The organism is Methanobrevibacter gottschalkii DSM 11977, from assembly GCF_003814835.1.
In the GTDB taxonomy this organism is placed as follows: domain Archaea; phylum Methanobacteriota; class Methanobacteria; order Methanobacteriales; family Methanobacteriaceae; genus Methanocatella; species Methanocatella gottschalkii.
The window spans coordinates 1-115,343 of record NZ_RKRG01000001.1 but is presented as its reverse complement, the minus strand read 5'-3'; the positions used below and the strand labels follow the sequence as shown (position 1 = coordinate 115,343).

Here is a 115,343-nt window from a genome sequence, read left to right as displayed (position 1 = left end):
ATGACATAATTCATGTATCATTACATATTCTAGGCATTTTGGGTCTTTTTTTGCTAAATTTAAATTTAAGGTTATTCTTCTATCTTGTCTACAATTTCCCCAATTTTTCATTTTCCTAACTTTAACTTCGGATGGTTTTTGTCCAACAATGAGACTACATTTTTCTAACACTTGAGGTATTGCATTCTGAAGTTCTTTTCTATAAAAATCAATTAATATTTCCTCTCTTGCCTTTATTGTACTTTTTTTAGGTAGTGGCAAGTACATAATACTGGTGTCTTCATCAATTAGAACATGTTCTATGTTGTCATTTTTAATTAATTGTAGTGTGTATTCTCTGCCCCATAATTGATGTTTTTCACCACTAATAAATTTTAAAGGAGGTTGAATATTATTATTTAAAATAAATTCTTGTTTTTTTAAAATCCAATTTTTTCGAGATTTGATAAACATAATTACTTCATTATTTGGTAAAAATAATGGGACAGATAGTTTTACATCACCTTTTGGAGGTAGGACTCGAAGATACATATTTTTAATATTTTTTCTCTCTAATGTGATGGTTATGTCTTCGACTATTAATTTTTCTTTCATAAAAATCTATATTTAAATTTGTAATGGGAATATTAAAATTTAATCATTGTTAAAAATATATTTCTTTTATAAAAAAGATTATATATTCTTAGTTAAAATAAATTATATTATTATTTTATAATTATTTTTAATGATTATTTACAATGATGAATGATTTTTTGGAGGTTTATTATGACTTGGGAAGATGCACCATCTCATATTTGTAGGGGAGGAGACATTAGGGGGCTTGCTTTTTGTTGTCCTCCAGTTAAACCATGCCCAATTTTAAATGCATTGCAGGAAGTTAATTTAACTCCTAAGGAATATATTGAAATTAAAACTCAATTTGCTAAAGAAACCAGGTTAGGTGAGGGAGCAGGAACTTGTTTCGGATCACTTGTATGGTGTTGCAAACCATCCAAACCCTGCCCATTAAGAGACATGACTTTAAAAAATATGGGAATGAGTCATGATGAATATTTGGACTTAAAAAAAGAATTATCTGAACGGTTGGTAGGTGTTAAAAAACCAGATCCTGATGAAAAAGCCGAAGCATTGGCTGAAACATTTAATGTTACAAAACTTGAAGCTATGAATATTTTAAATGAATGTAATGATGATTTAAGGGCGGCTGTAAAAGTTTTACATGCAAGATCTCTTGAGAATTCTGATTAAAATGGACTGGACATCTCTTTACTTAAAAACATTTGATTTTAATGTTTTTATTTTAGGTACTGGCGAAGTTGCAACTAGGCGAGCAAATAAATTTTTAGATCATGGGGCTAATGTTAAATTAGTTGGAGATAGTTTACCTAAGGAATTGAAATATAAAGGAGCTAGTTTATGCTCTGTTAGTGATGTTGATGATTTAATTGATTGGTCTGATTTGGTTGTTATAGCTAGTGGTGATAGGGAGTTATCTGATTATGTTAGTGGAATTGCTAAAAATAAACTTATTAATCGTGCAGATTTTCCACAAGAAGGGAATGTAATTGTTCCAACAAGTTTTAATATTGGTGAAATTGAGATTTCTATTTTTACAGGAGGTAAAAGTCCATTAATGGCTCGCCAACTTAGAAAGAAGATACAATCAATAATCACTGAAGAAGATATTTTGGAAATCGAACTTCAGGATTATGCTCGCAAAAACTTAAAGAAACTTGTTGAAAATCAAAAAGATAGAAAAAAGTATCTTTATGAAATTTTTGAAGATGAAAAAGTTAATGTTTTGATTAAAAATAGAAAGATTGATGAAGCTAAATTGTATATTGATAATTTAATAAGGGGATTAATTTGATACTAAATTTAAGAGTTGATCATAAGATTGCGGATATTCAGTCAATGGAGGTTATTGCAAAAGACATTGATGATTTATTTGCAGAGTTACAAGAAAAATATTCTATTGGGGAATATATAGAAATCAGTACATGTAATAGGAAAGAATATTATATTCATAATAACAATATTCCTGAAGATGATGAGTTATTGTCACATGAAAATGTGAGTATTGTAATTGATTATGGTCAATCAGCTGTTATGCATTTATTACGTTTGACTTCTGGTCTGGAATCTATGATTATTGGTGAGGATCAGATTTTAGGTCAGGTGAAGGATGCAAAAAACAATGCTATTAAAAATCACCACTGCGGTAAAGTTTTAGACACAATATTTACAAAAGCTATTCATGTTGGTCAAGTTGTTAGAAATAAAACTAGAATTAATAAAGGTTCTGTTTCTATTGGATCAGCAGCAATTGATTTGGCTGAAAAACATATAGGTTCTTTAGTGGACAAATCAGTTTTGGTAATTGGGGCAGGAAAAATGGGTAAACTGGTTGCTAAAGCTCTTGCTGAAAAAGATTTAAAAGCTATTTTTGTTGCAAATAGGACTTATTATGTTGCGGTTAATCTTGCTGAAGATTTGGGTGGGGAAGCTATTTTATTCAATGATTTGGAAAAATATTTAACTACTGCTGATTTGGTTATTAGTGCAACAAGTGCTCCACATCCAGTAATTACTAAAGATCGTCTTTTAAAATGCGGTAGGAATTATGAAACATTAATGATGGTTGATATCGCTAATCCTCGCGATATATCTGAAGATGTTTGTGAATTAGGTGTCAAATCATTTAACATTGATGATTTAAGAGAAATTGCTGAAATCAATACTAATCTTAGAAGGAAGGAATTTGTTGAAGCGGAATCTATCATCAATGAAGAATTCATTTTACTTAAAGAATCCTTTAAGATAATGGAATTTGATAAATTACTTGGTAATTTAAGGGCATCTATGGAGGATATAAGACAACGTGAAACTCAAAAAGCTAATGTTAAGTTAGCTGTAGATGGTAGTGTAAAAATATTGGATAATTTAACAAATTCTATTGTTAATAAAATATTTTATGATATTTCCAAAAAAGTTAAAAAAGCTGCTAAAGATGAAAATGAGGATATACTTGCAGCTTGTGAATATATTTTTAATTAAATTGGGATGTGTATATTACTCAAACATTCCTTTAATATCTTTATTTTTAATTTTACTAGATTCAATTGAGTAATCAATATTTTTCATTGTGATTGAGTCGGAATCATTAGCGATTGCATTATGAAGAGCTGTTTTTAATATTTTTTCTTTTATGTCTCTTCCAGATAATCCTTTAGTAAGTTTAACAATTTTTTCCAAATCAAGTTCATAATCTAATGGCATGCTTTTTAAGTTATTTTTCAGAATTGTTAATCTTTCTTCATCGTCAGGTAATTTAAATTCAATTTCTTCTTCAAATCTACTTCTAATAGCATAATCTAAACTATTAGGGCTATTAGTGGCACCAATGGTTATTACATGTTCGTTTTCACTTATTCCATCCATTTCAGTTAAAAAAGAGTTTACAATTTCTGAAACATCTCCTCTTAAGGATTGAAATGATCTATGAAGAGCAACTGCATCCATTTCATCTATAAAAATTATGGATGGTGAATTTTCACTAGCTTTTTTGAATAAATCATGGATTTTAGATGCACCATCACCAACATGATCTCCAATTAATGATGTTGCTTTAATTAAATACAAAGGAACTTCAAGTTCGTTAGCAAGAGCTTTAACGAGCATGGTTTTACCGGTACCTGGAAGTCCGTAAAACAGTATGTTTTTAGGTGCCCAGGGTCCAAATTTTCCAGGATGTTCTAAATATTTCATTATAACTTTAACTTTATTTTTAGCATTTGTTTGTCCAACAATATCCGAAATAGATATGTTTGATTTAAATGTAAGTTTGTCATTTTTATTTTCTAAATCGCTGGTAATTAGTTGGATTCTAGTTGTTTCAGAGATTATTGAGTTATTAGGCTTTGCTTTTATGACTTCAAAACCATAATCAGGAATTATCTTTTGATCAAATAAATGTGAGTTTTCTTTTACAACTAATCCTAACCATTGTTCACGAGCATATTCTTCAAATAGCTTTTTGTTGGTAATTTCAATATGTTCATCCATTAAATTAAATTCAAATGGATATCCAACAGGTTTTAAAATGACACATTCAGCACATTCTTTACTTTCAGCTTTTTTCAATTTTTGTTTTTGATTAGTTGTCTTAATTTCTGCTTTTTTGTTATCATTTTTCAAATCACCCACCTCCTGTATTTTTTATATGTCTAACATTTGTTTTAATTATTTAAATATTTGATGGGATATAATACATTTAGGTGTTTAAATTATGAGTTTTAGAACTAGAAGAATATTAATCATGACTCCTTTTTATATGATATTTCAGTTCTTTTTACTAAAATATTTATTATTGCTGTTTGGTGGGCTTGATGATGGCTATCTAATTATTATTGCAATAATCGTTGGGTTATTGCATTGTATGCCAATGTTTTTTGAATCTAAAAAATCAACTGTTGCAGGGCGATTTCTGACAACAATTGGAGGTGTATGGATGTGGATGTCGCTAATGTTTTTATTTGATCTCATGTTTATTTATTTAATTAAGATGTTTGTAATATTGCCTTTTGAGATAATAGTTGATTTGGTTTTGATTGTGCCGTTTTTAGGTATTTATAATTTTTATAAATCTCATAAATTAGTTATTAATGAGAAAATATTGGAATTAAATAATTTATCAAGAGATATTAATATTGTTCATTTATCTGATGTTCATTTTGGATCTGTACGTCATAAAAAAATTATCAATTTATTGGTCAATAAGTTAAAAGAACTTGAAGATACATGTGAGTTAGCTATTATTTCTGGTGATTTAGCAGATGGTTCTTCTGCTGTTGGAACTGATGATTTCTTGGCATTTAAAGATGTTGATATGCCAATAATTTTCACTCCTGGAAATCATGATTTCTATCCAGGTATTGATAATGTTATAAATGCTTGTAAAAACGCTGGAATTATTGTTTTAGATAATGAAAAAAAGGAATTTGGTGATTTAAGTATTTTTGGTTTAACATTTAGTTTTGAAGATAGGTGTGTTCCAAAAATTGATGAAAGTTGGATAAATCCGAATTTAATCAATATTATAAATTATCATGTTCCTTATTATTGGGATGAATTTTCTAAGTTAGGATTTGATATTCAACTTTCAGGCCATACACATGGCGGACAATTTTATCCAGCTATTTGGTTTGCAAATATATTATTCAAATATAATAAGGGATTATTTAAAAATAATTTAGGAAAATATTTGCATGTTACAACTGGTGTAGGTTCAATGGATACTCCAATGAGATGGGGAACTGATTCAGAAATTGTTATTTTAAAATTGAAAAAAGCATAGTATTTATTAAAAGGTAATGTTAAAATAATAAGTGTATGACTATTAACGATAATCATAATCATTTTTGTATTTATTGTGGGGCTAAACTAGATTTCGGTCAACACTTTTGCACTAAATGTGGAAAAGAAGTTGTTCATGCTGAACCAACTTATGAGATTGTTTCCAGATATTATGACTTATTATATGATATTGAGCAGGAATATGATGCTAAACAAGAAAGGGCAAAGGAATTAGTCAATAAACTCTTCGATCCTGCCCACATGTCTTATAATAAATTTTTATCTTCCATCAATAAATCTAATGGGTTATTTAATAATCAATTGGATGTTGCAAAAAGGATGATTGAAGTATATGATGGAACTAAAGATTTTATTGAGCATGAAATTGACAATAAAATCAGAACATTACAAACATTTGTTGATAAGATGAATGATTTAATTGATGAAATGGTTATTCATTTAAGTTCTAATAAGCAAGATACAGGGGATATAAATAATCTTTTTGAGGATATGGATGATTTAATAGATTCTGTAAAAGATTATTAAATCATTTCTTCATATTTTTTTTTCATTTTAAGTGAATCAATATCTCTAAGTGGAGTTTCACATATGATATTTGCATTCCAGCCATTATCAATTAAATTGGAGAGTAAATCGTCTATGTTTGGCCCGTAATCATTTTCATCTAATGTATGATGTTTTATCTCCCCACCTTTGCCGTATTCAATGGTTGTAAAATGACAATGTAGGATATCAATATTTAATTGGTTTTCAATTGTTGAAAAAATACAATTATAATCTTCTTTTTTGTTCAAAAAACCTCTGCCTCTTGCATGAATATGTGCAAAATCGATTGTTGGTTCAAAATGGTCAAAGCTAGCACATAATTCAACAACTTCCCTTATATTTCCAAGTTGTGTTCTTTTACCTGTTGTTTCTGGTGCAAATGTAAACTCTTCAATTCCTTCAGATTCAAGTTCTTCAAATAATCTATTGATGGTATTTCGTGATATTTCCATTGCTTTTTCAGGTTTTCTATTTAAATAAGCGCCAGGGTGGAATACTAATCTATAGGCGCCCATCCATTCACCTGCACGTGCGGCAGCTATTAAATGGTCAATGCTTTTATCAAGTTTTGATTCTTCTTTTGCACATAGATTAATATAATATGGGGCATGCATTGAAATTAAAACATCATGTTTTTCAGATTCTTCTTTTAATGTACTTGCAGATGATTCTCCAATTCTTACTCCATAAGGTGATTGGTATTCATAAGAGTCAAGACCTTCTTCTGAAATATATTTTGGAGCTTTATATGCTGCACCTTTATAATCAACGGGGCTTCCTGCAGGTCCAAAAATCACTTTTTGTTTCATTTGAATCGTTAAAAATAGTAAAAGAGGGAATTTATAATATTCCCATAGCTTTGTTAGTTTTTGCAATGGATTTTTCGTTGTCACTTTCCATTTCTAAAAGTGCACGAATAGCATCAATATTTTCTGGAACAACATCAGATTCTTGATGAACTGCTTGCATATAGAATAATTCATTTCCTACAACATTTATTGATTCTCTCCAAACTGGGATTTCATATAAATCATTTCTGTTTCTTCCAAGTTCTTTAGCGTATTCCATTAGTTCTGCAGTAGATCCTAAACCATCTTCTGCAGAAACAACCATTACTCTAGAACGTTTTTCTAATGATTCAACAATGTCTTCAGTTTCCACTTCGTTATTAATTTCCACCATGATGTTGTGCTGGTGCATTAATGTGGTAGGCACGAGTAATGCCATTGTTGTCACATCAATATCTTTCATAACAGTTTTTACATCGGGGCCGTGGTGAGAAGGTACTTTTGGAGGATTTGGTACAATTGCATTGATCGGGCCTTTTTTAATCTCAGATGGGTCAGATCCTCTTCTTACCATTACTGCTCTAACTTTTTTAATATTTGCAATTGGATCAATTGTAGATAATGTACGGGTTAATCCAGTAGTGTTACAGGATACGACTCTTGTGTAATCTGCACCATATGATTCATCATAATTAGACATGGCATTAAATGAAAGACCAGTTAAATCATGGTCTTCTCCTCCTTGATAAATCGCTTTAACTCCTGCCTTTTTATACATTTCAAGATTCTGTGGTCCGATAGTTCCGGGAGTACAGTCAACGACTATATCTGCTTCCTGAATCATATCTTCAACAGTACCGGATATTTCAATTTCAGCATCTTTAAACATTTGTTCTCTTTCTGGAATTCCAATGTATAAAGGATAGCCTTTTTCTTCAACTGCAGTTCTTGCTTCATAGTTTGGTCTAGTTTTACTTACACCAATAACTTTCATGTCATCTTGAGCAGCTACCGCATCAGCCACTCTTTTACCGATGGTTCCATAACCATTAATTGCAACAGTTTTCATTTTAATCCCTTTTTTATTAATATAATAATTTATTATATGGTTTTAATTTTATTTTTTAAATTATTTATAATTTGATAATTTTATTCAATAATAATGATATGATATTAAAGTTATCTTAAGTGATTGTTGAGAGTAATGTTGGGCATATTAAGTAAATTTGATGAATGCCACTGAAGAGCAGATGATTTTAAATAATAAAATAAGTGCTTTGATTAGTTATTTAGCTATTTAAAGTAGATATTTAAGAATTGATTTATAAAATAAGTTTAAGTTTTATTGTTATTTTAAAAAATAAGTTGAAGAGGATTTATTCAACTTCAAATCCTGCTTCTTTTACAGCTTCATTAATGTCTTCATCACTTACATTGCCAGATAATGTTAAGGTTGTAATTCCAGAATCAAGGTCTGCTTTAGCATCATCAATTCCATCAACATCTTTTAAACATAATTCAACAGCATTTACACAGGAAGAACAGTGCATACCCACTACTTTAATTTCTTTTTCAGCCATAATATATCACCTTATGTTTTATAAAGTTAGTTAGAACATTGTTATATTTAAAGCTTTGTTTACATCGAACTGTTGGGTTCTATAATCTATTTTTGAACTTTTGTAGTTAACCAATATTGAAGAGTAAATAATTACAATCACTGATCCGATGTTGTGTATTAATGCTCCTTCAATTGGATTCAATATTCCTAAAATAGCTAGTGCCATTGCAATTATATTCAGTGTTAATGCAAATCCGATGCTTATGTTGATCGTTTTTATTGTTTTTTTCGATACCTCAATTAAATGAGGAATATTTTCTATGTTGTCTTTGATTAAAGTGATATTTGATGATTCAATCGAAAGATCGCTTCCAATATTTCCCATTGATATTCCAACATTGGATTTTCTTAGTGATGGAGCATCATTTATCCCATCTCCAATCATTGCAACTCTATGGTTTCTTATTTGCTCGTCTTTAATGTATTGGATTTTATCTTCAGGTAAGCAATTAAATTTAATATTATGTATTCTAACTTGATTTGCAATTGATTTTGCAGTATTTTCATTATCTCCTGTAAGCAATGTTGTTTTAATTCTTAATTTTTTTAGATTTTTAATTGTTGCTTTAGCATTACTGCGTATGGTATCTGCAAGGAATATTTTTCCTATTATTTTATTTCCTTTTGCAACAAAAATTTCTATTTCTCCATTACTGCTATTTTCATTGGAACCTAGAGGTATATTTTTAGATTCTAAGAATTTTTTATTTCCAGCTATTATTTGCACTCCATTTATATATCCAGTAATTCCTTTACCTATATGTATTTTGAATTCATTAACAGCTGCTAAATCGTTGTTATTATAATATTTAACAATAGCTTTTGCTAGAGGATGTTCAGATTTAGATTCAAGTGATGCTGCAAGATACATCATTTCTTGTGGATTTTCGGAGATAACTCTTATTACAGTTGGATTGCCGTAAGTTAATGTTCCGGTTTTATCAAAAATTACTTCATCAATATGGGCTAATTCTTCTAAAGATTCTCCATTTTTTACTAGGATTCCATATTTAGTTAAATTACTTACTGCTGCCATTAGTGCTGTTGGAGTTGCAAGAACTAATGCACAAGGACAGAATACTACGAGTATTGTAACTGATCTTGTTATTTCAAATGTAAATAAATATGTTAATATTGCGGCTGTAAATGCTATTACAACAATCATTGTTGCCCATTTATCAGCTGCTCTAACAATATTGGCATTTTCTGGTTTTGATGATTCAACAAGTTTAATTAATTTTTGAAGGGAACTATCTTCACTTATTTTTGTTGTTTTCATTGTAAATGATCCGTAAAGGTTAATAGTTCCACTATATACTTCGTCATTTCTTGTTTTATCTACCGGTATTGATTCTCCTGTAAGAGTAGCTTGATTAATTGATGTTTCTCCATTGATTATAATTCCATCATTTGGTATGCTTTCACCGGGAAGTATTTTTAAAATATCTCCAATTTTAACTTCTTCAATAGGTACCTTTTCTTCTGTTCCATTTTTTATTCTTGTTGCTGTTTTGGGAGTCATTTTAGCGAGTTCTTTGATTTGATTTTGTGCTTTTGCTACGGTATATTCTTCTAAAAATCCTCCAATTGCCATTATTGTTGCAATTTCCCCTGCAGCAAATATTTCACCGATAATAATGGATGCAATGATTGCTATTGACACGAGTAAATCCGCTTTAATATCAAATTCTGTGATTAATCCTTCAATACATTCCTTGAATATTGGAATCCCACATATTATTATTGAAATCCAAGAAAGATAGTCAATAGATAATAAAAATCCTAAAACTAAACTGATTGATGATACTATTATAAATATGATTTCAAGTTTTTCTTCATTTTTAAATTTTAGATTCATATTTTATAACCTCCCAATACATAGATATACCCCTTAGGGTATAAAATTATTTTAAAAAAAATTAAAGTCTAGAGTAATATTCTAAAATTGATGAAATGTCCACTAAAGCTTCATCTACATCATCTTCTTCCATAGCTTGTTTAACACAATGTTCTAAATGTCCTTCAACGATAATGTGTCCAACTTTATGTAGTGCTGATTTTGATGCATTCACCTGCATTAATATTTGTTCACAGGGAATATCTTCTTCAATCATACGATCAATTGCATTTAACTGCCCTATGATTTTTTTAAGTCTTCTGTGTAAATTTTCTGTATCCATGCATTGTTTCATAATAACACTACCTATACCTATTAGGGTATATGGATCTTTTGATATATAAACATTTTCTTAAGAAATATCTGGAAAAAATAAAAAAAGTAGAGGAAAATTTGTTTATTTAATTTTCCAATTCTTCAAGTTTTTGCGGGAAGTATGTATCCACTACATACTCAAGACCATATTTGGAGAAGGATTGCTGTTCTGCTTTTTTACCAATTTTAAGCATTTTTTTGATTTCAGTTTGCCAGAAATCGCTTTTATATCTAGGGTCTTTAGAAAGCTCTTTGAGTCTCATTACATCAACATCTTTGAGTTTATCAGTAGGTAAATCATAATTGATGATGTCGGATGCGGTTACTCCCATAAATTTAGCGTCAGGAGTTGCTAAGTCATGGTTAACATGAGCTAATTTTGCACTTCCGGAAATAATTACTTGTGCAATGTGGAATCCCCAAGGGTCTCCGTCGTTACAGATGTAAACAGGCAATCCAATTTCTTCATTAACTCTTTTAATGAATCTTCTTGTAGCACGTGCAGCTTGTCCTTTAAGTCCAACAATTAAAGTGTTGAATCTTTTGTTAGCATTTTCCTGAACCATCCTGTGGAACATTCCCATGGTTTCTACTGCAATAACTCTTTCAACACCACAGTCTAAGAATTCTACTTGGTCAATAGTTGGTGAAATTGTATAACCGGATTTTCCAGCTTTTGCAGCATTAATTTCAACGCCATCATCTAATAGTGTAATGTCTCCATATACTGATGCACCATCTTCTTCGGGCATTAAACCTAAATCTTCACGTGTGGTTCCAAGTGTTACTTCCAAATCCTCTCCAACAATGTTGGATTCTTGCTGTGTTTTAAAACTTATTCCCCAACCTTCTGAAACATAATACATTTCCCTGATTGTAGCTGTTTTTTCACGAGCAACTAAATCTTTACAGAAATTAGCAACATAAACCATCTGACCTAGTTTTCTAATCTGCTTTACATTACCTAATGATCTTCTTCCGTATCTGTCCCCTAACACATAGTATCTTTTAGCATTATCATAAACAATGTTTCCAGTACCTCTAGAAGGAACTTTAACTGAAGGAACTTTTTGTTTTTCAATATCTTCAATGATTTCTTGACCTAATCCTTTTAATTTATTGTAGGTGTATTCTTTCCTTTTCTCTCTATGGGCTTTTTGATTTTCTTTTATTTCAGTCATCTAAATCACTCAATCTTCAAATTCGTCATCAACATCATCTTCTTCGAAGCTATCTAGTGTACTGTTTCCATCAACAGCATATCCTCTTTCATCAACTTCTTCCATGATGATTGCGTCAAGTTCTTCTTCTTCCTCTTCTTCTTCAACTTTTTCACCAAGTAATTCGGCAAGAGCCCTTTTAGTAACTTTTGCTAAAACTTCCTGATATTCTGGAACTCCGGTTTCTCCAAGTTTTGCAGCTTCTTCAATAATCACAGGCATATAATCCTCGAATACTTTTGAACGTTTCTCTTTTTCTTTAGCTGCTTTTTTAGCTCTAAGGTGTTTTTGAAGTTTACGGGCTAGTTTCATAGTGGATTGTCTGATTTCGTGAACGATTTCAGGTTCTGGAGATACACTTTGTTTACCAGTTGAAAGATACGGTACTTGTGTTGAAATGATATTTACAAACAAGGTCAATGGAGTATTATCTAAGTCTTTAAGGCCGTAACGTTTCCAATCAATACTTTTAAGAGCTTCAGTAATAGCACAGCTTCCTGCATCAAAAGTCAATGGAACTCTGTTTGCAAATCTCATAATTTCAGATTTTCTTTGTTCTTTTACGACTCTTCCAGAGTCTCCGCCATATGCAAGTCCTGCTTCAATAATGAATGAAACACCGCCTTGATATGTTACAGGTTTTCTGGTAATTGTTGTTACAAATTCAGGTTTAAGAATTTGTTTCATACCTTTTTCGATTTGTTCAGATCCAATAGGTATAAGTCCATCTGTTGGAGGTGCCATGAATTTCATTTTCTTAAAGCAATGTACAATAGTTTCTGCTTCAGGGAATGTAAGGTCTTTTGGACGTTTGTTCATGTCGATTCCAGTAAGTTCAGAAATTTCATCCACTCTTTTATTGGACATTCTTGATAATGATGATGTTAACATGCTTTTATATCTTCTACTGTCTGTATTTTGTGCCATTGTCATTAAGTCGTCAGCGCTTACACCCTTTGGATGAGGTAATACTTCTTTTGGAAGGATTGGAACAATGTCTGCCGCTCTTTTGAATATGTATTTGTGTCCAGATGGATCTCTGAATGTAATTTTAGCATGTGGGTTTCCAATCATGGTTCTTCTGATGTATTCAAATGCACCTTGTTCTGCAAGAGAATATGAAACTTCTTTAAATTGTAATTCGATACATACTCCTGTGCTTTCTGCAGGATAATCTTCTCTTTCCATTAAAATTCCACGGTTGTTTTTTACATCCATTTGGAATTTCATTTTCACTCCTTTGATGTCTCCATTTTCTTTATAACATGAAATTACACGAGCAGGCTTACCTGTGGTCATTTGTGAAAGTAACACACAACCACTACAACCTAATCCTTGCTGCCCTCTAGATTGTATGTTTCTGAATTTAGATCCTGCAAACATACTACAATACACTCTCATTACATAATCTTCAGGAATGCCCGGACCATTATCTTTGAGTTTGAGTATATAATGTTCTTTTTCAACTCTTTTTAATTCAATATCGATTTCCGGTAAAATTCCTGCTTCTTCAGCTGCATCGAAACTGTTTGTAATCAATTCGTGGAATACAATGGTTAATGAACGAATCTTACCAGTAAATCCTAACATTTGCTTGTTTTTCCTAAAGAACTCAGATGGAGTCAAGTTTTTAAAATCATTTCTCCAATCGGTTCCAACATCTTGCTCTTGCAAAAAATTTTCCTCCTAAAATTACATATGTTTTATTTTATTATGTGAGGTTTTATATTTAAATGAAGTTAGAGAGCATTTGAAAAGTAATATTTTACATTACCCTATCTAACTTGCTAAATATGTAATAAAATAATAAGTTAAAAACATGTAGAAAATATAGTATTTACACTACACTATCTATATATGTTTATTAAAGTATATAATATTTTTCTATTGTTACTCTAATTATTATATTGAAATTTCATTAAAGTAATACTTTAATTTAAAAAAAGAAATGGCAGTAACCGTTAATGTTACTGCAATGTTTTTTCATCAAATTCGATTCCATCCTTGAATTCTATTTTATCATCTTCAATTCCGACAAGATCTTTGAATTCTTTCATTTTTAAATCTTCTTTTTTGTGTTCTAAGAATCCATAAACTGATTTGTGTCTAGAACCTTTTAAAATCATTTCAATAGCTTCTTTAGCAACCATTATATTGTCCATTTCCCCAATTAATGAAACAGTTTTACCATAGATTGCCATATTCACTTCAGCCATTTCCATGATTATTTCACGTGTTTTCCCGTCTTTTCCGATGATTCTACCTTTATGTCTTGCAAGGGCTTTTTTGGATTTTCCGATGTATAATGGCAAGCTAATTACTTCTAAATAATAATCGTCACTTACTAATTTTAATGCAACTTCGGGATTAAATCCACGAGCTACTGCTTTTACAATATGATTCGCATTCCATACTCCTAATGGATCCTCCATATTTTCACCAGGGGTGATGTAAACAGTGCCCTCATCACTATCTATGTCTAAAATAGTTCCAGTCGCTTTTTCGATGGATTTTTTAACTCCTCCATTGCTTCCAATTAATGCCCCTATTCTATTTTGTGGTATTTTTAAATAATCTGTTTCCGGCATAATTTCACCTTTTTTCTTAAATTAAAATTATTAATAGTTATTTAATTGAAGTTATTTAAAATTTGGGTTAAAATTGGTGTTGTTCTGTAAAATATAATTTCATAAAAATAGATTTTTTTTAATAGCACTGGATGTGTTTAATTGTCCAGTGCTAATTCGGTATTTTGGATTAATGTTTAGATTTGTTAAATACCATCATTAGGGTTAATGATATTTGAACAAATTGATGTTGAGGTTTTGAAAATGTAAACTTTTGATAAGTTTATAACAAATTGTTTATAATAATTTGTTCATTGGATGGTAATCTACAGGTTCAGTTCCTAAAGGCTTTGCAGCTTCGGAAATGAACATATCAGTTTGTGCTACTGCAGGGAATGCAATTTTTGCGTTTTCAATAGGTCCAAAGAGAACGAAGTCTCCTCCACACATTACTTGCACAATGTTTGCACCAATATCACAAACTGTGAATGCAGTTTTATTACCTTCTTTTTTGTAGTCTCTTAACCAGTCCCATGCAGAAGGAACGTTGTGAATACCAGATCCAACCGGATATCCCCATTTAGCTTTTTCTGCAAAGGAAGTTCTAGCAGCAATACCTGCACCTTGTCCTAAAGGAGTTACAGCAGTATCCATCATAAATTTGTCAATACCACAATCTGCTGCTACTTCAAGCAAACCTTTTTCGTAAGCACCATCGTCTCCATTTTCCCACATGTTCATTTTACCTTCAACGGTAGCATTCATTGGGTTGAATCCTAAGATAATGGATGCAGAAATGTCAGTTGAAGCGAGAGCATCTAATTCAGATTTGTCTGCTGCCATGTTAATTGAGTTATAAATTGCCCTTTCGGTTAATCCAACTTCGTCAGCGTACTGTGCACCAGCAACTCTTGCATCTCCGGAAGTGGAATCTATAAGGAAAGGAGCATCACAAATTTCACCAATGTATTCGATGTATTTTGGAAGTGCTTCAACAGTTTGTCCGAAAACTTGTACGATGTATGGGTTTCCAGTTACATCAGAAATGGATGCCATATCGTTAACTAATGTTTCAGCTTTATCTTTGTCGAAGTCACCGGTTAATTCATCATTAAGAATGTTGTGTCCACCGTAGAAAATAGTTCCTGCTAATACAGTAGGGTATTCTCCAGGTTGTCCACCCATTTTGACTCCAGCGAAGTCAAAAACTTCTTGTTCTTTATCAAATTTAAACATTTAATATAACCTCTATATTTTTCGACTTAACCTGTTAATAATTTTAATATCAACAAAGTTAAGTCTATTAAATAATATGGTATAATATTATTTATATTTATTGTACAGTTTAATATATTATTTGTATTTTTTTTAATTATTGTTTAATTTATTAAAAAGAAATATATACAGTTTTATACAAAAAAACATGTATTAAAATTCAATTATACTTTAAAATAGGAAATTATTCTTATTTTTTAGTTAATTGGATGATAAAAACTTAAAATAATTAATTAATCATAATTAATCATTATTATAATATTTAATTCTAATTTTACTTCTTAATTATTAAATTATAGATTTTAAATTAGTTTTAATCTCTGTAATTGAAAATAAGTTGTAAAAATTTTATTTAACATAATGAAAATAAGCAATTGGAAGAAATAGGTTACATTATGTAATTAAAATATTAATACTAAGGTTTCTTTTAAGTAATAATTTAATTAAAATTTAGGGTTAACATATTCCCGTAGGAAAGATGTTTTACTTACAGCTATTCTGGCAACATTTTTGTAGTTAAATTTGAATTTTAATGTTTATTAATTTTGTGCAATAAATTTTTATCGATGATTAAATGGATGAAAAGTATAAAATAAATTATATGAAAAACATAAAATTTATATGATGAAAAGTATAAAATAAATTTAGTGAAAAGTATAAAATAAAATGGGTGAAAAATATAAAAAAGTGATTAATATGAAAAAATATTTACCAAGATATACTGACCAGGAACTGAAAGAATCTCTAGAATACATGGGTGCTGTTCTAATAACTGGTCCGAAGTGGTGTGGTAAGACTACAACAGCAAAACAGCAATGCAAAAGCCTAAAAGAACTACAACATCCCGTTCATGGAAAATCTTACTTAAAACTTGCAGATACCAATCCCATAGAACTTCTGAAAGGTGAAAAGCCAATGCTGATTGACGAATGGCAGATGGCACCAGAACTGTGGGGTACTGTTAGATATTTGGTAGATGAATCAGATGAAGACGGACTGTATATTTTAACAGGATCGACAATAGTTGATGAAAGTAAAATTGTGCACTCGGGAGCAGGCAGAATAAAAAGGATAGTGATGCGCCCAATGAGTCTGTATGAAAGTGGTGAATCCACAGGTGAAATCTCATTAATCGATTTGTTTGATAATGATGATTTAAACATTGATGGTGTAACTTCAAACTTAACAATACCTGATTTGATATTTGCCGCATGCAGAGGGGGATGGCCAGAATCACTAAACAAAAAAACCAAAAAACAGCAATTGGCAATTGTATCAAATTATATCGATATAATATGCAATAGTGATGTTTCAGAAGTGGATGGGGTTAAACGCAGTCCTCAAAGAGTAAAAACTATTCTAAAATCCTACGCTAGAAACATATCTACACTTGCAACTAAAAAAACATTAATGAAAGATATAAAAACAGAATATGCTGATATTTCATTGCCTACATTCAATTCCTATATTGATGCTCTTGAAAGGTTATATGTAATCCAAAACATTCCTGCATGGTCACCAAACATCAGATCCGCAAACACCATCAGAAAATCCTACAAAAAAGAATTCATTGACCCATCAATAGCAGTGGCAAGTCTTAACCTAACACCTGAAAAATTATTGAAAGATTTCGAAACATTCGGATTCATATTTGAAAATCTATGCATACGTGACCTGCTTGTTTACTCAAGTTCAGTCAATGGTAAAGTATTATATTACAATGACGACAGCGGGCTTGAAGCGGATTGTGTCATATATCTAAATGATGGCAGATATGCATTGATAGAATTTAAATTGGGCAACCGAGAAATCGATAATGGAGCAGGAAATTTACTTAAACTAAAAGATTTGATTAAAAAAAGTGTTGAAAACAAAAAGATTGATTTAGAAGAGCCAAGTTTTCTAGCGGTGATTACTGGTGGTGAACTGGCTTATACAAGAGCTGATGGAGTGAAAGTTATTCCAATAGGATGTTTGCGATAAATGTCTTGTTGGATTAGAATGTATCCCACTCAATTATCTAGTGTCATAATTGTTATGAGAACAATAAAAAAGATAAGTAAATGCAACAGTCAGATTCAGAGTTAGCTATAGTTAGATATAATGAAATACAGTTTATTTTTCCTGAAAAATTAAAAAAATAAAATTACATCCTCTTTTATAATTTCCTTGTCCGGCAAGTCCTTAAAATAAATCTGCTGTGGTTTTTGCATTGTATTTTCATTTATCATAGGCAATTTCTGTATTTCAAAGTCATAGGATCTGTAAAATTTAGTCATGCCAGTCATGTGTTTTTTTTTTTGACTGTGTTTAACGCATATTTTTGCAGAAGGTGGTTTCGGTATTCTGTTAATTTTGCTTTTACACGGTGGTGTTTCCATTTAATGTTGTTGTTTTCATCTTATTCTGCTTCAGCTAATAGTTCATGCAGATTCTGATTAAAATAGGAAGCATATTGGGTCAATTCTAATCTATATATTCTTTGTGTTTTTTCTGAATGGTTACAGCTTATAGCAACGGTTTTCAACAGTTCGTTATTACTCATAGTTAACACCTTTATAGTTTTTCTATAAAAAATGTTAACAGAGATCATTTGAAAAGTATTTTTCATCTAAGTAAAACATCTTTTACCGGGGATTCACATATTCCCAAATTTCTTCAAAACTAGTTTTAACACCAAGTTTAGTATATTCACGAACAAGTGTGTTAATGTCTCTTTCAAGAAGTTCTCTTGAAATCGGATTATCTAAAACAACAGATTGTGAAACATCAATAATTACAGGCTCTTCATCTTTATTTAATATATTATAATTTGACAAATCGCCATGCACTAATTTTGCTTCATTTACAAATAATTTTAGATTTATAAGTAACTTCTTGAAAAATTCTTCAGAATTTTTAGGTGGTTGATTCTTAACAGGTTGTGCAGGATTTCCATTTTCATCTCCAATAAATTCAATTAATAATACATTATTTGCACTTGTAATTGGGTGAGGTACTTTAACTCCTGCAGATTCAAGGCGGGTTAAATTTTTAAATTCTTTTGTAACCCATGAATAAATAATTTTTCTCTTATTTTTGGTTTTAAGATTAAATCTAGGATCTCCTTTAAGGTAATAATCCATTTTTTTAAAATCAGATGTAGCAATTCTATAAACTTTGACTGCTATAAATTTTCCATCATCAGTAATGCCTGTAAGTACATTGGCTTCTTTACCGGTGCTAATAGCACCATTTAAAATATCGATATGTCCTTGGTTAGCTAATTTATATAGTGTTTCTAATGTTATTTTATCGAAAATTTCATTCCCCACTTTCCTATCAGAACTATCTTTCTTTCTTTTCTGGGAATGTAATTTTTCATGTTTTGCATCTGCTTTAGCTATTTTCGAATCCATTAAAATCAAAAAAATAAGTAATAGACTACATTTTTAAGTAGCCTTTTCTTTCAAGCCAATTTGATTCGGTTTTGGTGTATCTCCAAATTACATCAGCTTTTTCATCAGATTGGAAATCCCATGGCTTTACAAGGATCACGTCTCCTTCACGAATCCAAATACGTTTTTTCATTTTTCCAGGGATTCTAGTCATTCTCATATTTCCATCAGCACAACGAACTTTTAATTTTCCGTGTCCCATAATTTGTTCAACTACTCCAGGAATTTCACCTTTTTTAGGAGTTCTCACTCTTCTATATTCTTGTTGTTGATTTTGATTAGGTTTAGACAAATACTCTCCTCCAAATTATAATAAAATTATATCTTTAAATAAAATTAAATTATTTATATATTTATCAATATATTATATATTAATTTATTGTATGTTATATAAGTGGTGATTATGGGTACCGAATTTTTAAAAATTAAAGAATGTGATGAAGCTACTGAAATTATTCAAAAATTATTTGATGAAAAATTAAATCAACAAAGTGAAGAAATTCTTGTTACAGAATCATACGGAAGAATTTTATTTGAGGATGTTTATTCAAAAATGGATTTTCCACCCTTTGATAAAGCTTTAAAAGATGGATTTGCAATACTTGCTGAAGATAGTTTTGGAGCATCTGAAGAATCTCCTAAAACATTGGATGTAATTGATTTTTTAGAGGCAGGTGCAACTACTGATAAAAAGGTTGAAAAAGGAAAATGTATTGAGATTAGTACTGGTGCAGCAATGCCGGAAGGTGCAGAGTCTGTTGTAATGGTGGAGTATGCTGAAAAATCAGATGGTAAAGTTAATTTATTAACTACTGCTACTCCTACACAGGATGTTGCTCGTAAAGGATCTGATATTGAGGAAGGTAAATTAATTCTTAAAAAAGGAGATTTCTTAAATCCCGGTAAAATTGGAGTATTGCTTTCACAAGGTTTTGAAACTATTGAGGTGTATAAAAAACCTATTTTGGGAGTGATATCTTCTGGAAATGAAATTTCTCTTCAAGGAGAAGGATTAACCTACGGTAAAATATATGATGTTAACGGAGGCATGATTAAAAACGCCGCTATTTCTTGTGGTGCAGACGCTCATTTTTTAGGCATTATGAGGGATAATTATGATGAAGTTAAACATAAAATAACTGATGCTTTAAAAGAAGCGGACATTATAATTTGTTCTGGTGGAACTTCTGCAGGTCTTGGAGATGTTTTAAACAGCGTTTTAGAAGAATTGGGTGAAGTTTATATTCATGGTATTTCAGTTCAACCAGGTAAACCAACTATCATTGGAGTAATTGAAGATAAATTGGTCATTGGTCTTCCGGGAAATCCTGTTTCTGCTTTAATGATATTTAATGCATTTATTGCAGAACCGTTAACTAAATTGGCTGGTATTGATAAGGATTTTGAACTTGACACTGTTAAAGGCAAAATGACTAGAAGAATTCATTCTCCTGTTGGAAGAATGCAATATCAACTTGTTAAAGTAGATGGAAAGGATATCCATCCAATATTTAAAGATTCAGGTGCAATATTTTCACTTTCAACTGCTGATGGTTATGTAAAAGTTCCAAAATCTGTTGAACTTTTAGATGAAGGTGAAGAAGTAGAAGTTTATTTATTTAATTAATATTATAAAATACTGTAAAGGTGTAAAAATGGAAAGTGAAGTTAAAGTAATTCCAGAACAAAAATTAGCTGTTATTAATTGTAAAACTCCAATTACTGATTTAGAAATTTTCCTTTCAATGTTAATGGGTTGGGTTGATGCTGAAGAGATCGAAACTGCTGGTGAACCATTCATTGTTTATTTCTCACCAAGACATCAAGTCAATAAGGGGGATGCAGTATTTGATGTAAGCATTCCAATTAAAGAAGATGCTAATGAAACAGATAGAATTCGTGTTGTTGACATGATTTCAAACAAAGTTTTATCCGGTATTCATTATGGCTCTGCAGATAGTATAATGGAAACTTATGAAAAATTAGTTGATATTGCTCAGGAAAATCACTATGATATTATCGGATCACCTAAAGAAGTTTTAATAAAAAATGTTCATAATTGTGATGATGAAAAAGAATACATAACTGAGATTCAATTGCCTATTATTGAAATGTAGGTGTTTAAATGCCTAAAAATGAAGAGTTTGATCTGGATAAAGAAATTGAAAGAATTTCTCGCAAAACTAATATTAATATGAGAAATTCAGAATTTTCTTTTGAAAATCAAATAAGAAAATTAGATAAAGAAATTGATAAGATTATGGAAGATAAATTAAAAGAATTTGATGATAACAAAAAGTTAACTTCAGATTATTTTTCTATTGATTATAATGAATCTACAATAAGCAGATATAGGGAAAAATTAAAAAAGATTTAATTTTTCTACAACTTTTTTTTATTGATTTTGTCCAACAACTCTTAAATCGTGAACTAATAATTTAGGAATAATAAATGGGCCATATTGTTTTATTTCGGATTGCAATCCTTCTACTTTTTCCATAATTTCAAATATATTTCCTGAAATCATTGCTTTATTAATAGGCTCGCTTAATTCACCATTTTCTATTTTAAATGCATTACTTGCTTCAACTGAAAAATCTCCTGAAATTGGATTTGCAGTATGGGCTCCTAAAACACTAGTTGTTAAAACACCATTTTTAATTTCTGATAAATCTTTCATATCACTAAATTTAAACTCAAGGTTTGTGGGGGAAATCATAGGTGTTGTTAAATAAGACCCTCTAAGACCATTAGATGTTGTTTTAACGCCTGATTTGTTTGCAGTATAAATATCATAAATAAATGAATTTAGAATTCCATCTTTTATCAAATCAGTTTTTTGACTTACAATGCCTTCCCCATCACATTTTGAAGTATACATTCCTTTTTCTAAAAGAGGATTGTCAATTATGCTTAAATTAGGATTAGCTATTTGGAAATTTATTTTATCTTTTAAGATAGATCTTCCTCTCATAACATTTTCACCATTGAATGCATTCATAAATGTTTGCAGAAGACCGGTTGCAGCATAATAATCAAGAACAACATCATAATTATTTGTTTCAATTGGTTTTGTATCAAGAGAACTTTTAGCAAGATTGCACACTTCGATAGCTAATTTTTCACCATCCAAATCAAAGAATCTTGAAGATTGTGAGTTATACGCTGTTGCAATTTTTCCATCTTTTTGTATATTTACAGATAATCCAATACTAAATCCGGTACCTTCATCTTCAATGGAAACCCCATTCGAGTTTAAAATAAGGGATTTTCCTTCACTTGCTGAAAATCCAGAACCAGTTATGTCACATCCTTGGTCAATTGTTGTATCTATTGTGTTTTTTAAAAATTCAATGGATTCATCAAGATCTAATTCATTAAATTTTTTATCATATACTTTTTTAACACTTGGGATTTCTTCGACTTCAGCAAATGCATAATTTTCATCAGTTTTATTTAATTTAGTGTTTTCAATTGAATGTTTTGCTGTTTCAGCAATTTTATCCATGTTTGAAGTGAATGCAAAACCTATTTTATTGTCTTTAATTACTCTAATGCCTACTCCACGGTCAATTTCTTCTTTTGCAAAATTTAATTCCTCTTTTCGGGAGTCAAGTTGGATGGATTTTGATTCATCAATGTATATTTCATAGGCATCACAATTATTTTCTATTGCTTTTTTTGCTTCTTGTGCTATTTCGTATATCATTTTATCACTATAATACAAATTTTTCAATAGCTTCTGCTACACCATCGCCGAACATATTCTCACAAGTGTATGTACTAATATCTTTTAATTTGTCTTCAGCATTTGCCACAGCTATTTTGTATCCTGCTTGTTTTAAGAAATCTTCATCATTTTGACTATCTCCAATAGCCATAACATTTTCCATATTTATTCCATTTCTTTCACATAAATATTTTAGTGAAGTTCCTTTATTCACACGTTTGTCGGTAATGTGTAGTGCAAAACCACTATCATAAATTTCAAGTTCGTCTAAGTATTTAAAATCTTTTAATGCATCTTCTAATTCTTTTATATCTAATGTTTTATAGAATACAGTTTCGGTTAATCTGTACATATTGTCGTGGGATGCATGTTTATCAAATTTGTCGCCTAATTTATCTTTTAAGTGCTCTTCAGCAGATGTCACGAAAGCTCTTTCAACTAATGTTTCAACAGCATTATTGTTTTCACCTTCTTTAAAGACAACACCACCATTTTCTGCTACAAGTCCGCCGCTACACCCAATAAGGACTTCTGTAGCATAAGCATAGTTAACAACATTGCCTGTTACAATAATGGTTGGTATTCCTTTTGATTCTGCTTTTCTTAATGCTTCAATAGCAGAAATACAGATTTGTCTTTTTTCATCAGTTATAGTTCCATCAATATCAACTGCAATTGCTTCAATTGTCATATTATCATCTTGAGTATCTGTGGGCGATGTTGCATGTTCCTTCTTTACTTACCATACAAGCTCCGATTGGATGTAATGGATTGCATGTTTTTCTAAATAGCTTACAGTCTTCTGGTCTTGCAAGTCCTCTTAAAATAGGTCCGCAAATACATCCTTTAGGTGCTTCATTAACATCTTTAACTTCAATATCGTATTTTTCACGAGCATTATATTCACTGAATTCATCTTTAATTTCTAAGATGGAATTTGGTATTTTTGGAAATCCTCTCCATTCCCTGGAGGTCACTTCAAATACCTGATTCATTTTTTCTTGCGCAATCGTATTTCCTTCTTCTCTAACTGCTCTTGTGTATTCATTTTCTATTTTTGGTGTTTCATTATGAATTTGTCTTAAAATCATATATACAGACATTAATATGTCTAATGGATTAAAACCCGCTACAGCTTGAGGAATTCCAAACTCTTTTGAGAAATATTCAAACGGTCTAGTTCCAATAATTGTACAAACATGCCCAGGTTCAATTAATGCATTTAGACTTGTCTCTCCAGAATTAATTAAAAAATCAATAGCTGGTGGTATTAATCTGTGACATGATAGTACTGAGAAATTTTCAGGAGGTGTTGCTAATAGTTCGGCAGCAGTGGTTGGTGCAGTTGTTTCAAAACCTGCAGATATGAATGCAACATCATTATCTTCTTTTTCAGATATTTCAATAGCTCTATTTATTCCATAAACTACTCTAACATCTCCTCCTTCAGCTTTCGCATCTGCAAGTGATCTTTCAGAACCCGGAACTCTTAACATATCTCCGAAGGTTGTAATTGTAACTCCTCTATCAATTAATTCTAAAGCTTCATCAATTTCACGAGAGGGAACTACACAAACAGGACATCCGGGTCCTGCAATGATTTCTATTTCATCTGGAAGTAAACTTCTAATTCCATTCTCCATTATTGTATGTTCATGGGAACCACAAACGTGCATTATTTTAACAGGTGTGGATAATTCATTTATTTTTTTTAATAATTTATCTGACATACTTTTCATATTCATATTAACACCAAAGATTTAATAATATATTATTAGTATATTTATTATTGTATTAATTAAATTTATGGATATAAGGATGAACATGTTCAATAATAATAAAATTTTAGTAGTTATTCCAGCTAAAGGGGTTTCAAAAGGGATTCCTCGCAAATATGTTCGTTTATTGAATAATAAACCGTTGATTTATTATGCAATAAACATTGCTAAATCATCTCAATATGTTGATGATGTTGTTGTAACTACTGATGATTCTGAAATTGCATCAATTTCTGAAAAATTTGGTGTAAGTGTTATTAGACGTTCAAAAGAATTATCCGGAGAGGATATTCCTTTGGATGCTGTTGTGTTTAATGCTATGGTTCAAAAAGAAAAATCTGCATTTGATGAATATGATATTGTAATTACAATGTTGCCTACATCCCCTTTACTTAAAACACAGACTTTAGATAATGCTATTGAAAATTTTGATGATTTTTCTCTTGAAAGTGTAATTTCTGTTGTAGAAGATAAACAGTTGTTTTGGGGTTATGATGATGATAATAAAATATATTTTCCCAAGTATATTGAAAGATGTAATAGAAAAGATTTACCCAGTTCTTTTAGAGAAACTGGTGCAATCATAGCTACTCGTAGAGGTTTTATCAACGAAATTTCTTGTATTGGGGAAAATATTGATGTTATTGAATTATCTGATGAGGAAGCCATTACAGTTGATGATTTTAAAGACTGGTGGATTGTTGAAACAATTCTTCAGAGGAAAAGAATAGGAATTGTTGTAAACGCCAATAATGAAATAGGAACTAGAAGAATTGACAATTGTTTAGCATTTGCATCAAAACTTGTTTCTCATGAATTTCTATTTATTTTAGATGAAAAACATAAATTAGGACAAAATTTAGTTGAAAAATTTGGCTTTAATTTTAAAATTTATAATGGTCATGATGCAATTTATAATATATTGGAGGAATTTGCCCCTCAGATCATAATTAATGATGTATCAGACACTACGGAGGAGTATATGTCTGATTTAAAAGAAAGAGGGTATTTTGTTGCTAATTTTGATGATTTAGGTGTTGGGTCAAATTTGGCTGATGTTGTATTTGATTCATTATATGAGCATGATTTGAGTGATACAAATGTTTATACTGGTCAAAAATTCCATATTCTTAAAGATGAATTTTATTTCCAGCCTCATAAAGTAATTACTCAGGATGTAGATAATATTTTGATTATGGTTGATGGCAATGATCCTAAACATTTGTCTGAAAAGTTTTTAGAAGCAATTTTATCCACTACATATGAAATGAAAATAAATATTATAGTAGGTAGGGGATATGAGAATATTGAACAGTTTATATCTAACTATGAATCCAATCCTTTAGTTCAAATTTATCAAAATGTTCCAAATGTCAGCGATTTTATGTTTAAAGCAGATATATTAGTTACTTCTGCAAGTAAAATCATGTATGATGCTTGCGCATTAGGTGTTCCTACAATTTGTGTTTATCAAAATGATTTAGAAACTTCTCATGTTTTTGCAAATAGTGCTAATGGAATTTTAAATCTTGGTGATGTTGAATCATTAACAAAACAGGAATTTGTTAATCAATTCTTGGAATTAGTTAATAATCATGATCTTAGGTTGAACATGCATAATAAAATGAAATCTATTGATTTGCAACATGGTTATGAAAATATTTGTGCTGTTGTAACAGAAGAGTATAGGAAGTTTGCAATGAATAAATGAGGTATGTTATGAAACTATTTAATAAATATCCTTTTTTAATTGGTGAAATTAGTTTTAATTACTATGATCTGGCTAAAAAAGAGGAGTTATCTTATTTTCGAGTTGCAAAACTTTTAATTGAAAAATGTAGTGAATGTGGAATTAATGGAGTTAATTTCCATGTTGGAGATTCTGAATATTTGCATTGTAAATATGAAGAAGATTCAAATCAAACTGATCAATTAAGTTTTGATGAGTATAAAGAGCTGGCGGAGTATTGTAAGAAATTAGGTTTGGTTTTTATTATAACTCCTGCAAATATTGAAATTGTGGATAAGTTAAATGATGTAGTTGATGTTTATAAAATCTCTTCTTCTGATTTAACTAATCTTCCACTTATTGATTATATTTCAAATAAACACAAACCTATATTATTGTCAACTGCAGCTTCTAATTTAAGGGAGATTAAATCTGCTGTTAAATGTATAGAAGATAATTCTAATTTTAAAATTATTATAATGCATTCTGTTTTATCATATCCTACAAAACTAGAAGATGCTAATCTTTTAATGATAAAAGATCTTTCAGAACAATTCAAGGATTATGATGTTGGTTACTCGGATTATACAGTTTCTGATAATTTTATGTTTATCTTAACAACTGCATACCAGTATGGTGCTGTTGTGCTGGAAAAATATTTCACATTGGATAAGTCATTTGAAGGACACGAATTCGCTATGGATGAAGAAGATGCACGTATTGTTAGATTAAGTGCTAATGTATTGTCTAAGATTAATGGTTATAAAAATAAACAACCTTTAATTTGTGAGTCTTTTTCAAAAAGGAATGTTAGAAAATCTATTGTTGCAAAAAGGGATATTAAATCTGGTGAAATAATTGATAATTCAAATATTGATTTTAAAAGGCCGGGAGTGGGTATTTCTCCATCAAAAGTAGATGATATTATTGGTAAAAATGCTAATAGGGATATTTCTAAAGGTTCTTTAATAGAATATGATATGTTATCATAAATAAAAAAAGAAATTAAAATTCTGAGGAACAGTCTGCAGAATATTTGTTAATTAAAACAGCACATTTGTCGATTGTTTCAGAATCTAATTTAATGGTAGTATTTTGGATTTTATTTAATAATTCTTCAATAAATAAATCTTCATCAGTTAAAGGCATATTTATAACAACGACCTCATTGTTTATGAATCCAACTAATGGTTCAACAAAGCAATTTTTAATGTTATTTTCATTGAGGAAGTTTATTAAATCTTCACCTAAACTCAATGCTTTCTGTTTAACTTTGTTATCTTGTGAAAATTTTGCTTGTTTTGTAGTGTATCTAAATTTTCTCATATTCCCATAACTTGAAAATTCTTCAAGTTTATTTTCTTCAGATTCACTGCTTCCAATTAAATTTAGATTTTCGTTTTCTGATTCCAATCTAAGTTTTGGATTATATTTTTGTGAAAGTAATGCATAAATTCCAGTTGGACCTACAACAACATGATTAATGCCTGAAGTGGAAGTTGGGATTTTAACATTGTAGAATACATAAAACTCTTCTGGAAGACTTAACAAGTGTTCTCTGATTATTCTTGTTCTTTCTTCATCTTGTTTTACATCTCTAGTTTTATAAATTCCATAACATAAAATAATTACTCCAATAAATAACGCAATAATTCCTATACCACTATTTATAGTTAAAACTTCAATTATGCTTAAAATAAAAATAACTACACCTATTATTATGATTGTATTGTTACTTTCTATGTTTTCAACATTAAAATTTTCAAGGTTAAATTTTGAGTTATTATTTATAATTGAACTTTTGACAGGTTTTGATTCACCGTTATCAGGTTCTTTTAAGCTAATTTTATCAAGAAAACTTTTGTTTGATTTTAGTTTATTATCTTTTGGATAGTATTCATCCATTCCTTTGAAAAATTCTGTTTTAAGGAAATTTTTTAGGATGTCATAATCTTCAGTTTTGGGAGTTGCAAACTCTTTTCCAAATCTTGATAAAACGGATTGTGGTATGGTAGTTCTTGCTGTTTTTGAGATTACCTGTTCTTGTATTTCTTCCTCTTCTTTTTTCTCAATATCTGCTATTTGCAACATATGCTCTTCTGAAAAGAAATTTTCAAGTTTATCAGTAATCGATTTTATTGAGGGAGTGTTATCTTCTGTGTTTATTTCTTCAGATGTTGGTTCTTTAGGTTTTGATTCTTTTCTAATGTTTTGAAGCTCTGCATGTCTCTCTTCAAGGTATGAATCTAATTCTTTATTCATCTCATCATCTAAATATCTTAAAGATCCACCACAACTGTCGCATTCATAATCAAGTATGCTGTCACTACTTTTAATTTTGTATTTCAGTCCACATTCTTGACATTGTACAATGTATGAATCATTATATTTTGTTGAACTAACGAATGATTGATTAGATTCTTTTCCATTAGAATAGTTTTCTAAGTATTCTAAGTCACCTGCACATGAAGAACACTCGAATGTTGATATGTCATCATCATCATCGAGTTGGTATTTTGCACCACAGTTCTTACAGCATACAACTTTCATATTATCCTCTTAAATTACTTTTTATGATATTATTTTTTTATTTTTTTTATTATATATGTTTCTAAAAATAGTTAAAAAGATAATTTTTTTGTAGTGATTTTATTGACTTAAAAATTATTGTTTTCATATAAATGTAAACCACCACTATTTTTTACTTCAGTAAAATTTTTTAGGTTATCTATTCTGCTTTGTGAGATGTAGTAGCTAACATTACTTTGGTCTATTTCTCCAGGGGCATCTGCATGAAGAATTATCGTATTTGGACCAATCCACCAGCTGTATGGTCTTATGTTGTAAACTCCAATGGTCATATTTTCATAGTCCGGATTACTGTCAATTATATAATTTGATATCTCTTCTGTTGCAAGATATTTGTTTGTTGGTTCAACTGTTGCTGTGAATGCAAAAGCTTGAATTGCGAATAATGCGATTAGGACAATCGGAATTACATTTTTATTAATGTTGATATGTTCAGGAATGGTGTTTATTGCGAGCAATATGAAAAATATGAATGGTGGAACTATTGGAAGAATGTATCGGTTAACTTTAATAATGTGATAGCTAAAAAATATTGCATTTGCCAGTATCCATATTAACATAAATAATTCATTTTTATGTTCACTATTTTTACCAATTAAATAAAAAGCAATTAGAATTAATAAGGTTGTAGCTACGGAGGTAACTCTTGTAAAACTTATAATGCCAATTAAAATTAGTATAACAGGAATCACATCTCTTTTTTCAGCTTTTAATTTATTGTCATATAACCAAAATCCGATTCCTATAAATAATAATGCGAATACTGCAAATGATAATGGGGTAGGGTATTCTAAGACAGGATTTGATTCAAATATTGTATGTGAGTTTGATATAAAGTTGGGGAAGTTTGTCAAATAATAACTTATATCTGGATTGTATGCGGGATCTGTGAGTTCTCCATTTGTTCCTTTCACACCATTTGCGATTTGACTGCCTGCTTCGAATTGCCCGTTACCCATCCCATATACTCTTAGGAATACTGTTATTGCTATGATTGTTGCGATGATGATTCCTCTTTTTATGTATTTCCAGTCTTCTGGTTTTATTTTGAATCCGTTTTCGAGAACATAGAATAAGAAAAATGCTGGAAGGGTTAATATTACTGTGTATCTTGTATAAAGTCCGATTACCATTAATGGGATTAGGTATTGGTAGTATTTTGGGTTTTCTCGAACTGCAATCATTGTAAATAATGCTATCCAGATTATCACTCCTGTTGCAGGAATGTCTAATGTTCCGTTTGCAAGCCAAATTAAATAAAGTGAAAATGAGGAGTACAGTATTGTACCGGTCAAGCTCAATTCTTCGTTAAAAAATTTTTTTAACAGTAAGTAAAAACCAATATTGCCGATAATCGCAAAAAAACCAGTAACAACATAAATAGCCAATTTATCAACAAAACCCGCTCTAAAAAAAAGAGAAGTCAAAAAACAGACAACCGGAGACAAGAAAATGTTGTCAATTGAGTGTACATTTGTTCCGGTATAATAAAGTGCATTTAAGAGATATACATAAACATCTGAACATGAAATACCTATTGCATTATTAAAATTAATATAATATCCGACTAGAATTGCACTGAATATTAAAATAGCTATTAAGTAAATTTTATCTTTTTTATTTATGTTGAATTCGTTGAACATGGCTATTCTCTCAATTCATATAATGAGTATTGATTTATTAAAAATTATTATTTTTATATAAATATAATTCATTAATATTTTTTATTTCAGTAAAATTTGTTAAATTGTCCATAGGCTTATTCACGATGTAATAACTTATATTGCTTTGCTCTATTTCACTTTGATGGCTTGAAGGGATTCCTATGGTATTTGATCCAACCCACCAGCTGTATGGTCTTATGTTGTAAACTCCAATGGTCATATTTTCATAGTCCGGATTGCTGTCGATTATGTAATTTGAAATTTCTTCGGGACTCATGTATTTGTCTGTTGGTTCAACTGTTGCTGTGAATGCAAAAGCCTGAATAACAAATAATACTATTAATGCTAGGGGTATCATGTTTTTATTAATTTTGACATGCGCATGAATAGTTTCTATTGCCGTTAATACAAAGAATATAAATGGTGGAAATGTGGGAATTATGTATCTGTTAACTTTAACTATGTTGAAACTAAGGAAAATTGCATTTGCTAAAATCCAGCCTAACATGAATACTCCATCATTATATTCTCTATCTCTGGCAAGTAAATAAATTCCAATATAAATTAATATGGATGTAATCACTGAGGTAACTCTTGTAAAACTTATAATTCCCATTAGGATTATTATAATTGAAATTGCATCTGTTTTTCTAAAATTTACTTTTTTATGGTCATATAACCAGAACCCTGCCCCAATAAACAGCAATGCATATATTGCATATGCTAAAATTGTAGGGGAGTATAATGTAGGGTTTATTTCAAATACAGTATGTGAATTTGATATGTAATTTATATAATTCATAAAATAATAACTTGAATCTGGATTGTATGCAGGATCTGTGAGTTCTCCATTTGTTCCTTTTACACCATTCGCCATTTGACTAGCTGCATCAAATCTGCCATTTCCCATAGTAAAAACTATTAGGAATACTGTTATTGCTATGATTGTTGCGATGATGATTCCTCTTTTTATGTATTTCCAGTCTTCTGGTTTTATTTTGAATCCGTTTTCGAGAACATAGAATAAGAAAAATGCTGGAAGGGTTAATATTACTGTGTATCTTGTATAAAGTCCGATTACCATTAATGGGATTAGGTATTGGTAGTATTTTGGGTTTTCTCGAACTGCAATCATTGTAAATAATGCTATCCAGATTATCACTCCTGTTGCAGGAATGTCTAATGTTCCGTTTGCAAGCCAAATTAAATAAAGTGAAAATGAGGAGTACAGTATTGTACCGGTCAAGCTCAATTCTTCGTTAAAAAATTTTTTTAACAGTAAGTAAAAACCAATATTGCCGATAATCGCAAAAAAACCAGTAACAACATAAATAGCCAATTTATCAACAAAACCCACTCTAAAAAAAAGAGAAGTCAAAAAACAGACAACCGGAGATATATGGATAAAATTTGTTATATTTACTTTTTCTCCAGTATAATAAAGAGAATTTATAAGATAAATATAAACATCTGAACATGAAATGCCTATTGCATTATTAAAATTAATATAATATCCGACTAGAATTGCACTGAATATTAAAATAGCTATTAAATAATATTTGTCCTTTCTGTTTATGTTAAACTCTTTAAACATTACTAGTAATTTTTATATTGTCTCTATATAAATTAATGGGTAATATTATATTAAAGATCCGAATATAAATGCTACGAAAGCTATTAGCATTCCAATTTTTAAATTTTTAGAAACTTTTGCTGCAATCTCTCTTTTTTGTGATTTTAATATTAATATTGCGGAGTAAATGAACAGCATGACTGCAAATGCTATCACTACTAGATATAATATTCCAAAAATATGGTAATAATACAATAAAGGACACAATGCACTGTCAATTATTATTAAAATAGCTGCAAGTATTGCTGGTTTTTTCTCACCAATCAGAATAGGTAAAGTTTTTGCACCATCTGTTTTATCTCCTTCAATATCTTCAATGTCTTTTACAATTTCCCGTGCTGTTGTCATTACAAATGCAAAAAATCCTAAAAATAACGAAGTTATTATAATATTTGGATTATTGATGGAAAATCCTCCAAATACAAATCCGAAACCAGTCATGAAACCAACAGTTAAATTACCAATTAAAGGTGTTGTTTTTAATGTATATGCATATAAATAAAGGATGATGTCTGCAAATAATACAATTCCAAATGGTATCCAATTATTTGTAATATAGCTAATTAAAAAACCACATACGGTTCCAGCTGCAAATAATGAATAACCGTAGTTTCTCCCATTCTTTAGTGAAATTCTTCCAGAAGGTATTGGTCGTTCAGGTTTATTGATTAAATCAATTTTATAATCAAAATAATCATTAATCACATTTCCTGCTGATGTTTCAAAAAATACAGCAATCATTGCAAGAATTACTGGAATTGAAATTGTTTTATCAATAAGTGCAACCAAAATTATGGATATTGCACCCATTAATGCATTTCCGGGTCTCAAAATTTCTATATATGGATTCATGTTTTTATTTCCTATATTCTAGTTAATTTATAATTTAAGCATAATTATATAAAGTATATTAATTAACATAATATTAGTATTTTATTTATTAAAGTATTAATTTATAATTATTAAAAGCTGGTGTTATATTGAATAAAATTAAAATAGCAATTGTTGGAATAGGAAACTGTGCTAGTTCTCTTATTCAAGGAATACATTATTATGATGGTAAGAACCCTGAAGATGCAATAGGGCTTATGCATTGGGATATTGGAGGATATGAACCTAGTGATATTGAAGTTGTTGCAGCTTTTGATGTGGATGCAAGAAAAGTTGGAAAAACTATTGATGAAGCTATTTTCGCAAAACCAAACTGCACAACTGTTTTTCAAGAAGATATTCCTAAATATGATGCTAAAGTAAGTATGGGTCATGTTTTAGATGGTGTTGCAGAACACATGTCTAACTATGATGATGAATACACATTTGTTGTAAGTGATGAAGATCCTGTTGATGTTGTTGAAGTTTTAAAAGAAAGTGGAGCAGAAATTTTAGTTAATTACTTGCCTGTGGGTTCAGAAAAAGCAGCAAGATATTATGCTCAATGTGCTCTTGATGCAGGTGTTGCATATGTAAATTGTATGCCGGTATTTATTGTAAGTGATGATGAATGGGATGTTAAATTTAAAGCAAAAGGAATTCCTATTGTAGGTGATGATATTAAAGCTCAAATCGGTGCCACTATCACTCATAGAACACTAGCTAGTTTATTTATGGATAGGGGTGTAAAATTAGATAAAACCTATCAAATCAACACTGGTGGTAACACTGACTTTTTAAACATGCTTAATCGTGAAAGATTGGACTCTAAAAAAGAATCTAAAACTGAAGCAGTTCAATCAGTTTTAAAAGAAAGAATGGATGATAGGGATATTCATATTGGTCCTAGTGATTATGTTCCATGGCAAAATGATAATAAATTATGTTTCCTTAGAATGGAAGGTCGTACATTTGGGGATGTTCCAATGAACATTGAACTTAGATTAAGTGTAGAGGATTCTCCAAACTCTGCAGGATGTGTAATTGATGCTGTTAGATGTTGTAAAATTGGTTTAGAAAGGGGTATTGGTGGACAATTAACTTCTATTTCTTCTTACACTATGAAACATCCTCCAATTCAATACACTGATGATGAAGCATTTGAAAATGTTGAAAAATTCATTTCTGGTGATTTGGAAAGATAATTTTTCAATTTTTTATTTTTTTATTTTTTGAAACTTTTTTTCTAAAATCTCTTTGAATTGCTGGTTTATAGGGAGATTTTGCATATTTTTATATAATACAAAAAATATATATGATAGTTGGATATTTTATGATTATTTATAAATAATAATATTAAAGAGGTGTAAATGATGGCAAAAGTAAGATTTACAGAAACAGCACTTCGTGATGCTCACCAATCTCTGCTTGCAACTAGAATGAGAACCAGAGACATGATTCCTGTTGCTAAAGAAATGGATAAAGTAGGTTATTTTTCAGTAGAAGCTTGGGGTGGGGCTACTTTTGATACTTGTATTAGATATTTAAATGAAGATCCATGGGAAAGATTGAGACAACTAAAATCTGAATTTAAGAAAACTCCTATTCAAATGCTGTTAAGAGGGCAAAATTTAGTGGGTTATAAGCATTATCCTGATGATATTGTAACAAAATTTGTAGAAAAATCCTACGAAAATGGTGTAGATATTTTTAGAGTATTTGATGCTTTAAACGATGTTAGAAACATGGAAAAAGCGATAACTGTTGCTAAAGATCAAGGTGCGCATGTACAGGGTACAATTAGTTATACTATAAGTCCAGTTCACACTATAGATGGTTTTGTAGATTTGGCTAAACATCTTGAAGCTCTTGATTGTGATTCTGTTGCAGTTAAAGATATGGCTGGTTTGATAACTCCTGCAGCTGCTTATGAATTGGTATCAAAGTTAAAAGAAGAAACTGATTTGCTTGTTGATTTGCATTGTCATTGTACTAGTGGTATGACTCCAATTAGTTATTATGCAGCATGCCAAGCGGGTGTTGATATTTTAGACACTGCCATTTCACCTCTCGCATGGGGAACAAGTCAACCACCAACAGAAAGTATGGTTGCAGCTTTACAAGGAACCGAATTTGATACTGGGCTTGATTTAAAATTATTGGCTTCTATTAAAGAATACTTTGAAGACATTAAAGAAAAATATTTAGGAATTTTAGATCCTATCTCTACAAGTATTGATGCTGATGTATTATTATATCAAATTCCGGGAGGAATGCTTTCAAATCTTATTTCCCAACTTAAAGAACAAAATGCACTTGACAGGTATAATGATGTATTGGATGAAATGCCTCGTGTTAGAAAAGATATGGGATATCCTCCTCTTGTAACTCCAACAAGTCAAATTGTTGGTATTCAATCTGTAATGAATGTTTTAGGTGGGGAAAGATACAAAACAGTATCTAATGAAGTTAAAGATTACATGAAAGGAATGTACGGTAAACCACCAGCACCTGTTGATGAAAAATTATCTAAAAAGATTTTAGGGGATGAAGAGATTATTTCATGCAGACCTGCTGATTTACTTGAGCCGGAATTTGATAAAATCAAAGCAGACGGTAAAGAAAAAGGATTTGTTAAATCCGATGAAGATGCATTAACTTATGCATTATATCCACCAATAGCTCCGAAATTCCTTAAAGGAGAGACTGTAGAAGAAGAACTTAAAGCACCTCATGCATTCAGTGAAGATGAGGCTATTGGAATTCCAACCCAATATAATGTTGAAGTTGATGGAGATATGTATGAAGTCAAAATCATGCCTACAGGATTTATGGAAATTGAAGAGGCAGATAATGGTAATTTCCATCCGGTTGAAGGAGGAGTTACTTCATCAATGAATGGTATGGTAATTAAACTTAAAGTTAATGTTGGGGATAAGGTAACAAAAGGATCCACCATATGTGTTATTGAAGCTATGAAGATGGAGAACGACATTCAATCTGAAGTTGATGGTGTTGTGGAAGAAATCTTTGTAGAACCTGGTGATGCAGTTAATGCCGGTGACACTTTAATGGTAATCAAATAGATTGCCTATTTTCTATTTTTTTAGATTCAACTTTTGCTTGAAAATTAAAATTTAAAAAAATAATAGGTTTAAATAATATATTTAAACCATTTTTATATTAAATAAAATAATATTATGCTTCTATTTTATATGCATCGTATGCTGCATAAAGTGCATAAATACAATATATAATGTTTCCTAAACTACCAAGGAAGTTTACTAATAACCAACCTAAAATGATAGCAATAACAAACATTATTATTCCTTTTTTAACATCTGCACCTTGTATTATCTGACCAATACCTGGTAAGAAAAAGGAGATAATTGCTGCAATAATTGGATTCACCATATTTTTCCCTCCATTAATTTAATTGTATATATTTTAATCTTTCATATTAATATAACTTTGTACAATTATAGTCATTATTTTGTTTGTTTTCTTAAAGTATATTAATGAGTATTTTAAATAATATAATGATATTTTATTAAGTCGTGATAATATGAAAGATATTTTCGATAATGTTCAATTTGGAGATTTAAAACTTAACAGTCGTATAGTTAGAACAGGTACTTGGGAAACTGAAACTTCCGAAGGAGGATTTTTAACACCTGATATTTATGATAGATATGAAAAGATTGCAAGTAGTGGTACAGGGTTAATTGTCTCTGAAATGTTCGCACTTGACCATAAAGATAGATTTTACCCTTATTCAACCAATATGAACTACAGGGGGTTCATTAAGGATTATCAAATGGTCACTGATATTGCTCATAAATATGATGTTCCAATTTTTGGTCAACTTGCATTCTTTTATTATGATGACGGTGAAAATCAAAAGGTAGAAGCTAATGATATTGCTCAAGAGGGCATTAGGAAATTGCAGGCTGAAGTAATTATGGCAGCTAAAAAATTCTCATTTGCAGGATTTGATGGAATCCAAATTAACATGGGGAATAATTTTTATCTTTCAAGATTTATGAACCCTTATTTCAATCAAAGAGATGATAAATATGGTGGGAATACTGAAAATCGTGTCAGAATTTCTGCTGAAATAATTAAAGTTATTAAAAAGACCATGGATATCCATGTTAGTTGTAGGATTAATCCGTGGGATGCAAGAAAAGATGGAATGACTGCCGATGAAAGTATTGCAATTGCAAAAGAACTTGAAAAAGCAGGTGCTGATAGTATTCAACTTACTGCACGTACAATTTCACAAATTTATGATAAAGGTGAAAAACATCCTTTTTTAGTTTATGTTGAAAAATTAATTGATGCAGTTGATATTCCTGTTGTTTTAGGGGGATCTCTTAGAGATATGAAAACAATAAATGATGTTTTAAATAGTTCGACTGTTGAGTATATTTCAATGTCCAAACCCTTTGTTGCTCAAGCAGACTTTTTAGCAGACTGGAAAGCTAATGGTGAGGGAGTATCAGTTTGTCAAAGTTGTAACAATTGCTATTCTAAAAAAACTAGTACTTGTTTTAAATTTTAATCAGCATAGACTATTTTAAAACTATTCTTTCTTTTTTGAAAATAGTTTCAACAACTATTCTATCTTTATATTTCATATAAAAACCTTTTTTCCTTTTATTTCAATTTTAATGTTTTTTACTGAGACAATAATAAATAGCAGCTAGCTGTAATTTTTTTGAAAAAACACATAATGGATGATTATGAACATCTTTCAATGGATTTGCATATTCCGTATATTATGTGATTAAAATTTTAATTTAAATCTTCCAGTCACTTTTTTATTTTTTTATTAATTTTTAAACACAATTTAAATATAATGTTTCTATAATACTAATTATGGCAAAAGAGGATAGAAGTGAAATAAATCCATTCACTGGTAGAAAACATTATGATAAAATTAATGATGATAAATTCCTCAAGGAATCATACAAGGAATATTATTCAATGATTGATCAAGTACAACTCTTGGATAATACTCAAAATGGTCAAATTGTCATTAATGTTGCTTTAAATTTAATCAATGCAGTCAACAGTTATTTGTCTGAAATTGGTAGGCTTGATTATGTTGAAGATTACTATGATTGGGATGTTCATTTGGTTGGAGATAATGCTGTAAATGCTTTTTGCATGCCTGGGGGTAAAATTGTAATGTTTTCAGGTATTCTTTCAGTTGCAAATACTGAAGAAAAAATTGCTTTTATTCTGGGTCATGAAATGGCTCATGCACTTCTTGATCATGCTAGAACCAGAATCAGTGCTCAAAATACTCAAAATGCAATAACTTCTGCAGCATGGATTGGTAGTATTGCAATGGATTTTTTTGGTTTAGGTGAACTTGGCAGTCTAACAAGAGCAGCCACTAATGTTGCAAGCATTGGGTCTCAGTTTCTCTTAATGAATTCTTGGGGAAGGGACCAGGAACTTGAAGCTGACAGATTGGGCATGATGATTATTCATTGGGCAGGTTATGATGTCTCTCGCATTCCTGCATTTTGGAGGGATATGTCAATGCAAAATTCTAATGAACATGATTTCTTTTCAACACATCCTGCAGATTCAAAAAGAATAGCTACTATGCAGCAATTGATTGTAGAAATAGCAAACGATAATGATTTTTATTCAAAACCAGTAATTGGTGATGTTAATCAAACTAATGTTAAATCTGTTTCTTCTGAGGGGGGTTTTTGTTCAAATTGCGGAAATCCTGTTGATATTGATGCTAAATTTTGCACATCTTCTGGAACCAAGCTTGATGTTGGATTAAGATGTCCAAATTGCGGATCAGCAGTTGGAAATAATGATGTATTTTGTATTAATTGCGGATTTAAACTTTGATTTTATTTTCCAGTTTGTTATATTGTGTATATAATCTGATCAAAATATCTATTCCTTATACTGATATCGTGTGTAAGTTAATAATAAATTATAATTAGTGCAGAATTTGATTATTTCTTCAATTCTATGTAAAGAGCTGTTGAATTTTCAAGAGGTGGTATTATTTGGATAATGAGGTTTGAAAAAAGGATTTAAGAAAACATGATTAATTTTCATATTCACTTTTATCTTTTATACCTAAATTTTTGAATGCTCGTTTCCGTCTCATGCAACTTTCGCAAATACCGCATTGCTTTTTCTTGCCTTTGTAGCAAGAATAACTTAATTCCATTGGAGCATCATATTCAACTCCTAATTTAACAATTTCTTCTTTATCTAAATCAATTAATGGTGCTTCAATTCTAATATTTTCAGGTGAACCTTCTTTGATCAGTTCATTAAATTTTTTCATATATCCTTTTGAGTTATCTGGAAATGTTGCTCCCTCTTCACCATTCCAACCAACAATTATTGAACTTGCACCAATACTTTCAGCATAAGACAATGCAATTGATGTAAAAACAGTGTTTCTTGCTGGAACCCAAACACTACTGGCACTTTCTTGACTTATTTTTAAGTTATCTAAATCTTCAGCAGAAAGTTCTGGGATTTTTTCATTGGTATTCAGGCTAGAATTACTGATATTTGCTAGCCATGGGAGGTCAATTACTTCATGAGTCCAATCCATCTTCTTGCAAATTTCTTTTGATGCTTTTAATTCTCTTTTGAATGCTTTTTGACCATAATTAAAAGTTATTGCATGAATTTTATGGCTTTTACTAAAAACGCTTGTTGCAACAGTACAGTCAAGGCCCCCGGAAAAAATTGAAATAGCCTTTTTCATCTAATCATCTCACTTATTTTTTTAAGCGGTAATCCGCTATCCTGAGCTATCTTTTTCAGGTCTTCATATTCTGGCCGTTTAGAGATTATTTCACCGTTTAAATAACCTATTTTAAATGTCACTTCATAATCTTTATCATTTATGTTGAATATTTGTTTGCTAAATTCTCTTTTTGAAATTCCTCTGTGCATATTTGGAGCTATTCGGATACCTAAACTTCCAGTTTCTTTAAATATTGCTTCAATAACTTTTTCCCTATTTTCTTTTCTAGAAATCACTTTAAGTAAATTGCCGGGTCTGTTCTTTTTCATTATTATTGGAGTAACTGAAACATCTCTTGCACCAATGTCTAGGAGTTTATCAAATAAGTATCCAATTTCTTCACCGGTCAAATGATCCATATTTGTTTCAATAACATCAATTTTATCACTTTCAGCAATATCTGAACTTTCAATGATTCTTAAAACATTAGGGTGGTCAAAATCTTTCTTTCCAGCTCCATAACCTGTTTTTTTAGCTTTAATTAATGGTATGAATTCTTTTATTTCATCACAAATCTCCATATAAACTGCAGCTCCTGTTGGTGTTGCAAGTTCACTGTCAACTGGTCCACCAATCATTTTTGCATTTTTTAAGACCTCCACTACTGCAGGTGCTGGAACTGGTATAATTCCATGTGCAGTTTCAACTCTTCCCCCTCCAACAGCTATTGGGAGGCCGATTATTTTTTGATTATCTAAATTTAAACTATAATATGCATAAATGGATCCTATAACATCGGCTACTGCATCACTTGCACCTACTTCATGAAAATGGACACTATCTAAAGTTTTTCCATGAATTTTACTTTCTGCAATAGCTATTCTTTCAAATACTTTGATTGAGGTTTCTTTAACTTTTTTATCTAAGTCTAATTTTTTAATTTTTTCAATAAACTTCGGATAACAAATGGAATGTTTATGTTCAAGCATTTCAACATGACAATATGTAGATGAAATTCCTTTTTTATTTATTTTTTTAAATGTAACTTCAACTTTTCCAAAACATTCTGCGGATTTTTCCATAACTTCTTTTAGTTTGTTTGCATCTGCACCTAAATCCACAAACGCTCCTATTAACATGTTTCCTGCAATTCCGCTTACTTGAGGATCAATAATAATTGCCATAATAAAAAGTCCTTTTAATGTTATTAATATAAATTTAAATTAAATAATTAATATATATTATCTACATGGAGTTAAATATCACTAAAAAGGATTATGGAATTTGTATAAATAATCCGAATCATTTCTTAGCATTAAGTGATTTTACAGTAAGTGATGGGATTGATATTGTAGAAAATGTCAATGTTGTAAAAGCAAAAGATGAGTTTAAAGCCACTGCAAAAAAAGCTGAGGCATTTAATCAATCCAAAGGTTCTTATATTGCTCAGGCTTCAGATTCTATTGATTATTTTCAAAATAATTATGATGATTTAACTATTTTTACATTCATGGCAAATGATGTTGTTATTGAAGATTTCACTGAATATTTAAAAGTAGCAAATTCTCCAAAAGGTTTTTTTGATGCAAGAATTAATTTAAGTCATATAATTTACATTGATAGTGTAGTTTCTCCAAAAGATTTGCTTAAAATATTTAAAATAGTGACTAATACTAAAGCAAAGGTACTGGCTAATATGTGTTTACCGGCACATATTCAAAATATAATCAATACAAATGACTTTTTAGCAGTTTTATCCAACATTAATGTATCTGAAAGTCAAGATTTAGATATTAATAATGCAGAATATGAAGAAATAGATTGGGATGATTTAAAAATAAAAATGGAAGATGCAGTTGAAATAAGTTTGGAAGATGCATTTAGTTATCTTGAATTAACATTTGGAATTCTTGATTATTTGGTATCTGAAGGAATTTTAATTGGAGATTTAGTGGATACTGGTATGGAACTTGCAAATGGGGTGAAGATAACTCAGGAACTTAGAGATAAAATGGAAACACAAATTCTTAAATCACTGACTGATATTAATGTTGTTTCACTAATTATTGCTGGAATGAGGATGGAACAGGATTTAACTGGAAATCACATAAGGGAATTTGATGTACATGATGATTCAGATTACTTGTATACTGATGAAGTATTGGGTCTTGCTATTTCAAATCAGATTGCAGGAACAAAAGCAACTTTTAATTTTAAGAGATATCATGAAGCAAAACCTGGAATTATTGCAGGATTGCCTCCCATACTCGATGATATTTTTGCAGGTCTGATTGCGGGATGCATGTCTAAAATATTTGAGGAATTGTTATGAATATTCTGGTAAGATGATTTGCAATTTTTCTTATTTCTTTAAACCATGACTATAAATTCATAATGCACATGTTATAAATTTTTCAAGTAAAAATGTAATAACAACTTTTTTATTACTTGTTTTATTAAATTATTAAATAATACATATTATAAGGGAATTTTCATGACGACAGAATTTATTATTAGAATGGATGATATGCCTAAAATTATACATAATGATTTATCAGATTCTTTGGATGTTGAGTCTATTTTGAAAAAGGATTATAAATATATTTATGAGGCTATTCAAAATGAAGGATTCATAATAGAAAATAATTCAGGAGATCTTTTTAAAGAGATATTGTTTGATAGTAAAGTTGTTGGATTTGCTTTTTATGAATTAAATGCATTGACTAGTTTTGTTTTAAATGAGGTTTATATCTTACCTGAATTTAGGGGTAATTCTTTATTTTTATTAGAAATTAATGTACTCCTTTCAGCAGGCAATACATTGAGTATTTTACAGCCAACAAAGAATCTTGTAGAGATTTTAATTCATTATGGATTTGCATCTAAATTAAGTGAAAATATTGTAGCCAGTGCCATTGGCTTTGATTTTAAAAGTGAAAATATTTTGTCTAATTCCAGTGAGGAATTTGATAATGATGATCAAATATTGTCTTCCAATATATATGATTTGGATATTCGTTCCTGTCTATTTCTTAAGGATATCTCAACTCCTGGTAAAAATATTATTTATTATCATGAAGAGCTTAAAAATGATTTTAAAGAATATGGGGAACGTAAATCCTTAAATAAGAATTATTTTAATGAAATCAAAGATTTATTTTTACAAAATTCTGATGAATTTACTCAAATACTGTTTGATTTAAAAGAAGAATTGCCAAAATCTCAATTGGGATTTGATGTAGTCATAGGAAATGATGATGGATTTTCAGAGTATATGCAGGACATTATTGATGATGGCATTATTTCAGAAGATAAAGCAAAAAAAATTAATAATATATTAAAAGAAGAATATGAACGAGGTGAAGTTACTGATGATGGAATTATAACCCGTTTAAACTTTTTTATTAATGATTTGGATTCGCAAATCGATCCATTCAATATATTTGAAATCGGTGCTAATTTATGTCCATATTGTTGTAACTTTATAAATTTAACAGATGAATCATGTCCAATCTGTGGTTATAATCTATTTTATGAAAATGATTTTGATTTTGAAGATGATGATAATTTTGAAGATGGAATATTTATCAATAAAGACAATGTGTTATCTGTTATGTCCGGATTATATGAAAGATTTGGCAGAAAATATAAACTTGAAGATATTAATTATGGAAAACAATATCCTACAAGTTATGATTTAGATCAATATAGAATTTTAAAATTTATTGATGAATATCATAATCTGGAAGTGGCATTTTATTTTTTAAATAATTTAAAATTGCCTCAAGAGATATTCAATGATTTATTATTTGAAGAGGAATATGTTACTTATGAAATTACTGAAGAAACATGGTCTGATTTTGCTAATTATAGTTTAACAGTAAATGATTTGAAAGATATTTTAAGAGATAATGGGCTAAGGGTTTCAGGAAGAAAACAAGAACTCATCGATAGAATTGGTAAAAGTGATATTTCTGTTAGTGAATTTAGCTCCGATAAATTATTTTTAACCAGAAAAGGTAAAGATTATTTAAATGAGTATTCTTGGATTGGCCTATACAATGAATTTTTAAAAAATTTTGATTTTGATGATTTTTACAGATTTTATGAGTCTAACGATGGAAATTTCAATGAAATTGTTTCCAAATATCTTGATGAACATATAAAAATAGCTAAAAATAATAAAGATTTTGATTATTTAATAAATTGTTTTTCATCTAAAGCAATATTTTCAGGATTAGATAAAAATCCAAATGATGCATTAAAATGGGAAATGAGAAGGTTCTGTTTAACAATTAATCCGATCTACTCACGGGGGGTTTATCATGATTTTTATTTACATTTGAATTCTGAAAATATAAATAATCTAAGATCATTGAAAGACGAATTTTCAAGTGAAGAGATGTTGGATTCATTTGAAGAATCTTGGGATTATTTTGAATTTAATAAGTCCATTGTTTCAAAAAAAGATGCTAAAATTATTTTTGAAAGATTACTGATTAATAATGAGGATTTGAAATTAATTAACATGGAGCTTAAGGACAGGTACTCTGGAAGAGATGCTATTGATAATACTTTTTCAGCCGATTTAAATGATTATTTTAAATAATTAGATGTTCTTTAACTAGTGCAGAGTGGTTTTCAGTATAAAATCATATTAGATATGATGTTGAATTTGGTTTTGAATGCAATTAAAAAAAGAGGTTTCAAAAATTAAAGTATTTATAGAAAAATTAATTCGATGTGTTGTAGTAAAAATATAATTTAGTACAAGAAGATGTGTCATTGATAAAATAAACATATATTTTTAATTCAAATGAGTTGTATTGAATAGTTGAGGAATAAATTATGGAAGACGATAGCTATTTTGAAAATGAAGAATTTTCCCCAATAAAATCACTTTTAGGGCTTTTAACTTTTTCGACAATTTTACCAATCAATGTTTACACCTCAATTGAGTACATGACTAAATTAACTTGGTGTTGGCCATTCTTGCATGTTTTAGTAGGTATTTTAGCTGCTGTTTGTGGATATGTATCTTTTGAAGTCCTACATTTAAATGCGTTATTCACCGCAGTTATTGTTTATGCGTTTTTAATGTTAATCACGGGTTATAATCATTTGGATGGTGTAATGGACATGGCTGATGGTGTGATGGTTCATGGTGATCCTGAACGTAAAATCAGTGTAATGAAAGATTCTTCTGTAGGTGCAGGTGGTGTTGCAACTTTATTTTTAGTTGCAAGTCTTACTATTGCAGGATTATATAATATTTTAGATTATTATTTTATACTTGGGATTATAGTTTGTGAAATGGCCGCTAAAACTTCTTTAATAACTACCGCACTTTTATCAAAGCCTTTAATTCCGGGAATTGGAAGTTATTTTATTAAAGAAACTACAATTGTTAATTATTTAGTTTCAACAATTCTTGTAATTTGTATTGCGTTTTTATTAGGTAATCTAATTGGTGTTGTTGGTGTTTTAGGAGCTATTGTTGGGGGTATTATTATAGCAACTATTTCAAAACGTAATTTCATTTTAGCTAACGGCGATGTCCTTGGAATGAGTAATGAAACTGGACGTTTATTTGCATTACTGTTTATGGCAATTGCTTTATATTTCATTTAATTTAATTTTACAACTTCAAATCAATATTTTGATTGATTAAACGATTAGTTTATTAATTGGAACTTTCAAAATATTCTTTGATGAGTTATCACTTGTAGGTTCACCTCCATTTTTCAATTATATCTAATCAGTACATTTTTCTCACATTACATCTTAAGTGATAACTTCATCAAATCAAGCAAATTATTATATATTTTTAAAATAAAATATTACATTATTATTTTTTACAATTTAATTAACTAACTGATATTATGAATGTTAATGTTTTAAGATTAGATCATAGATTAAAAAGGGATACCCGTATTACTACTCATGTTTGTTTGACTGCTCGTGCATTTGGAGCAAGTAAAATTTACCTTTCTGGTGAAAGAGATGCTAAATTAATGGAAAATGTAAGGGATACTGCTTCAAGATTTGGTGGAAATTTTGAGATAGAATACAGTGAAAGTTACATGGGTGTAATTAAAAAATGGAAATCTGATGGGGGTAAAGTTGTCCATTTGACTATGTATGGATCACAGGCTCATGAAATTGCTCCTGAAGTACGAGAAGATGGTTCTGATATTTTGATTGTGGTTGGGGGCTCTAAAGTTCCTGGAAGTGTTTATAAGGCTGCTGACTGGAATGTGTCTGTTACAACTCAACCTCACTCTGAAGTATCTTCACTTGCAGTATTTCAACATTTGTTAATGAATGGTAAGGAATTTGATTTAAAGTTCGAAAATCCTGTATTGGAAGTTATTCCAACTGCTCATGGGAAGAATGTTAATATTCACAATGAAAATCGTTAGAGGATAAAGTCATCCAATCTTTTAATTGCCTTTAATTTTTCATCTTTTTTTATATGTGCTTGGTCAAGCGCATCTCTTATTGTTTGAATAGAGTTATCATAAACATCTCTATCAACGGGATATGGAAAACCATCTTTTCCGCCATGTGTAAAACTGTATTTTACGGGATCTTTCCAGCTTGCAGGTTCACCATAAACCAAATCTGATATTAGAGCTAATGCTCTTATTTTTTTAGGTCCCATTCCCTGAAGTAATATTAATTCTTCGTAATTTTCAGGTTGTATTTCATAAGCTCTTGTTAAAACTTCAAACTCTTTATCTGAAATATCCATATCAAGAATAGGATGATGTGAAGGCATTGTAAAATCGTCTAAAAGCATTTGACTATTTTTTCTTTTAAAATATTGTCTTAAATGATTAGGATTGTCATTTATTAAATCAACACTTACTTTTTGAGCATTTGCACTGTCTTTTGAAGACATGTTTAGTGTATCTGGTGTTTTCTTATCACATGAAATTCCACTATGGGGGTCATTTAATAATTCTTCAACTTCAGAACCTAACCAATGATAACGTCTAGCATATTTAGTATAGGTGTTTAGTCCTTGTTGAACAACAGCCCAATCTCCTTTTTCAGTAATAAAGAAATCATGCTGGTATAATGTGTAGCCATCTTGAATGCATGAATTGTCAATCTTGGCAGACAGTTTACTAGTTTCAACTAATTTTTCAGTAGTTTCTGTTTTTAAATTAAAGATTTCTCCGGCATGTTCAATTCCTTGCGGTGTTTTTCTAGATTTTGCACCTTTGCCACCACTCAAATAGATTCCATGTTCTTCAGGACTAAGTGATGCTTTTAGAGCTCCCAATGTTGTAGTTGTTGTTCCTGAAGAGTGCCAGTCAAAACCTAAAACACATGAGAATGCCTGAAACCAATATGGGTTGGAAATCCTATTTAAAAACTCATTTAAACTATATTCTTCAATAATAACTGAAGCTAGAGCTCCTGATAAATCCACCATTCTTGTGAATAACCATTTTGGGGGATGTCCTCCATGAAGTGGTAAATTAGCTACTCCTCGTCTTTTCATGACTAAATATTTATATTTAATTAATATTGGTCTTTTAGAAAGAGCATCTGAAAAGTATTTTATTTTTCAATATTATATACAAAACTTAATAAGTAATGGTTACTAAATTTATTAAATGTTATATTTATTAACAAGATTATTTTAATCAAAATTATTAAGGAGCGTATTTACTATGGCTGTAGACAACGGAGATTTTGTAAGAGTAAATTTTACAGGTAAAGTTAAAGAAACTGATGAAGTATTTGATACTACTTATGATGAAATTGCACAAGAAGCTGGACTTTTTGATGAAAACAAAACTTATAAACCAATTCCTATTGTTGTAGGTGGAAACCACTTATTGCCCGCTATTGAAGAAGCAATCATTGGATTAGAAGAAGGAGAAACAAAACACATTGAAGTAGATTCTGACAATGCATTTGGTCCTAGAGATCCTAAAATGGTTCAATTAGTGCCTATGAAAGAGTTCAAAAAACAAGGCATGACTCCTTTCCCAGGTATGAGGATTCAATCTGAAGGTTCAAATGGAAAAATCTTAACCGTAAATGGTGGAAGGGTAAAAGTTGATTTTAACCATGAATTGGCAGGAAAAGATTTAGTTTATGATGTTGAAGTAACTGAAATCATTGCTGATGAAGAAGACAAAATCAAAAGTATGATTGAATTACATTATGCTAATCCTAATGTGGATATTGACAAAACTGAAATCGACATTGTTGATGGTGTTGCAAACATTAAATTAGATGAAATGGCTAAATTCGATCAAAAATCTTACATGGATGTTACTTTCGCAAGATTCAGAATAGCTAAAGATATCTGGGATAATGTTGAAGGTATCACCAAAGTTAATTTCGTTGATGAATTCGAGAAAAAAGAAGAATCTGACGACGAAGTTGAAGAAGAATAATTTTATTCTTCTTAATTATTTTTTACACCAAACTTATTTTATAACTTAAATTCTTAAACCATTATGAATAGCTACAATTCCCGGAATTCTTTCCACTTTTAATTTGAACATAGCTTCCATTCCTTCACTTTCAAATAAGACACATTTTTTATCTAAGACTTTGCTTGTAAGTAATGCTGCAACAGGGGGTGTTATTACAAAAATGGAATTATTTTTATCTAGTTCTTTAATTGTTTCATCGCTTAACATTCCTTTTCCAATATGAATTTTAATGCCATTTTCACTTAAATAGGGGATTGTCGATTCGATTTCCACTTTGCTGCTAGTTGTTGGCGCAATTCCTGCATTACTAAATGCAGTATGCATTATAACACTTCCATTTAAATCAAATGGCACTTTTTTTTCTTTAATTAACTCAACTAATTGTGGAAGGGCTGCATCACGGCCAGTATATATTGTTCCAGAAATAGTGATTTGATCTCCTATATTGAGGTTTAATAAATCTTCATCGGTAATTGGTGTATTTAAGTCTTTCATATTTATTAATAGTACTATTTTTTTAATAAATTTTTATTTTTTTTATTTATAATGATTTTACATAAGATATTTAAAGGTTTATTAACAAAGATATGATACATTCTAAACTAATTTATTATAGAATTATTAGGAGATTCAAAAATTGATTATTATTGATGAAAACTTATGTAAAGGATGTCATCTCTGCTTATTCATGTGTCATGAAAATGTATATGCAATATCCTCTGAAGTTAATAAAAAAGGAGTACAATTGCCTTTCGTTAAATTTGAGGAAAGATGCATTAAATGCGGCACCTGTGAAATTGCATGTCCGGACCAAGCAATAACAGTAGATTTGCCTGAAAATTGGTGGATGAAAGATGGCAATAATATTAACTTTAATCCTAGATTCACAAAAGGAAAAAGTGGGTGTTAAAATGGCTGAAGAATTTTTTATTCAAGGAAATGAAGCATGTGCTAAAGGAGCATTAGCTGCAGGTTGTAGATTCTTTGCAGGGTATCCAATTACTCCATCTACAGAAATTGCAGAAACTTTATCTCGTGATTTGCCTAAAGTGGGGGGGTCATTTGTTCAAATGGAAGATGAAATTGCCTCTGCAGGAGCGATTATCGGCGCTTCTTGGGGTGGAGCTAAAGCAATGACTGCTACTTCAGGTCCAGGTATTTCATTAATGCAAGAGAATATAGGCTATGCATTCATGACTGAAACACCTATTGTATTCGTTAATGTTCAAAGAGGTTCTCCATCCACTGCTCAACCAACCATGGCAGCACAGGCTGATATGATGCAGGCACGTTGGGGTTCACATGGGGATTATGAACCTATTGCATTATCTCCTTCAAGTGTTCAAGAATTCTTTGATTTTACAATCAAAGCTTTTAATTTAGCTGAAGAATACAGAGTTCCTGTATTTGTCATGGCAGATGAAATCATTGGACACATGAGAGAAAAAATTACTGTTCCGGAGAATATTGAAATCGTGGCTAGAAAAAGACCAGAAAAAACTGATGATTATTTGCCATTCGAAAATATTGAAAATGGAACCACACCTATGCCTGCATTTGGGGACGGATTCAATGTGCATGTGACTGGACTTACTCATGATGAACGAGGATATCCTGATACAAACACTCCTGAAACTCATGAAAAACTCATTAAGAGGATTTGTAATAAAGTTTTAATGAATAGGGATAAAATTTGTTCTGTAAGAAGTGAAAACTGTGAAGATGCAGATATTGTCATTGTTTCATATGGTGCTCCTGTTAGATCTGTTGTAGAGGCAGTTAATAAAACAGATAAAAAAGTAGGTTATATTAAAATAGATACTCCATGGCCTTTCCCTGATGAACAAATTAAAGAATTAACTGCAACTGCAAGTGATGTTCTAGTTGTGGAAATGAATTTAGGTCAAATGTATTATGAAGTGGATCGTGTTGTTAAAGATAAAAATGTTCATTTGCTTGGTAAAATAGGGGGAGCATTACCAACTCCTGATGAAATATTAGACGAAATTAATAAAATAGGAGGAAACTAAAATGAATGAAGGAAAACAAAATAGATTTCTCCCTTACTTAAGAGATGACAGATTACCTCATATTTTCTGTCCAGGTTGTGGGAATGGAGCAATTATTAATGCATTCTTAGCAGCTATGGAAAAAGCAGAAATGGATTTTGATAATATAGCTATGGTTTCTGGAATTGGATGTTCTTCAAGAATTCCGGGATACTTAAAATGTGATTCTCTACACACTACTCATGGAAGAGCATTAAGTTTTGCAACCGGTCTGAAAACAGCTAATAAAAATTTGGATGTTGTTGTATTTACTGGTGATGGTGATGCTGCTTCTATTGGTGGTAATCATTTAATTCATGCAGCAAGAAGAAATATTAATTTAACTGTAATTTGCATCAATAATAATATTTATGGTATGACTGGTGGTCAGATAAGCCCTACATCTCCTAAAGGTAGTTTTGGAACTACTGCACCATATGGGAATCTAGATTCTCCATTTAAATTAGCAGAACTCGTTGCAGCTGCAGGCGCAACATATTCTGCAAGATGGACTACTGTTCAAATTGAGAATTTAGTAACTTCCATTAAAGATGGATTAAAAAATCCCGGATTTTCATTTATTGAAGTTGCAACTCAATGTCCAACCTATTTCGGTCGTAAAAATAAACTTAAAACTCCTACTGCCATGGCAGCTGTCATGAAAGCTAATACTGTATTCAAATCTGCTGCAGACAGGATGAGACCAAAAGAATTAGAAGGAAAGATTGTCGTCGGGGAATTCGCTAATTCTCAAAGAAGTGAATTCACTGAAAATATTGAAAAGTTAAGTGTAGAAAAATCAGGTAATAAAACTAGTATCAATTCTGCATATGAAACAGAGTTATAGGGGGATAATATGAGAACTGAAATTAGAATTTGTGGTTTTGGAGGTCAAGGAATTATTCTTGCAGGTATTATTTTAGGTAAATCTGCATGTCTTTTTGATGGTAAAGAAGCTGTTCAAACTCAATCTTATGGTCCGGAAGCTCGTGGAGGAGCTTCTAAATGTGAAGTTGTAATTAGTGATACTGAAGTTGACTATCCTAAAGTTCAAAGTCCAGATATTTTAGTTGCAATGTCTAACGAAGCTTTAATTAAATATATTGTGGATTTAAAAGATAATGGAACTTTAATTGTTGATCCTGGAACAACTGATATTGAAGATGTTAGGGACTATATTGAAGAACATAATATTAAAGTTTATGAAGCTCCTGCTACTAAAACAGCTACTGATGACATAGGACTTAAAATAGTGGCAAATATTGTTATGGTTGGATCTATTACAAAAATTACTGGAGTCATATCCAAAGAAGCAGCTATTAAAGCAATTGAAGTTAGTGTTCCTAAAGGAACTGAAAAGAAAAATATCAGTGCTTTTGAAGCGGGATATGCTTTAGTGGAATAGGTGTTATAATGAAATTTTTTGAAAATGTGGCAAAACAAATTTTTAATAAGGAAGGCATTCCAATTTTGGAAGGGCATGTTGCTTATTCTCCAGAGGAAGCCATGTCCATATCATCGGAGATGGGTGTTCCAGTTGTTATTAAAGCACAAGTTTTAACTGGTGGAAGAGGTAAAGTTGGTGGAGTTAAATTTGCCAATAATCCTGGTGAAGCATTAAAAGTAGCTGATGAGATTTTAGGAATGCAAATTAAAGGTGAAACAGTAAAACATTTATTAATTGAGGAAAAAGCTGAAATTCTTAATGAGTTTTTTGTTACTGTGTCTATAGATAGAGGTGCTAGAAGACCAGTTATTATAGCAAGTAAAGAAGGGGGTGTTGAAATTGAAAATTTAGCTAAAACAAACCCTGAAAAACTTATTAAATATTATCCAAATCCTTTAATCGAATTTTTACCTTATGAAGCACGTGAAATCGCACGTAAAATGGGTGTTTCTTCTGATTTGATTTCTCCATTAGGTTCTATAATCTGGAAGTTGTACAATGTATTTACAAAATATGATTGTGATACTGCTGAAATTAACCCATTAATCACAACTCCTAACGGATTAATAGCTGCGGATGCTAAAATGGTTGTTGAAAATGATTCATTATTCAGACATCAAAATTTAGTTAAAAGATTACATTATAAAAGGAAAGCTGTTGATTTTGTTAAGTTAAATGGTAATATTGCAGTTATTGGTAATGGTGCAGGTTTAACTTTAACTGCTATGGACATGATAAAACTTAATGGTGGTGAACCAGCAACTTTCTTAGATATTGGTGGTGGAGCTTCAGAACAAGTCATTAACCAAGCTTTAAACATTGTATTGAACTATGAACCAGTTAAGGTAATATTTTTAAATGTTTTAGGAGGTATTACTAAAGCAGATGATGTTGCTCGTGGTGTGATTAAAGCTTTAAAACAATCTGAACGTCATGTTCCTATTGTAATCAGATTAACCGGCACAAACGAAGAAGAAGGTCAAAAACTTTTAGAGGAAGCTGGGATTCCCTATGAAACTTCAATGGAAAAAGCAGCTAAAAAAGCAGTTGATCTTTGTAATGAGTTAAAACAGGAAATGAAATAGATATTTTTTATTTTACTTTAAATGAATTTGAAATTTTTAATTTATTCTAGTAAAACAACACGGCTAATTTCAGATTCATTTACTAATTCTTTACCGCATTCATCACCTATTCTTTTTGCAAATGATTTAACTTCATCAAATGTTGGCATATTATCAAGGGTTAATCGGTCACGTGATGAACCAACACACATATATGCTTTTACTTCTACATAATCAGGATCTGCTTTTTTTATTAGTTCGGCATATTTTTCTGGTTGTTCCATGTTTCTTCCTTTAACGCATGTATTCCTTATACATGTACGGGAGTTAAAACTGGATAATGTTTCAAGTGATTCATTTAAATTATTCCAAGCATCATTTATTCTTGGCCTACATATTTCATTAAATATTTTCTCGTTAGGTGCATCTAAGGAAAGGTATAATTGATATGGATCATTTTCCAGATTTCTTAATCTGTCAACACATTGACCATTACTAACTACAAATGTTGTAAAATCTCTATGATTAAATTCACCTATCAATTCATCAATTTTCGGATAAAGAGTTGGTTCTCCTGCAAGGGAGATTGCAGCATTGGTTGGCTTTTTAAGTTCTTCTAATTTCTTTTTATTTGCTTTGTCATTTCCGTAATAACCACATAATAAATTATTCTGTGCTTCAATAGCTTCATCAACGATTGTTTTGGGATCATCGTACTCATTGTCTTCCCATTCGGTTTGAGTATGAGTCAAATCTCTCCAACAAAATTCACATTCTTGTTGGCAATTTGGAACTGCAGGAGACATTTGAAGACATCTGTGTGATTGTATTCCATAAAATTTTTCTTTATAGCAAACTCCTTTCTCAACAATACTCTGACGGGTCCAATGGCAAGTTTTAACGGCAGCATGTCTATGTTTACCTACAAATCTATATCCGCTTTTTTCTAATTTTTGAATTTGGTTTTCATTAAATGACATATTATTTTTATGTTTAGTTTTTGATTATATAATATTTTTCAATGCAAATAAATTTAATATTTTATGAACAATATTGTAATATATTTTTTAAAACTATTTATATGTTTAATAATTATAGTTGTTATTATGAGATTATGGAGTAAAAATCAGGAAAAAATATTTTTTATTAATTCAAGAAAAGTTGCATTTCCATCTCAGTTATTCTATAAAACAGATGATGGCAGGTATTTGGCATATTGGCCGAAAGATTATAGGGGCAGAAAATCAACATTACAGTCAAGAAATTCATTGATTGGCAAATTCACAGAAGAATGGGTTTGCAAGCTATTTGGAAGACTGATCGTTGATGATGATTTGTATTTAGTTAAACAAGCAATAATTCCTTCACTAGGTATTACATCCCGTTCTCCAGTAGACTTGGTTATTTCAACTGCTAATAGAAAAATTTTAAAGGCAAGTGAGGTAAAAGTTATTTTTGAGGTTAAGATGTCTATTGTCTGGAATTGGCAATATTTCGATGATTCCAATAATGTTGTGGAAATCGGAGATTTTAGAACTCATCAGGGAAAGCCCAGTTTCACACGTTCAGACTCTATTTTAAAAGCTATTGGTAAATGTATTGGTATTAGAGTTTCAAGCTTCGAATCATCAAAGATTCCAATCGTTGTTATAGGTAATGCTCCATTATCTAATGGTTTCTGTAAAAAAGCAGATCACTTAAAAAGAGTTGGTGTAATTCAAGGTTTTTGGTCTTTAAATCCGTTTCCTCTAAACCATGGAAATACTCGAAAAACAACACCTTATGGAGGTTATATCAGATTTAATAATACTTCTGAATTAAAAAGAAATCTTGATAATTTATTCTCTCAGGATTTAAACTTTTTTTCAGGAATGGAAAATCCTAAGACATTAGGTAAATACATTGAAATTGCTAATAATGAAAATAATTATGAAGATAAAGGTTTAAAATTTTTGAAGTTAATAAGAAGGTATTGAAATGGTAAAAAAAACTCAAACTGCATCTTTCGGATCAGTTTTAAGACAATCCCATAATTCAAGAAAATTTTACAATTCAAAATTGTATGAAAATCTTAAAATTCCCGAAAATATTGATTTTAAGGAATTTAAAATTAAAAAAGAAGATTTAAATAAACTTTATTGTAAATCTAGTGAAAATATGGATGAAATTCCAGATAATAGCATTCACTTAATGATTACATCTCCTCCTTACAATGTTGGAAAAGAATATGATGATGATTTAACTTTAGATGAATATTTGGAACTATTGACTTCTGTTTTTGCTCAAACTTACAAAAAATTAGTGAGTGGGGGTAGGGCATGTATTAATATAGCAAACATTGGAAGAAAACCATACATTCCACTTCATGCAATGGTTATTGAAATAATGTTAAATCTGGGATTTCTGATGCGTGGAGAAATCATATGGGATAAATCTGCAAGTGCTGGTGGATCATGTGCATGGGGAAGTTGGATGTCTGCTTCAAATCCTGTTCTTAGAGATTTTCATGAGTATATTTTAATTTTTTCAAAGGAATCTTATTCTAAAAACAAATCTCAAGAAAAGAAAGACACCATTAGCCATGACGAATTCATTCAGTGGACAAAAAGTATTTGGACATTTCCAGCAGTAAATGCAAAAAAAATTGGACATCCTGCACCGTTTCCAACTGAATTGCCACATAGACTTATAAATCTTTATAGTTATGAAGGGGATGTTGTTCTAGATCCTTTCTGCGGTAGTGGAACGACTTGCATTGCCGCTACTAAAAATAAAAGAAATTATATTGGGTATGATATTGAAGAAAAGTATATTCAATTGTCCAAAAGCAGACTTTCTAATCAAAAATTTATTTAATGGTGTTAATCAAATATTATTATTGAATATTTGTTGGGGAATTATTATGGATACACCAATTGTAATATTAAATTATAAAACTTATTTGGAATCAAGTGGTATAAAAGCTTTAGAACTTGCAAACGATTTGGAAAGTGCTGCTAGTGAGTCTGGAATTACTATGGTAGCAGTTCCTCAAGCTGCTGATATTTATAGAGTAAGTCAAGAAACTTCACTCCCTATTTTTGCTCAACACGTTGATTCAATTTCTCCTGGCGGACACACCGGTTCTAATTTGATTAACACATTAATTGATGCAGGAATTAGTGGAACTTTAATTAATCATTCTGAAAATAGGATGAAATTGGCTGACATTGCAGAAGTTATAAAATCATGTAGGGATTATGAAATAGAATCCTGTGTATGCACTAATAACATTGAAACTTCAAAAGCTGTTGCAGCTCTCAATCCAGTTGCTGTTGCTGTTGAACCTCCGGAACTTATTGGAACTGGAATTCCAGTATCTCAGGCCCAACCTGAAATTGTTGAAGACACTGTAAAAGAGGTTAAATCAATTAATAAAAAAATTAAAGTTTTATGTGGTGCAGGAATCACAACTGGCGATGATATGAAATCGGCCATGGATTTAGGTGCGGATGGTGTTTTACTTGCATCAGGCATCATTAAAGCAGAAAGTCCAAAAGATGCTTTGCTTGATTTGGTAAGTAAATTATAGAGTGAGAAAATGGCGAAATTTAATACAATTGATGATTTTGATGTTGAAAATAAAACTGTTCTTGTAAGAGTTGATATTAACTCACCTGTGGATCCGGGTTCTGGAATTATTTTGGATGATACTAGATTGAAATTACATTCTAAAACTATTAAAGAGTTGTCTAAAAAAGGTGCTAAAGTAGTACTTCTTGCACACCAAAGCCGTCCGGGCAAAAAAGATTTCACAACTTTATCTCAGCATGCCGATGCTTTATCAGATATTTTAAATTTAAGAGTAAAATATGTTGATTCATTATTTTCAAATGTTGCAAAGGAAGCTATTCGTGATTTAAAACCTCATGAAATTCTTTTACTTGAAAATGCACGTTTCTTTTCTGAAGAATCCCTTTCAAGAACTCCAGTGGAACAGTCAAAAACATTGCTTGTGAGACATTTATCTCCATTGATTGATTATTTTGTAAATGATGCATTTGCAGCGGCTCATAGATCACAAGCTTCTTTAGTTGGATTTACTGTTAATACTCCTTCAGCTGCAGGTCGTGTAATGGAAAAAGAATTGACTGTGATTCAAGATGCACTGGATAATGTGCAGCATCCCTGTGTTTTTCTGCTGGGTGGAATGAAACCTGACGATTCAATTGATGTTATGGAAAATGTATTGAATAATGGGACAGCAGATGCTATTCTAACAACTGGTATTGTTGGAAATATTGTATTATGGGCGTCTGGAGTAGATATTGGTCAGGTGAATAAAGATTTCATTACTAATAGGGGATATGAAGACATGGTTGAAAAATCCAGGGTTCTAATTGAAAAATTTGGAGATAAAGTAAAATATCCTATTGATGTTGCTTGTGAAATTGATGGGGAAAGAGTTGACATTGATATTGGAGAAATTCCGGATGAATCTATTTTTGACATTGGTGTAAAAACAATTGCATTTTATGCAAAAGAAATTAGGGATGCTAAAACAATATTCGCTAATGGTCCTGCAGGTGTATTTGAAGATCCTAAATTTGCAATGGGAACTGAAGATTTAATTAATGCAATTGCAAACTCTGATGGTTTTTCAATTATTGGTGGAGGACATATTGCTGCAGCTACTGCTGGACTTGGTTGTGAAGATCAAATGAGCCATGTAAGCAGTGGTGGTGGAGCTTGCATTAGTATGCTAGCTGGTAAAAAACTAGCGGTTGTGGAAGCTTTGAAAAACAACAAAAAATAATTTTTTTTACTTCCATATCTTTTTTATTAACCAATAATTTTGTTGGCATAAATTATTGATTATCCTTATGATACAAGTCTAAAAAAACTAACTTGTAGATTTCTTTACCTTGATCTTCCTCATCCTCACTTGGAAAAAAAAGCATAAGATGATCTAAAAGGAGACAAATAAACTTACTGAGTTCCTTTTCTATTAGCTTTCATTGGTTTACCAATTTCTGGATTTTGGATGATTTTGTTAATCTGCTTTTAACTTTAATATTATAAGAATTATCGATTTTCTTAAAAGTTTTTTTAAAATCCTCATCAAATTTGATTTTAATATTGATTTATCATAAATAATTTTATTCATCTTTTTCAATTCTTCTTCAACTTCAAATTGCGAATTAGCTGAATCAACCTTTATTAATTTACAATCATAATCTAATATAAAATCTTTTTTAGCATTAGCACTAGGATATTCAGGATTGAAAAATCCATATTGGAATGTTAATTGATAATCGTCCTTTAACAAGTTTAATCTAGAAAATAATTGGGAAAACCCTTCATTATCTTCTAATTCAAAAATTACATTATTTAGTAAAGATTCATTGACATACTCATGGATATTACTGTCATCAATTACATCTTCATGAATTTGGTTTATATATCTTATCCTAAAAATGTTAAATTAAATGGCGTGCACCATCTTAAGGCAGCCAATATTAAAGAAACATCATTTAAAAATTCTTTAAAACCTTCATAATCTCCTTTACGATAAGCTAAAATTAAACTCTTGGAGTTTAACTCAACCTGCTTAGTATTTTCATCAGTGAATATCCAAGTTAAATCTCCATCTTCCAATTTACTTTCTGATTTACCTTCTTGAATATCAGCTTGAACATTTATATTATTGTTAAATTGAAAATGAACTTGAGTCAAAAAATTAATATATAATAACATTGCAATTAATCTAAAACCTAATTTAAATTTATTTTATTTATAATTTTCCTTAATTAAATTCCAGCACAAAATTTGTCACTTTCAAAAACTTGTGTGATTTGGATTTTCATTAGTTTTTGAGTCACGATTTTTTTGTTCTATTTTTTCTTTATTTTTAATTTAAAAGTAGTAAAATTAATATATGGAGTGAAATTTAAATATTAATATGTTTAAAGATAATATTAAAGCTCCATATGGATGTATGGAGTTAAAAAAATATAAACTTTCCGATTTTATTCCGGAGTTTTCTGAATTCCGTCAATCTGATGATCTTTTCTCTATTCGGGTGTGAAAAATATTTGCTGATAATCATTATTTGACTGGAAAAAATGGTAAAACATATTTTGAAATAGGATTAGTAATTTGTCCAAGCTGTAAGTCAAAAAGCACTGTTAAAAATGGAAACTTACGAAAGAAAATTAATCTTTTTTTAAGAATTGGAGAACAAATATGCATTATTCAAAAAATATAAATGCAAAAATGCGGCAAAGTCTTTTATGCAGATTTATCTTCACTTGTTTATTCTAATTCTAATATTGCATTTTCCTGTTATTTGGTTGTATTGAGAATTTGTATCAAATTTATGGAGTATGGACTCCATAAAATATGATTTGACTTAAAAACAATCAACACATACATCGAAATCTCACATCAAATCATAGAAAACATATTATTGGAATCTAATTATCAATTTAACTATGAAATTGGAATTATTCTGGTTATTACTTATTTATTCGACAGTCTATAGGTTAAAATAGATGAAATTTGGATATTATGTTAGCATTATTCCATGTTAAAGTGAATACTTATAGTTTCAGTCAAAAATTAGTCGAATCAGAAGTCCTTGATTGGATAAAAAATACTCTCAAAACAGCTTCACAATACAAAATCCTATGGAAAATTCATCATTCCATTTACTTTAAAAAATTAACGAACCATCCTTGAAAACACGAATATTTTCCATCTACGAACAATAAAAATCGAAAAATATATTCCAAAAAGTATTCCCAAAACACATAAAAAGAACAATGAAAATAGAATCGGGTCTTTTAAGCCGATTCATACTAAAACTAAACTGTTGGAACATAAAAAATGAAAACAAAAAAATCACACAAGTTTTTGAAAGAACCCTGTTCGTATAAAAACAAACTTTTATATTCTATGTATTTTTTATGTATTAAATAATAAAACAGTGGTGTGTTGATAAAAATGAATAAACAAAGGAGAATGCCTGTTATTTTTGTAGGTCATGGGGCACCGACTAATGCAATTGGTGACAATATCTACATTCCTGAATGGAAAAAAGTAGGGGAATACTTGGGTAAACCTAATGTAATAATAGCGGTTTCTGCTCATTGGTATAGTGAAAAATTATATGTTAGAACTGCTAAGAAAAATAAGCAAATTCATGACATGTATGGATTTCCAGATGAGTTGTATCAGGTAAAATATGAACCTAAGGGGTCTCCGAGACATGCTGAAAAAGTATTGGAATTATTGGATATTGCAGAGGAAAATAATGATTGGGGAATTGACCATGGGGTCTGGTCAGTTTTATCAAATATGTATCCAGAAGCTGATGTTCCGGTAGTTATGGTGAGTGTTAATGGAAATTTAACTCCTGTTGAACAATTTGAAATTGGTAGAAAATTAGAACCATTAAGGCATGAAGGAGCATTAGTTTTAGGAAGTGGAAATATTGTTCATAATTTGGGAATGGTTGACTGGAGAATGAATGGCGGATATAAATGGGCTTATGCATTTGATAATGATGTTAAAAAGGCTGTTTTAAATGGCGATTTTGAAAGAATTGTTAATTTTAGAAATATAAAATTCAATGAAATTGCAATACCGGCTCCTGATCATTTTTATCCTTTTTTAAATGTCTTGGGAGCTGCATCAAAAGAGGATAATGTAAAAATATTCAATGATGTCTGTGAACTGGGTTCAATATCTATGACATCTTACATATTCGAAGATATTTAAAAAATTTAGGCATTGAAAACATTTAATAACTCTTCGGATGCCTTTTTAGGATTTTCAGCATTCATTATTGCACTCACTACGGATAATCCGGAAATTCCGGTTTCGATTAATTCAGATGCATTTTCATGATTAATTCCACCAATTGCAACTACTGGAATATCAATTGCATCAACAATTTTTTTTAGATCTTGCTTTGTAATTGAAGGTGCATCATCTTTGGTTGCAGTTGGAAATACAGCACCAGTTCCTATGTAGTCCGCACCATCTTCCTGTGCTTTTTTCGCTTCGGATATTGTAGATGCTGAAACACCTAATATTTTATCTTTTCCAATTAATTTTCTTGTAACATCACAAGGCATGTCACTTTGACCGACATGAACTCCGTCAGCATCAATAGCCAACGCTACATCAATTCTATCATTAATTATTAATGGCACATTGTATTTTGTTGTAATTTTTTTAACTTTCAAAGCCAAATTATAAAAGTCTAAAGTTTCAGCAGTTTTTTCTCTGATTTGAACTATACTGACTCCGCCTTTTATGGATTCTTCAATTGTTTTTAAGAATTTTTCGATATCTTCACTTTTGTCAGTTACAAGGTAAAGGGATAAATCTATATTTTTCATAATATCATAATGTTTGATTCGTTAATTAGGCTTTCACTATTGGTTTTGTATAAATAGTCAATTAAGTAAGTTCTAAATGAACCGGTACCTTCATCTTTTTCATCCACTTTTGCTCTTGCTTTTTCACCAGCAATGTTCATTGCTAAAATTGCAATAAGACTTCCTTCTAATGGATTTGAACCACCAATACAACTTCCTACAACTGATGATAACATGCAACCGCTACCAGTTATCAACGGCATCATATCATCTCCATTGTCAATGGCTATTGTTGTTTTTCCATCAGTTAAAATATCGATAGGGCCACTGGCTAATATTACTGTATTTAATTTTGAAGCTAAAGTTGATATTAATTCTCCATTTGTTTTTAAGTTTTGTTTAGTTATAATGTCATCTACATTAACATCAACACCTTTTGCAGTGTTGCTCTCATCCAGAACTCCAGATAATTTTGCAATGGATTTGACCTCACTTATGTTTCCTCTGATTGCAGTAATGTTGTGGTTATCAATTAAATTCATGGTTATTTTGTTTCTAAGTTCGGTTACTCCTACGCCTACCGGATCTAATATAATTGGAGTGTTTGTTTCATCAGCTTTTTTACAACTAATTTCCATAGCTTTAATTTGGTTTTTACTTAATTTCCCGATATTTATTACTAATACATCAGCTATTGCTACAACTTCTTCAAGTTCTTCTGCATCTTCAGCCATGAATGGTGATCCACCTATTGCAAGAACAGCATTCGCACAGTCATTTATTGTCACTGAATTTGTAATGCAATGGGTCAATGCGTTTTTTTCTCTAATTTTAATTAAATTTTCTTCAATTTTATCTAAGATTTCAATTTTATTATTTGTCATTATTATTAATTATAAATTTTGTTTTATTTAAATTTTATTAACATTAGGTTAATTTATAGTAAACTATTTAAATAACAATTAACATAACTAATTTTGTTATACGATATTGAATTATGCCTCGGTGGCTCAGTCTGGTAGAGCGCGAGACTTGTAATCTCGTGGTCGCGGGTTCAATTCCCGTCCGGGGCTTTTAATTTTATATTGTAATCATGATTTTTCTATATTTGAGGTAAATTATAGAAATCTTTATATATTACTTTGTATATAGTTATAATTAGTATGTTATTCACATGCTTTTTAGTGTGTGGGTCCGTAGGGTAGCTTGGTCGATCCTTTGGGCTTTGGGAGCCTGAGACTCCGGTTCAAATCCGGGCGGACCCATTTACCCGCCTTAGCTCAATTTGGCAGAGCGTTGGACTGTAGATCCAAATGTTGCTGGTTCAAGTCCGGCAGGCGGGATTTATCAATTATTTATTTTGATTCATATCATAAATTTGGAAATATGGGTGATTTTCCAAAACATTTATATATGATTAGAAACATAATAATTGAATAGTGTATTGTTATACTGTTTAAGGTTCTATGCCCTGGTGGTGTAGGGGCTATCATGTGGGCCTGTCGAGCCCGCGACTCGGGTTCAAATCCCGGCCAGGGCGCTTCTAACTTAAATAGTGTTAACTTATCTTATAGGCCTGTAGCTCAGTCTGGCAGAGCGCTTGGCTTTTAACCAAGCGGCCGCGGGTTCAATTCCCGTCAGGCCTGTTTCTAATTTTATATTTTAACTTTTCTATTTGGAGGAAATTATTTTGAAAAGTGAATTTGATATTCAAAAGCATATGCTGGTACCAAAGCATGAAATCATGACTGATGAAGAAATTTCAAACGAATTTAGTAATTTGGATTATAGTTTTAAGAATCTTCCTAAAATTAAAGTTGATGATCCTGTTGCAGAATCTATTGGTGCAAAACCAGGTGATGTTTTAAGAATAACTCGTGAAAGTCAAACTGCTGGTGTTTTTGTTACTTATAGAATCGTTGAAGAATAATATGAATTTAGAATTAGTGAAGTTTATATATTAATTTCTGTGTTTTTTGTTTTTTTTTGGAAATTCATTATAATAAATTTGAACTTAGTTTGAGAGGAATTATCTTAAATGAGATAGTTAGGAGTAAATTAAGAATAATGATTAAATGATTTAGTTATTAGGTTTTTCCCTTTTTATTTATTTTTATTTAGTTAATTATTTTTATTGCGTTTATGTAATTGGAGGATGTTCATGACAGTGAATAATTGGAAATTAGTTGATGCATTTTTCGATAAATATGATTTAGTCGACCATCATATAAAATCCTACAATGATTTTGTAAATAATAGGATTCAGAATATTATTGATATTACTGACCCTATTTCTTTAGATGATGGTAAATACACTTTAAAAACTGGTAAAATACGCATTGAAAAACCATCTAATAAAGAAGCGGATGGTTCTAGAAGCATTATTGACCCAACTGAAGCTAGACTTAGGAATTTAAACTATTCTGCAGATATGTATCTTGAAATGGCATTAAATGAAGAAGGCGAAGACAATCCATTGGAGGAAGTATATATTGGTGAATTACCGGTTATGCTTAAATCTGACATTTGTCATCTTAATGGTCTAAGTGATGAAGAATTAATTGCAAAACACGAAGACCCTCAAGATTTAGGAGGATATTTCATTGTAAATGGTTCTGAAAGAGCTGTTGTTACTATGGAAGAGATTGCACCGAATAAGATTATTCTTGAACGTATAGGTGAAGTTGAAGAAAGGCATGCCAAAGCTGTCGTAACTTCAATCAAAAGTGGGTTCAGAGCTAGAATTACTTTAGAATATAAAAAACCACGTAAAAATAAAGCATTTTTAAGAATATCTTTCCCATATCTTCCTGGGGAAATTCCATTAGTCGTGTTATTAAGAGCTCTTGGTTTATCCACTGATCAGGAAATCATTACTGCTATTTCTGATGATAATAACTTCCAGATGATGATTGCGGATGATATTCAGGTTTCTGCAGAAGAATTGGATAAATTCATAGATCAAAATGTCATTAAAAATGGTGACAAGGATGAAGTAAAGCAGCATTTACAAGATGCTGCTATTAAGTACATTGGTAATAGGGTAGCTAAAAACATGCCTAAAGATTATCGTTATAAACGTGCTAAGGATGTTATTAACCGTTATTTATTACCTCACATGGGTATTGAAGAAGAAAGATGTTATGATAAAGCAATTTATCTTGCGGAAATGACTGAAATGTTATTGGAGGTTATTGAAGAAAAAAGAGAACCTCACGATAAGGACCACTACACTAACAAAAGACTTAGAGTATCCGGTGACTTAATGGAAGATTTATTTAGAGTTGCTTTTACTAATTTGACAAGAGACATGAGTTATCAGCTTGAAAGAAGTCTTTCTCGTGGTAAAGAGCTTTCAATTAAGCAGGCAGTGCGTAGCGATGTCTTAACTGAAAACATCAAGCATGCAATTGCTACCGGAAACTGGGTTGGTGGAAGAGCAGGTGTAAGTCAGCTTTTAGATAGAACAAGTTATATGGGAACTCTTTCTCACTTAAGACGTGTTGTATCTCCTTTAACTAGAAGTCAACCTCATTTTGAAGCAAGAGATTTGCATCCGACTCAATTTGGTAAAATATGTCCAAATGAAACCCCAGAGGGACCTAACTGTGGTTTGGTAAAGAATTTAGCTTTACTGTGTAATATTTCAGAAGGTTCTGATGAACAAGAGATTATTGATGTTATTGGACAGATGGATGTTGAATTGATTTAAGGAGGTGGAATGTTGTCTGAAGATTATAAAAAACCCGAAACTGATGAAAAAAAGGCGTTTTATTATTTTGGTTTTGAAAGATTAGCTCCTTTTAATGAAGTTGATGTAATTATTACCCAATTAAAAGAAAAATTGGGGGATGATGAAGAAGCACTGGAAAAAATTAATAAACATGTTGAATTCATTGAATCATATTTTGACAGTGATGAATTGAAAGCTGATGATAGTTTAAACGTTCCATTTAAAAAAGATAAACGTAGAGCTAAATGGGAATCATATAAGAAAGACTTCCCTGAAATAGATTTAACTGAGGAAGTAGACACTGAAGATTCAATTGAACCTGCAGAAGAAGAAACTGTTGAAGAAGCTATTGTAAGTGACGATGAGATAGAAACTGTTGGGGAACAGCCTAACGTATTTAATAAAAAACATCCTCAAACTAAAATCTATATTAATGGAGAACTTTTAGGTTATTGTGATGATCCAATTAATTTCACTCAGGAAATGAGGGAAAAAAGGAGAAATGGGGAAATATCTCATGAAATGAATATTACTTATTATGCTGATAATCAGGAGATATATATCTTCAATGATCCTGGAAGAGCAAGAAGGCCTCTAATCATAGTTAAAGATGGTGTTCCTCTGTTAAAAGAAGAGCATATAAATAAAATTGCTAACGGTAAATTAAACTGGGATAATTTAATTAATGATGGTCTTATTGAGTATTTGGATGCTGAAGAAGAAGAAAATGCATATATCGCAATGAATTTAGCTGATTTAAGTGAAGATCATACTCATTTAGAAATCGATCCGGCTACAATGTTAGGTATTTGCGCCGGTATTATTCCATTCTCTGATCACAATTCATCTCCAAGGAACACAATGGAAGCAGGTATGACAAAACAAGCTTTAGGATTATATGTGTCAAATTATGCATTACGTACTGATACTAGAGCTCACTTATTACATCATCCTCAAACTCCTATTGTTAAAACACGTATTATTGATTCAACCAATTATGATTTAAGACCGTCCGGTCAAAACTTTGTTGTTGCATTAATGTCTTATGAAGGATATAATATGGAAGATGCAATGGTTATCAACAAGGCGGCTTTAGAAAGAGGTCTTGCAAGATCTTCATTCTTCAGAGCATATGACACATCAGAAAAGAAATATGCTGGTGGTCAGGTAGATAAATTTGAAGTGCCTGATAAAAACATTAAAGGTTACAGATCTGAGGAAGCTTACAGAAACTTAGATAATGACGGTGTTGTAAATCCCGAATCCTACGTAAAATCTGGGGATGTATTGATTGGTAAAACTTCACCTCCAAGATTTTTAGAAGAAAACTTCGGCAGTGTTGCGGATAGAAGAAGAGAAACTTCTGTTACTGTAAGACATGGTGAAAAAGGTATTGTTGATGCAGTTCTTTTATCTGAAACTGTTGAAGGTTCTAAACTGGCTAAAATTAGAGTAAGGGATACAAGACAACCGGAATTTGGTGATAAATTCGCATCAAGACACGGTCAGAAAGGGGTTATTGGTTTAATATTATCTCCGGAAGATGTGCCGTTCACTGAATTTGGTGTTGTTCCAGATTTAATAGTTAATCCTCACGCGATTCCATCCAGGATGTCTATTGGACAAGTACTTGAGATGGTTGCAGGTAAAGCTGGATGTCTTGAAGGTGAAAGGGTTGATGCAACTCCGTTCAATCAAACTCTTGAAGATGAAATTCAGCAATTGCTTGTTGATAACGGATTTGAGTCTGCAGGATGTGAATCTTTATACAGCGGAGTAACTGGTGAAAGATTGGATGCGGAAATTTTTGTTGGTGTTGCATATTACCAAAAACTACACCATATGACCACTGATAAAGTTTATGCTCGTTCTAGAGGTCCTGTCCAAGTTTTAACACGTCAACCTACAGAAGGTAGAGCTCGTGAAGGTGGTTTAAGATTTGGAGAAATGGAAAGGGATTGTCTTATTGCACATGGTGCCGCATTAACTTTAAAAGAAAGATTGCTTGATGAATCTGACAAATATGAAGCTGTTGTCTGTGAAAACTGTGGTATGTTAGCTGTAGAGGATACAAGCAAACATAAAAAATACTGCCCGATCTGTGGAGATGTGGAAACATATCCTGTTGAGATTTCATACGCATTCAAATTATTATTAGATGAACTTAAAAGTTTATGTATTTTCCCTAAACTGGTTTTAGGAGACAAAGCATAATTAAATTTATTAAAGGAGCAAATACATGAAAGCATTTATTAAAAAAATTCAGAGAATTAATTTTGGTTTAATGTCTCCTGAAGATATTCGTAAGATGTCTGTTGTCACTGTCGAGTATCCCGATACTTATGGTGATGACGGTTTTCCTATTGATAAAGGTTTAATGGATCCTCATTTAGGTATTATTGATCCTAGTCTTGTTTGTAGGACTTGTGGGTCTAAAGGGGGAGTTTGTCAAGGACACTTTGGTAGTATTGAATTAGCTAGGCCAGTTATTCATGTTGGTTTTGGGGATGTTATTCATAAAATTTTACGTTCTACCTGTAATGAGTGTGGCCGTACTCTTTTAACTGATGAAGAGATTGAAGAGTATACTCAGAAAATCTTAGAACTCAAAGCTCAAAATGAGAGCATTAGCAGTATTCTCAAAGAGATTTATGATGCTGCTAAAAAGGATGGGGAAGAATGTCCTCATTGCGGTACTATCCAGGATAAAATTGTTTTAGATAAACCTGTTTCTATTGTTCAACGCATTGATCCACTTTTCGAATTTAAAAAAGTATTTTATGAAACTGCATCTTCTGATTCTATTACTATTGAAGAGATTGGGCCAATGGCTAGGGAAATTGTTGAAAACAAAGAAGAACTCTTCCAGAATAAATTGTTGATTAACAGTAATCTTTTAGAAAGGTTATGTGAAAGATTGCATGATGTTGATTACATTATTAATATTTTAGATTTGGAAGATGAAGATGGTTCTTATGAAGTGAATAATACTCGTCTGAATAATATTTTCAAAACAGCTATCAGTGATAATAATTTAACTGAGGATTATAAGTTAACTGCTTCTGAAGTTCGTGAAAGACTTGAAAGAATTTCTGATGAAGATTCTTTTGTTTTAGGTGTTAATCCTGAGGTTGCAAGACCTGAATGGTTAGTTTTAACTGTTCTTCCTGTTCCTCCGGTAACTGTAAGACCATCTATTATCCTGGATACTGGTGAGAGATCTGAGGATGATTTAACTCATAAACTTGTTGATATTTTACGTATTAATCAGCGTTTACTTGAGAATATGGAGGCAGGTGCTCCACAATTAATCGTTGAAGATTTATGGGAATTATTACAGTACCATGTAACCACTTACTTTGATAATGAAGCTAGCGGAGTTCCACCTGCAAGGCACAGATCAGGCAGGCCACTTAAAACATTAACCCAAAGGTTAAAAGGTAAAGAAGGAAGATTCAGATCCAATCTTTCCGGTAAAAGGGTTAATTTCTCTGCCCGTACTGTAATCTCACCGGATCCTAATATCAGTATTAATGAAGTTGGTGTTCCTGAAATGATTGCAAAAGAAGTAACTGTGCCTGTTCATGTAAACGAATGGAACATGGATGAAATGAGAACATACATTGAAAATGGTCCGGATGTACATCCTGGTGCAAACTATGTAATCAATGGAGATAGGAAAAGAAGGGTTACTGATGAAACTAAGGAGTACATTCTTGAAACATTAGAACCTGGTGTCATCATTGAAAGGCACTTAAAAGATGGGGATATGGTTTTATTCAATCGTCAGCCTTCTCTTCACAGAATGAGTATGATGGCGCATGAAGTAAGAGTTTTACCTTACAAAACTTTCAGATTAAACTTATGCGTATGTCCTCCATACAATGCGGATTTCGATGGGGACGAAATGAACATGCATGTATTCCAAACTGATGAGTCCCGTGCTGAAGCAAAATCATTAATGCGTGTACAAGAACATATTTTGTCTCCAAGGTTTGGAGGACCAATTATTGGAGCTATTCACGACCATATTTCCGGTGCATATCTTTTAACTCGTGATGGGGTTGAATTCAGTGAAGAGCAAGCTTTACAAATTATCAGAAAGTCTCACCTTAAAATTCCTGAGTTCAAATCAAATCAGTGGATTTTAAAATATGATTCTAATGGAAATGAAGATTCATTCATCTACAAAGAAAAAGGTGAAAAATGGACTGGTAAAGAATTGTTCTCTTTATTATTGCCTAACGATTTAAACTTATCTTACAGTGCTGAAATTTCCAAATGTCCTGTTGTTTACCCTCCTGAAGATGCGGAAGTTGTCATTAAAAACGGTATTCTCATACAAGGAGTAATAGATGAAAGTGCATACGGATCATTCTCAGGTAAAATATTAGATAAAATTGTTAAAGAATATGGTCCTGGAAGAGCTAAAGAATTCTTAGATAGATCCACTGACCTTGCTATCTGTGGAATCATGAAAACTGGAATTACCACTTCCTTAAACGATGAAGAAATTCCTGAAGAAGCTCAAGACCGTATTAATGAGCATTTACAAAATAAGATGGATGAAGTAGATAAGCTTGTTGAGGCTTATGAAGAAGGTTACCTTGAAGCTCTGCCTGGTAGAAGTCTTGAAGAAACATTAGAGATGAAAATCATGCAAGTTCTTGGGGAAGCTAGGGATATGTCTGGTCAGATCGCAGAACATTATCTTAACATGGGTAAACAATATCCTGATGATCCTTATGACCATGTAATGGCTGTTGAAAATCACTCTGTTGTAATGGCACGTACTGGTGCAAGAGCATCAATGCTGAACCTTACTCAGATTACTGCTTGTGTAGGACAACAAGCAGTTAGGGGTGGACGTATTGAAAGAGGATACATTAACAGAACTTTACCTCACTTCAAAAAAGGTGAGTTAGGGGCAAAGGCAAAAGGATTTGTTCACTCAAGTTATAAATCCGGACTTGATCCAATCGAATTCTTCTTCCATGCAATGGGTGGAAGAGAAGGTCTTGTAGATACAGCAATCCGTACCGCTCAGTCTGGTTACATGCAAAGAAGGCTTGTTAATGCACTACAGGATTTACAAGTTAAGTCTACTGGACTTGTTACTGATAACCAAGGAAATGTTATTCAGACCATGTTCGGTGAAGATGGTGTGGATCCGGCGAAATCTGACTTTGGTAAGCCGGCAAACTTGGATAAACTTATTGATGAAATTAGGATGGAAGGTAAATAGGTGTAACTATGGATGAAATTATAACTAAAATTAGGGGCATGATTACTGAGATCAACGAAACTGAAAATCTTGGTATTGATTTTGCAGATAGTTATATCAAAGATTTAGCTGAACATTATATCAGTAAAAATTTAACTGATGATGAATTACGCAAACTCATAATTAAACTTAAACAGGCCTATGACCGAGCTCATGTTGAAGCTGGAGAGGCTGTTGGAACAGTAGCTGCACAATCTGTAGGTGAACCGGGTACTCAGATGACTATGCGTACTTTTCACTATGCAGGGGTAACTGAGTTAAACGTAACATTAGGTCTTCCAAGGCTTATTGAAATTGTAGATGCTAGAGAAAAAATCAAAACTCCAACTATGGATATTTATTTCACTGAAGATAAACGGGATGATGAAGAATTTGTTAGAACTTTAGCTAATAAAATTGGTAAAAGCACTATTAACGATATTCTTTCAGATTTCAATTTAAATTATGGAACCATGGAAGTTGAAGCTGTTTTGGATAATAAGAAAATTGAAGAAAAAAGACTCAACAGGGAAGAGATTGATGCAAAAATCTTAAAAACATTTAAAAAAGCTACAATTAATGGGGATAATATTGTTTTATCCAGCAACAAGACAGATTCTGATTTCATTATTAGAGAACTTCGTCTTTTAGCAGATAAATTCCGTGATTTGCAAATTAGTGGTATTAAAAATATTGGAAGAGTCATTATTCGTCGTGATGAAGAATGGATTATTCACACTGAAGGATCCAATCTTAAAGAAGTTCTCACTATGGATGGTATTGACCAAGTAAGAACTACCACTAACAATATTCATGAAATTGGTCAAATTTTGGGTATTGAAGCAGCTCGCAGGTCAATTATTAACGAAGCTCAAAAAACCCTTTCAGAACAAGGTCTTAGTGTTGATGTAAGACACATTATGCTGGTTGCAGATATTATGACTTCCGAAGGTGTTGTTAAATCTATTGGAAGACATGGTATTAGTGGTGAAAAATCAAGTGTTTTGGCTCGTGCAGCTTTTGAAGAAACTGGTAAACATTTACTACATGCAAGTATTCGTGGTGAAGTGGATGATTTAACAGGTATCATCGAAAATATTATTATTGGACAACCAATACCTCTTGGTACCGGTTCTGTCGGTGTCAAAATGGATTATAAAAAAGAATAGGAGGCTAGATGATGGACGTAGATAGAGGAATCAGAGTAGCTGTCGATACTGGTGATGTAACTTTAGGCTCTGAAAAATCAATTCAATCTTTAAAATTAGGAAAAGGTCAACTCGTTGTTGTTGCTGCTAACGCTCCTAAAGAACTTATTGAAGATGTTGAATATTATGCAAATCTTTCCGAAATTCCATTTGTTGTATATGATGGAACTAGTGTAGATTTAGGGTCTGTTTGTGGTAAACCTTTCACAGTTGCTACATTAATCGTTAACGATCCAGGAGATTCTACAATATTAGATGATTTGAGGTAGATTTAAGTGTCTATTAAACTTAGTGCAAATGAAATTAGATTCATAGCTCTTTTCGAAAGTATGACTGGAGCAATGGTTAAAGATTGCATTATCGATGATGAACATGGAAAAGTCACTTTCATTGTTAAGAAAGGTGATATGGGGCTTGCTATTGGTAAAGGTGGAAGTTCTGTTTCTAAAGTTCAAAGAGCAGTAGATAAAAGTGTTGAAATCATTGAATTAGATGATGATCCAATAATTTTTATCAAAAATGTTTTATCCCCTGCAAAGTTACAGTCTGTTAAAATAAGTCAAAAACAGTCAGGTGAAAAAATAGCTATTGTCACAGCAGACAATACCAACAAACGTATTGCTATCGGTAAAAATGGAATTAATATTGAAAGAGCTAAATTATTAGCTAATAGACAACATAATATTGATAATATTATTTTAAAATAGCTTCCGAGCTATTTTATTTTAATTTATTTCATTTTAAAAATTACTTTTTTTATTAATATATTAAATACATACCTTTATAAAGGTTAAAATATATAAATTATCATAAGATATCTGTACTGGTTATAACTTGACTACGTGTGCTTTGTGTCAAGGTTTTTAATATTATTTCAAGATATCTTCTTTTAGATAAACTTGTTTATCTATTGATTATTATTTACTGATTTATATCTTAGAATTTAGATTGTACTATAAGATTGTAGTATAAATCGCAGCGGTGGATTCTTAGATATGTTTTTTAATATAAAAAATTCGAGGAAAAATTATGCCAGGACTTTTTGCTGCAAAAAAACTTAAAAAAAATAGACAAAATTTTAAGTGGAAAGATGTAGATTACAAAAGAAGAGCTTTAAGATTAGATGTTAAAGCAGATCCTCTTGAAGGAGCTCCTCAGGCTAGAGGTATTGTAATCGAAAAGGTAGGGATAGAAGCAAAACAACCTAACTCTGCTATTCGTAAATGTGTACGTGTTCAATTGATTAAAAACGGTAAACAATTAACTGCTTTCGCACCAGGTGACGGAGCTATTGGATTTATTGATGAACACGATGAAGTGATGATTGAAGGAATTGGTGGACCGTCTGGAAGATCCATGGGGGATATTCCTGGGGTTCGTTGGAAAGTTTCCAAAGTTAATAACGTAGCTTTATCAGAAATGGTAAGTGGAAAAATAGAAAAACCTGTAAGATAAGGTGGTCATATTTATGAGTAAATTATTCGATAAATGGGATCTCAATGAAGTAAAAGTTGAGGACTTAGGTTTGGTAAAATATATCTGCTTAGATGAAACTTTAGTTCCACATACTTCTGGTAGACATGTAAAAAGACAATTTGCAAAATCTAAAGTATCAATTGTTGAAAGATTAATGAACAAAATCATGAGAACCCATCTCAACTCTGGTAAGAAAAATAAAGCTTACAACATTGTTAAAGAATCTTTAGAAATTATTAATAAAAGAACTAAACAGAATCCTGTTCAAATTTTAGTTAAAGCAGTTGAAAATACTGCACCTCGTGAAGAGACTACCCGTATTAAATACGGTGGTATTGGATACCAAGTTGCTGTAGATATCTCTCCACAAAGAAGAGTTGACCTTTCATTAGGTTTCTTAACTAGAGGTACTTTACAATCTTCATTCAAAAACAGGAAATCTGTTGCTGAATGTTTAGCTGATGAATTAATTCTTGCATCTGAAGAAGATTCAAGAAGCTTCGCTTTAAGAAAAGCTGAAGAGAAAGAAAGAGTTGCTAAAGCAGCACACTAATTATAATGTTTAGGTGGTTATTTTGAGTAGAAGAGACAAAATGATTGCGAAAATCAAAGAATTAATGTATAAACCTGATCAAATCAGAAACATTGGTATCTGCGCTCACATTGATCATGGTAAAACCACTTTATCTGATAACTTGCTTGCAGGTGCAGGAATGATTTCCGAGGAACTTGCCGGTGATCAAAGATTCTTAGATTTTGATGAACAGGAACAAGCACGTGGTATTACTATTGATGCAGCTAACGTATCCATGGTACACGATTACAAAGATGATGAATATTTAATCAACTTAATTGATACACCTGGTCACGTTGACTTTGGTGGGGATGTTACCCGTGCTATGAGGGCTGTAGATGGAGCAGTAGTTGTAGTTTGTGCTGTAGAAGGTATTATGCCTCAAACTGAAACTGTATTCAGACAAGCATTAAAAGAAAACGTAAAACCAGTTTTATTCATTAACAAAGTTGACAGATTAATCAACGAGTTAAAATTAGAACCTGAAGAGTTACAAAAAAGGTTCATCAATATCTACATGGAAGCTAATAAATTAATCAAAAACATGGCTCCTGAAGATAAAAAAGATGATTGGTCATTAGATTTCACTGATGGTAGTGTAGCATTTGGTTCTGCATATCACAACTGGGCTATTAACGTACCAACTATGCAAGAAACTGGAGTTAACTTTAATGATATTATCCAATATTGTAATGAGGATAAGCAAAAAGAGTTAGCACAAAAAGTACCTTTATCTGATGTGTTGTTAGGTATGGTAGTTGAACACTTGCCTTCCCCTAAAGAAGCACAAGTTTACAGAGTACCTAACATATGGGATGGAGACATTGAATCTCCTGCTGGAGAATGTATGGTCACCACTTCCCCTGATGGACCTTTAGCAGTAATGGTTACCAATGTATCTGTTGATAAACACGCTGGTGAAATTGCAACTGGTAGGGTTTACGGAGGCGCTATTGAAAAAGGTACTGAAGTATATCTCGTTGGTTCTCATGGTAAATCCAGAGTTCAACAAGTAGGTGTCTACTTTGGACCTGAAAGAGTTAACACTGATAAAGTTCCTGCAGGTAACATTGTATATGTTGCTGGTGCAAAAGGTGCTATTGCTGGTGAAACTTTATGTGATCCCGAACATAAAATTGTTGAATTTGAAGGATTGGAACACATATCCGAACCTGTAGTTACTGTTGCTGTGGAAGCTAAGAATACTAAGGATTTACCAAAATTAATTGAAGTATTAAGACAAGTAGGTAAAGAAGACCCTACCGTTAAAATAGATATTAACGAAGAAACAGGTGAACACTTAGTATCAGGTATGGGAGAACTTCACTTGGAAGTTATCGGTTACAGAATTGGAGAAAAAGGTGTGGATATTACTACTTCTGAACCTATTGTTGTATACAGAGAAACTGTAAGACAGTTATCTCCACAAGTTGAAGGTAAATCTCCTAACAAACACAACAGATTCTACATCACTGTTGAACCTATTGAACCTGAACTTTATACTGCTATTCAGGATGGTGACATTAAAGAGGGTAAAGTTAAAGGTAAAGAAGGAGCTAATGACTTCATGGAACACGGTTTGGAAAAAGAAGAGGCTAGAAGAGTATGGGCTGTTCATAACAGAAGTATCTTCCTTAACATGACTCGTGGTATCCAATACTTAGATGAAGTTAAAGAACTCTTGATTGAAGGATTTGAATCTGCATTGGAAAATGGTCCTTTAGGTAATGAAATTGCTATGGGATTAAAATTCAAACTCCATGATGCAAAACTTCACGAAGATGCAGTTCACAGAGGACCTGCTCAAGTATTGCCTGCTATCAGAAATGCAATCTTAGGTTCTATGATGCTTGCTGAACCAGCATTACTCGAACCAATGCAAAAAGTAGTTATTGACACTCCTAATGATTACATGGGTTCATGTACTCGTGAAATCCAAAATAGAAGAGGTCAAATTGTAAACATGGGTCAGGAAACTGGAGATATGGCAAGAATTGAATCTAAAGTTCCTGTAGCTGAAATGTTTGGTTTCGCTGGTGATATCAGATCCGCTGCTGAAGGAAGATGTTTATGGTCTACTGAAATTGCCGGATTTGAACCACTTCCACGTGAGATGCAAAATCAGATCGTAAAAGAAATCAGACAAAGAAAAGGATTATCTGCAGAACCATTCCCTGCAAGCCACTACTTAGGAGATTTATAAAATTAAAATTTTTTAATTTTTATATTTTTTTATTAAAATTTATAAAAAAACATTAGCTATTTATATGTTAAAGTATAAAAGTAACATTTAAGCTATCATTTAAGCTTATAGATATTGTTTGTTAATATTACAAAGAGGTTATTATAATGGCAAAAGAAAAAGAACATCTTAACTTAGCATTTATTGGACACGTTGACCACGGAAAATCCACTTTAGTTGGACATTTATTATTGAAAGCTGGTGCAATCGCAGAACAACAATTAGATGACGGTGAAAACAAATTCAGATTTGTTATGGACAAATTAGGAGAAGAAAGGGAAAGAGGAGTAACTATTGATTTAGCTCACCAAAAATTCTCCACCAAAAAATACGACTATACTGTTGTAGATTGTCCTGGACACAGAGACTTCGTTAAAAACATGATTACCGGTGCTTCCCAAGCAGACGCTGGTGTTTTAGTAGTTGCAGCTGACGACGGTGTAATGCCTCAAACTAAAGAACACGTTTTCTTATCCAGAACTTTAGGTATTGGTCAATTAATCGTTGCAATCAACAAAATCGATGTTGTTGACTACTCTGAAGACAAATACAATGAATTAAAAGAAGAAGTTGCTAACTTAATCAAAACCGTAGGATTCAACCCAGCAGACGTACCTTTCATCCCATTATCTGCATTTGAAGGGGACAACATTAAAGAAGCAAGTGAAAACACTCCTTGGTATAAAGGCGACTCTTTAATGGATGCTTTAGACAAATTAACTCCACCTGAAAAACCTACCGACTTACCTTTAAGAATTCCTATTCAAGACGTTTACTCCATTACTGGTGTAGGAACTGTACCTGTGGGAAGAGTTGAAACCGGTATCATGAAAAAAGGTGAAAATGTTATTTTTGAACCTGCTGGAGCTTCTGGAGAAGTTAAATCTATTGAAATGCACCACGAAGTATTTGATGTAGCTGAACCTGGTGACAACATCGGATTCAACGTAAGAGGTGTAGGTAAAAACGATATCAGAAGAGGAGACGTAGCTGGACACACTGACAATGCTCCTACTGTTGCTAAAGAATTCGATGCACAAGTTGTTGTTTTACAACACCCTGGTGTAATCACCGTTGGATACACTCCTGTATTCCACTGCCACACTTCTCAAGTAGCATGTACTTTCTTGGAATTATCTAAAAAATTAAACCCTGCTACTGGTGCTGTTGATGAAGAAAATCCTGATTTCTTAAAAACTGGTAATGCGGCAATTGTTAAAATTAAACCTACCAAACCAATGTGTCTCGAAAACGCAAAAGAAATCCCTCAAATGGGTAGATTTGCTATCAGAGATATGGGTCAAACTGTTGCAGCTGGTTTATGTCTTAATGTTACCCCAGCGAAATAAGTTTGTAAACAATAATTAGAAAGTAATCATTTACTTTCTTTTTGTTTTTTTGGAGGATAATAAATGAATCAAGCAAGAATTAAGCTTACAGGAACAGATCCGGAAAAATTAGCATATGTTTGCGATCAACTCAAAAAAATTGCTGAAAGAACTGGTGTCGACTTATCTGGTCCTATTCCATTACCTACTAAAAAATTAGTAGTGCCTACAAGAAAATCTCCAGATGGAGAAGGTAAAGCTTCTTGGGAAAAATGGGAACTCAGGATCCATAAACGTTTAATCGGTATTGGAGCTGATGAACGTGCTATGAGACAAGTCATGAAAATTAATGTTCCTGATAATGTAAGTATCGAAATTGAACTTAAAGGATAGATATTTAGATTTTTTCTAAATATTCCTTTGATATGCCGAGATAGTCTAGTCTGGTAAGGCGCAGGACTTGAAATCCTGTGGAGTCTCTCCGCCTGGGTTCAAATCCCAGTCTCGGCGTTTATTTTATATCTATTTTTAAAAAAAGTTTTTTAATTCAACATCTAATTCATCTAAATTGGATACAATATTTTTTTTATTTATTTCTTTTATCTGTGGTCTTCGAATCATAACCACTGCAATGTTTTTCGCATTGGCTGCTTCTATTTTATCAATAACTCCTCCTATTTCACCACTTTCTTTAGTAATTATTACACTGGCATTGTATTTTTCAATCAGTTCGATATTTTCTTTTGTGCTTGCAGCACCGGTCATTGGAATAATATGGTTGGGGTTTATATTTAGTTCATTACATTTTTCAACAGATTTTTCCACTTTCAAAATTCTTGGATAAAACCTGTCTGTTGGGATATTTTTTAGGATGTCTTCCATGGTGTTAGCACCTGCAAAATGCAGTACATTTCCTTTACTGAATTCACTAGCTATTAATTTTCCCGCTTCAATGAATGAATTTACATAATACACATTTGATGTGTCAATGTTTTCAAGGTTGGTGATAGGTCTTTCAAAGCGTAAATATGGTATTTTCAATTCATTTTCAATGCTTGCGCTAGTCTGTGTTATGTGCTCTGCAAAAGGGTGGGTTGCATCAATTAAAATATCATAATTTTTACTTATTATCATATCAATTATTTCTTCTTTTGGAAGCGGTCGGGCTATTGTATCATCGCTTCCGCCTTCCTTTGCAAGTTTAGCGCCATATTCTGTTGTTGTGGTTGTTAGAATATATGCATCATAATTCTTTTTTATAAATTTGATAATATTTATTGAGTCTTTTGTACCGCCTAATAGGAAAATCTTCATTTTATCACTTTATTCATTATTTTCTGAGCAGCTATTATTGTTGATGCAACAATAATTATGATTGTCCATTCTGCAATGCCGATTGCAGTTGTTCTAAATATTATTTGTAGCTGCGGTATGTATATTATTAGCAATTGGAGCATGAATGACAATGCAAGTCCAATATATAAATATTTGCTTGATTTAGTCGAGTTTGATCTTCCGTTAAATGCATTAAATAATTGGTAAACTACAAATAATGTAAATGCAACACTCATTGCTTTTTCAGTTGGTGCACCACTATATATCTCCCAGCTAAATACTAGAATTGTTCCGGTAGCCATCACTAATCCTAATAGAAATATTTCAGTTAATGTTTTTTTGGTTAAGATGTCTCCGGTTTCAGGAGGTCTTGCCATTGTATCTTTTTCAGCACCTTCCATACCTAATGTTTGTGCCGGCGGGCCGTCCATAACTATATTCAACCACAATAATTGTGCAGGATTGAATGGCAGAGGTAAATTGAGTAGGCTTGTTCCGACTATTGTTAGAATAGCACCCACATTTGTTGATACTTGGAATTTGACGAATCTTTTAATGTTGTCGTAAATTTTACGCCCTTCTTTTATTGCTTTTACAATTGTTGAAAAATCATTGTCCTGTAAAATCATGTCCGATGACTCTTTAGAAACATCAGTACCATCGCCCATTGCAATACCTATTGATGCTTTTTTAAGAGCAGGTGCATCGTTAATTCCGTCTCCTGTCATTGCAACTATGTTTCCTAAATCTTTTAAAGCTTCAACTATTCTCATTTTTTGAGCAGGTTTTACCCTTGCATAAACCTGAATATCATCTGCAATGGCCAGATATTCCTCATCACTGATTTTTTCTAATTCTTTGCCTGTAATTACACGGCCGTCAGTTAATATTCCAAGCTGCTTTGCTATTGCACTTGCCGTTTTTTCATGGTCTCCGGTAATCATTCTTACTTTAATTCCAGCATTAATGCATTCCTTCACTGCTTTTTTGGCATTTTTCTTTGGGGGATCAATTAATCCAAGCAGTCCTGTAAAAATGAGATTTTCTTCAGGTCGTTCATCATCATTGATTTTGTATGCAAATCCGATTACTCTTAATGCTTCATCACTCATTTCATCAATTCTTTTAACTACAGTTTCCTTTATTTCTTCATCAAGTATTTCTATACTTCCGTTGTTATCTATATATTTGCAGTTATTTAGAATTATTTCTGGTGCACCTTTTGATAAAACAATTTTATTTTCACTGTCTAACCTATGTATTGTGGTCATCATTTTACGGTTGCTGTCAAGAGGGATTTCATCAATGCGCTCAAGGGAAGTTTCATAATTTTGTGCAAATCTTAAAATAGCTCCGTCAGTCTGATTTCCGATAAGGGCATTATCTTTAATTATCGCATTGTTGCATAATTTTGAAATTAACAATAATTTGTCTTTGTTTAATAAATAACTCTCAACAACACTCATTTTATTATCAGTTAATGTTCCTGTCTTGTCACTGCAGATGATGGTACATGAACCTAATGTTTCAACAGATAATAATCTTTTAACAAGAGCATCTGATGATGCCATCTCAGACATTCCAAGTGCAAGTGTTAATGTTAAAACTGCAGGAAGACCTTCAGGAATTGCTGCAACTGCTAGTGAAACAGCAGTCATAAACGTTTCCACAATACCTGCTCCCTGGATTAATTCTAAAATAAAAATAACTGTACAAACCAAAATCGCAATTGCTGATAAGATTTTTCCAAGTTTTCCAACTTTCACTGCAAGCGGTGTCTTCTCATCTTCTTCATGAACAATTTCTGCGATTTTCCCGATTTCCGTATCCATTCCGATATCTGTAACAATTCCAAGCCCATGGCCTGAAATAATATTGGAATCCATAAAAACAGCATCTTTTTCTTCTTTTATAACCGCTTCAGATTCTCCTGTTAGGAATGATTCATCACAGTTTATATCATTGCTTTCAATTAGTATTAAATCGGCAGGTGATTTATTTCCTTCTTCAAGAATTACAATATCACCAATGGTCAAGAATCTAGCATCAACTTCAAGGACTTCATTATTCCTTTTAACAATGGCTTTTTTGACCATTAAATCTTTAAGGCTATTGACTGCTCTTATTGACCGATATTCCTGAATGAATCCGATTATTACATTTAAAAGCACTGCAAGTAAAATCACTCCTGCATCTATTGTATCACCAATTGCAAAAGATGCAATGGCTGCAATAATTAAAAGAGCTATTAAAATATCTGCAAACTGGGATAAAAATAATATTATTGGTGGTGTTGGTTTTTTTTCATCAAGCTCGTTTAAACCGTATCTTTCATGCCTTTTAAGAACTTCACTTTCGCTTAATCCATCAGGTGTTGTATTATATTTTTTTAGAAGTTTTTCCATTAAATTACCTCAATATATAAAAACTAGCTTTCTTATAGTTTTTTAGTTTCATTTTAACTCTGCCAGTATTTAAATCTTCATTTGTCAAAGGTTTTATTATTAACTGGGAGTTTATCTTTTCAGCAAGATTAATTAGATGAGGCTGAAGTTCACTTGGCGGTCTGATTGAGTAGATAATATCAACATCTTTGTATAATTCAAGATTGGGATTTGTAACGTCGTCTTTTATCACTGTTGAATCTTTTGGGTGAATATCTGTTTTAAGAACGGTTATGTTCTTCTTTTCGGATAATATTTCTGATATTTTGTCGAATTTTCCAACACCAATCTCTGCAATTTTAACCGGATCATCTCCGGCTTCGCTTAAAATGTAATCTCCAAAATCTTGCCACATATTTAATCCTCATTTAATATTTAATATACCAAACTATTAAATATCTTGGTTTTTATAGTTAATGTTGTTATGATTATACGAAAATTCAATCCAAATGATTTAAAAAGAGTTTTTGAAATAGAAAACATGTCTTTTGACCAGTCTTACGGAATAAAAATGTTTCAGCAGTTATATGAAATGGGTATTGGATTTTTAGTTGCAGAACATGAAGGTCATGTGATTGGTTATGTGATGTTTTGGATTAAATACGAATTTAATGGACATATCATATCAATAGCTGTTGATGAAAATTACAGGCGTTTAGGTGCTGGAACTAAACTTTTAGTTAAAGCTATTTCTATTTTGTCCATGCTTAATATTGATAATATTTACTTGGAAGTAAATGAACATAATGATGGAGCTATTGAATTTTATAGGAGATTTAATTTTCAGATAGATAGAACTGTTCCGAATTATTATGCAAGTGGTGATGGTGCAGTTATTATGTATCTGCCGTTAAGGAAGGGTCATATTTCCAGCAATTAATTGTTGATAGTTGGTAATTGCATCTGCAGGAATCATTCCGGTTGCATATAATGCGGCAATTAATACGATATAGAATGCAAATATTGCAAGTTGTATGATTCCATGTTTTCTAACAGTCGCTTCTTTTCTTGTAACTAAATAAACTGCAATGATCAATCCTAAAAGACCGCCTAAAATTGAAAAGATATATCCCAGTATTATAATCCATTTAATCCATCCGCCGCTGTTTTTTTGAATAGGTGTTCCAGCAACTTCTTTGTTTATTACTATTGGGGTTATATTCCTTTGCTCTTCATTCGGATGATTCTTAAAAACGAGTGGCGCACCACATTTAACACAGAAATCTGCTTCATTCGGATTTTCATGTCCGCATAAAGGACATAAATTCTTTGTGGCGTCTATTTTTGCAAATTCCCACCCACATTTTATACAAAAACCATATTGATCATCACTTGTCGAACCACATTGCGGGCATCTTCTAAAAACCATACTATCACTTAATTTAATAATTAACTAATTAATATATTATAAAGTTTTTCAATTATTACCATAATTATATTAAACTCGCATTAGATATTTTAATTAAATGATTGAAAAAATAGAGATTACGCAAAGATTTAATTTCAAACGTCTTAATCGCCATTATGAATGTTTCACAATTGATTTTTCAAATAATTCGGCATACTATAAAATCTCTGAGAGGGGCAGCGGTGATAAGTTTTTAAGTGAAAGTGATCTTTGTGACGATTCCTGGATTGAAATCTTGAGCGGGCTGCGTCGTAACATGACAAGTGAAATCTGCCATTTCAATCTTAAACAAGCTGATAAATTCTTGAATGATTTTAATAAGCTAAATCTTTTTAAAGATTTCAGGTCTGAAAATTTTTCTTATTTTGAAAAAATAGAGTTGATTTATTCATGCAATATTATTATCTATTCAACTGATAACTATGAGGAATATGCTTTTAAGAATAACTTTCCGATAAATTGGATTAAGTTTGGTGAAATCTTAAAAGAACTATTAAATTTTGATGTCCTCCATCTTGATTATCAAAAACAGATGGTCACCCCATTATTCTATGACGTATGTTTGGATGGTGTTTATTATGATGGGGAGCTATTGAAACTTAAAGCTATTGAATTTGGACATTACAGGACTTATCCCTATGATATTCCAAAACCAAGATTAATCATCGATTTTAATAAAAAGAGGATTGACGGTTATATTGATAAAAATTTGTCTTCTGGCGATGAGAATGCAATTTTAAGTTTACTTGAAAAGTATCATGTTTATAACTGGATTTTTGATGAATATCACAACAAATCTAATACTCGGGATCCTGATGATTTGGAAGGATATGACTGGTATCTGGAAATGGTTTTTGAAGAGGGGATTATTTGGCATTTGTTTGGATATAATGACTATCCGGATACATATGTCTGTTTAGCTCGTGAGGTTGAAAAACTCACTGGTATGGATCTTTTGGAAATAAACACAATTTCAGGAGAGGATTTGGTTTTGTTTGACAAATTCTCTAAGATGCTGCTTATGTGAAGCCAAATACTCATCTAAAAGACTGAATATTTCCTCTTTTGAATTCATTTTAAACAATTTTGGTTTGATATCTGCAGTGTTATACATTCCTTTCATGTAGTATGCAGTCTGTGTTCTCATTCTGGAAATTGCTAATTTTTCCGCTTGAGTTTTCTCAATTATATCAGCATGCCTTTTGGCCATATTTATTTTTTCTTCAACTGAAATTTTTTCAGGTTCCATGCCATAATCTATGTAGTCAATGCATTGTTTTACAAGCCAGGGATTTCCAAGCGTTGCTCTGCCGATCATTATTGCATCACAGCCAGTTTCATCAAGCATTCTTTTAGCATCATAACATGATTTAATATCTCCGTTTCCGATAACTGGTATGGATACATGGTTTTTAACATCCTTGATTATTGACCAGTCTGCAGGAATGTCGTACCTTTGATGTCTTGTACGGGGATGGACAGTAATTGCTGAAGCCCCCGCCTCTTCGATTATTTGCGCCATTTCAACTGCATTAATGCTACTTTTATCCCACCCGCTCCTAATTTTAACAGTGACCGGTATTGGAACACTATCAACAACGGTTTCCACAATGCTTCTTGCTTTTTCAGGATTCTTTAAAAGCGCACTTCCAGCTTTTGATTTAATGGCTACTTTTTTAACGGGACATCCCATATTAATGTCGATAATGTCAGGTTTCATATTTTCATAGATGTATTTGGAAGCAATTTTAAAAGAGTCAGTGCCGCAACCGAAAATCTGCTGTGAGATAGGCCTTTCTTCGTCTTTCATAAATAGCATTTCTTGTGTTTTAAAATTGTTATACATTATAGCTTTATCTGAAACCATTTCTGTTTCAATCAAACCGCAACCCATGGATTTGATTATGCTTCTGAATGCATAGTCACATATCCCTGCCATGGGTGCTAAGACTATCTGATTTGATATTTTGACATTACCAATTTTCCATTTCATTACATTTTTATTTCTTTTAATTATTTTTATGTTTTTTGCCGCTTTCAAAAAATAGTATAAAATGGCTATTTTTTAATTAATTATTTATATATAAAAAAAGAAAATTAATACTATTATATTAATTTAATTTTTATAGGGATAACATGGCTGAAGTATCATCAAAAGAGTTATATGAATTTAAAAAAACTTTAAAAGAACTATCTGGAAAAAGAGGTAGAGGTACAGAGCTTGTTTCCGTTTACATTCCACATGATAAGCAATTAAGTGATGTTGGTAAGCACATGAGAGATGAACTCGGACAAAGTGCTAACATTAAGAGTAAACAAACAAGAAAAAATGTACAATCCGCAATCGAAGTAATTTTACAAAGTATACGCTTATATAAACAACCTCCAGAAAATGGTCTGGTTTTGTTTGTGGGCATGATTCCTAAAGGAGGTCCGGGCACTGAAAAAATGGAAAAATATATTTTAGAACCTCCTGAACCAATCACTACTTACTGGTATAAATGCAATAATGAATTTTTCATTGAACCTTTGGAAGAAATCATTGAAGAGAGAGACACCTATGGTCTTGCAGTAGTTGACAGAAAAGAAGCTACTGTCGCTACTTTAAAGGGTAAAAAGGTCAATATTCTAACTCACCTGACAAGTGGTGTTCCAGGTAAGCACAAAGCAGGAGGGCAATCACAAAGAAGGTTTGACCGTGTAATTGACCTTGCGGCTCACGAGTTCAAAAAACGTATTGGGGAACATATGAATGATGACTTCTTGGAGCTTAAAGATGATTTGAAAGGAATCATCGTTGGCGGACCAGGTTTCACCAAAGAGGAATTTATCCAGGGGGACTATCTTCAATATGAGCTTAAGGATAAAATAATAGCAACTGTTGATACATCATACACTGGAGAACCGGGTATTCGTGAAGTCATTGATAAATCTGCAGATATTTTGGATAATTTGGATGTTATGCATGAGAAAAAACAGGTTCAAAGATTCCTGAAAGAATTAACTAAAGATAAAGGTTTATGTTCTTATGGTGAAAATCAGGTTAGAAATAATTTGATTATGGGTGCTGTTGACACTCTGCTGTTATCAGAAGATTTGTCAAGTATGCGTAAAACATTTGAATGTACCAATTGCGGAACTCAAATTGAAGTCACTGTTAAAACTCAGGCTGAAGCGGATAAATTCAATGAAAGATGTCCTAATTGTAACGATACTTTTAAAGAAGTGGCTTCAAAAGATTTGACTGATGAATTTGTTGAAAAAGCAGAAGAGATGAATACAAATGTTGAATTCATTTCCACTGAAACTGAAGAGGGCATGCAGCTTTTCAGAGCATTCGGTGGTATTGCTGCTATTTTAAGGTATTATGTAGAATATTAGTTATAGTATTTTGGAGATTTGTCCAAATTTTCTATAATGTTATTTCTCTTTTTTTCTTTTTTCATTGTATAAAAATCATTTAATCCTTCCTCTTGTCTGATTTTATTTATTAATTTGAAAAATAAATGTTTGTCGACTTTGTTTTCTTTATTGATTTCAGCATATAGTGAATGCATTGTTCTGTTTTTTGTAAGATAGCTATTTTTCAAATCATTATATTGGGATTTAGTTAATTTTTCCACACTCATTTTTTAACCTTATGATTTTGTCTACTAAAATTAAATTTTTAATATATTTCGTAGATTAATTTGTAAGTTATAGTATTTAAAGAGTTATGCTTTTCTGATTTATATGTGTTTTTGTTTAATATTTATCCGATATGTTTTTATTTGTTCGGAATTTTTAGATGCATTTTATTGAAATTGGCAGTTTGATTTTTTTCACACTTCGGAATTTCTTGGTTGGCAATCATTTTCCGACTTTGTCCATTATTTGATTATTTTGGTTAGACATTTTAAATTTTTATATTAAATCTTATGTCCAATTAATTATTTTTTATCTATCTTATCTATACAATGTTTATAATAATTATTGATTTTTATTAAATTTATTTGAATATTTTATTAAAAATTGAATAATATTTAAATATGAGAACATCCATACAATTAAGTATATTGTTAAATTTGCCGAAAAATTCCGGCAAAAAAATTAATTTAATAATATCATAAAAAAATAAATCTAAAATTTAATTTTGGAGGAATAATTTTGTCATACGTAGATGAAGTAATTGAAACTATTATTGAACAAAACCCTGGCGAAGCAGAATTCCACCAAGCTTTACGCGAAGTAATGGAATCTATTAGGGTCGTAGTTGAAGAAAACGAAGAAGAATACAAAAAAAATGCACTTCTTGAAAGATTAGCAAATCCTGAAAGACAAATCAAATTCCGTGTTCCTTGGGTAGATGACAACGGTCAGGTACAGGTAAACACAGGATACCGTGTACAGTTCAACAGTGCAATCGGACCTTACAAAGGAGGATTACGTTTCCACTCTTCGGTAAACATAGGTATTATTAAATTCTTAGGGTTTGAACAAATCTTCAAAAACTCTTTAACCGGTCTTCCTATTGGTGGAGGAAAAGGAGGATCTAACTTTGATCCTAAAGGAAAATCTGACAGGGAAGTCATGGCATTTTGTCAAAGTTTCATGACTGAATTATACAGACACATTGGCGCTGATACTGATGTGCCTGCTGGAGATATTGGTGTAGGCGCTCGTGAAGTTGGTTTCCTATTCGGCCAATACAAAAGACTCTCTAACTTATATGAAGGAGTATTGACTGGTAAAGGATTAACCTTCGGAGGATCCCTCACAAGAACCGAAGCTACCGGTTACGGATTATTATACTTCACTAACGCAATGTTAAAAGCAAATGATATTGACATTGCTGGTAAAACCATCGCAGTATCTGGAGCTGGAAATGTAGCAATTTATGCTATTGAAAAAGCTCAACAATTAGGCGGTAAACCAGTAACCTGTTCTGATTCAACTGGTTGGATTTACGATTCTGAAGGAATCGATGTGGAATTACTCAAAGAAATAAAAGAAGTAAAACGTGAAAGATTAACTGCATATGCGAAAGCAAGAGAAAGTGCAGAATACCACGAAGGTAAAGGTGTATGGACTGTAAAATGTGACATTGCATTGCCATGCGCTACCCAAAACGAATTGCAATTGGAAGATGCTAAATCATTAGTGGAAAATGGGGTACTTGCAGTTGCTGAAGGGGCAAACATGCCGACCACTATTGAAGCTACCGAATACTTGCAAGAAAATGATGTATTATTCGCACCGGGAAAAGCATCCAACGCTGGTGGAGTAGCTACTTCCGCTTTAGAAATGGCTCAAAACTCCCAAAGATTATCCTGGACCTTTGAAGAAGTTGATGCAAAACTCCAAAATATTATGGAAAACATCTTTGCAAATGCTGCAGCTGCTGCTGAAGAATATGGTTTAGATAAAAACTATGTTGCAGGAGCAAACATTGCAGGATTCAAAAAAGTAGTTGAAGCAATGAACGCACAAGGAATCGTATAGACTTCCTTTTCTTTTTTTCTTTTTTAACAGATTCTTAGTATGCCTCCAACTTTATCAAAATCATCATCAAATGATACTATTTCAAGATGTTATTTTCTTTCATGGTGTGGATTGCTGTGCAGTCCGCTAGTGATAACGTTCCATCAAATTTGAGGTAGTATCTAAGTGATTCTTCAAGTAATGTATCTGATTTAAATATGGTGAAGTTATCTTTAATATATTTAAATGCTATTGCCCCTACTTTTCCGCTGTGACAACTTCCAATGAGATTCAATGTTTCGATAATCATCGCTCCGGTGATTATTTTGTCTTCAGATTTTAATTTTTCAAGCAATCTAACTGCATCCTTGTGCCACTGGTCTTTTTTCGACTATTAATGCAATTATGTAAGTTGCATCTACAAATATCAAGTTATCACCATTTCAATCCTTTTGACCCTCTTTTTTTAATTTCAACGCTGTTGTATCGCAATTCATTTTTTATTAATCCAATTATGTCTTCTTCTGTAACTTTCTTTTCAATTTTCAATAGTATCCCTTCTTCTGTGTTTGTCCATGAGATTTCATCTCCTGCAGCAATGTCATATGTCCTAATTATGTTACAAAGATGTTCATTTTTATGGTTTCAAAGGAATATGTGTTCTTCACTATTTTTGCAAGTAAGATTTTATTACAATTACTATTGGGTGAGATGTTATGGATGAAGGATTGTTTCAAGATAAAAATCTTAAAGATAAGTTATTCAACGAATATCCTCATATTCTTAAAGCTATCGAGAAGGAAGGTTATATTTTAGATTACTTGTCTTTTGATGTATTTACCGAAATTCGTTTTGAAGACGATGTTGTTGGTTTTATTTCATTTTCGAGATTTGACATTGTTGAGAATTATTTTGCTATTGATGAAGCATATATAATACCTGAATATCGGGGAAATAATCTACTTTTTGAACATTTAAATAATCTGTTTCTTTTGGACAATTTCAGATATTTTCCAAGAAAACCAACAAAAGCTTTTATCAATGTTTGTTGAAAAATGATTATGCAATCAAGTTAACGTCTAATTTTATTTTAAGCTATTTGAAGTTTATAGTAGATACTGATGAGATTTATAAAAATCCGAAAATCAAAAAATTTTATAAAAAATCAGAGCATACCATCCCCTATAAGGCTAATTTATTTGATATGGATCTGTGTGGCGTAATGTTTAGAGATCCTGCAGGTAATTTCATTAAATACACTGATTTTTTTGCAGTAACTATACCTAGAAAGTACGATCTGAAAAAATATAAATGCCGTAAAAAACTAAAAAAAGTGACCGAATCATATCTTGACGATAAATATTCTGTCTGGACAGATAGTGTTGATATAATCAACGAATTCGTTGACCTGAAAGATAGGGAATTTGATGAAATGTTAAATATTGAAAATATGATTGGGATGAGGAGGAGTTATGCCAGGACTTTATTGATAGTTTAGGTCATTTTAATTTAAGTGTTGATGATGGATTTAGGATTAGACAACATATTGTTGACGGCATAAATTCTGGTCAGTTAACCAAAACTTCTTATAGGCAAAGAATATTGTATTTACTTTCAAATATTGATGCAGTTGACTGGAGTATTGATGACGGGTATGATGCTGTGGATGTATGTCCTTTTTGTGAAATGCCCGTTCCGGATTATGTCAGGTCATGTGTTGTGTGTGGTTTAAGTATAAGGGATATTGATTTTGAAGAGAATTCTATTAATAAATACACTGATTTCAGGGAAAGTTTTGATAAATTGTTTGATGATATGGACTCTAAATTGGGTAATATGATTTTTATTAAGGATGATGATGAGTTATTTGAATTTAAAACATTTTATAACAGTTTCATGTTGAATTATGATTATCATGAGTTTTTAGAATTTTACAATCGGGCGGATAAAAATCTTGAAATGCAGCAAATAGCAGAATTGTTCATTAATGATAAATTAAATAAATCCTTAGGCACTGAAAGTGAATTTGATGATTATGCTAAGTATTTGATATATTATTGCAATTATTATATTGCTAATGATGACTTGGATGATGCTTTTATATATTATGCACAAATGCTCCTGTTAATGTCCAATTATTCTGGAGACAACAACGGTGAATTATTGATTAGTGTTTATCTGTTTGATTCATTTTCATGTTATAACTGTTTATATGGTTCCCAACATTCATTTGACATTTCCAAATTATTTGATGAAGCAATAAATACTTTTAGAATAGAGGAATATAATAAAAATCATAAATTTATTTTAGAGAAATTAGAAGCCATGTTTGGTTGAAACACTTTATGATTTTTCAGTTTTTTATTTTTCATTTAATAAGTGTTAGTTTCGCGGGGTAATTTTGAATCATAAAACAAACACTGTCCATTTGATGATTTTTGATTGTTTTCATTCTTTTACAAAGTCTTTTAGCGCATCTCCTGTAAAATGGAATACATCCCAATCTTTCTGTTCTGCACCAATTGAGAGGTAAAAATCAATGCTCGGCCGGTTCCATGAAAGGCAAGTCCATTCAAACCTGCCGTAATCCCTATCTATTACTATTTTTCCAAGCTCTTTAAGCAATGCTTTACCGTATCCTCTTCTCCGATATTCGGGGTCAATGAATAAATCTTCTAAATGCATATTCACATTTCCAATATATGTTGAAAAGCTTAAGAAATAAAGTGCAAATCCGACTATATGCCTATCTTCAAGAGCAAATAGGACTTCTGCTTGTTTTTCATCGAATATCCATTTTTCAATTGATTTTTCAGTTGCAATGACCTCATCTGATCTTTTTTCATAATCTGCAAGTTTTTTAATATATTCTAAGATTAATCGGGAATCTTTTCTTTCGGCTATTTTAAATGTTAACTCGGACATATTATTTCTCCTTATTAATAGTTTGTGCAATAATTTATTTAATATTATTACCAATTAATAAAAGGAGGTAGTAAAATGGCTAATTTCAATTCACTAAAGGAAGCACGTGAATTTTTTTACAAGGATAAGTTTGCAATAAATACAGGAGTTACATTAGATGAATTAACAGAAGACAAAGCTATTTGTTCTTTAATGTTAAATGATGAGCATAGAAATGCTTATGGTGGGGTAATGGGAGGCGTAATATTTACATTGGCCGATTTTGCTTTTGCAGTATTGTCTAATCAGATCCATCAGTTAACTGTTGCTCAGCAGGTAAGTATTAATTATTTGTCCGCTCCAAAGGGGGACATGCTGATAGCCGAGGCAGCTTGCCGTAAAAGTGGCAGAACATCATCCATTGTTATTGTAGATATTTCGGATGATTTGGGTTGTGATGTTGCTCAGTTTGTAGGTACCGGGTTTAAACTGAAAAATAGCAAAATAAGAGATTAATTCTCTTGTCTGTTTTTATCAAACTCTTTTAGAATGTGTCTGCTGAAATTTTTGCAAATGTCTTCGTATGTATTGTGAACTCCAATTGCTGTTTGGGGCAATATCTCATTATTTTCACCTGTAAAACGTGTAAATGTTCTAATGAGCTCTTTTTCATCAACAATTAATAATTTCATCATTGGCAAATCTGAGGGGATAATTTCCAGATTGTCTAATTTTGTGTCTTTAAATATTTTGATGATGTCTATTTTGTGATTATTCACATAACAGAACTGATTAGCAAGAATTTTGATTTCAACGTTTCTTGGAATTTCATTAAATGCTTTAATCATAGCTTTTCCTTCACCTTCAAGTAAAAAGCCGATGCTGCATGTGATTGTCTTTCTAGCTTTTCTGATAATGCCTACTTCTTTTTCAATAATATTTTCACTGGAATGAATTAACCATATTGGAGCTTGGATTTCATCTAATTCATCATTGTATAACTTTTCCAACTTTTTTTCAGTATTTTCAAGTTCCTCAATCAATTTATTTTTTTCTTCTTTAAATATCTTGCTCGGAGGGATTATTTTATATTTTAATGGTTTTCCACCTTCAATTTCAACAAATCCCTTTCTATTCAATTCTTTTAAAACATCATATATTCTTGAGCGTGGTAATTTTGAAACTTCTGAAATTTCATCGGCCTGTCCGGTTTTTATTTTGTTAAGTCCTATATAAGCTAGTGCTTCGTAACGGTTTAATCCTAACTTTTTTAGTGAATTTATCATGTTTTCCATAGAATTTCCTTCTTATTGCTCATCTGTTTTTAAATTTCCTTATTATTCAATAAATAAATTTTGTCACATTTTACATAAGTTTAGTGACAATGTGAAATAAAACCATTTAATTTATATTATAGGAAATTAAAATGTATAAAGTGGCTAAAAACAAGTTGTGAAAGAAATGCCGTTCGAAGTTGCCTGCAGCACTTCGAATTTTTTTATTAAAAACTGCATAGTTGTAAATCACAACAATTAAAATATCATATTCGAGTCAAATTTCTTTTATTAAGTTTCCATTTGATTTAGTTGATTTTACAGTCAATTAAAAGTAGTTTAGTATTTATTTTTAACATTATCCTTATTTGAAAATGAAAAATATTTGATTCAATTTCAGAGTTCATTTTACTGCAATTGTTTAACATGTCAATAATTAATTTTTATAAGTGTTGAGCAATTTGGAAACTTCATACTTAAACTCCCATTCAACAAATAATAAAATTTCAGTTTTCGTATAATTGATTAAAACAGCATCAATGTCATTTTCAGTTAAAAGATTAGCTAATGTAATCTCACTAATCTCGGGAGATGTAATACTAAACATTGCAGTGTCCTTGTCACGTGAAATGGAACTTAAATCTTCACTTTTAACAACATGATCATGGTATAACTCATAAGCTTTATCCGCATCTTCACTGTCAATAAAAACAGTTATTGAATTGTGATGAGGATTCATCTTAAAAAGATTGATTCCATTTTCTAAAAGAATATTTGAAAGTGCAGATACAATTCCCACTTTGTTCAACAAGCTTTTACCGACAATAGTTATTGACGCAACAGGATTCTCATATAAGTCAATAGGCTTATAATCCTTAGGACCGGTAATATAAGTTCCTTCCGCTTTCAGATCCTCTTTGTTGTAATTGATGATTTTAGCATCAATTTTGGGGTGTTTATAATCAAGTGCATGAGGATGTAGAACCTGGGCACCATGGGTTGCAAGTGTTTTCATCTCATCAACAGTAATGCTTTCTAAAAGTTCGGCCTCACTAATCTTTTGAGGATCAGTTGATAGGACTCCGTCTACATCAGTTACAATAATCACTTCAGTTGCATTCAAACATTCACCAATTAAAAATGCGGTGATGTCACTTCCCCCACGGCCTAAAGTGGTAACCTGATTTTTGCATTTGCCTAAAAATCCACAGACAACCGGAACGATTCCCTGATCAAGCAAACTTTTGAGATTGTTAACTTTCTCTTTGGTTTTATCAAGATCAATCCTGGCTTCCATATAATTGGAATCAGTAATAATGGGCCATAATTCAGAATACGGATCGATGAATAAGGATTTGATGCCTAAAGATTCAAGAGTAGCTGAAAATAGTCTAACACTAGTTCTCTCACCCATACCAACAATTTCAGCATGTTGTTTTTCTGTAAGATTACATGTAATCGCATCGTTTGTAATGTTTATTAAATCATCAGTGGTTTTATTAACTGCCGATACTACAACAACAATTTCGCTGCCTTTTTTATATTCCCTTGCCACTGATTCGGCGGCTTTTCTAATTCTTTTACCGTTTCCAACAGAAGTGCCACCAAACTTTGCTACTATCAAATCCATTAAAATTCACCTAATACTACAGTATATGTATGATATTTTTATTAAAGTTTTAGATGAATTTTTTAAATACATATTTTATCATGATAAAAAATCAAAGGAAAATCTATAAATCTTTTGATTGAATAAGGAATAATAAAATTCATGTTGTATCAAATTCCGTTTCAATTGGGGGAATATTGGAATAATTAATTGTAAATGATTTTAAATATCAAAAATAATGGTTTTATAGCTATTTGCAGTATTTAAATTATGTATTTTTATCAATTGAAAATTTAATGGATTCTATTTATAGAATCTCTTTAAATATGATTCTGATTAATACAATACATATCAGTTTGATTTGAATAATTTAAAAAATAATTCATATGGTTAAATAATCTTGTTTTTATTATGTATTCTACTTGTCAAGAGTTTTCATATAATCTAATGGTTGTTTTTAAAATATATCTCAATTCTATTAAGTAAAAACAGATATGCAAAATATTAAATAAATATATACAATTTATCTAAATTTAATATTTGCTAATTGTTTATTACTGGCTTTTTCAGCATCTTTAAGATAATGATCACAGACTTTATTTACTTCACCTATTTCTCGTACTTTTCCTTTGTCTATCCAAATAGCTTTGTCACATATTTCTCTGATTTGAGGTATGGAGTGAGATACTAAAAGTACAGTAGTACCACCATCCATTAATGATTTAATTTTATCAGAACTTTTTCTTTGGAAATTAACATCTCCAACTCCTAAAATTTCATCGATTATTAGAATATCTGGTTCAACAATTGTTGCTATAGAGAAACCTAGTTTGGCGAGCATACCTGATGAATAATTTTTAATAGGGAAATCAATAAATTCTCCTAATTCTGAAAACTCAATTATTTCTTCTTCTTTTTCTTCTAAAAATTTTTTACTGTAACCTAATACTGCTCCATTTAAATAAATATTTTTTCTTCCAGAATAATTATGGTCAAAACCAGCTCCCAATGAAAGTAATGGTGATATCTTTCCATGTGTAGTTACAGTACCATTATTTATAGGGTAAATTCCAGTAATAACATTTAATAAAGTAGATTTTCCCGCTCCATTGTATCCAATAATTCCTACTTTTTCTCCTTTGTTGATTTTGAAGGAAATATTGTTTAATGCTTGAAATTTAGTTTTTTTAGACTTGTTTCTTTTCAAAGTTCTTATTATATTTTCTTTTATATTGTCAATTTTATCTGTTTCAACTTCAAAGATTAAATCGACATTATTTAATTCAATTGAAATCTCTTGATCATAATTGGGAATAATATTTGATAGGATTGTATCAACATTATTATTTTCTTCTTTTTTTAACTTTTCACTTTCTTTTGATGAAATGTTTTGAGTTATAGTTTCAAAGTCATTATATTTATTCGTTTCTGAATTAATATTCCTTATTTTATGTTCAGGTTGATTAAATTCTTCTTTAGATTCATTGAACATGTTTTTAGAGAGTATTTCTCTTTTTCGAGCATTTTCTTTTGCAATTCGTTTCTCAATTTTAGTTAATAGAATTTCAGATTCTTCTGGGGAAATATTATATTTTTTAATTAGATTTGTTTTTATTTTATCTCTTTTATTCATTTTAAACCCTCTAGAATCTCATTGCAACCTTTTTTTCGTACACTATATATACAATTATTCCAATCACTAATATTATTGTTGATAAAACTAATGAATTTATTAAATTTAATGTAGATGGCATACTTTGCCATAGTGTCATATGTCTAAATTGATCAATAATCCAAAAAATAGGATTTAAAATCATATATTGATGGTAGGGTTCTGGAATAATATCCATTGGATAAAATATTGCAGATGCATACATGGCCATTAATGTTACAACACTCCATAAATGTTGTATATCTGTATAATAAACACATAATATGGATAATATAAATCCAATGCCTGTAATCATCATTAATAATGATATAATCGGCAATATTGTGAAAGGGATTGTATTAATATTAAATGGTGCTTTTGTTACAATCATGACTGCCACTAAAATAACTAATGTGATTAAAAAGTTGATAAACTCTGCGATAATGCTTCCTAATACAAAAGCATGTTTAGGAGCAGCAGTTCTTTTCAATATATTCTTATTTCCTTTGATCGCATTCATAGCACTATTAGTTCCAGCAGTAAAAAAATCAAAAATACATTTTGCAGACAAAAAATAAACAGGATAATTCTTAATACTGCCTCCAAATAGAGTAGAAAAGATTATTGTTAACAAAATCATGATGAGTAATGGTTTTAATACACTCCATAATATTCCTAATACTGAACCTTTATATTTTGAAGCAAAATTTTTTTTAACAATCTCTTCAAATAAAAAAATTTCATTTTCTTTGATTAAACTCATAAATCCCACATTTTCATAATTTCTATATTAATTATTTAATATTTTATTTTAAGATATATATTAATGTAATTAAGAATATTTAAGGCACTTTCAAAAACTTGTGTGATTTAAATATCTGCAAGTTTTTTATTCAAAACATTTTCTTAATATTTTGGAGTTATTTTTATAATTTAAAGCTAATTAATCTGTTATTTTGAAAAATTTAAATGAATTGATTAACCGAAAAATTAGTTATCACACAAGTTTTTGAAATAGCCATATTTAATTTTATAGTTTATCGTATAAGGTTTTACGATTGTTATACATTTATTTCAATTTTAATTGTTTGATTTGTGATAATTTACTGTTATTTATAGAATTTAAAAATGCATATTCATTCGAAGTTAATATGTCTTTTAATTCTGTGATATTATTTGTTATTTCATTATTATTTTTCAGAAGGTTTTTATAGGTATTGTTTTGTTTGAATTTATGCACTATTTTGTTAATTTTCTCATTGTTATTTAATTGGATTTTAAATGTTAACAAATTTCTGTTTTGTTTTTTAAATAAATTATTTAATCTTTTTTCATTTGCATTATCTAATATTTTGTTTCTTTTTATAAATTCATTCAATTGTTTTGTAACATCCATAAAATATGAGGTATTATAATGTAATGATGAAGCACCCCAAATACTATTTTCGGATGCAAGAGTGTTTTCATCAAAATATAATACATCAACATTGAAATTTTCAATAATATGACTGTCTAATAAATCTCTATATGGGTTATATTTTTCACTTATCTTTTTATATATGCCCATTTCAGATATTGTTCCATCTGCTCTGATTAAATTAGTAACATGTCTGGTGGGATTTAATATGATTTTAGTATCAGGACAATATTTTTCTAAAAAATTAAAAAATAGATTACAATTTTCCTTCCATAATTTTAAATATTCATTTTTATTAGATTGAATTGTCATTACTTTTTTATAATTTAGGTTTTTATAGAATTCAGTTTTATCAATATGTAAATTGTTTGTAATATAATTTTTATTTTCAAATTCAATAATGCCGAAATTAACATCGTAATAAGTATCTATAATAAGATATTCTGATTTATTTTTTTTAAGTTCATTTAAAAAACTTTTATCTAAATCTTGTTTAATCCAATTGCTGAAGTTAATGTTTTTTTTTGTTTCAGGATGTATTATCAATGATTCTTCTGTGTAGTCAACTGGTGGATGCATTAAACTAATGTATGATACTCTAATTCCTGAGGGATTTATATGGAAATAATCTTTATAGTTTTTATTAATCGTACTATTAAAGATATCTCTGCAAGTACATGAACCAAATACTGTAAATTCACTAACCATATTTACACCCATTTAAAATCATTTGTAATATTTGACTTAAGTTTATTTAGTAATTTTTTATTTAAATTTAATGCATGATTAGTTTAATAATCAATACTTTAATAATATGATAAATATATATTATTAATAGTATAAATGTATTATAAAATTTTATCAATGGAGGTTTAGAAGTGGAATTAGTTAAAAAATTGGATGATGTTAAAAATTTAACTAATAACAAATTGATTGGTGCTCCAGATTTGATTAATTCTGAAATTCAGTTTCATGGGAGAAATAATATTTTAGTATGTGAGGGCACTATTAATCTGGTAAATTCTAATATTGTTTTTCAAGGAAATAATTCAATAATTTATCTTTCCTATACAAAACATGATTATAAATTGATGGTATTTGTTCGCAGTGATTCTACTATTTTTTTAGGAAAAAATAATGAAATTGGTTCTAAATTTAATATTAATATTCAAGAACATCAAAATTTAATTATTGGTGATGATTGTATTATAGGTAATGATGTAACTATTAGAACTTGTGATACACGTGCAATTTATGATTTTAATACTAAGAAAAGAATTAATTTTTCAGAAAGTATTTTCATAGGCGACCATGTCTGGATAGATCATTTTTCGTATATCTCTCGGGGTGTTCATGTGGGTTCAGGAGCCATTGTTGCTGTTCATAGTTTTTTATCACCATATTGTAAGGTTCATTCAAATAATTATGTTATGGGTAATCCAATTAAGGTGTTTAATGACAATGTTTTCTTTACAAAAGAGTTCACAGGTAGTTATAATGTTGAGGATACAATGAATTTTTCATCATATAAAAGTGATATTTTCCATTATGATTTTGTGCTTAATGAAACCTTGGCAATGGACAATATAGATAAAATTCTAAAAGATTTAACTGTAGATGAAAGGTTAGATTTTCTCGAAAAACTGTTTATTAAAAACAAACGTAAAAATAGATTTTATTATTAGGATGTTGTTAGATAAATGAAATATAATTTTAAATTTTCTATAATTATTGCAGTTTATAATGCGGAAAAATACTTAAATGAAGCTATTGATTCAATTATTGATCAATCTTTTGATTTTGAAAAAAATACTCAGTTAATTCTTGTTGATGATGGTAGTTCAGATAATTCATTAGAAATTGCTTTGCAGTATCAAAAAGACTTTCCAGATAATATTTTAGTATTGTCTAAAGAGAATGGTGGCCAAGCTAGTGCACGTAATTTAGGATTAAAATATGCCACTGGGAAATATGTGAATTTTTTAGATAGTGATGATTATTTATCTAATAATACTTTAGAAGAAGTTTATAATTTTTTTGAAAATCATTTTGATGAAATTGATATACTTGCAATACCTATGATTTTATTTGAAAGAGTTAATAAGCCTCATAGATTAAATTATAAATTTAATGAAAATAAAATAATTGATTTAATTGAAGATCCAAATAATCCTTTGTTGTCTTCATCTTCTTCATTTATTAAATCTGATGCAATCAGAGATTATAAATTTGACATTAACCTTGTTAATTTAGAAGATGCTTTAGTAATTAATAAAATATTGTTAGATAAAAAGAAGTATGCTATTTTAAATACATGTAAATATTATTATAGGCAGAGGAATTTAAGAAATTCTACAGTTGACACAATAAATTCTAAAAAAGAGTATTTTACAGATAGATTAAAAAGTTTTTATTGCAATATAATAGATTACTGTTTATCTAAAGAAGGCAACATTCCTAAATTTATCCAATATTTAATGGCTTATGATTTACAATGGTTATTGAAATTACCTAATTTAGATGTTTTGGAAACTGAAATTGAAGTTCAAGAATTTTGGGATTGTTTATATTATGTTTTAGGTTTTATAAGTACTAATGTTGTCTATGGAAATAAAAATATTCTTAATGATGTTAAACCATTCTTTCTGTATTTGCTTGGTGAAGAAAAATATATCTCTTTAGATGATGATGGTTCTGTGTTATTGAATGTGGGCACACATAATGTTGATAAATTAAGTAGACATAAAATTTGGTTAGATATAATTGATATAAAAAAGGATATATTAAATATTTCTGGGATTTTTTTAACTAATTTTCCAAATCAGAATATTTCGATAAAAGTTATTAAAGAAAGTGAAAAGCATGATAAAGAATATTTTTGCCAATATAAAAAATATAATTCTTTTGAACGTAAAAATAGGACATTTTTAGGATTTGATTGGATATTTCCATATAATTTTGATGTAAAAATTCCATTAGTTAAAAATGAAAGTTCTAAGTTAAGATTTGTTGTAAATTATCAGGATGATGAACATTTATTTTCTTTTGAATCCAGTCTGGGTTTAAATTATGGTGTAAGACTGTCTGATTTTAGTGCATGTATTAGTAAAAAACATTATATTGTTCTTTTTAAATATTCTAAACTTTTTATTTTACCTTATAAATATTCTTCAATGTTACGTTATGAGTTTAGTAATATTAAAAAAACTATTAAGGATAAACCAAATTTCTTTTTAAGTTCTATTTTTATAAGATTAGCATATTACATTTTATATCCTTTATTTTCTAATAAGAAAATTTGGATTTTTTCTGATCGTCCAGATTTTGCAGATGATAATGCAAAACATCTTTTTAAATATGCAATTAATCAAGATGATGATGTTAAAAAATTTTTTGTATTAAATAAGGATAGTAATTCATTTAATGATATGAAAAATGAGAATAAGAATGTAATATCTTTTTCTAGCTTAAAACATAGATTTTTATATTTGTATGCTGAAAAAATTATTTCATCTTATGTTAATGAAGATTTTATAAATCCTTTTTTTAACTATAATAAAGATTTATTTGATGGTTTAATTACTTCGCAAAGAGTTTTTTTTACAGCATGGAGTAACCAAAGATAATATCTCTAGATTTATTAAGAAATATAATCAAAATTTATCATTAATAGTAACTGTTTCAGAATTAGAAAGAGATTCTTTTTTAAGTGAGGGTTATAATTATGATGATGATGTAGTTCAAGTATTAGGATTTCCCAGGTATGATAATTTAACAAATTGGAATGTGAAAAAGCAAGTATTATTCATGCCTACTTGGAGATTACAATTGGAAAGTGAAGATCTTTTCTTAAATTCTAAATATTATGAAACTTTGAATAATTTTTTAAATAATAAAGAATTATTGGAGTTATTAAATAAAAATGACTATAAATTAGTATTCAAACCTCATGCCGAATTAATGGAATATCTTGATTTATTAAATGTTGATAATGATGTTTATATATCTATTAATGAATCTTATCAAGATTTGTTTAATGAATCTGCAATACTTATCACAGATTATTCATCAGTATTTTTTGATTTTGCTTATTTAAAAAAGCCAGTTATTTATTACCAAGATAATAATGATTATCATTATGATGAGGGTTATTTTGATTATGAAACAATGGGATTTGGTGAAGTAATTTCTGATGAAAATCTGTTGATTGAAAAAATTAAGTTTTATTTAGAAAATAATTGCCAAATGGAATATAAATATAAATGTAATGTTGAAAATTTTTTTAAATTTAATGATAAAAAGAATTGTGAAAGAGTTTATAATTGGATTTTAAATAATTGAGTTTTGATATTTTTTATAATCTTGTAGAAACCATCATTTAAAATATTTGTATTGTTATGTAAATGTTATATATACATTTTTGAGTTTTATGCTTCCATTATAATTTTTTTATTGAATCGAGTGTCCGCCAAAAGTAATTTTTTCAATGCAAATTTTTCTTTGTTTTTGAATTGAAGTACTTTTAATCAGTTACAAAAATTAATTTTAGATTTTTGGCGGACACCCAATCTTCTTTTTATTATATATATTGCACTTTCCATGTCTATTTTTAATGTATATTGTATTCCAGAAGATTATGCCATTTTAGTATGGAATGGCAGGTTTTTGCTTGTGTTTTTAATGTATTTTTTCATTTATAGTGGCTCTTTCAAAAAACTTGTGTGATTTGGATTTTCACTAGTTTTTGAGGCACGATTTTTTTTCGTTCTATTTTTTCTTTATTTTTAATTTAGAAGTAGTAAAATTAATATATAAGGTGGAACTTAAATATTAATATGATTAATAAGAATATTAAAGCTCCATATGATTGTATGGAGTTAAAAGAATATAAACTTTCCGATTTTATTGCAGAGTTTTCTGAATTCCATCAATCTGATGATCTTTTCCCGATTTGGTTGTGAAAATATTGAGGATAATCTTATTAGACTGGAAACAAATGGGTAAAACTTATTTTGAAAAATAAAATTAGTAATTTGTCCAAGTTGCAAGTCAAAAAAATACTTGTTAAAAAATGGGAAACTTACGAAAGAAAACTAATTTTTTTAAGAATTGGAGAACAAACATACACTATTCAAAAATATAAAATGCAAAAAAATGGGGTAAAGTCTTCTTATACTGATTTTATCGTTCACCTTGTTTATTCTAATTCGAATATTACATATACCTGTTATTTAATTGTATTGAAAATTTATATCCAAATTTAATGGAACATGGACTCCATAAAAAATACGATTTGACTTAAAACAATCAAACACATACATTGAAATTTCACATCAAAGCATAGAAAAACATTATTATTGGCATCTAAATTATTCAATTTGACTAATTAAAATCGGACTTATTCTGGTTATTACTTATTTGACAGTCTTTGGGTTAAAATAAATGGAATTTGGATATTTATGTTTTTAACATTATTTCGACGTTAAAACTGAATACTTATAGTTTCAGTCAAAATTTAATCGAATCAGAGGATTCCAAAACCCCCTTTTATCAATTCTTAAACGAATCACTAAGAAATCAAAAGAAAATATCAATAGGAACAGGACTTAAAACACGATATATCGAGAAGCAATTAGATAAAACTAAAAGTAAAACATCATTTTCTGCAAATTTCCATGTAAAACAAAACATAAACAAAAGATTTAAAGAATATTTTAGGGGTCTGAATTTTTTTGATTAAAATTCGGCTTAATTTGTTCTATTTTTCGTATTTTTTTCATTTATTTCGTATGGTTTGTAAAAATACATTTTTGTTAGTGTTAATTTTAATAAAAAGGGTCTTAATATCGATAAATTTAAATATTATGTGTTACATAAGTTTATTTAGTGATAAAAATGAAACACAGATTAAATTTAGATATTAAAGACCCAAATTACATTTTGTTGAAAGAAATATTTAAAATTATGGATTCCCGAGAAACTTCTGAAATTTTAGCTTCATTTGGCTTTAAAAACTTGAATTAACAAGTATTTAGTTTTAAAATTATATTTATCAGCATGTTCTTTGGTTTAGATATTCCATTCATCTTAAGTGAGCTTGAATCTAAAGAAAAGCTTCGTAAATACTTTAATATTTCTGAAGTTTGGAGTGCTGATCAGGTTTACAAAACTTTTATCACTTCAGAACTCTGATAATCTCATTAAAGCGTTAAATCGCATTTTAAATTCAAGAAATCGTGTTAAAAGAAGAGGAAAAAAGACTTTTATAGTGGATGCCACACCAGTGGACTTAGATTTTAATTTCTACAGAAATAAAAAGAAAAAAGAACATCTAGAAACTTTGAATTTAAAATGGAGTTATTCATCATCAAAAGGATTTTATATTGGATTTAAAGCAACTGTTGTCATTGATTACGATAGTATGAATCCCGTTTGTATTTTAATCCATTCTGGAGCCCCCAAATGATGCAAAACTTTTTGACACCGTTATGGAAAATCTCCAAAAAAGACGTATAATTCAAAAAAGAGACACAATAATTTTTGACAAAGGTTATTACAGCTATAAAAAACTATCAAATAGGAATTAGCAAATATAAAATCGTTCCTTTCATTTTTTCCAAGAGACAATTTCAAAAGAACCAAACTAGATAATCAATTATCCTACCCATTACATGTATTTAAGAAAACAAAGAAAATCTTGACCGAAAAAAGATTTTACAACAACTTAAAACACGAATTACTAAAAAAACTAGACAACTGGAAAAAAATTCAAACCAATAAGGGGTAAATTGAAGATTTCTTCAAATTACTCAAACAAGGCCTCAACATGAGGCAAATACACAAATACACACCTGAATCAGTTGAAAAAACAGTATATCTAAATGTATTTTTAGGAGCACTAATCATATCGCAAGGATTCAACTCAAAAACAGCCATACAACAATTATCTGAAAACTAAAAAATTCAGACCCCTAAATATTTTAGATAAAAAACCAACTAACAGACGAAGAAAAAGAAATCCTAACCGATTTAAAACAAGATATTTTATAAAAATACTGGATGCAGAAACACTCAATGATGCTAAAAAACCACGTGATATCTTAATTGATAAAAAATACCCTCAAAACAACTTCACAAACAAAATCCTAATGGAAAATTCATCATCCATTTACTTCAAAAAATTAACGAACCACCTTGAAAACACGAATATTCAATCCACGAATAATAAAAATCGAAAACATCTTCCAAAAAGTATTCCCAAAACACATAAAAAGAACAATGAAAATAAAATCAGGTCTTTTAAGCCGATTCATGCTAAAACTAAACTATTGGAACATAAAAAATGAAAATAAAAAAATCACACAAGTTTTTGAAAGAGCAAATAATGAATAAATATTATAACAATAACATACAATAATTAAACAATAAATTATATATTAAAGGGAACAATATGAAAAATTTAATTAAAATTAATGTTGATTTTGAGGAATTAGATAATTATAAATTTATAATGGATGAACCTTTTTCTTTAGAAGTTAATTATAATCATGTTAAATATAATTTTATTATAAAATTTTCAAGTAATAATAATAATTTAATTTGTTGTGCTCCTGGTGCACAAGATAGGAACAAAAGAACAAGTCAAGGGGAATTAATTAAACCTCCGTATTTTGACAGATGGTCATGGTTTAAATATTTTGAGGAATCATTCATTGCTTTTTCAGATCCTATTTTTTATTATGATAAAGAAATAACATTAGGTTGGTGTGTAGGTGATAAAAATCAGTGGTATGCTGAAAATATATCCTTAATTATTCAAAAATTAGCTAAAAATCAGGAAATAATTAATGAGAATATTCTATTTTTTGCAAGTTCAGGAGGTGGATTTGTATCTATAATATTAGCTACTTTAATAAAAGGTTCAAAATGTGTAGTTAATAACTCTCAATTTTCTATATTTAATTTTTATGAAACACACATAAATAGACTTTTTAAATTTTTAGAAAATTCATTTAGACTAAATAAATCTGAAATAACTGATAAAATAGATTATAGGTTAGATTTAATAAAATTATTCAAAAAAGAAAATTATATGCCTTCTATTACATATTATGTTAATGCATGTTCAAAGTATGATATTAAATATCATGCAATGCCATTTATAGAAAATGTCATGTTTATTCCTCAATTTAAAGATAATTTAAATGTACATTATTATCATGAGTATAAAGACTTTCCTCATAATCCAATGAGTACTGATAAAATTTTAGTTATTCTCAAAAATTTTATTAAAATAAATTTATATAATAATTTTTAGAATAATGTATAACTTTAATTTGTTTTGAAAAATAATAAGTTAATAATTTTGCAGATTCTTTTATTGATTTTTTGCAAAAAAATATTTTTTTGTATTAGAGTGTCCTCCAAAAGTAATTTTTTTTTGATGCAAATTTTTCTTTGTTTTTGAATTGAAGTATTTTTAATTAGTTTCAAAAATTAATTTTAGATTTTTGATGAACACCCTGAAAAATAGAAAAAACCAAAGAAATCTGCAAAGAGCTAACATTTTGATAATCACTATTCTACTAACATGTTTTTTCAAAATAGTGAAAAAAGAAATTAATTTGATTTAATTAAATTAAATACAGTATTATCAGTGTAACTATTTCCATCCCATGTTACAATTTCATAAACTTTATCTTTTTTAATAAACCAATAATGGAATGTTTTATTATTTTGTATAATTTCAGATTTATATACATTCATACCATCAACATTAAAATTATTAATTTTTGTAGAATAATTATGATTAGTGCTATAGTTCACATATTTATCAATATGCTCTTGAATATTGTTATCATTGTATTCTATAATTCTTAATGAAGTAGTTCCATTAGTTATATTCACATCATTATATTTAACAATATTTCCTTCCACATATCCTTCAGGTAGAGAAAAATAGGAATCTCCAACATGTATACTATTATTTAATCCATTTAATATTAAAAAGCCAAAAATTACCAAAAATATCGTTAATACTATCCATTTTTTATCCATTTTATCACATCTTATTAAAAATTAATAATTAATTTATGGTATATGTATATTACAATAATAACTTTTTCATTTATTTTTATAATATTGGGTGTCTGCCAAAGTTAGTTTTTGGCAGGTCTGTTGATTTTTAATTAAAATAGTGTTACATCGAGTTTTAATTGGTGGATTATTGATTCTTTTTCGCAGAAATTTTCTAAATCTTCTGTTGAATTTTCTATTTTCTTGTTTAATGTTGTATAATCTGATTAGATTGTATGCTAATGCATCTAAGTATAGTCTTATCTTCTGTTCGTATCATTTCCGATGACTGCTTCTTTTTCTATTTGGAATTGTTCTTTTAATATTTTCCAAAATGGGTCCTTCAACGCTTGATCTTTTAGCATATTCGTCTTTTATATTCTTGTTTTTTCCATTTTTTGGTTCATTGCTTTTTGCATTTTATGATCCGTATTCTGTGATGGTTTTGTGTGTTTGTGAGGCTGAGCAACATTTGTTTCGTTCTTTACAGTTTTTTTACATGCTTCATAATTGTTGTAAATTCTTTTTATTTTGTCTGGTTTTTCTGGGTCTTTGTGTGGTTCAATATATTTTCCAAAGAAGTGTAAATATTCTCCTTCTGGGCATTTGAATGCATCTAATTCATAATTGTATTCGAAATGGTCTTTATGATATTGATTGGGATTTAATTTCCCTATTTTTTCTTTGGATTGCTTTCTATTGGGTATTAAGTGAATTGTGTTTCAATATCATATTAATAGTTCTATTTTATCTTTGACATTCAATGTCTTTATATTTCCAATATTCTTTGGGTGGGTTTTTGAAGTTTATCAAGCTTTTCCTGGCTAATATGTAGTCCATTGAAGTAATTGAGCAATATTTGAGTTATCTTTTTTTGTGATAACATTGTTGTTGGAATTGTAATGCTTTTTTTAATAGTTCCATCAAAGGGCAACATTGATTAAAATCTGTTAATTTCAAATCTGAAGCCTCTTTTTTTAAGGTCATTTGAAGCAATACTTCAAAGTAACAGCCATATTCTCTTCTATATCTTTGAATTGAGCGTTCTTATGGTTGTACATCATCATAAAACAAACCTGTAAACATCATGGTACCTTGCCATTATCTGCAATAATACTTGGCACTTTCCACATGCTCTATTTTAGCATAAACAAGCAATTTTAACATGGAATCAATAGGCAAGGACTCTCGTCCTTTCTTCTTTTTAGGTTCTTTGATATTTAACATTGGATAAAATTTCATCAATAAAAATCCACCCACAAAACGAGAAATATGGTCTTCCGGGAATGTTGCTATCTAAAAGTTACAATACTTAATTTTACTCTGATTCTTATCAATTTTTCTTAAAACCATAAAATACAACTCCAAAATAACTAATAGTTAATATTAACTATATAAAACAAAGTATATAAATTTAACTATTATAAAATCAGTTAAAATCCAGTTTAACAAATTAAAAATTACTATAGTTAAATTATACAATGTTAATAAGAATACATTTAAATTAAAGCAAAATTAAAATAAATCAATGAAAAATAAGAAAAAATAAGTCAAAAATTTTCCAGCACAAAATCAAAAAACTAATTTTGGCTGGTACACGATAGAAAATCAAAAAAGTCCTAACAAATTGACAGTCTCATAAAGGATTATTTCACAAATTATAAATACTTTTTAAACAAAATAACATACTATACAATGAAAAAATATTTGTATAATATTTATTATTTGTAGGAAATAGGTTCTTTCAAAAATTTGTGTGATAAATAATTGGTATGATTAATTTATTCATTTAAATTTTTCAAAATAACGGATTAATTAAATTTAAATTATAAAAATAATGCCCATTGGGTTGGCAATTATTAAGAAAAAGTTTTTAATAAAAAAACTTACTAATATTTAAATCACTTAAGTTTTTGAAATGGTCAAGGAGATAAAATGAAGATATGTATTTTGGGTCAAGGATACATTGGGCTTCCAACTGCAGCACTATTTAGTCTTAATCATTGTGAAGTTATTGGAGTGGATATCTTTGAAGATATGATAAATAATTTGAATAAAGGTATTATTCATATAGAAGAACCAGGAATTTCGAAAATTATTAAAAAAGCGATTGAATCAAATGTTTATAGAGCTAGTTTAATCCCTGAAAAAGCTGATGCATTTATAATTACTGTACCAACACCGTATATTGTTGAAAATTATAGTTGTGATTTAAGTTATGTTACAACTGCATGTAAATCAATTTTACCTTATATTGAAAAAGGTAATACTGTTATCATTGAATCTACTATTGCTCCTATGTCTACTGATGATGTGATTAAACCTATATTTGAAAATGCTGGTTTTATTATTGGTGAGGATTTATTCCTTGCACATTGTCCTGAAAGAGTAATCCCTGGCAAAATTATTGATGAATTAATTCATAATGATAGAATCATTGGGGGAGTAACACCAAAATGTGCAGTAAAAGCTAGTGAAGTTTATGATCAGTTTGTTGAAGGAGAGCTAATACTTACTGAGGCAAAAACCGCAGAATTATCTAAATGTATGGAAAATACATTTAGGGATGTTAATATTGCACTTGCAAATGAACTTACTAAAATTTGTACTGAAATTGGTGTTAATGTATTAGATGTTATTGAAATGGCTAATAAACATCCAAGGGTTAATTTACATTCACCTGGTCCAGGTGTTGGAGGGCATTGCCTTGCAATTGATCCTTACTTTATTTATGCTAAAGCACCTAAAACTGCCCATATTATTAAATTAGCACGTGATACAAACAAATCCATGCCAGATTTTGTATGTGAAAATGTTGAAAAAATTATTTCGAAAGGTAAAATTGCAATTTTGGGTGTTTCTTATAAAGGTAATATTGGGGATGATAGGGAAAGCCCATCATATGAAATAATCGCTAAGTTATGTTCAAAGTATGAAATTTCTATACATGATCCTCACATTGATAATCCTAATTTTGTAAGTTTAGGTACTGCAGTTAATGGTGCGGATTTAATTTTAGTATTATGTGATCATAATGAATTTAAAAACATGGATTATGATTTAATTAAAGATAAAATGGAAAAAGCAATAATTTTTGATACTAAAAATATAATAAAAGAAGTTCCAGATGATATCAAGTTATTTAACTATGGAAATTTATACTCTATTTAAAATTTCTATATTTCAAAGAATATGTAATTTAAATATGTATTGATGTGATGTAATATTAAGGAAAAGGCATTGTTAAGTTGTTTTTATTTGAGGAAGTATAATGGGATTTAAGGTCAGTATTATAATACCAGTATTTAATGTTGAATTTTATATTGAGTCCTGTATATTATCATTACAAAATCAAACTATTGGTTTTGAAAATTTAGAAATTATTTTTATTGATGATTGTTCTACGGATAATACTTCAATAATCATAGAATACTATGCAAAAAAATATAAAAATATTAGGGCAATTTATTGTAATGAAAATAGTGGAGTTGCAGGTAAACCCCGTAATATTGGTATGGTTAATGCCACATCAGATTATATAATGTTTATTGATCCTGATGATACTTTTTCTAAAGATGCATGTGAAGTTTTATATGATAAAATCTCTAAATCGAAGGTGGATGTTGTTAGTGGGTTACATTCCAAAAAAATTCATGGTGATACTGATATTATTTTTCCAGGTTTGTTAATAAGTACTTTCACAAATCCCAATGATAGTTGGCAAATTAGGAAAAAACAATTGGCTGAATACTTAAAAGATTTTGATGAGCTTTATTTTGAATCTTTGGATGAAATGCCTTATTTATTAGGTAATTTTGCCATAATGAGCAAAATTTATCGTAAAAGTTTTTTATTTTCTAATAATATTAATTTTCCTGAAGAAATACCCGGTGAAGATTCAGTATTTTTATTAAATGTATTTCTAAATGCTAAAGGAATTATTTTTATTAATAAAATAATCTTTTCTTATTATACTTCACGTGATGATGAGGATAATGCATCGTTAACACATCAAAGTGATTTGTCAAGAAATTTAGGTAGATTAAAAGCATATAAAATGATGTTAAAATTATCAAAAGATCATGATAAATTAGATGAGTTTGTTAATTATCTTCTTTGTGGTAAGATGAATTATTTCTTAAATCAATATGTTAATAATAAAAATTTATCTAAAAAGGAGATTAGTATAATTATTAATGAAAGTTATGATTTATTTACTTTGATTAATAATTCTAATTGTAAATTTGATTCTGATTATAAAAAATTAGTTGAACTTATTATTGATAAAAATGTGGATGAGCTTTATAAATACTCAGAAAATGATGTTTTTCATATTGTGACAAATAATCATGAAACTAAATATATTAAAGATATAAAAGTAGCAGTTATAATGGATCCCTTTACTTACACTTCATATAGCAATGAGTTTGAAGATATTATAATTGAACCATCATCTTGGTTAGAAACTTTTGAAAATGAAAAACCTGATTTATTTTTTTGTGAATCCGCATATTCTGGAGTTAACAAAAAAAGTGTGATAAATGGGGTTGCAATTGAAGATAATATTACTCCTTGGCAGGGAAAAATTGGGTTAAATTTAATTAGTGGCAATGATAATAGGAAAATTCTCTTTGATATATTAAATTATTGTAATAATCATAATATTCCTACAATATTTTGGAATAAAGAAGATCCTACATCTTTCGATATAAAACAATATAATTTTATTGATACTTCATTACATTTTGATTATATTTTTACAACTGATGAAGAAACTATTCCTCGATATAATGCAAGAGGACATGATAATGTTTATCCTTTATTGTTTGCATCACAAATTAAATTGTTCAATCCTATAGAGTATAAAAAACGTACTAACGATATTATTTTTGCAGGTAGTTGGTATAATCAATTTAGTGAAAGAAGTAACGTTATGAGAGAATTTTTTAATAAAATAATTAATAGTGATTATAATTTGAAAATATATGATCGTGCTTCAGAGATTAATTCTATTAATAGGAAGTTTCCTAAGGAATATTCTCGATATGTTTTCCCCAAAGTACATTTTGATAAAATGCCTAGTGTATACAAAGAGAGCAAGATATCCTTAAATATTAACACTGTAACAAATTCTTACACAATGTTTGCTAGAAGAGTGTTTGAATTAATGTCATCTAATACATTGGTGTTATCTAATTATTCTAAAGGTATTTTTGATTTATTTAAAGATAATGTTATTTATTTAGATAAACTCAGTTCTTTAAATTTAGATAAAATTGATATTGAAAATATTTGTGAAAATAATTTATATGATGTTCTTGAAAATCATACTTATTATAATAGGTTTAAATATATTTTAAATATTATCGGATTTAAATTTAAAGAAGAAAATAATAATCTTATTATAATTTATGGTTTAAATAATAAAAATGAACTGGAAATTATTTTAAATGACTTTGAATCTATTAAGTATGTTAATAAAACTTGCTTAATCTATGTAAAAGATAATAATTTATTGAATAGTTTAAATGAAAGGTTTATTGAAGATGTTAAATTTATTGGTATAAAAGAATTAATCATGATTTCAGAAGAATTTAATCAGAGTTATTTTTTTATTATTAGGGATTTATTTCATCCACTTGAAAAAGATTTTATTAGAAGGGCTTTTTTGCATTATAATTATCTTGATAAGAACATTGGTGTCAAACAGGGAAATCCTAAATATAATTTAGCTAAAACTATAGAATATAAAAATATTTTATTTAATATTGAACTGTTAGATAAAGTATTAGAAGGTTTATTAAAATATCGATTAAATAAATTAACAATTCTTAATATCTAATAATCCGGGTGGTTCCTATTAAAGAGTTTACACAACCTAAAATTTCAATAATATTAAATTTAAATGATGTAACAGAAAAATATTTTGAAAAATGTTTTGATTCAATATGTAATCAAGAATTAGATTATGTTGAAATCATTTGTGTTGAAAATGAAAACTATAAATTTGATAAATTTCAAAAATATTTATTAGAATATGAGTTTATTAAAATTTTCGATGAATATTATCTTCAAAATAATTTTAATTTAATAATAAATTCTGATTACATTTTATTTTTAAACGCAAAAGATTGGTTATTATTTGTTGGTTTGAAACATGCATATAATTTGGCCATTGAAAATGATATGGATATTTTGATTAATTCTTATAATATATTTCATGAATTTTCTGGTGAAATTGAAGATCCTTACCAAGAAGAATATGCTCAATTAAATAATTTAAATAGTTTTTCTGGTAATGATTTTAAAAACATTTTATTTAACATGCCGAAATATTCTTTCAATCTTTATAAAACTGACTTTATTAAAAAATTGAATTTAAAAATCCCATTAGACTTAACTAGTCAGATCTCTTTTTTTATTAACTCATCAATGATGACTTCACGCATTGGGTATAATAATAAACCATTATTATATAATAGACTTAATGAGGAAAATGATAATTTAAATTATTATAATTTGATTTGTAATGATTTTAATTTTGGAATTTGTGAAAATAATTTAGAAATTAATATGGATTCTATTATTGATACTTATTTTAATATATTATATTTTTTAGAAAAAGAGGGAATTTACAATTGTAATAAATATTATTTGTGGAATTATATTTTTAGAGTATTTAGACGCATATATTTACAAAATTTTAAAAATAATATTGTTATTTTTAAGAATATTCATGATTTTTGTACAAATGTTTTTTCTAAGTATCATAATGATTTAGTTTTAAATTTAAAAATAGAAAACTTAACTTTTTATAGGTCTATTTTAAAATCAAATTCCATTTATGAATTAGAATTATTATATGAAAATAATAGGTTAGTTTTACAAAATGAAGGAAAAGATAAGATTATTAATGAAAAAAATAATTTAATATCTAATTTAAATAATGATTTGGCTAATTCTTCAAAAAAATTGGATGTTGAAATTAAAAAGTATTTAAATATATTGGATGATAAAGATAATCGAATTAATATTTTAGAAGAGAAATATTCTTATCAGGTTCATGAAAATAATCTATTAATTGCGAAACTTAGTGAAGTTGAAACATCTCGTTCATGGAGATTAACTAAAATTTTTAGAAAAATAGGGATGTTTAAATCAATAATCGTTTTAGTTACTGTTGGGTTTATAATTTTTTTAGTAATGTATATATTAATTATTATGTTGATGTTAATTATTAAATAGATGTCTAAGAATAAAGGATAGTGATTAAGTGCAGATTATTGATAAAATCAAACTAAAGTTATTAAATTCAAGTAATTCTTATAATTTTTATAAAAATAATTATTTAGCTCAAAATATTCAATTAAAATTACTTAATGAGGAATTGGAGGATAAGAATTCTGAAATTAATAAATTTAATGAGATTGTGTTAGAACAAGGTAATAATTTAAAATTACTTAATGAGGAATTGGAGGATAAGAATTCTGAAATTAATAAATTTAATGAGATTGTGTTAGGACAAGGTAATAATTTAAAATTACTTAATGAGGAATTGGAGGATAAGAATTCTGAAATTAATAGAGTTAATTATAGAATTGATAAAATGTTATCATTTGACTTGCTTTTTAAAGAAAATTTAACAATGTTTAATACTCATATTAAAGAGATTTTTGATAATCAACGAGATTTTGCATCGAATTTAAATGAATACTATGAAAAATTAAGTTATAGGAGCAATGAAGTTAATGAATCATTAATTAAGTTTGAAACAATGTTATCTAAAAGTAATAGGGGAATGGATGAGAAGTCTGATGTTATTCTTGATTTTATTAAAAATGAGAATATTAGAATAAACAATCATGTTGAAATGTTATTTAATCATCATGTGAAAGAATTCAATAAATTTAACAAAAATATAAAGAACTCTATGGATTTTATTGAAAATAATTATAAGAACTGTAGAAAATATTTTTTTAAGGGTAATGAATCACTTTTAGAGCCTTATTTGGATACGGATTTCATGTTCAACTTTTGTTATTTTAATAATATAGAATTACTTTCTTATTCTCCTAAAGAGAATTTGATATTGCTAAAAAATAAAGATGGGATTGTTATTGGGACAAATAATCACCTTTGGACAATTATGGAAATTTATGGTTTAAATGAATATATGATTCCAATTTTATTTTATTTTGATGATTTTGTTGTGTTTGATATTGGTATGAATAGAGCATATGCTAGTTTGAGTTTTGCAAATATGCAAAATTGTTCTTCAGTTTTTGGATTTGAAATTGATGAATTTGTATATTCTAAAGCAATAGATAATATTTCTTTAAATCCAAATTTAGCTAATAAAATAACAACTTATAATTTTGGACTTTCGGATGAAGATGGCATTGTTGAATTATATTGTTATGAAGGTTTCGATGGTCTTAATACGATGATGTATGATTTTTTAGAGGCTAATCCTTCATTAAATTTATATAAAGATAAACTTGATGTGAAAAAAGTTCATGTGAAAAAAGCTAGTGAGGTAATATTAGACATTATTTCAAAAAATAATATTACATCTAATATTGTACTAAAAATTGATACTGAAGGTGCAGAATATAAGATTGTCTATGATTTAATTAAAATCCGATTTAATTAATAAAATTGATGTGATTATTGGGGAAGGGCATATTTTCTCAGATAATGATTTCAAAGAGGATTTGTTAAATGTTGGTTTTAAAATTGTAAAATTTAATAGGGGTGAAGCAACATATGATTTCGCATTTATCAAATCTGATTATTTCAATTATTGGCCATTACTTAAAAGAGAATAAATTGGGTTTTACTAGAGATGGGGAAGAATATCTGGAAATGACATAAGTCTAATGAATTATTTTGAATTTTATGATTTTAAATTTCAATTGAATAATATATATTTTCTCAATTATAGTTAAAAACCAAACTTTTAATAAAGATGAAATTCATAATAATTATTATGTCTGGAATTCCTAAAAAAGAAATAAAAAAACACATTCCTGTTAAAGATTTGGATAAAAGAATTAAAAAGTTAGAAAAAGATGTAAAAGTATTAAATAGGCTTCATTTTATAAAAGCATGTTATTCTGGAATGAGTATTAAAGAAGCAGCTGAATTAAATGGAATATCTTATTCAAATGCATATGTTTGGTTTAATAGATGGAACGAAGAAGGTCCTGAGGGCATAATTCCAAAATACGCTGGAGGACGTCCATCATATCTGACTTCAGATGAAAAAATAGAATTAGAAAAATTACTCCAACAAGAAGAAGTTATAACAACAGAAATCGTTCATAAAATTATTAAAGATAATTTCGGTGTTGATTATAGTCATAAACAAGTAAGAATCATTGTTAAAAGTTTGGGTTATTCATATTCAAAACCATATCCAATAAATATTGAAACTGATTCTCAAAAAGTTGAAATCTTTAAAAAAAACTCTCACAATTCAATTTAAATGAATATATAATTGGATTTCTTGACCAAACATCATGCCAGGACTCAGCTAATTCTCCAAAAACTTTAAACAAAAAAGGAACAAAAAATAAAATAAAAAAAAAGAGGAAAAAAAATTCAAACAAACAGCAATGGGATTTCAAGCCGTAAATGGGAATTCTATTGTTAATTTTCCTGAAAACTCCCATACTCCAAAATATGATAAAGTTTGCAGGAGAAATTAGGTGTAATAACCTTAAAAATAAAAATTTAATACCTCTCATAGAAAATGCTTTAAACCATGAAAATT

General features: G+C 30.0%; 106 protein-coding genes, 6 tRNA genes and 1 pseudogene (1 of these 113 running past the window's edge). 67 read left to right on the top strand and 46 right to left on the bottom strand.

The genetic code is table 11. The annotated features are described in order from the left end of the window. On the bottom strand, nt 1–594 hold the 5' portion of the coding sequence (locus EDC42_RS00560) for a M48 family metallopeptidase (protein ID WP_069575287.1). The gene continues 93 nt to the left of window position 1, outside the view; 594 of the gene's 687 nt are visible here — the first part of the coding sequence; the start codon lies at nt 592–594; its stop codon lies off the left edge, out of view. A 171-nt stretch (nt 595–765) separates the two neighbouring features. Here EDC42_RS00560 and EDC42_RS00555 point away from each other — a divergent pair, with 171 nt between their 5' ends. From EDC42_RS00555 to hemA, 3 genes are read left to right on the top strand one after another with little or no spacing between them, the layout of a single operon-like run. After that, the gene (locus EDC42_RS00555) at nt 766–1,248 is read left to right on the top strand and encodes a methanogenesis marker 9 domain-containing protein (protein WP_069575285.1); all 483 of its coding nucleotides are present in this window, start codon (nt 766–768) and stop codon (nt 1,246–1,248) included. 1 nt (nt 1,249) lies between these two features. Beyond that, the gene (locus EDC42_RS00550) at nt 1,250–1,870 is read left to right on the top strand and encodes a precorrin-2 dehydrogenase/sirohydrochlorin ferrochelatase family protein (protein WP_069575283.1); all 621 of its coding nucleotides are present in this window, start codon (nt 1,250–1,252) and stop codon (nt 1,868–1,870) included. Further along, nucleotides 1,867–3,057 carry a glutamyl-tRNA reductase gene (hemA, locus tag EDC42_RS00545; protein WP_069575281.1) on the top strand — a complete coding sequence of 397 codons (1,191 nt, stop codon included), beginning with the start codon at nt 1,867–1,869 and terminating at the stop codon, nt 3,055–3,057. The genes EDC42_RS00550 and hemA overlap by 4 nt, the downstream gene beginning before the upstream one ends. Nucleotides 3,058–3,072: 15 nt before the next feature. Here the strand turns inward: hemA and EDC42_RS00540 are convergent, their stop codons facing one another. Then, a complete protein-coding gene (locus EDC42_RS00540; RefSeq protein WP_069575279.1) occupies nt 3,073–4,197 on the bottom strand; it encodes an AAA family ATPase in 1,125 nt (374 codons plus the stop codon). A 91-nt stretch (nt 4,198–4,288) separates the two neighbouring features. Here EDC42_RS00540 and EDC42_RS00535 point away from each other — a divergent pair, with 91 nt between their 5' ends. Next, complete coding sequence (locus tag EDC42_RS00535; protein WP_069575277.1) at nt 4,289–5,356, top strand: metallophosphoesterase; 1,068 nt, start codon at nt 4,289–4,291, stop codon at nt 5,354–5,356. A 35-nt stretch (nt 5,357–5,391) separates the two neighbouring features. Further along, nucleotides 5,392–5,901: a zinc ribbon domain-containing protein gene (locus EDC42_RS00530; protein WP_069575276.1), complete on the top strand. Its 510-nt coding sequence runs from the start codon at nt 5,392–5,394 to the stop codon at nt 5,899–5,901. Here EDC42_RS00530 and EDC42_RS00525 read toward each other — a convergent pair. From EDC42_RS00525 to mtrH, 9 genes are all read right to left on the bottom strand, one after another. Next, complete coding sequence (locus EDC42_RS00525) at nt 5,898–6,731, bottom strand: TIM barrel protein (protein WP_069575319.1); 834 nt, start codon at nt 6,729–6,731, stop codon at nt 5,898–5,900. The genes EDC42_RS00530 and EDC42_RS00525 overlap by 4 nt on opposite strands. Before the next feature lie 31 nt (nt 6,732–6,762). Continuing rightward, nucleotides 6,763–7,779, bottom strand: a complete 1,017-nt coding sequence (locus tag EDC42_RS00520; RefSeq protein ID WP_069575274.1) for a phosphorylating glyceraldehyde-3-phosphate dehydrogenase — start codon at nt 7,777–7,779, stop codon at nt 6,763–6,765. 307 nt (nt 7,780–8,086) lie between these two features. Continuing rightward, a complete protein-coding gene (locus EDC42_RS00515; RefSeq protein ID WP_069575272.1) occupies nt 8,087–8,290 on the bottom strand; it encodes a heavy-metal-associated domain-containing protein in 204 nt (67 codons plus the stop codon). A gap of 30 nt (nt 8,291–8,320) precedes the next feature. Then, nucleotides 8,321–10,189, bottom strand: a complete 1,869-nt coding sequence (locus EDC42_RS00510; protein ID WP_069575271.1) for a heavy metal translocating P-type ATPase — start codon at nt 10,187–10,189, stop codon at nt 8,321–8,323. A 61-nt stretch (nt 10,190–10,250) separates the two neighbouring features. Beyond that, entirely contained in the window at nt 10,251–10,523 is a 273-nt protein-coding gene (locus EDC42_RS00505; protein ID WP_069575269.1) for a metal-sensing transcriptional repressor, read from the bottom strand. A gap of 106 nt (nt 10,524–10,629) precedes the next feature. Next, on the bottom strand, nt 10,630–11,724 hold the full coding sequence (locus tag EDC42_RS00500) for a DNA topoisomerase IV subunit A (protein WP_069575267.1): 1,095 nt from the start codon (nt 11,722–11,724) through the stop codon (nt 10,630–10,632). A 9-nt stretch (nt 11,725–11,733) separates the two neighbouring features. Further along, nucleotides 11,734–13,437: a DNA topoisomerase VI subunit B gene (gene top6B, locus EDC42_RS00495; protein ID WP_069575266.1), complete on the bottom strand. Its 1,704-nt coding sequence runs from the start codon at nt 13,435–13,437 to the stop codon at nt 11,734–11,736. Between the two features lie 293 nt (nt 13,438–13,730). Next, nucleotides 13,731–14,351 (bottom strand): KH domain-containing protein, encoded by a 621-nt coding sequence (locus EDC42_RS00490; protein WP_069575265.1) that lies wholly within the window; start codon nt 14,349–14,351, stop codon nt 13,731–13,733. Nucleotides 14,352–14,627: 276 nt separating this feature from the next. Next, complete coding sequence (gene mtrH / locus EDC42_RS00485) at nt 14,628–15,566, bottom strand: tetrahydromethanopterin S-methyltransferase subunit H (RefSeq protein WP_069575264.1); 939 nt, start codon at nt 15,564–15,566, stop codon at nt 14,628–14,630. A 735-nt stretch (nt 15,567–16,301) separates the two neighbouring features. Between mtrH and EDC42_RS00480 the strand changes: the two genes are divergently transcribed. Further along, nucleotides 16,302–17,588: an ATP-binding protein gene (locus tag EDC42_RS00480; protein ID WP_069575317.1), complete on the top strand. Its 1,287-nt coding sequence runs from the start codon at nt 16,302–16,304 to the stop codon at nt 17,586–17,588. Nucleotides 17,589–17,737: 149 nt separating this feature from the next. On the opposite strand, the gene EDC42_RS00475 is transcribed toward EDC42_RS00480, so the two are convergent. The 3 genes from EDC42_RS00475 to eif1A all read right to left on the bottom strand — a co-directional run bounded on the left by EDC42_RS00475 (nt 17,738) and on the right by eif1A (nt 19,334). Beyond that, nucleotides 17,738–17,986, bottom strand: a complete 249-nt coding sequence (locus EDC42_RS00475; RefSeq protein WP_069575263.1) for a hypothetical protein — start codon at nt 17,984–17,986, stop codon at nt 17,738–17,740. A 246-nt stretch (nt 17,987–18,232) separates the two neighbouring features. Continuing rightward, the gene (locus EDC42_RS00470; protein WP_069575261.1) at nt 18,233–19,003 is read right to left on the bottom strand and encodes a serine protein kinase RIO; all 771 of its coding nucleotides are present in this window, start codon (nt 19,001–19,003) and stop codon (nt 18,233–18,235) included. Between the two features lie 25 nt (nt 19,004–19,028). Next, nucleotides 19,029–19,334 carry a translation initiation factor eIF-1A gene (gene eif1A / locus EDC42_RS00465; RefSeq protein WP_069575259.1) on the bottom strand — a complete coding sequence of 102 codons (306 nt, stop codon included), beginning with the start codon at nt 19,332–19,334 and terminating at the stop codon, nt 19,029–19,031. 111 nt (nt 19,335–19,445) lie between these two features. On the opposite strand from eif1A, the gene EDC42_RS00460 reads away from it, so the two are divergent. The 3 genes from EDC42_RS00460 to EDC42_RS00450 are packed head-to-tail and all read left to right on the top strand — an operon-like array spanning nt 19,446 to nt 21,419. Continuing rightward, nucleotides 19,446–20,669 carry a molybdenum cofactor synthesis domain-containing protein gene (locus tag EDC42_RS00460; protein WP_069575254.1) on the top strand — a complete coding sequence of 408 codons (1,224 nt, stop codon included), beginning with the start codon at nt 19,446–19,448 and terminating at the stop codon, nt 20,667–20,669. Between the two features lie 28 nt (nt 20,670–20,697). After that, on the top strand, nt 20,698–21,159 hold the full coding sequence (locus EDC42_RS00455) for a GyrI-like domain-containing protein (RefSeq protein ID WP_069575249.1): 462 nt from the start codon (nt 20,698–20,700) through the stop codon (nt 21,157–21,159). Nucleotides 21,160–21,167: 8 nt separating this feature from the next. Next, complete coding sequence (locus tag EDC42_RS00450; protein ID WP_069575244.1) at nt 21,168–21,419, top strand: hypothetical protein; 252 nt, start codon at nt 21,168–21,170, stop codon at nt 21,417–21,419. A gap of 18 nt (nt 21,420–21,437) precedes the next feature. On the opposite strand, the gene EDC42_RS00445 is transcribed toward EDC42_RS00450, so the two are convergent. From EDC42_RS00445 to hypD, 3 genes are read right to left on the bottom strand one after another with little or no spacing between them, the layout of a single operon-like run. Then, entirely contained in the window at nt 21,438–22,751 is a 1,314-nt protein-coding gene (locus tag EDC42_RS00445) for a TldD/PmbA family protein (RefSeq protein ID WP_069575315.1), read from the bottom strand. Nucleotides 22,752–22,758: 7 nt separating this feature from the next. Then, on the bottom strand, nt 22,759–23,463 hold the full coding sequence (locus tag EDC42_RS00440) for a phosphoglycolate phosphatase (RefSeq protein WP_069575238.1): 705 nt from the start codon (nt 23,461–23,463) through the stop codon (nt 22,759–22,761). 4 nt (nt 23,464–23,467) lie between these two features. Next, nucleotides 23,468–24,511 (bottom strand): hydrogenase formation protein HypD, encoded by a 1,044-nt coding sequence (gene hypD, locus EDC42_RS00435; protein ID WP_069575313.1) that lies wholly within the window; start codon nt 24,509–24,511, stop codon nt 23,468–23,470. 85 nt (nt 24,512–24,596) lie between these two features. On the opposite strand from hypD, the gene EDC42_RS00430 reads away from it, so the two are divergent. Further along, the gene (locus EDC42_RS00430; RefSeq protein WP_069575233.1) at nt 24,597–26,261 is read left to right on the top strand and encodes a cytidylyltransferase domain-containing protein; all 1,665 of its coding nucleotides are present in this window, start codon (nt 24,597–24,599) and stop codon (nt 26,259–26,261) included. An 8-nt stretch (nt 26,262–26,269) separates the two neighbouring features. Further along, complete coding sequence (locus tag EDC42_RS00425; RefSeq protein ID WP_158005592.1) at nt 26,270–27,271, top strand: N-acetylneuraminate synthase family protein; 1,002 nt, start codon at nt 26,270–26,272, stop codon at nt 27,269–27,271. Nucleotides 27,272–27,284: 13 nt separating this feature from the next. Here EDC42_RS00425 and EDC42_RS00420 read toward each other — a convergent pair whose 3' ends face one another. The 4 genes from EDC42_RS00420 to EDC42_RS00405 form a co-directional block, all read right to left on the bottom strand. Next, nucleotides 27,285–28,829: a hypothetical protein gene (locus EDC42_RS00420; protein ID WP_069575223.1), complete on the bottom strand. Its 1,545-nt coding sequence runs from the start codon at nt 28,827–28,829 to the stop codon at nt 27,285–27,287. Nucleotides 28,830–28,936: 107 nt separating this feature from the next. Then, on the bottom strand, nt 28,937–30,511 hold the full coding sequence (locus EDC42_RS00415; protein ID WP_123833367.1) for a glycosyltransferase family 39 protein: 1,575 nt from the start codon (nt 30,509–30,511) through the stop codon (nt 28,937–28,939). Between the two features lie 37 nt (nt 30,512–30,548). Next, complete coding sequence (locus tag EDC42_RS00410) at nt 30,549–32,126, bottom strand: glycosyltransferase family 39 protein (protein WP_123833366.1); 1,578 nt, start codon at nt 32,124–32,126, stop codon at nt 30,549–30,551. 45 nt (nt 32,127–32,171) lie between these two features. After that, the gene (locus EDC42_RS00405; protein WP_069574604.1) at nt 32,172–33,017 is read right to left on the bottom strand and encodes a UbiA family prenyltransferase; all 846 of its coding nucleotides are present in this window, start codon (nt 33,015–33,017) and stop codon (nt 32,172–32,174) included. Nucleotides 33,018–33,145: 128 nt separating this feature from the next. Here EDC42_RS00405 and EDC42_RS00400 point away from each other — a divergent pair, with 128 nt between their 5' ends. Next, nucleotides 33,146–34,240 (top strand): inositol-3-phosphate synthase, encoded by a 1,095-nt coding sequence (locus EDC42_RS00400; protein WP_069574603.1) that lies wholly within the window; start codon nt 33,146–33,148, stop codon nt 34,238–34,240. A 168-nt stretch (nt 34,241–34,408) separates the two neighbouring features. After that, on the top strand, nt 34,409–36,121 hold the full coding sequence (gene oadA, locus EDC42_RS00395) for a sodium-extruding oxaloacetate decarboxylase subunit alpha (protein WP_069574602.1): 1,713 nt from the start codon (nt 34,409–34,411) through the stop codon (nt 36,119–36,121). 112 nt (nt 36,122–36,233) lie between these two features. On the opposite strand, the gene EDC42_RS00390 is transcribed toward oadA, so the two are convergent. After that, complete coding sequence (locus EDC42_RS00390) at nt 36,234–36,449, bottom strand: hypothetical protein (RefSeq protein WP_069574601.1); 216 nt, start codon at nt 36,447–36,449, stop codon at nt 36,234–36,236. A 151-nt stretch (nt 36,450–36,600) separates the two neighbouring features. Here EDC42_RS00390 and EDC42_RS00385 point away from each other — a divergent pair, with 151 nt between their 5' ends. Both EDC42_RS00385 and EDC42_RS00380 read left to right on the top strand, forming a co-directional pair. Next, a complete protein-coding gene (locus tag EDC42_RS00385; RefSeq protein ID WP_069574600.1) occupies nt 36,601–37,599 on the top strand; it encodes an oxidoreductase in 999 nt (332 codons plus the stop codon). 317 nt (nt 37,600–37,916) lie between these two features. Continuing rightward, entirely contained in the window at nt 37,917–38,915 is a 999-nt protein-coding gene (locus tag EDC42_RS00380) for a M48 family metallopeptidase (protein ID WP_069574599.1), read from the top strand. A gap of 205 nt (nt 38,916–39,120) precedes the next feature. Here the strand turns inward: EDC42_RS00380 and queC are convergent, their stop codons facing one another. Further along, nucleotides 39,121–39,798: a 7-cyano-7-deazaguanine synthase QueC gene (gene queC / locus EDC42_RS00375; RefSeq protein ID WP_069574598.1), complete on the bottom strand. Its 678-nt coding sequence runs from the start codon at nt 39,796–39,798 to the stop codon at nt 39,121–39,123. Further along, nucleotides 39,795–40,964, bottom strand: a complete 1,170-nt coding sequence (gene larC, locus EDC42_RS00370; protein ID WP_069574597.1) for a nickel pincer cofactor biosynthesis protein LarC — start codon at nt 40,962–40,964, stop codon at nt 39,795–39,797. The genes queC and larC overlap by 4 nt, the downstream gene beginning before the upstream one ends. Before the next feature lie 65 nt (nt 40,965–41,029). Here larC and EDC42_RS00365 point away from each other — a divergent pair, with 65 nt between their 5' ends. From EDC42_RS00365 to EDC42_RS00350, 4 genes are all read left to right on the top strand, one after another. Next, the gene (locus EDC42_RS00365; RefSeq protein WP_069574596.1) at nt 41,030–42,112 is read left to right on the top strand and encodes a phosphatidylglycerophosphatase A; all 1,083 of its coding nucleotides are present in this window, start codon (nt 41,030–41,032) and stop codon (nt 42,110–42,112) included. Nucleotides 42,113–42,274: 162 nt separating this feature from the next. Further along, nucleotides 42,275–44,389 carry an SAP domain-containing protein gene (locus EDC42_RS00360; protein ID WP_069574595.1) on the top strand — a complete coding sequence of 705 codons (2,115 nt, stop codon included), beginning with the start codon at nt 42,275–42,277 and terminating at the stop codon, nt 44,387–44,389. A 239-nt stretch (nt 44,390–44,628) separates the two neighbouring features. Continuing rightward, entirely contained in the window at nt 44,629–45,411 is a 783-nt protein-coding gene (cobS, locus tag EDC42_RS00355) for an adenosylcobinamide-GDP ribazoletransferase (protein WP_069574594.1), read from the top strand. A gap of 248 nt (nt 45,412–45,659) precedes the next feature. Then, on the top strand, nt 45,660–46,202 hold the full coding sequence (locus tag EDC42_RS00350; RefSeq protein ID WP_069574593.1) for an RNA methyltransferase: 543 nt from the start codon (nt 45,660–45,662) through the stop codon (nt 46,200–46,202). Here EDC42_RS00350 and EDC42_RS00345 read toward each other — a convergent pair. Next, nucleotides 46,199–47,293: a DUF763 domain-containing protein gene (locus EDC42_RS00345; RefSeq protein WP_069574592.1), complete on the bottom strand. Its 1,095-nt coding sequence runs from the start codon at nt 47,291–47,293 to the stop codon at nt 46,199–46,201. The two genes, EDC42_RS00350 and EDC42_RS00345, sit on opposite strands and share 4 nt — an antisense overlap. A 172-nt stretch (nt 47,294–47,465) precedes the next feature. On the opposite strand from EDC42_RS00345, the gene EDC42_RS00340 reads away from it, so the two are divergent. Next, entirely contained in the window at nt 47,466–48,200 is a 735-nt protein-coding gene (locus tag EDC42_RS00340) for a peptidylprolyl isomerase (protein WP_069574591.1), read from the top strand. Between the two features lie 45 nt (nt 48,201–48,245). Here EDC42_RS00340 and EDC42_RS00335 read toward each other — a convergent pair whose 3' ends face one another. Beyond that, the gene (locus EDC42_RS00335) at nt 48,246–48,737 is read right to left on the bottom strand and encodes a fumarate hydratase C-terminal domain-containing protein (RefSeq protein ID WP_069574590.1); all 492 of its coding nucleotides are present in this window, start codon (nt 48,735–48,737) and stop codon (nt 48,246–48,248) included. Nucleotides 48,738–48,879: 142 nt separating this feature from the next. Here EDC42_RS00335 and EDC42_RS00330 point away from each other — a divergent pair, with 142 nt between their 5' ends. From EDC42_RS00330 to sucC, 5 genes are read left to right on the top strand one after another with little or no spacing between them, the layout of a single operon-like run. Further along, nucleotides 48,880–49,152, top strand: a complete 273-nt coding sequence (locus EDC42_RS00330) for a 4Fe-4S dicluster domain-containing protein (RefSeq protein WP_083234851.1) — start codon at nt 48,880–48,882, stop codon at nt 49,150–49,152. Nucleotide 49,153: 1 nt separating this feature from the next. Beyond that, nucleotides 49,154–50,272 carry a 2-oxoacid:acceptor oxidoreductase subunit alpha gene (locus tag EDC42_RS00325; RefSeq protein WP_069574607.1) on the top strand — a complete coding sequence of 373 codons (1,119 nt, stop codon included), beginning with the start codon at nt 49,154–49,156 and terminating at the stop codon, nt 50,270–50,272. 1 nt (nt 50,273) lies between these two features. Then, nucleotides 50,274–51,137 carry a 2-oxoacid:ferredoxin oxidoreductase subunit beta gene (locus EDC42_RS00320; RefSeq protein ID WP_069574589.1) on the top strand — a complete coding sequence of 288 codons (864 nt, stop codon included), beginning with the start codon at nt 50,274–50,276 and terminating at the stop codon, nt 51,135–51,137. Between the two features lie 9 nt (nt 51,138–51,146). Further along, nucleotides 51,147–51,695: a 2-oxoacid:ferredoxin oxidoreductase subunit gamma gene (locus EDC42_RS00315; protein WP_069574588.1), complete on the top strand. Its 549-nt coding sequence runs from the start codon at nt 51,147–51,149 to the stop codon at nt 51,693–51,695. 8 nt (nt 51,696–51,703) lie between these two features. Continuing rightward, complete coding sequence (gene sucC, locus EDC42_RS00310) at nt 51,704–52,822, top strand: ADP-forming succinate--CoA ligase subunit beta (RefSeq protein WP_069574587.1); 1,119 nt, start codon at nt 51,704–51,706, stop codon at nt 52,820–52,822. Between the two features lie 41 nt (nt 52,823–52,863). Here the strand turns inward: sucC and twy1 are convergent, their stop codons facing one another. Then, a complete protein-coding gene (twy1, locus tag EDC42_RS00305) occupies nt 52,864–53,781 on the bottom strand; it encodes a 4-demethylwyosine synthase TYW1 (RefSeq protein WP_069574586.1) in 918 nt (305 codons plus the stop codon). 126 nt (nt 53,782–53,907) lie between these two features. Here twy1 and EDC42_RS00300 point away from each other — a divergent pair, with 126 nt between their 5' ends. Genes EDC42_RS00300 through EDC42_RS00285 form a run of 4 tightly spaced genes read left to right on the top strand, consistent with a single transcriptional unit; the run spans nt 53,908 to nt 57,596 of the window. After that, nucleotides 53,908–54,777, top strand: a complete 870-nt coding sequence (locus EDC42_RS00300) for a hypothetical protein (RefSeq protein ID WP_198923027.1) — start codon at nt 53,908–53,910, stop codon at nt 54,775–54,777. A gap of 1 nt (nt 54,778) precedes the next feature. Then, entirely contained in the window at nt 54,779–55,657 is an 879-nt protein-coding gene (locus EDC42_RS00295; protein WP_069574585.1) for a DNA-methyltransferase, read from the top strand. 46 nt (nt 55,658–55,703) lie between these two features. Continuing rightward, nucleotides 55,704–56,372, top strand: a complete 669-nt coding sequence (tpiA, locus tag EDC42_RS00290) for a triose-phosphate isomerase (protein ID WP_069574605.1) — start codon at nt 55,704–55,706, stop codon at nt 56,370–56,372. 9 nt (nt 56,373–56,381) lie between these two features. After that, the gene (locus EDC42_RS00285) at nt 56,382–57,596 is read left to right on the top strand and encodes a phosphoglycerate kinase (protein ID WP_069574584.1); all 1,215 of its coding nucleotides are present in this window, start codon (nt 56,382–56,384) and stop codon (nt 57,594–57,596) included. 237 nt (nt 57,597–57,833) lie between these two features. Here the strand turns inward: EDC42_RS00285 and EDC42_RS00280 are convergent, their stop codons facing one another. Then, complete coding sequence (locus tag EDC42_RS00280; RefSeq protein ID WP_069574583.1) at nt 57,834–58,109, bottom strand: hypothetical protein; 276 nt, start codon at nt 58,107–58,109, stop codon at nt 57,834–57,836. Nucleotides 58,110–58,246: 137 nt separating this feature from the next. Beyond that, nucleotides 58,247–58,537: a hypothetical protein gene (locus EDC42_RS00275; RefSeq protein WP_069574582.1), complete on the bottom strand. Its 291-nt coding sequence runs from the start codon at nt 58,535–58,537 to the stop codon at nt 58,247–58,249. 1,248 nt (nt 58,538–59,785) lie between these two features. On the opposite strand from EDC42_RS00275, the gene ygiD reads away from it, so the two are divergent. Then, nucleotides 59,786–60,562, top strand: a complete 777-nt coding sequence (gene ygiD, locus EDC42_RS00270) for a 4,5-DOPA-extradiol-dioxygenase (RefSeq protein WP_069574610.1) — start codon at nt 59,786–59,788, stop codon at nt 60,560–60,562. 5 nt (nt 60,563–60,567) lie between these two features. Here ygiD and thiE read toward each other — a convergent pair whose 3' ends face one another. Further along, complete coding sequence (thiE, locus tag EDC42_RS00265; RefSeq protein ID WP_069574611.1) at nt 60,568–61,188, bottom strand: thiamine phosphate synthase; 621 nt, start codon at nt 61,186–61,188, stop codon at nt 60,568–60,570. Further along, nucleotides 61,185–62,051, bottom strand: coding sequence for a hydroxyethylthiazole kinase (thiM, locus tag EDC42_RS00260; RefSeq protein WP_069574612.1), 867 nt, complete (start codon nt 62,049–62,051; stop codon nt 61,185–61,187). The genes thiE and thiM overlap by 4 nt, the downstream gene beginning before the upstream one ends. Before the next feature lie 115 nt (nt 62,052–62,166). Between thiM and EDC42_RS00255 the strand changes: the two genes are divergently transcribed. The 18 genes from EDC42_RS00255 (at nt 62,167) to EDC42_RS00170 (ending at nt 77,501) form a co-directional block, all read left to right on the top strand. Beyond that, a tRNA-Thr gene (locus EDC42_RS00255) sits at nt 62,167–62,240 on the top strand. A gap of 117 nt (nt 62,241–62,357) precedes the next feature. Then, nucleotides 62,358–62,432 (top strand) — tRNA-Pro (locus tag EDC42_RS00250). A 4-nt stretch (nt 62,433–62,436) separates the two neighbouring features. Continuing rightward, a tRNA-Tyr gene (locus tag EDC42_RS00245) sits at nt 62,437–62,510 on the top strand. Between the two features lie 125 nt (nt 62,511–62,635). Continuing rightward, nucleotides 62,636–62,707: transfer RNA gene (locus tag EDC42_RS00240), tRNA-Asp, on the top strand. Nucleotides 62,708–62,739: 32 nt separating this feature from the next. Next, nucleotides 62,740–62,813, top strand: a tRNA-Lys gene (locus tag EDC42_RS00235). Nucleotides 62,814–62,857: 44 nt separating this feature from the next. Then, entirely contained in the window at nt 62,858–63,097 is a 240-nt protein-coding gene (locus EDC42_RS00230; RefSeq protein WP_255360569.1) for a DNA-directed RNA polymerase subunit H, read from the top strand. A gap of 231 nt (nt 63,098–63,328) precedes the next feature. Continuing rightward, a complete protein-coding gene (locus EDC42_RS00225; RefSeq protein ID WP_069574613.1) occupies nt 63,329–64,879 on the top strand; it encodes a DNA-directed RNA polymerase subunit B'' in 1,551 nt (516 codons plus the stop codon). Between the two features lie 387 nt (nt 64,880–65,266). After that, on the top strand, nt 65,267–67,114 hold the full coding sequence (rpoB, locus tag EDC42_RS00220) for a DNA-directed RNA polymerase subunit B (protein WP_069574619.1): 1,848 nt from the start codon (nt 65,267–65,269) through the stop codon (nt 67,112–67,114). Nucleotides 67,115–67,139: 25 nt separating this feature from the next. Beyond that, nucleotides 67,140–70,145, top strand: a complete 3,006-nt coding sequence (locus EDC42_RS00215) for a DNA-directed RNA polymerase subunit A' (protein WP_083234852.1) — start codon at nt 67,140–67,142, stop codon at nt 70,143–70,145. 38 nt (nt 70,146–70,183) lie between these two features. Continuing rightward, nucleotides 70,184–71,332, top strand: a complete 1,149-nt coding sequence (gene rpoA2, locus EDC42_RS00210; protein WP_233144878.1) for a DNA-directed RNA polymerase subunit A'' — start codon at nt 70,184–70,186, stop codon at nt 71,330–71,332. Nucleotides 71,333–71,340: 8 nt separating this feature from the next. After that, complete coding sequence (locus tag EDC42_RS00205) at nt 71,341–71,640, top strand: 50S ribosomal protein L30e (protein ID WP_180365879.1); 300 nt, start codon at nt 71,341–71,343, stop codon at nt 71,638–71,640. 6 nt (nt 71,641–71,646) lie between these two features. Continuing rightward, nucleotides 71,647–72,078, top strand: coding sequence for a NusA-like transcription termination signal-binding factor (locus tag EDC42_RS00200; RefSeq protein WP_069574615.1), 432 nt, complete (start codon nt 71,647–71,649; stop codon nt 72,076–72,078). 322 nt (nt 72,079–72,400) lie between these two features. Then, nucleotides 72,401–72,826 carry a 30S ribosomal protein S12 gene (locus tag EDC42_RS00195; protein ID WP_067044341.1) on the top strand — a complete coding sequence of 142 codons (426 nt, stop codon included), beginning with the start codon at nt 72,401–72,403 and terminating at the stop codon, nt 72,824–72,826. Between the two features lie 13 nt (nt 72,827–72,839). After that, on the top strand, nt 72,840–73,400 hold the full coding sequence (locus EDC42_RS00190; protein WP_069574616.1) for a 30S ribosomal protein S7: 561 nt from the start codon (nt 72,840–72,842) through the stop codon (nt 73,398–73,400). Nucleotides 73,401–73,422: 22 nt separating this feature from the next. Then, complete coding sequence (locus EDC42_RS00185) at nt 73,423–75,624, top strand: elongation factor EF-2 (protein ID WP_069574617.1); 2,202 nt, start codon at nt 73,423–73,425, stop codon at nt 75,622–75,624. Nucleotides 75,625–75,770: 146 nt separating this feature from the next. Then, nucleotides 75,771–77,012 carry a translation elongation factor EF-1 subunit alpha gene (gene tuf, locus EDC42_RS00180; protein ID WP_069575022.1) on the top strand — a complete coding sequence of 414 codons (1,242 nt, stop codon included), beginning with the start codon at nt 75,771–75,773 and terminating at the stop codon, nt 77,010–77,012. A gap of 63 nt (nt 77,013–77,075) precedes the next feature. After that, nucleotides 77,076–77,384: a 30S ribosomal protein S10 gene (gene rpsJ / locus EDC42_RS00175; protein ID WP_069575021.1), complete on the top strand. Its 309-nt coding sequence runs from the start codon at nt 77,076–77,078 to the stop codon at nt 77,382–77,384. A 34-nt stretch (nt 77,385–77,418) separates the two neighbouring features. Then, a tRNA-Ser gene (locus EDC42_RS00170) sits at nt 77,419–77,501 on the top strand. Nucleotides 77,502–77,519: 18 nt separating this feature from the next. Here the strand turns inward: EDC42_RS00170 and cobK are convergent. Genes cobK through EDC42_RS00155 form a run of 3 tightly spaced genes read right to left on the bottom strand, consistent with a single transcriptional unit; the run spans nt 77,520 to nt 81,125 of the window. After that, the gene (gene cobK / locus EDC42_RS00165) at nt 77,520–78,305 is read right to left on the bottom strand and encodes a precorrin-6A reductase (protein WP_069575020.1); all 786 of its coding nucleotides are present in this window, start codon (nt 78,303–78,305) and stop codon (nt 77,520–77,522) included. Beyond that, the gene (locus EDC42_RS00160; protein WP_069575019.1) at nt 78,302–80,731 is read right to left on the bottom strand and encodes a cation-translocating P-type ATPase; all 2,430 of its coding nucleotides are present in this window, start codon (nt 80,729–80,731) and stop codon (nt 78,302–78,304) included. The genes cobK and EDC42_RS00160 overlap by 4 nt, the downstream gene beginning before the upstream one ends. A gap of 4 nt (nt 80,732–80,735) precedes the next feature. Beyond that, nucleotides 80,736–81,125 carry a UPF0146 family protein gene (locus tag EDC42_RS00155; protein ID WP_069575018.1) on the bottom strand — a complete coding sequence of 130 codons (390 nt, stop codon included), beginning with the start codon at nt 81,123–81,125 and terminating at the stop codon, nt 80,736–80,738. 69 nt (nt 81,126–81,194) lie between these two features. Between EDC42_RS00155 and rimI the strand changes: the two genes are divergently transcribed. Next, on the top strand, nt 81,195–81,650 hold the full coding sequence (gene rimI, locus EDC42_RS00150; RefSeq protein ID WP_069575017.1) for a ribosomal protein S18-alanine N-acetyltransferase: 456 nt from the start codon (nt 81,195–81,197) through the stop codon (nt 81,648–81,650). On the opposite strand, the gene EDC42_RS00145 is transcribed toward rimI, so the two are convergent. After that, complete coding sequence (locus tag EDC42_RS00145; protein WP_069575016.1) at nt 81,621–82,139, bottom strand: zinc ribbon domain-containing protein; 519 nt, start codon at nt 82,137–82,139, stop codon at nt 81,621–81,623. The genes rimI and EDC42_RS00145 overlap by 30 nt on opposite strands. A 97-nt stretch (nt 82,140–82,236) precedes the next feature. Between EDC42_RS00145 and EDC42_RS00140 the strand changes: the two genes are divergently transcribed. Next, nucleotides 82,237–83,205: a hypothetical protein gene (locus EDC42_RS00140; protein WP_069575015.1), complete on the top strand. Its 969-nt coding sequence runs from the start codon at nt 82,237–82,239 to the stop codon at nt 83,203–83,205. Here the strand turns inward: EDC42_RS00140 and dusB are convergent. Beyond that, entirely contained in the window at nt 83,152–84,171 is a 1,020-nt protein-coding gene (gene dusB / locus EDC42_RS00135; RefSeq protein WP_069575024.1) for a tRNA dihydrouridine synthase DusB, read from the bottom strand. The genes EDC42_RS00140 and dusB overlap by 54 nt on opposite strands. Before the next feature lie 143 nt (nt 84,172–84,314). Between dusB and prf1 the strand changes: the two genes are divergently transcribed. After that, on the top strand, nt 84,315–85,559 hold the full coding sequence (prf1, locus tag EDC42_RS00130) for a peptide chain release factor aRF-1 (protein WP_069575014.1): 1,245 nt from the start codon (nt 84,315–84,317) through the stop codon (nt 85,557–85,559). Here prf1 and EDC42_RS00125 read toward each other — a convergent pair. After that, nucleotides 85,556–85,807, bottom strand: a complete 252-nt coding sequence (locus EDC42_RS00125; protein WP_069575013.1) for a hypothetical protein — start codon at nt 85,805–85,807, stop codon at nt 85,556–85,558. The two genes, prf1 and EDC42_RS00125, sit on opposite strands and share 4 nt — an antisense overlap. Before the next feature lie 517 nt (nt 85,808–86,324). Here EDC42_RS00125 and gdhA point away from each other — a divergent pair. Continuing rightward, nucleotides 86,325–87,659 carry an NADP-specific glutamate dehydrogenase gene (gene gdhA / locus EDC42_RS00120; RefSeq protein WP_069575012.1) on the top strand — a complete coding sequence of 445 codons (1,335 nt, stop codon included), beginning with the start codon at nt 86,325–86,327 and terminating at the stop codon, nt 87,657–87,659. A 76-nt stretch (nt 87,660–87,735) separates the two neighbouring features. On the opposite strand, the gene EDC42_RS00115 is transcribed toward gdhA, so the two are convergent. Next, nucleotides 87,736–87,993, bottom strand: coding sequence for a hypothetical protein (locus EDC42_RS00115; protein WP_069575011.1), 258 nt, complete (start codon nt 87,991–87,993; stop codon nt 87,736–87,738). A gap of 361 nt (nt 87,994–88,354) precedes the next feature. Between EDC42_RS00115 and EDC42_RS00110 the strand changes: the two genes are divergently transcribed. From EDC42_RS00110 to EDC42_RS00100, 3 genes are all read left to right on the top strand, one after another. Beyond that, nucleotides 88,355–88,690, top strand: coding sequence for an N-acetyltransferase (locus EDC42_RS00110; RefSeq protein WP_069575010.1), 336 nt, complete (start codon nt 88,355–88,357; stop codon nt 88,688–88,690). 47 nt (nt 88,691–88,737) lie between these two features. Further along, complete coding sequence (locus EDC42_RS00105; RefSeq protein ID WP_123833364.1) at nt 88,738–89,136, top strand: hypothetical protein; 399 nt, start codon at nt 88,738–88,740, stop codon at nt 89,134–89,136. Between the two features lie 104 nt (nt 89,137–89,240). After that, a complete protein-coding gene (locus tag EDC42_RS00100; RefSeq protein WP_069575008.1) occupies nt 89,241–89,975 on the top strand; it encodes a hypothetical protein in 735 nt (244 codons plus the stop codon). 111 nt (nt 89,976–90,086) lie between these two features. Here the strand turns inward: EDC42_RS00100 and EDC42_RS00095 are convergent, their stop codons facing one another. After that, nucleotides 90,087–90,563: a GNAT family N-acetyltransferase gene (locus EDC42_RS00095; protein ID WP_069575007.1), complete on the bottom strand. Its 477-nt coding sequence runs from the start codon at nt 90,561–90,563 to the stop codon at nt 90,087–90,089. 75 nt (nt 90,564–90,638) lie between these two features. On the opposite strand from EDC42_RS00095, the gene EDC42_RS00090 reads away from it, so the two are divergent. Then, on the top strand, nt 90,639–91,058 hold the full coding sequence (locus tag EDC42_RS00090) for a PaaI family thioesterase (protein WP_069575006.1): 420 nt from the start codon (nt 90,639–90,641) through the stop codon (nt 91,056–91,058). Here EDC42_RS00090 and EDC42_RS00085 read toward each other — a convergent pair. The 5 genes from EDC42_RS00085 to EDC42_RS00065 form a co-directional block, all read right to left on the bottom strand. Continuing rightward, nucleotides 91,055–91,837, bottom strand: a complete 783-nt coding sequence (locus EDC42_RS00085) for a TrmB family transcriptional regulator (RefSeq protein WP_069575005.1) — start codon at nt 91,835–91,837, stop codon at nt 91,055–91,057. The genes EDC42_RS00090 and EDC42_RS00085 overlap by 4 nt on opposite strands. Nucleotides 91,838–92,252: 415 nt before the next feature. Further along, nucleotides 92,253–93,446: an aspartate kinase gene (locus EDC42_RS00080; RefSeq protein ID WP_069575004.1), complete on the bottom strand. Its 1,194-nt coding sequence runs from the start codon at nt 93,444–93,446 to the stop codon at nt 92,253–92,255. 502 nt (nt 93,447–93,948) lie between these two features. Further along, nucleotides 93,949–95,040 carry an ABC transporter ATP-binding protein gene (locus EDC42_RS00075; protein WP_069575023.1) on the bottom strand — a complete coding sequence of 364 codons (1,092 nt, stop codon included), beginning with the start codon at nt 95,038–95,040 and terminating at the stop codon, nt 93,949–93,951. 28 nt (nt 95,041–95,068) lie between these two features. Beyond that, the gene (locus EDC42_RS00070; RefSeq protein WP_069575003.1) at nt 95,069–95,839 is read right to left on the bottom strand and encodes an ABC transporter permease; all 771 of its coding nucleotides are present in this window, start codon (nt 95,837–95,839) and stop codon (nt 95,069–95,071) included. Between the two features lie 306 nt (nt 95,840–96,145). After that, nucleotides 96,146–97,201: a DUF6270 domain-containing protein gene (locus tag EDC42_RS00065; RefSeq protein ID WP_069574735.1), complete on the bottom strand. Its 1,056-nt coding sequence runs from the start codon at nt 97,199–97,201 to the stop codon at nt 96,146–96,148. A 170-nt stretch (nt 97,202–97,371) separates the two neighbouring features. On the opposite strand from EDC42_RS00065, the gene EDC42_RS00060 reads away from it, so the two are divergent. The 6 genes and pseudogenes from EDC42_RS00060 to EDC42_RS00040 all read left to right on the top strand — a co-directional run bounded on the left by EDC42_RS00060 (nt 97,372) and on the right by EDC42_RS00040 (nt 104,810). Beyond that, nucleotides 97,372–98,178: an LbetaH domain-containing protein gene (locus EDC42_RS00060; RefSeq protein ID WP_069574736.1), complete on the top strand. Its 807-nt coding sequence runs from the start codon at nt 97,372–97,374 to the stop codon at nt 98,176–98,178. A 15-nt stretch (nt 98,179–98,193) separates the two neighbouring features. Then, nucleotides 98,194–100,119, top strand: a complete 1,926-nt coding sequence (locus EDC42_RS00055) for a bifunctional glycosyltransferase/CDP-glycerol:glycerophosphate glycerophosphotransferase (RefSeq protein WP_083234856.1) — start codon at nt 98,194–98,196, stop codon at nt 100,117–100,119. Between the two features lies 1 nt (nt 100,120). Then, nucleotides 100,121–100,834: a CDP-glycerol glycerophosphotransferase family protein gene (locus tag EDC42_RS09695; protein ID WP_083234857.1), complete on the top strand. Its 714-nt coding sequence runs from the start codon at nt 100,121–100,123 to the stop codon at nt 100,832–100,834. A 494-nt stretch (nt 100,835–101,328) separates the two neighbouring features. Next, nucleotides 101,329–101,454 carry a hypothetical protein gene (locus EDC42_RS09690; protein WP_281272110.1) on the top strand — a complete coding sequence of 42 codons (126 nt, stop codon included), beginning with the start codon at nt 101,329–101,331 and terminating at the stop codon, nt 101,452–101,454. A gap of 934 nt (nt 101,455–102,388) precedes the next feature. Next, nucleotides 102,389–103,451, top strand: a pseudogene (locus EDC42_RS00045) (transposase). Between the two features lie 492 nt (nt 103,452–103,943). Further along, on the top strand, nt 103,944–104,810 hold the full coding sequence (locus EDC42_RS00040; RefSeq protein ID WP_069575741.1) for a hypothetical protein: 867 nt from the start codon (nt 103,944–103,946) through the stop codon (nt 104,808–104,810). Between the two features lie 302 nt (nt 104,811–105,112). Here EDC42_RS00040 and EDC42_RS00035 read toward each other — a convergent pair whose 3' ends face one another. Further along, on the bottom strand, nt 105,113–105,550 hold the full coding sequence (locus EDC42_RS00035; RefSeq protein WP_123833363.1) for a hypothetical protein: 438 nt from the start codon (nt 105,548–105,550) through the stop codon (nt 105,113–105,115). 787 nt (nt 105,551–106,337) lie between these two features. Beyond that, nucleotides 106,338–106,505, bottom strand: a complete 168-nt coding sequence (locus tag EDC42_RS09565) for a hypothetical protein (protein WP_245988557.1) — start codon at nt 106,503–106,505, stop codon at nt 106,338–106,340. Nucleotides 106,506–107,503: 998 nt separating this feature from the next. Here EDC42_RS09565 and EDC42_RS00025 point away from each other — a divergent pair. The 5 genes from EDC42_RS00025 to EDC42_RS00005 all read left to right on the top strand — a co-directional run bounded on the left by EDC42_RS00025 (nt 107,504) and on the right by EDC42_RS00005 (nt 115,055). Further along, a complete protein-coding gene (locus EDC42_RS00025) occupies nt 107,504–108,739 on the top strand; it encodes a nucleotide sugar dehydrogenase (protein WP_069575544.1) in 1,236 nt (411 codons plus the stop codon). A gap of 100 nt (nt 108,740–108,839) precedes the next feature. Continuing rightward, on the top strand, nt 108,840–111,410 hold the full coding sequence (locus EDC42_RS00020) for a glycosyltransferase (protein WP_069575546.1): 2,571 nt from the start codon (nt 108,840–108,842) through the stop codon (nt 111,408–111,410). Between the two features lie 8 nt (nt 111,411–111,418). Then, nucleotides 111,419–112,813, top strand: coding sequence for a glycosyltransferase family protein (locus EDC42_RS00015; protein WP_123833362.1), 1,395 nt, complete (start codon nt 111,419–111,421; stop codon nt 112,811–112,813). Nucleotides 112,814–112,841: 28 nt separating this feature from the next. Next, on the top strand, nt 112,842–114,221 hold the full coding sequence (locus EDC42_RS00010; RefSeq protein WP_069575549.1) for an FkbM family methyltransferase: 1,380 nt from the start codon (nt 112,842–112,844) through the stop codon (nt 114,219–114,221). A gap of 336 nt (nt 114,222–114,557) precedes the next feature. Next, nucleotides 114,558–115,055, top strand: a complete 498-nt coding sequence (locus tag EDC42_RS00005) for a helix-turn-helix domain-containing protein (protein WP_170151640.1) — start codon at nt 114,558–114,560, stop codon at nt 115,053–115,055. Nucleotides 115,056–115,343 lie beyond the last annotated feature (288 nt).

What these genes read in the sequence shown, in the direction of transcription:
- EDC42_RS00425 (WP_158005592.1), top strand. Translation starts at nt 26,270, where the DNA reads ATGAAACTATTTAATAAATATCCTTTTTTAATTGGTGAAATTAGTTTT.
- EDC42_RS00500 (WP_069575267.1), bottom strand. Translation starts at nt 11,724, where the DNA reads ATGACTGAAATAAAAGAAAATCAAAAAGCCCATAGAGAGAAAAGGAAA.
- EDC42_RS00190 (WP_069574616.1), top strand. Translation starts at nt 72,840, where the DNA reads ATGAGTAAATTATTCGATAAATGGGATCTCAATGAAGTAAAAGTTGAG.
- EDC42_RS00225 (WP_069574613.1), top strand. Translation starts at nt 63,329, where the DNA reads ATGACAGTGAATAATTGGAAATTAGTTGATGCATTTTTCGATAAATAT.
- EDC42_RS00550 (WP_069575283.1), top strand. Translation starts at nt 1,250, where the DNA reads ATGGACTGGACATCTCTTTACTTAAAAACATTTGATTTTAATGTTTTT.
- EDC42_RS00035 (WP_123833363.1), bottom strand. Translation starts at nt 105,550, where the DNA reads ATGGATAAAAAATGGATAGTATTAACGATATTTTTGGTAATTTTTGGC.
- tpiA (WP_069574605.1), top strand. Translation starts at nt 55,704, where the DNA reads ATGGATACACCAATTGTAATATTAAATTATAAAACTTATTTGGAATCA.
- EDC42_RS00315 (WP_069574588.1), top strand. Translation starts at nt 51,147, where the DNA reads ATGAGAACTGAAATTAGAATTTGTGGTTTTGGAGGTCAAGGAATTATT.
- EDC42_RS00320 (WP_069574589.1), top strand. Translation starts at nt 50,274, where the DNA reads ATGAATGAAGGAAAACAAAATAGATTTCTCCCTTACTTAAGAGATGAC.
- EDC42_RS00070 (WP_069575003.1), bottom strand. Translation starts at nt 95,839, where the DNA reads ATGAGTTTAATCAAAGAAAATGAAATTTTTTTATTTGAAGAGATTGTT.
- EDC42_RS00445 (WP_069575315.1), bottom strand. Translation starts at nt 22,751, where the DNA reads ATGATATACGAAATAGCACAAGAAGCAAAAAAAGCAATAGAAAATAAT.
- EDC42_RS00095 (WP_069575007.1), bottom strand. Translation starts at nt 90,563, where the DNA reads ATGTCCGAGTTAACATTTAAAATAGCCGAAAGAAAAGATTCCCGATTA.
- mtrH (WP_069575264.1), bottom strand. Translation starts at nt 15,566, where the DNA reads ATGTTTAAATTTGATAAAGAACAAGAAGTTTTTGACTTCGCTGGAGTC.
- EDC42_RS00155 (WP_069575018.1), bottom strand. Translation starts at nt 81,125, where the DNA reads ATGTGGCAAGATTTTGGAGATTACATTTTAAGCGAAGCCGGAGATGAT.
- EDC42_RS00525 (WP_069575319.1), bottom strand. Translation starts at nt 6,731, where the DNA reads ATGAAACAAAAAGTGATTTTTGGACCTGCAGGAAGCCCCGTTGATTAT.
- EDC42_RS00365 (WP_069574596.1), top strand. Translation starts at nt 41,030, where the DNA reads ATGGAGTTAAATATCACTAAAAAGGATTATGGAATTTGTATAAATAAT.
- EDC42_RS00140 (WP_069575015.1), top strand. Translation starts at nt 82,237, where the DNA reads ATGATTGAAAAAATAGAGATTACGCAAAGATTTAATTTCAAACGTCTT.
- EDC42_RS00555 (WP_069575285.1), top strand. Translation starts at nt 766, where the DNA reads ATGACTTGGGAAGATGCACCATCTCATATTTGTAGGGGAGGAGACATT.
- EDC42_RS00415 (WP_123833367.1), bottom strand. Translation starts at nt 30,511, where the DNA reads ATGTTCAACGAATTCAACATAAATAAAAAAGATAAAATTTACTTAATA.
- tuf (WP_069575022.1), top strand. Translation starts at nt 75,771, where the DNA reads ATGGCAAAAGAAAAAGAACATCTTAACTTAGCATTTATTGGACACGTT.
- queC (WP_069574598.1), bottom strand. Translation starts at nt 39,798, where the DNA reads ATGAAAAAGGCTATTTCAATTTTTTCCGGGGGCCTTGACTGTACTGTT.
- EDC42_RS00505 (WP_069575269.1), bottom strand. Translation starts at nt 10,523, where the DNA reads ATGAAACAATGCATGGATACAGAAAATTTACACAGAAGACTTAAAAAA.
- rimI (WP_069575017.1), top strand. Translation starts at nt 81,195, where the DNA reads ATGATTATACGAAAATTCAATCCAAATGATTTAAAAAGAGTTTTTGAA.
- hypD (WP_069575313.1), bottom strand. Translation starts at nt 24,511, where the DNA reads ATGAAAAGTATGTCAGATAAATTATTAAAAAAAATAAATGAATTATCC.
- EDC42_RS00520 (WP_069575274.1), bottom strand. Translation starts at nt 7,779, where the DNA reads ATGAAAACTGTTGCAATTAATGGTTATGGAACCATCGGTAAAAGAGTG.
- EDC42_RS00195 (WP_067044341.1), top strand. Translation starts at nt 72,401, where the DNA reads ATGCCAGGACTTTTTGCTGCAAAAAAACTTAAAAAAAATAGACAAAAT.
- EDC42_RS00535 (WP_069575277.1), top strand. Translation starts at nt 4,289, where the DNA reads ATGAGTTTTAGAACTAGAAGAATATTAATCATGACTCCTTTTTATATG.
- EDC42_RS00360 (WP_069574595.1), top strand. Translation starts at nt 42,275, where the DNA reads ATGACGACAGAATTTATTATTAGAATGGATGATATGCCTAAAATTATA.
- thiE (WP_069574611.1), bottom strand. Translation starts at nt 61,188, where the DNA reads ATGAAAAATATAGATTTATCCCTTTACCTTGTAACTGACAAAAGTGAA.
- EDC42_RS00065 (WP_069574735.1), bottom strand. Translation starts at nt 97,201, where the DNA reads ATGGTTAGTGAATTTACAGTATTTGGTTCATGTACTTGCAGAGATATC.
- EDC42_RS00385 (WP_069574600.1), top strand. Translation starts at nt 36,601, where the DNA reads ATGAAAGATATTTTCGATAATGTTCAATTTGGAGATTTAAAACTTAAC.
- cobS (WP_069574594.1), top strand. Translation starts at nt 44,629, where the DNA reads ATGGAAGACGATAGCTATTTTGAAAATGAAGAATTTTCCCCAATAAAA.
- EDC42_RS00440 (WP_069575238.1), bottom strand. Translation starts at nt 23,463, where the DNA reads ATGACAATTGAAGCAATTGCAGTTGATATTGATGGAACTATAACTGAT.
- larC (WP_069574597.1), bottom strand. Translation starts at nt 40,964, where the DNA reads ATGGCAATTATTATTGATCCTCAAGTAAGCGGAATTGCAGGAAACATG.
- EDC42_RS00275 (WP_069574582.1), bottom strand. Translation starts at nt 58,537, where the DNA reads ATGTTATTATATATTAATTTTTTGACTCAAGTTCATTTTCAATTTAAC.
- EDC42_RS00460 (WP_069575254.1), top strand. Translation starts at nt 19,446, where the DNA reads ATGGGTACCGAATTTTTAAAAATTAAAGAATGTGATGAAGCTACTGAA.
- EDC42_RS00405 (WP_069574604.1), bottom strand. Translation starts at nt 33,017, where the DNA reads ATGAATCCATATATAGAAATTTTGAGACCCGGAAATGCATTAATGGGT.
- oadA (WP_069574602.1), top strand. Translation starts at nt 34,409, where the DNA reads ATGGCAAAAGTAAGATTTACAGAAACAGCACTTCGTGATGCTCACCAA.
- EDC42_RS00145 (WP_069575016.1), bottom strand. Translation starts at nt 82,139, where the DNA reads ATGGTTTTTAGAAGATGCCCGCAATGTGGTTCGACAAGTGATGATCAA.
- twy1 (WP_069574586.1), bottom strand. Translation starts at nt 53,781, where the DNA reads ATGTCATTTAATGAAAACCAAATTCAAAAATTAGAAAAAAGCGGATAT.
- EDC42_RS00335 (WP_069574590.1), bottom strand. Translation starts at nt 48,737, where the DNA reads ATGAAAGACTTAAATACACCAATTACCGATGAAGATTTATTAAACCTC.
- EDC42_RS00325 (WP_069574607.1), top strand. Translation starts at nt 49,154, where the DNA reads ATGGCTGAAGAATTTTTTATTCAAGGAAATGAAGCATGTGCTAAAGGA.
- EDC42_RS00430 (WP_069575233.1), top strand. Translation starts at nt 24,597, where the DNA reads ATGTTCAATAATAATAAAATTTTAGTAGTTATTCCAGCTAAAGGGGTT.
- EDC42_RS00420 (WP_069575223.1), bottom strand. Translation starts at nt 28,829, where the DNA reads ATGAAAGTTGTATGCTGTAAGAACTGTGGTGCAAAATACCAACTCGAT.
- EDC42_RS00450 (WP_069575244.1), top strand. Translation starts at nt 21,168, where the DNA reads ATGCCTAAAAATGAAGAGTTTGATCTGGATAAAGAAATTGAAAGAATT.
- EDC42_RS00085 (WP_069575005.1), bottom strand. Translation starts at nt 91,837, where the DNA reads ATGGAAAACATGATAAATTCACTAAAAAAGTTAGGATTAAACCGTTAC.
- EDC42_RS00475 (WP_069575263.1), bottom strand. Translation starts at nt 17,986, where the DNA reads ATGGAAACACCACCGTGTAAAAGCAAAATTAACAGAATACCGAAACCA.
- EDC42_RS00090 (WP_069575006.1), top strand. Translation starts at nt 90,639, where the DNA reads ATGGCTAATTTCAATTCACTAAAGGAAGCACGTGAATTTTTTTACAAG.
- EDC42_RS00410 (WP_123833366.1), bottom strand. Translation starts at nt 32,126, where the DNA reads ATGTTTAAAGAGTTTAACATAAACAGAAAGGACAAATATTATTTAATA.
- ygiD (WP_069574610.1), top strand. Translation starts at nt 59,786, where the DNA reads ATGAATAAACAAAGGAGAATGCCTGTTATTTTTGTAGGTCATGGGGCA.
- EDC42_RS00020 (WP_069575546.1), top strand. Translation starts at nt 108,840, where the DNA reads ATGGGATTTAAGGTCAGTATTATAATACCAGTATTTAATGTTGAATTT.
- EDC42_RS00125 (WP_069575013.1), bottom strand. Translation starts at nt 85,807, where the DNA reads ATGAGTGTGGAAAAATTAACTAAATCCCAATATAATGATTTGAAAAAT.
- EDC42_RS00040 (WP_069575741.1), top strand. Translation starts at nt 103,944, where the DNA reads ATGAAAAATTTAATTAAAATTAATGTTGATTTTGAGGAATTAGATAAT.
- EDC42_RS00490 (WP_069575265.1), bottom strand. Translation starts at nt 14,351, where the DNA reads ATGCCGGAAACAGATTATTTAAAAATACCACAAAATAGAATAGGGGCA.
- rpsJ (WP_069575021.1), top strand. Translation starts at nt 77,076, where the DNA reads ATGAATCAAGCAAGAATTAAGCTTACAGGAACAGATCCGGAAAAATTA.
- thiM (WP_069574612.1), bottom strand. Translation starts at nt 62,051, where the DNA reads ATGACAAATAATAAAATTGAAATCTTAGATAAAATTGAAGAAAATTTA.
- EDC42_RS00160 (WP_069575019.1), bottom strand. Translation starts at nt 80,731, where the DNA reads ATGGAAAAACTTCTAAAAAAATATAATACAACACCTGATGGATTAAGC.
- EDC42_RS00215 (WP_083234852.1), top strand. Translation starts at nt 67,140, where the DNA reads ATGAAAGCATTTATTAAAAAAATTCAGAGAATTAATTTTGGTTTAATG.
- EDC42_RS00380 (WP_069574599.1), top strand. Translation starts at nt 37,917, where the DNA reads ATGGCAAAAGAGGATAGAAGTGAAATAAATCCATTCACTGGTAGAAAA.
- EDC42_RS09690 (WP_281272110.1), top strand. Translation starts at nt 101,329, where the DNA reads ATGATTAATAAGAATATTAAAGCTCCATATGATTGTATGGAGTTAAAA.
- EDC42_RS00340 (WP_069574591.1), top strand. Translation starts at nt 47,466, where the DNA reads ATGGCTGTAGACAACGGAGATTTTGTAAGAGTAAATTTTACAGGTAAA.
- EDC42_RS00005 (WP_170151640.1), top strand. Translation starts at nt 114,558, where the DNA reads ATGTCTGGAATTCCTAAAAAAGAAATAAAAAAACACATTCCTGTTAAA.
- EDC42_RS00390 (WP_069574601.1), bottom strand. Translation starts at nt 36,449, where the DNA reads ATGGTGAATCCAATTATTGCAGCAATTATCTCCTTTTTCTTACCAGGT.
- EDC42_RS00480 (WP_069575317.1), top strand. Translation starts at nt 16,302, where the DNA reads ATGAAAAAATATTTACCAAGATATACTGACCAGGAACTGAAAGAATCT.
- EDC42_RS00345 (WP_069574592.1), bottom strand. Translation starts at nt 47,293, where the DNA reads ATGAAAAGACGAGGAGTAGCTAATTTACCACTTCATGGAGGACATCCC.
- dusB (WP_069575024.1), bottom strand. Translation starts at nt 84,171, where the DNA reads ATGAAATGGAAAATTGGTAATGTCAAAATATCAAATCAGATAGTCTTA.
- EDC42_RS00515 (WP_069575272.1), bottom strand. Translation starts at nt 8,290, where the DNA reads ATGGCTGAAAAAGAAATTAAAGTAGTGGGTATGCACTGTTCTTCCTGT.
- EDC42_RS00080 (WP_069575004.1), bottom strand. Translation starts at nt 93,446, where the DNA reads ATGGATTTGATAGTAGCAAAGTTTGGTGGCACTTCTGTTGGAAACGGT.
- EDC42_RS00295 (WP_069574585.1), top strand. Translation starts at nt 54,779, where the DNA reads ATGGTAAAAAAAACTCAAACTGCATCTTTCGGATCAGTTTTAAGACAA.
- EDC42_RS00110 (WP_069575010.1), top strand. Translation starts at nt 88,355, where the DNA reads ATGGATGAAGGATTGTTTCAAGATAAAAATCTTAAAGATAAGTTATTC.
- sucC (WP_069574587.1), top strand. Translation starts at nt 51,704, where the DNA reads ATGAAATTTTTTGAAAATGTGGCAAAACAAATTTTTAATAAGGAAGGC.
- EDC42_RS00455 (WP_069575249.1), top strand. Translation starts at nt 20,698, where the DNA reads ATGGAAAGTGAAGTTAAAGTAATTCCAGAACAAAAATTAGCTGTTATT.
- EDC42_RS00470 (WP_069575261.1), bottom strand. Translation starts at nt 19,003, where the DNA reads ATGGATTCGAAAATAGCTAAAGCAGATGCAAAACATGAAAAATTACAT.
- EDC42_RS09565 (WP_245988557.1), bottom strand. Translation starts at nt 106,505, where the DNA reads ATGTTGCCCTTTGATGGAACTATTAAAAAAAGCATTACAATTCCAACA.
- EDC42_RS00530 (WP_069575276.1), top strand. Translation starts at nt 5,392, where the DNA reads ATGACTATTAACGATAATCATAATCATTTTTGTATTTATTGTGGGGCT.
- rpoA2 (WP_233144878.1), top strand. Translation starts at nt 70,184, where the DNA reads ATGATTACTGAGATCAACGAAACTGAAAATCTTGGTATTGATTTTGCA.
- EDC42_RS00205 (WP_180365879.1), top strand. Translation starts at nt 71,341, where the DNA reads ATGATGGACGTAGATAGAGGAATCAGAGTAGCTGTCGATACTGGTGAT.
- EDC42_RS00055 (WP_083234856.1), top strand. Translation starts at nt 98,194, where the DNA reads ATGAAATATAATTTTAAATTTTCTATAATTATTGCAGTTTATAATGCG.
- cobK (WP_069575020.1), bottom strand. Translation starts at nt 78,305, where the DNA reads ATGAAGATTTTCCTATTAGGCGGTACAAAAGACTCAATAAATATTATC.
- EDC42_RS00285 (WP_069574584.1), top strand. Translation starts at nt 56,382, where the DNA reads ATGGCGAAATTTAATACAATTGATGATTTTGATGTTGAAAATAAAACT.
- EDC42_RS00025 (WP_069575544.1), top strand. Translation starts at nt 107,504, where the DNA reads ATGAAGATATGTATTTTGGGTCAAGGATACATTGGGCTTCCAACTGCA.
- EDC42_RS00510 (WP_069575271.1), bottom strand. Translation starts at nt 10,189, where the DNA reads ATGAATCTAAAATTTAAAAATGAAGAAAAACTTGAAATCATATTTATA.
- EDC42_RS00300 (WP_198923027.1), top strand. Translation starts at nt 53,908, where the DNA reads ATGAGATTATGGAGTAAAAATCAGGAAAAAATATTTTTTATTAATTCA.
- prf1 (WP_069575014.1), top strand. Translation starts at nt 84,315, where the DNA reads ATGGCTGAAGTATCATCAAAAGAGTTATATGAATTTAAAAAAACTTTA.